The organism is Brevibacterium spongiae, assembly GCF_026168515.1.
GTDB lineage: Bacteria > Actinomycetota > Actinomycetes > Actinomycetales > Brevibacteriaceae > Brevibacterium > Brevibacterium spongiae.
The window spans coordinates 3850700-3966042 of sequence record NZ_CP093443.1 but is presented as its reverse complement, the minus strand read 5'-3'; the positions used below and the strand labels follow the sequence as shown (position 1 = coordinate 3966042).

Here is a 115343-nt window from a genome sequence, read left to right as displayed (position 1 = left end):
CGGAATCATACGTGGCCGACTGTCAGGCTGGGCCAGATCGTCCGGACTGTGAGTCGCGGATGTGCCGCCGGGCTGTGGAGGTGGTGAGTCGCGGATGTGTCGCCGGGTTGGCGGGACTGTGAGTCGCAGGGGTGCTCCCGACGACCGAACGCGTTAGCTTGGAGGTATGCGCGAGCCTGCACACGATCGTCCCGTGACACTGACCCATCCACGCTCGCCGAGGTGGCTGGAGCGTCCCGACGGCTACCGGCACTTCGAGTCGGCGTCCTTCGTCGGGCGGGGCAAGGACACATTCGACCGCTGCGCCGAGGAGCTGCTGCACTGGCAGGTGAAGGTCCGCAGCGGATTCGACATCGAGGTCGGTGAGCGCGGAGGGAGCGGGGACCGCAGCAGATCAGGTGAGCGCGGAGTCGGGCCGCCCCGTGTCGAGGCGGGACAGGAGCCGACGATCCGCGTCCGCCTGGGTCCGTTCCGACTGCCCGAGCCGTCCCGCGTCATCGACGTGTTCGAGACGAGAGATCGCTGCGGATTCACCTATGCCACGAAACCAGGGCATCCGGTCACCGGCGAGGAGTCATTCATCCTCAACCGCACCGAGGATGACAGGGTATTCCTCGTCCTGCGCTCGGTCTCCCGCGCAGGAGCGGGAATCTGGCTGCTCGCCGAGCCTCTCGTCAGACTGGCGCAGGTGATCTATCGACGCCGCTACAGCAGGGCGCTGCGTGGATGATCCTATCGACGCCGCTGCGGCGGGGTGCTGCGAAGCTGATCCTATTGACGCCGGTGCGGTAAGGCGCGGCCGCAGCTGAATGGCGACAGCACGGCTGATGCACAAGCGTAAGGTGCGGCTCCCGGCCGAAGCGCGAGGTGCCGCGGGTCAGTTGCCCTTGATCGAGCTCCGAGCAGGCTTGTACTCCCAGTGCCAGGGCTCGTACATGCTCGCCTTCGCCCAGTCGGGGTTCTCCCAGCCGTATTCGTCACCGTGCTCGACGAGCCAGCTCCAGGCTCCGGACTTCGCTTCGACGCCGCCGCCGAGGTCGAGTGCGATGCCCCAGCCGTGCAGCGAGGTGCCCGGCTTCGCAGCCAGTCCCGGCTTGCGACCGGCGACCGAGACCTGACCGGCCATGTCACGGTAGGAGTCGGTGATCTCGAGTTCCTTGCCCGTGTCCTTCTTGTACGCGGCATTCATCTTCGCGAAGGAGACCGCGGCATCGGCACGCAGGCGATGGTCTTCCTTGCCGAGGTCGCACAGCCATTCCTCGGGCAGCTCGCCGTTGCCGGCGGACTGATTGAAGTTCTGCTTCGCATCGCAGCCGGGCAGGGCGCTCTTCTCGATGGCGCGAGACGCCGCTTCGACATTCTTCTGCTTCGCGCTCGGGGCGCCGATCTCGATCGACGACTTCCCCTTCGACTCGGGAACGTCGGCGTTGACCTTCTCGGGGCTGATCGCCGCGGGCTCGCCGGCGGCGTTCGGATCAGTCTTGACCTCGGCCCCACCGCCGAGGTTGTTCACCAGCATGGTCACCGCAGTAGCGGCTCCGGCCACTGAGACCGCGGCCAGCGTCGAGGCAGTCCGCAGCTTCCGCTTGCGCACGGACTTGAGGAGTGCACCGTCGGATCCGCGGCTTTCGGCAGCACCGGCGCTGATGCGGCGCGGCGTCTGACCGGCGGGGGAACCGAACGTTGAGGTCGACCGGGCTGCGGCGGTCTCGCGGGCCATGGCGGCCCGACGCGGGGAGACGCCGGTGGCCTGAGCCTCGGCAGCCATCGCTTCCCGCCGTGTCGGCAGGGGAGCGGAGGCAGGAGTGGTGTGGGAGGACGAGGACGCAGCGGACGAGGAAGGGGTCGCTGCGGCGGTGAGGCCGGCGGAGGACTCGTTGCGGTCAGCCGGCACCGAGGCGGTATGGGTCGACGCATCGGAGGCCGAGGCGGTGGCCTTCGCGGCACGTGCCCGGGTGAAGGGCGTCGACCGCCGCCGGTGCAGATCCCGTCGACGCACCTGTGGCTCTGCGGTCGAGGATGGCTCTGACATAACTCTCCGTGTGTTTCGCTGACTCGTCGAAGGCTGTCGGCCGATCTGACCGCTTCAACACAACATCACAAAAGTGTAACGGCCATATATAGAAACTGTCATATTTAAGTGACGAGTCGCACGATTATTTCGGACGGCATACTCGAGCGAACGCGAGGCGAATCGAAGTCGCTCCTGGTCAGCGCCCTATGGCTAGGGAAAGCCGCCTCGGCGAGATCATTCGCTCTTACTCTCGATGTATTGTCTCAGCGCCCGATCCTGGGCCTCTTCGCTGGGGAAGACCACCTCGGTGCGGGCACCGCCCGTAACCGAGTCGTTGCTGAAGATGAGTTTGATGCCGAGCAGGCGCGCCTGGCCCTGGGCGATGACGAGGCCGAGGCCCATACCTCCGCCGCCCGCGGAGACGAAGCGGGTCGGACCGGTGTTGACGATGTCGGGCGGATAGCCGGGCCCGGAGTCCGTGACGATGATGCTGCGGGTCGACGTTTCGAGGCGGATCGGGTCGCCGCCGTGCTTCATCGCGTTGACGAGCAGGTTCGAGATGATGCGTTCGAAGCGGCGCACATCGGTGACCAGCGTCGAATTCAGAGCCGCCATATGGGTGTCGATCTCATGCCCGGCCAAGGCTCCCGAAGCTTCCATCGTGCCGAGCAGAGAACGGATCGCCTGGTCGACGTCGACGCGGGTGAACTCGGGATTCGCCCGCCCCGCGTCGAGGCGGGAGACCTCGAGGAGATCCTCGACGAGGACCTGCATGCGCACGACCCGGTCCTTGACCAGTTCGGCCGGTCGGGAGTCCTCCTCGAGCAGGTTCGCGGCATTGACGAGCCCGGTCAGCGGGGTGCGCATCTCGTGCGCGAGGTCGGCGGTGAAGCGCTGCTCGGAGTCGATGCGTTCGGTCAGCCGGGCCACCGCGGTGTCGACGGCCGTGGCGAAGGCCCACACCTCCTGATCGGATTCGTCGATGACATCGGCGATGCGGGTGGAGGTGTCGCCGCCGGCGATCTTTCTGGCCGCCTGTGCGCCGAGGGTGAGTCGGCGTGAGATGCGTCCGGCCACGATCGAGCCGACACCGCCGACGACGAGGGCCGAACCGATCATGCCCACCAGCAGGGCCTGGTCGATGCGGCCGATGAGTTCCTGGCTGTCCTTCGTCGAGGCGCGCACGGAGACCACTTCGGTGTACTCGCCGACCTCGATGGGGGCGGCGGCCCACACGATCTCCTCACCGTCGACCTTGGACCGGATCGTCACGCTCTGGCCTTTGAGCGCCGCACTCCGCGCGTCCTTGGGCAGCTGCGGGTCATCGAAGCGGGCGTTGAGGGTGAGCACCCCGGTCTCGGAGAAGATGGTGGTCGCGTTCGTCAGCTGCTCGGTCACCGTCGAGCGCATCCGATCGTCCTCGGCTCGGGCCGCGGATTGGCGCAACACGATCGAACAGGAGAGGACGGCGATGATCACCGAGGCGACGATGAGCAGTGAGATCTTCCAGCGCAGCGACATGCGATCAGCCTGCGAAGCGGTAACCGAATCCGCGAACGGTTTCGATCATGTTCGCCCCGATCTTCTTCCGCAGGCGCTGGATGTGGACATCGACGACGCGCGAATCACCGGCCCATTCGTATCCCCACACCGTGAACGCGATCTTCTCCCGCGAATAGACGTGCTCGGGCTGTTCGGTGAGCAGCAGGAGGACACGCAGCTCGGTCGGGGTGAGGTGGACCTCCTCGCCGTCGATCTCGACGGTCAGGCGGCCGGTATCGAGAACGAGTGAACCGAGGCGGGTGCGGAACGGACCGAGTCCGTCGTCGCCGGCCGAGCCGGACTGCACCGAAGGGGCGTCGCTGGGGCGAGGAGGAACCCCGGCGCCACCGCCGATGGCCTCTTCGTCGTCGGCCGCCTCGGGGGCGGTGGTGAATTTTCCACCGGCACCGAGGTAGGTGTCATCGGATTCGAGCTGCGCTCGCAGTCGATCCCGGGTGTCCATTCCCGGGCTGGCACCGAGGACCTCGGGAATGCCTTCGCCGGTGACCATGCCGCCGGGGCCGATCACGGTCTCCTGATGTTCGTCCGCCTCGGGGGAGGGGGAGTAGCCGAACCGGTCGGTTCCGGTGGTGATGAAACGGCGCACGACGGCGCGGATCCGCGCGTTGAGGACCTGCATGTCGAAGGGCTTGGTGAGGTAGTCGTCGGCGCCGGCTTCGAGGGCCTGGACGATGTCGATGGCGTCGGAGCGGGCGGAGATGATGATGATCGGGATCGTCGAGCGCTCACGGACGGCACGGCAGATGGAGGCGCCGTTCATCGTCGGCAGCATGAGGTCGAGGAGGAGGACGTCGGCGCCGTTGGCGGAGACGAACTCATACCCCTCGCGGCCGTCGGCGAAGGCCGAGACCGTGTAATCGAAGCGTTCGAGCCCGATCTGGGTCGTTTCCCGGATGACCTCGTCATCCTCGACCAGAACTATATGCATTACGTTTCTCCATTTAGCCGCGTGAAGCGTTGACCTGGTTCAAACCTACCGTCGTGCAGGCGGTATACCTGCACCGACAGCCCCGAAGGGCAGCAGGCATCGTCCCCATCGGCGAACATCGCCTCCTGCACCACCAGTGTCCCATTCTTGCCGGGGCTGAGTTTGACCTGATTGCCGGTGGCGATGAGTTCGAGTCGGGGTTTGCCGCTGCGATTGCTGATGACCGCACCGGCGATGAGCTCATCGCGCTGCTGCGGGTTCGCTACCGTCGCGACCTGGAACTTCTGATCATCCCGGTGAAACGGGGTGGCGAATTTCAGGCACTCGTCGCAGTCGGCAACGACCTTCGCGGTTTCCGGAGCACTGCCGGTGACCGCGACTCCCGAGGCGTCGACGATGGTCTCGCGGATCTCCTCGAGGGAGAACGGTTCGTTCGGCGGACCGGCTTTGGCGGTGTCGGTCGGGAAGAGGGAAGGGGCGGGGCTGCCTTCTGGTGAGACCTTGAGTCCGCGATCGGGCCCGCATGCGGTGAGCGTGAACGCCATGACGGCTGCGAGCACGATGGCGGCGAAGGTGCGCAGGCGCGTTGCGGGAGCGCAGGATTCGCGACCAGGCAGAGCCTGGCTGGAGCGAACTGGGCGCACCGCCTCCCCGGAGGCGTGTCTGGAGGGGACTGACACATGCTCATTTTTGCCTGTTCTGAGCCTGTAGTCCACCTGATCAGCTGAGCAGGCGAGTCGGATCCGGCCCGGATGGCCAGCGGGCGGGCGACGTTCGCAAGGTTCAAGGCGGCTTGAGGCATCCTCGGCGGAGGTGGGCTCTCAGGTCGATTGGCTAGACTGAGGGCATGGCGCCAACGAACACCCCGAAGAAGAAGTCCTCAGGCGGGAAGCCGACGAGCACCGTGTCGTACAAGGACACGTTCAAGGTCGGCATCGTCTGCGGGATCGTGACTCTGATCCTCGCGATCATCGTCACCCGATCCTGGCAGGACCCCCGTGCCTTCGGCTACGCATTCATCTACGCCGGTGCTGCCTTCGTGCTGGTCACCGGCCTGACGAGTTACCTCAACTGGGTGATGCGCAAGGACACACAGAACAAGGACCAGTCCTACCCCGTCCTCAAGTAGGAGAACTCCCGTCTTCAAGTAGGAGAACTCCCGTCCTCAAGTAGGACCACGCTGCGCTCCGGAGCGAACGGCCGCAGGCGCTCTTCTCCGCAAACCGACCAGCCGAACAGGCCCGCCGAAGCTCCGGTGGGCCTGTTCTGCTGGCCGATTTGTGGAGGAAGCATCCCTCACCGCAAGCGTCTCGTCCTCCCTTTACATACGCATCAGACACCGGCAGCTCCATAACCTCTCGTTGCAACAGGAGGTTATGGAGCTGCCGGTGTCTGATGGTCCGCCTCGGGCGCACGGGTCGGGCGCTCGGGCACGCGACCGGGCCCCGGCCTACATGAACGACCGCCCAGCCGCGCCCGGACTTACCTGAACCGGAGGAGGCGGAGGCTGTTGAGGACGACGAACACCGATGAGAACGCCATTGCGGCCCCTGCGATCATCGGGTTGAGCAGTCCGAAGGCCGCGATCGGGATCGCCGCAGTGTTGTAGGCGAATGCCCAGAACAGGTTGCCCTTGATGAGCCCCAGAGTTCTGCGCGAGAGCCGGATGGCCTGCGGGATCTGGCGCGGATCGGACTTCACCATGGTGATGTCCGAGGCGGCCATGGCGGCATCCGTGCCCGAACCCATCGCGATGCCCAGATCGGCTCCGGCCAGAGCGGCGGCGTCGTTGACTCCGTCGCCGACCATCGCCACGGCCCGACCCTGCTCCTGGAGCTCGGTGACCACGGAGACCTTGCCTTCGGGGCGGACGTCGGCGCGCACCTCGGTGATCCCGAGCGCCTCGGCGACCACGTGGGCCGCCTGCTCGTTGTCACCGGTGAGCAGCACGGTGTCGAGGCCGAGCGAGTGCAGCTCGGCGATGGCCTCGGCCGCCGAAGGCTTGGCCTCGTCGGAGACGAAGCTCAGTCCCCGGAACTCGCCGTCGACCGCAAGCGCCACGAGCGTGGCCCCGCGCGGAACCGAATCGGCCGGGTAGTCCACTGAGATTCCGCGCTCGCGCAGCAGGTCCGGGCGACCGGCGAGAACATCCGAGCCGTCGATCATGGCCCGCAGGCCGCCGCCGGGAATGTTCTCGAAATCCGTGACCGGTGCGTCGGCCGAGGTTTCGACCGACCTCGCCGAGGCGGCTCCCGCCGGACCGTCGACCGATTCAGTCGAGTCAGCCTCCGTCGAGACCGATCCGGCCGAACCGGTATTGACGATGCCGGGTGAGGCATCGACGATGGCGCGGGCGATCGGATGCTCGCTGCGCGATTCCAAACGTGCCAGGATCGCGAAGTCTGCCGGCGACAGGTCGGTGCCGGCCAGGCTCATCACACCCGTGGTCAGAGTGCCGGTCTTGTCGAGGACGACCGTGTCGATCGAACGCGTCGACTCGAGCGCCTCGGGGCCGGAGACGAGGATGCCCAGCTGCGATCCGCGGCCGGACGACACGGCCAACGCTGTCGGCGTGGCCAGGCCCAGCGCACAGGGGCAGGCGATGATGAGGACCGTGAGACCGGCATGCAGACCCGCGGCCCAATCGCCGGTGGACAGCCCCCAGATGAGCAGCGTGAGCACGGCAATGCCGAAGACGATCGGCACGAACACCGCCGAGATCCGATCCGCCAGACGCTGGACGGCAGGCTTTCCGGTCTGTGCACGGCTGACGAGGTCGGCCATGGCCGCCAGCGTCGTATCCGCGCCGACGCGAGTGGCCCGCACCTCGAGGGCGCCCGAGACGTTGATCGTGGCTCCGGTGACCGGGTCGCCGGGAGTGACCTCGACAGGGACGGATTCGCCGGTGAGCATCGCTTCGTCGATCGCCGAGTGCCCGGTCAGCACCTCACCGTCGGTGGCGATCTTCTCGCCGGGACGCACGAGGAACACGTCTCCGACGGTCAGCTCATCGATGGGCACCTGCACCTCGGTGCGGGATCCGTCCGGGCCAGCGCGCAGCACTGTCGCGGACTTCGCGCCGAGGTCGAGCAGGGCCTTGAGCGCCGCAGTGGCACGGGACTTCGCGCGATCCTCGGTGAGCTTGCCGATGAGCAGGAATACGGTGATCGCGGCGGCCGCCTCGAACCACACGTGGTAATCCTCGGGCACGGCCCAGCCGTGCCCGTCGACCACGGCCCGTCCGAGCGTGACGTAGGAGTACAGGCTGGCGACGGTGATGCCGACGCTGACGAGGGTGTCCATCGTCGTCGACCCGCCGCGGGCGGCCTTGTACGCCGCCGAGTGGAACGGCCACGCACCCCAGGTGACGACGGGCAGGGCGAGGATCGCCGCCACCCACTGCCAGCCGGTGAAGTGCCAGCTCATGACCATGGAGATCGCCACGATCGGCACGGCCAGGATGAGCGAGCCGATGAATCTCGGTCGCAGGTGCCTGGGGTCGTAGTCGACGATCTCCGGGTCCGACCCGCTGCCCGAACCGGCGGGATCGCGCACCGTGGCACAGTAGCCGGCCTTCTCGACGGCTGCGGTGATGTCGTCATCGCTGAGTTCGGAGTCGATGACCACGTGCGCGGTCTCCAGCGGCAGGTTGACCTCCGCGGTGACCCCGTCGAGGCGGGTGAGCTTCTTCTCGATCCGAGCCGAACAGGACGCGCAGGTCATCCCCGTGATGTCGAGTTCGACCTCGCGTGACATCACTTCACCTCGTAGCCGGCCTCATCGACTGCGGCGCGGATCGCCGCATCGTCGAGGGCATCCGCCGAGGTGATCGTGACCGGGGAGTCGCCCCCGGCGTTGAGATCGACGGCGACATCCGTGACACCCTCGAGCGCGCCGAGCTCTTCCTTGACGGCGGCCTCGCAGTGTCCGCAGGTCATTCCCGTGACGGTGATGGTCGTGGTGGTCATCGTGTTCTCCTATCAGCGTGGTGAGTTTCCCGATGCCGGGTCGCAGGCGTCGTCGGCCCGGAAGCCGGGCGGACGCGGCCGATCGACACGGCCCGTCGAGAGCCGAACGAGCCTGTGAAGTGCAGGCTCAGCTCTTCATGAGTTCAGCTCTTGATGAGTCGGGAGATGGCGGCTGATGCCTCCTCGACCTTCTTCCGCGCGGCTTCGTCGTCGCCGGTTGCGGCGGCGTCGACCACGCAGTGAGCGATGTGCTCTTCGAGGAGGTTGATGGAGACCGCATGCAGTGCGGCTGTCGCGGCGGAGATCTGGGTGAGGATGTCGATGCAGTACTTGTCGTCATCGATCATCTTCCCGATGCCGCGGACCTGTCCTTCGATCCGCTTCATCCTCCGCGCGAGAGCGTCCTTCTGCGGGGTGTATCCATGGTGCTCAGTCATGGTCACACCATATACCCCTATGGGGTATAAATCAACAGGGTCCCCCGCCGAGGCGGCTGTGCGTTTGCTCTCATCCCGAGTCACGGTCGTGCTCAGGCTCCTACAATCGGAGGTATGCGTGCTGCCCGTCTGTTCCGTTTCCCCGTCAAGGGGTTCCCTGCCGAAGAGCTCACCGAGGCTCACGTGGTCAAGGGGCGCGGAATCCGCGGTGACCGCGTCGCCGCGTTCACCAACGGCAGCCTCGACGTCCCCACTGACGCCTGGCATTCCTATTCCGCCTTCACGGTGCTCAAGAACGACACCGAACTGCAGAAATGGCGCGTGGGCGTCGATGTCGCCGAGGAATCCGCGACCGTGACGCTGACGACGCCCACGGGGGAGTCGACGACCTTCGCCACGGATGATGCGGACGGCAGAGCCGCCTCGGCGAGGTTCCTGTCCGAGAATATACCCCCTCAGGGTACACATGTACGAGCCTTGGCGGTCGCGGACCAGGGAATGTTCGACTCGCGGCGTTCGGGGATCTCGATCATCAACCCGGCCACGGTCGCGGCGATCTCCGCCACCGAGGAGGGGCGTGCGGCCCTCGGCACTGTCAGGGATGAACTCGATCCGCTGCGTTTCCGCGGCAACGTCCTGGTCGAGGGCCTCGCCCCGTTCGAGGAGTTCGCGCTCATCGGGTCGATCATCCGCCTCGGCGGGGTGCGCCTGGCGATCCGGTCCTCGATCGAACGGTGCCCGGCGACGACGGTCAACCCCGAGACGAAGGCCGTCGACGTCAACGTCCCACGCGTGCTCAACTCCGCTTGCGGACATCTGCACTGCGGGATCTACGGCGAGATCCTCGAAACCGGAGACGTCACGGTCGGCGACGAGATCACCATCGAGGGCCAGGCCCCGCGCGAGCTGGTCAAGGTCGCCCGGACCCCGCGTTTCATGACCGTGGTCGGCCGGCAGCAGATCTGCAATGACATCGTCGAGGTGGCACTGCGCGACGATCTCGGGTGGATCCGCGAATTCGACGAACCGGGCATGAACCTGCGCGTCCACCTCGAGCTCGGTGCGCCGTTCTGGCGGACGTACACGATCACCGACGTCGACGAGGATATCGTGCGCATCGCCGTGCGCACCCAGGGCAAGGGGTCGCTGGCCGTGGCCGCACTCGAGGAGGGGGAGCGCATCCTCACCTCCGGTCCGCACGGAACCATGACCGCCTCCCGCGTCTTCGGTGGGACGACGGCACTGATCACAGCCGGAATCGGCATCACCCCGAGCCTCGGACTGCTCCGCGGTGAGGGACTGAGCGAGCTGCCGGGCACCGACCGGATCAGACTCTTCCACGTCGACCGCGACCACCGCACCGCGTGCCTGTGGAATCGTCTCCAGGACCGCGCCGCCGGAGGCCGGGTCCCCGTCGACGCCCATCACCGCGATACCGCGACCGGCGGGCGGCCGAGCCACCGGGAGCTCGTCGACTGGGTGGCCGGCTGCGACAACGTCATGGTCTGCGGACCTCGCGACTTCACCGCCGCGGTGCTCGCCGCCAGCGATGAAGCAGGGGTCCCCGCCGTCCATCAGGAGACCTTCGCCTCCCCGAACACCGGCATGAGCGAGGCCATCGCCGCCTGCACGCCCGCCGAGGTGACTCTGGAGAACTCCGGAACGAGCTTCATGTGGCAACCGCAGGAGGGCACCCTGCTCGAATCCTTGGAAGCGCGCGGACTCCGGTCTCCGAGCTCCTGCCGCGGCGGGTCGTGCGGAACCTGCGCGGTGTCCCTGACCGCCGGATCCGTGCACTACCCGATCGAACCGGCGGCCCGGGTCGACGCGGACGAGGTGCTCGTGTGCTCTGCGGTTCCGGCGGGACCGATCAGCCTCCATCTCTGAGCATCTCTGGGCCCGAATTCGGACCGACCCGATCCTCGGGGCGGGTGGCACAATGGTTTCCATGCCCAGAAAGAAGCGGTCCGTGCTGTCGACGGCCTCCACCGGACCGGTGCGTCGCCTGAGCCGGTGGGTCCGCCTTTCCGCGGCCGGGCGGATCATGTTCGCGAACTCGATCATGCTCGTGGGCATCATGGTGCTCACGACGAGTCTGCTCTACCTCCAGCTCTCGCAGCTGAATACGAAGCGGGAACAGGACCTGCTGAGTTCGGCTGCGGACAATATGTCGCTCTCGCTCGGGCTCGTGGGTTCCGGTGAGGCCGGCAGCGATGACTTCCTCGACGACGAGTCCCGCGACGATGTCGAGACGATGCTGCACAACGTCATCAGCCAATACGGGTTCGACATCGCCGCCGTCGCACCCATCGACTACCTCCTCACCCCGCCGACGCTGGGCTCACCCGGGAGGCAGCAGGTCCTCGGGGACAAGATCGCCGAAGCGAACTCGGGCAGGATCCCCGAGGATTCGATCGATCAGCTGGCCCAGGCGGTCGACGGTCAGGCCCTGCAGGACGGGCGGACGAGTGTGCGCTTCATCGACGACGGCGGACCCGGAGACGGCACCATGTATGTCGTCACCCCGGTCTACGCCGAACATCTCGGCGCCGACGCAGTCGCCTCCGACACCGTGGTCGGAGCCGTGATCGTCGGCAGCTCGGCCGACTCGGTCCGCGAAGGCTTCCTCGCCCAGGGCAAATGGCTCATCGGCATCGCCGTGCTCACCCTGCTCCTCGGCATCGGCTCGTCGTGGGTGACGTCACGAGGACTGCGACGGGTGACCGGCGACTACGGTGCCGACGAGCTGCGCAGCATGCTCGACTTCTACTCCTCCGTGCTCACCGCGGTCTCCGAAGGGCTGCTGCTGGTGGACCGCTCACAGGGGATCGTGCTCATCAACGCCGAAGCCCGGGAGCTGCTCGGTCTGCCGGCGGACGAGGACGATGCGGATCCGGCCCCAACCTCGGCGGAGGAGATGCCGCTCGGCGCCCTCGACCTGCCCGAGGCGCTGCACGACCTGCTCGCCTCAGGACGGTGGGCCAGGGACGAGATCCACTACACGGACGAGCGGGTGCTCGTGGTCAATCAGCAGCCCACCGAGGCGGCCAGCGACACCTGGGTCGTGACCATGCGCGACCACACTGAGCTGGCCGAACTCTCCGGCGAACTCGTCTCCGTGCGGTCCTTCTCCGACTCCCTGCGCGCACAGACCCACGAATACGCGAACCGGCTGCACATGGTCGTGTCTCTGCTCGAGACCGGCCACGTCGATGAGGCCATCGACTTCGCGGCGAAGGACCTCGACGATCTCAACCGCGTCAACGGGGACGGGTCGATGACCTTCGACCATCCCGTTCTGTCTGCCCTCCTGCTGTCGAAGATCGCCCAAGCCGCCGAGGTGGGCATCGAGATGACGGTGGACACCGCGGACCTCACGGGCAACCTCGGCGGGGACGACAGGGATCTCGCGACGATCCTCGGCAACCTCGTCGACAACGCCTTCGACGCGCTGAGCAGGCAGGATGTGCTCCCCGAGGACAAGAGGGTCCACGTCGAACTCTCCGGTTCGGGAGGACCCGGCGGGTTCACGATCGAGGTCAGCGACGACGGTCCCGGCATCGACGAGGAATACGTCGACGCGATCTTCGAGCGCGGATGGTCCACGAAGCACGACGGCGTGGAGATCGACCAGGGGCAGGGGCGGCAGCAGACGGGCACCCGCGGGGTCGGACTCTCCTTGGTCGTGCAGGCGATCCGCCGCCTCGGCGGAGCCGTGGACGTGCAGGGTCGCGGTGAGGACTGCGACAGGTTCAAGGGGGCCGTGCTCACTGTGTGGCTGCCGGACAGCCGCGGTGCCGGGGGCGGTTCGGGGTCAGGTGCGGCGCCGACTTCGGGGAACAGCTCCGAACGAGGGTGAGACCGGGGTCGTGTCCATCGGAGAACACCGCCGACCGGGGATGAATCCGAGCCCGTGTCCATCAAGGAACCGGGATGTGACTGGACTGCAACACAATCGGTCCTGCTGTCAACCGGTGTTGGTTAGACTGACAGCATGCCTGACACAACTGCGCCAGAAGCGAGCATCGGTGTGCTTGTCGTCGAGGACGAGGTGGTCGCCGCCCGTGCTCACGCGAAGTACATCGACCGCCTCGACGGCTATCACGTCGCGGGAGTGGCGAAGAACGCCACCCAGGCGATGGCCGCTCTGACCGGTCAGATCTACGGCCTCGACCCTGCGGGCATCCACCTCGTGCTCCTCGATATGAATCTCCCCGACGGCCACGGACTCCAGGTCTGCCGGGCCATCCGCGGCCAACGTGTCGACGTGGACATCATCGCCGTCACCGCGGCCAGGGACATGCAGATCGTGCAGGAGGCGCTGTCCTACGGGGTCGCGCAGTACATCATCAAGCCCTTCACGTTCCCCGTCTTCAAATCCAAACTCGAGGCGTACTCCTCCTTCCGCAACCGCCTCGGCGGGGATGCGAACGAAGGCGAGGTCACCCAGACCGAGGTCGACAAGGCGATCTCGGCCCTGCGCACCCACACTGTGGCCGCGACCGCGAAGGGCGTGCCCGACGCGGTGCAGGACGAAGTGAAGTCCCTGTTGGGTGACAACCCGGGACAGTCCGCGGCTGAACTGGCCGAAGGTCTCGGAGTCTCACGTGTGACCGCTCGCCGCTACCTCGAATCCATGGCCGACGCGGGCATGCTCGAACGCCGTCCCCGCTACGGAGCTGCCGGCCGCCCGGTCCTCGAATACACCGTCGTCGCCGACGCGAACTGAGGCGCGGCGGGCGGGCTCTGCCTCAGCCGCTCGGTCCCGCCCCGGCTGATCGGATAGGTATCGTTCGCCGGAGATCTGCTGGTCAATCCACGGCGTTCTGCGGTGTAAACGCTTTGGATCGACCAGCACATGCGCATGGGGCCGATTTCGCGGCCGCTGATCGGCGATGGACATCGCGGGCACCCCGGTAGAAGATGGTCCCATGTCGAAGAAGTCGCAGGTCTGGTTGGCCATTGCCCTGGTCGTCGTTCTTCTGGCCGGTGCCGGCGCCTTCGCGATCTTCCGACTCCCGATGCTCAAGTCCACTGCCGCTGAGGCTGCCGCCGACGACCTCGCTGAGGAGCAGCTGTCCTCGGACATCTGGCATGAGAAGGACCTCGCCCAAGGACTGTTGGACCGAGTCACGAAGTCCCTGGGCAAACGGGTCGACCTGCGTTCGGTCAGGGTCGCTGACATCACCGAGTCCGACGGGCAGACCGTGGCCGAACTCGACTGGACCTGGGCGAACCTCGACGGTGAGTCCTGGAGGTACACCTCCCAACTGCCGCTGGAGAAGAACGGACTCTTCTGGTGGGCGAACCTCACGGAGAGGGCCATTCACCCGAAGCTCGGCAAGGGCGGCAGCTTCGCACTGCGCGCGAACCCGGGGAAGCGAGGGAACATCCTCGGCGCCGACGGCGAGGTGCTCATGGAGGAAGGGAAGGTCGTCGACATCGGCGTCCACCCGAATCGCCTGGAGCCTGACACCCTCGACACCCTCGTCGACGAGCTCAACACAGGAGTCGACTCTCTCAACCTCGACGCCGGCGCGCTCGAGGACGACGTCGACGCGGCGGAAGGGAACCAACTCGTTCCCGTCGTGACTCTGCGCGAAGACGACTACCGACACGTCAGAGATGCGATCCACGACTTTCCGGGAGTCCTTTTCACCGAGGACACTCAGACGCTCACGCGGTCCCGCGGATTCGCGCAGGCGACCCTCGGTTCTGCCGGTCAGGCCAGCGCCGATGACATCGAGAAGTCCGAAGGCAGGGTCATCGCCGGAGACGTCGTCGGCCGCACGGGTCTGCAGAAGACGTTCAACTCCCGACTCAGCGGTCCGGGCAGCGTCGAAGTCTTCGCGAAAGGGGACGCGGCCGATGACAAGGGCGGGAAGACGACGCTGACAAGCCTGCACGCGTTCGCCCAGAAGGACGGTGAGGACCTCGAGACCACCCTCGATGTGACGATCCAGGATGCCGCGGACAAGGCGGCTGCGACCGCGAAGAAGCCGACCGCCGTCGTCGTCATCCGCCCGAGCGACGGTCACGTCCTGGCCGCAGCCAACCACGACCCCGAGGGTGCCGCCTGGGACCGGGCGCTGAGGGGTCAATATGCTCCCGGCTCGGTGTTCAAGATCGCCTCAGGCTTGGCGCTCCTCGAATCCGGGGTGAAGCCGGAGGACACGATCGATTGTCCCAAGACCGTGACGGTCGGCGGGAAGAAGTTCAAGAATGCCGAGGATGAGGTGCTCGGTGACGTCAGCTTCGCCGATGACTTCGCCCACTCGTGCAATACCGCCTTCGTTTCCTCCGCTGACAGGGTCACAGGCGATGACCTGACCGCCGCGGCTGAGCAGCTGGGCATGACGGATGGGACGTTGGGCATCGGAGCGAAGACCGCCTCGGTGCCGGCCGACGAGGATGAGGTCACGCACGCCGCTCAGATGATCGGTCAGGGCAAGGTGCAGGCCAGCCCGCTGTCGGTGGCGACGATGGCCGCCTCGGTGAAGGCGGGGGAGACCGTGACCCCGCAGCTCATCCTCGGCGATGCCCTCGACGATGCCGAGATCGGCGAGGCTGGTGATGCGGGTGGCGGCAAGGACGCCAGAGGCGCGGATGGAGGCAAGGATACCGGCGGCAGTAAGGACGCCGGTGGGAAGAATGCTGACGACAAGAACGCCGGCAGCGGGTCGAGTGACGCACCGGCCCTCGACGAGGATGCGGCGAAGCAGATCTCGGACATGATGCGCGACGTCGTCACCGACGGCACCGCAACCGCGCTTAAGGACGTTCCCGGCGATCCCGTGCACGGCAAGACCGGCACCGCCGAATACGGTGACGAGTCTCCGCCGCGCACCCATTCGTGGTTCGCCGGGTTCCAGGGAGATCTGGCCGTGGCAGTGCTCGTCGAGGACGGCGGATTCGGCGCCGAGGCGGCCGTGCCCGTCGCGCACGAATTCTTCGACCGCATCAACTGAAGATCGCCCGCACCATCAACTGACGATCGCCAACAGAGCCTCACCGAGGCGGCCCTGGCTCGAGAATAGGTCGCAATCGGATACTCAGGCCGAAACCTAGGTCGCAAACGGATACTCGGCCCGAAATTCAGGTCACTATCGGATATTTCTCGGCGTCAGAAATGTCCGATTGCGACCTATATTCGGCCGAGAAGACGGCTCCGGCCCGCGACGACAGCAGCGCCTACTTCATCCGCAGGGCGCGCATCACTGACAGCGCACCGGTCATGGCGTTCGCAAACTTCGCCTGATCCAGTTGTCCGGCGGGAGCGATCGGGTGCAGCCGCTGTTCGGCGATCGTGTGCGTGTGCGTGAACTGGTGGAGGCCCTCGGCTCCGTGGCGGTGGCCCAGTCCCGAAGCCTTGACCCCGCCGGCCGGGGCGTCGATGGACCCCCAGCTGGCCGGATAGACCTCGTTGACGTTGATCATTCCTGCCTCGATCCGACGAGCGTACTCACGTCCGTGGGAGCGGGAGTACACGGCTGCGGCGAGTCCGTATTCGCTGTCATTGGCCGCGGCGACCGCCTCGGCGTCGGAGGCCACCGGGTAGACGGAGACGACGGGTCCGAAGGTCTCCTCGCGGTGCAGCTCGGCGGAGGCGGGTACATCGGTGAGCACGGTCGGGGCGTAGAAGTGGGGTCCGAGTTCGGGCACAGGGTGACCGCCGGCGATGACCGTGGCACCGACGCTGCGCGCCTGTTCGACGTGGGCGCTGACCCGTTCGAACTGCTTCGGCCCGCCCAGGGATCCCATACCGGGCCCGTACGCGAACTCGGCACTCAGCTCGAGGGCACGGGCCGCCTCGGCGAAATGGGCGCAGAAGACGGGATAGAGGTCTTCGTGGACGTAGATGCGCTCGATCGAGATGCACAGCTGCCCGGCGGAGGAGAACGAGCCGCGCACCGCACCCTCGACCGCCTTCGGCAGGTCAGCGTCGGAGAGCACGACCATGGGGTTCTTGCCTCCGAGCTCGAGTGCGGTCGGCAGCAGGCGATGCCCCGTCTCGGCGGCGATCGACCGTCCCGCGGCTGTCGACCCGGTGAACGACACCCCGTCGGCTTCGGCAATGAGGGCGGGACCGACCTCGGAGGAGGGGCCGGGCACGAGCTGCCAGACCTCGGGCGGCAGGCCGGCGGCGATGGCCAGGCGCCGCATGAAGATCGCGGTCAGGGTCGTCGACGAATCGGGTTTGTGGACGACTGCGTTGCCGGCGGTCAGGGCCGCGAACAGATCGGTCGCACCCAAGGTCAGCGGATAGTTCCACGGTGTGATGAACCCGATCACGCCCAACGGGGTGCGGGTCACCTCGGTGCGGGTGAGGCCGGGAATCGCTCCGCGCCGGCGAGTCGGTCGCAGATATTTCGCGGCCATCACCCCGTAGTGGCGCAGCACATTGAATGTGTCGAGGACCTCGTCATAGGCGTGGATGCGGGCCTTGCCGGTCTCGTACTGGACGATGTCGAGGAGCAGAGACTCATGGCGGCGCAGCGAAGCATGCAGACGCGTAAGCACCTTCGCCCGATGTTCGACGGACTGGGCCGCCCACGCCGAGGCGGCGATGCGGGCGGTCCGGTAGGCGGCCTCGACATCGGCGGGGGTGTTGCTGGCGAACCGGTCGACCTCTGTGCCGGTGAACGGCTCGACGCCGCGCACCCGTTCACCCGAACCCGAGGCATCGGAGTACGGGTCGGTGTCGAGGAAATCTCGCAGAGCCGCAGTGACATGGGCGGATGCGGCAACGCTCGACGCAGAGTCGGCGGCTGCCCGGTTGACGGTTTCGGATCTCATCGGGTTCCCTCTCGTGTGACGCAGGTCATCAGCGGATACACTACCGAATATGGTTTCGAGTCATCTGCGTCGTGCGCTGAATGGAACCGGTGCACCCACCGCGGTGGTCGATCTCGAGGCCTTCGATGCGAACCTCGACGCACTGGCGAGTCGCGCCCGCGGGCTGCCGATCCGCGTCGCCACGAAGTCCCTGCGGGTGCCCGCGGCGATCGATCGGGCGCTTGACCATCCCGCATACTCCGGGGTGCTGTCCTACTCCGTCCCCGAGGCCCTCCACCTCCACGCCCGCGGCGTCCGCGATATCCTCATCGGCTATCCGAGCCTCGATCGCGGCGCCCTGACCCGGATGTTCGCCGAGGCGGGGGCGCTGTCAAACATCACCCTGATGATCGATTCCGTGGCCCACCTCGACGTCATCGATTCCGTGCGCACATCGCTCGCCGAGGCGGCCGATACCCCCGTGCGCGTGTGCATCGACGTCGACTCCTCCTTCCGCGCGGTCGAGGCCTGGTTGGGCGACCGGATCCATATCGGGGCGAGACGCTCGCCGATCCGCGATGAGGACTCCGCGGTCGCCTTGGCGCGGCAGGTCGCGGCTCGGCCCGGCTTCGATCTCGTCGGACTGATGTTCTACGAGGGTCAGATCGCGGGCACCGCCGACGCCGGGCGGTCGGCCAGGCAGGCCGTCGTGCGGCTCATGCAGAAGGCTTCGATCGCCGAGCTCGCCGAACGCAGGGCCGCCGTCATCGCCGCCGTGCGCGAGGTTGCCGATCTCGAATTCGTCAACGGCGGGGGCACCGGCTCCTTCGAGTCCAGCGCCGCCGAGGGCACACTGACCGAACTCGCCGCCGGGTCCGGACTGTTCTCTCCGGGACTCTTCGACGGGTACACGCATTTCCGGCACCTGCCCGCCGCCTACTTCGTCACTCCGGTCGTGCGCCGACCCGCACCGGGCTGGGTGACGGTGTTCAAGGGCGGGTTCATCGCCTCGGGCGTGCCCGGTCCCGACCGTCTGCCTACGATCGCCTGGCCCCCGGGGCTCGAATATTCGGGACTCGAGGGTCCCGGCGAGGTGCAGACTCCGCTGACCGGACCGGGCACCGAGGGGCTGAGCATCGGTGACCTCGTCTGGTTCCGCCATGCCAAGGCCGGTGAGCTCGCCGAACACTTCAACGAGTTCCTCGTCGTCCGAGGCGCAGACATCGTCGGGACATGGCCGACCTATCGGGGAGAAGGGCTGGTGCTGTGAGCGCGAGGAATGGGATCGGACGGGCGCGTCGGGTCGGACGGACCGGGCAGGTCGGTGGATCGAACCGACAGGCGTTTCGGAACTGGTCCGGGCACGTCCACGCACATCCGCACACCTTCGCCAGTCCCGCCTCGGCGGAGGATCTGTCGGAAATCGTCACCCGCGCCGCCGCGGACGGGGACCGGCTGCGCATCGTCGGGGCCGGGCACTCCTTCACGCCGGTCGCCGCAGGCGATGACGTCATGGTCAACCTCGACGCACTGTCCGGGATCGTCGCCGTCGACGAAGCTGGTCAGCGGGTGCGCTTCCACGCGGGCACCCGGTTACGCGACATTCCGGCCCTGCTCGAACCCTACGGTCTGGCCCTGACGAATCAGGGCGACGTCAACCCACAGTCGCTGGCCGGGGCGATCTCGACGAGCACCCACGGCACCGGCCTCGGCTTCACCGGGTTCGCGGGCACCGTCACCGGGCTGACCCTCATGGGCCCCGATGGGCAGGTGCGGAACCTGTCCGCGACGACCGAACCGGAGACCTTCGACCTCGCGCGGGTCAGCCTCGGCGTGCTCGGCGTCATCACCGAAGTCGAGCTCCAGTGCGTGCCCGCCTTCGACCTCATCGCCGAGGAGAAGGTGGCCGGATTCGACGAGCTCCTCGACGGGCTCGAGGAGCGGATGCGGGCGGCCGATCATTTCGAGTTCTATTGGTTCCCGCACACCGAAAAAGTGCTGACGAAGACGAACACCCGCGTCGATCCGGGGCAGGCAGGCCCGGGCCGCCTCGCCGAGGCGGGGGTGCGCAACCGATGGCTGACCCTCCTGGACAAGGAAGTCGTGGAGAACGGGGCGCTGCGCGTGGCTGTCGAAGTCGGGGCCAAGGTGCCGGGAATGGTGCCGTCGATCAACCGCCTCGCGCAGTCCGTCGTCTCGGATCGGATGTACCGGGCGCCGGGCTACGACGTGTTCGTCACCCCGCGCAGGGTGCGATTCAACGAGATGGAGTACGCGCTTCCCTTCGCCGCCGGCGCCGCGGCGATCCGGGAGATCCGCGAGGTGATCGAGGCCAAGGGGTGGGTGATCTCCTTCCCCCTCGAGGTCCGGTGCGCGGCCGCCGATGATGTTCCGCTGTCGACGGCGACGGGCAGGGAAACGATGTACATCGCCGTCCACCGGTTCATCAAAGAGGACTTCGCCGAGTACTTCCGCGTCGTCGAGCAGATCCTGTGCCGCCACGGGGGACGCCCGCACTGGGGGAAGATCCACACCCGCACATCAGCTGACCTGGCCGGACTCTATCCGCGATTCGACGACTTCTGCGAGCTGCGCGCTCGCCTCGACCCGGAGGCGATGTTCGGCAACCGCTTCACCGACTCGCTCTTCGGGGTCCGCGGGCGCTCAGTCTGAGACGCCGGCGGCCGTGTCGAGCCAGTCGACGATGTCCGGCCAGGCCGCCTCGGCGACGGACCGGCGCAAGAGGCCGTGATGACCGATGGTCCTGACTCCGAGCTCGTCCGGGGTGAAGGTCCGTCGGGTCAGCGGTGCCAGGCGCAGGCGGTCGGTGAGCGCATCGATGAAGGCATCTGTCGCCCAGGGGTCGTCGGAGGTGCCGACGGCGAGGACCGGGGTGCGCAGGCGGGAGATGTGCGCCTCGGCGCTGAAGCTCGGGTCGTCGAAGAAGAAGTGAGGACGGCGCAGCCAGCTCGTCCACTCATAGAGAGCGGCGGCGGGCAGATCCTCGCCGAGGCCCACGCGGCTGCCGGGCATATAGCCCAACACCCGAGTCGCCGCCCTGCCGAAGACCCCGAGGCCGACCTCCACCCGGAAGCGCTCGCTGCGGGGTGCGATCTTGCGGGCTGCGACCATCGCCGAGGCGACTGTGACGATTCCGCTCAGCCGTTCACCGCCGTATCCTAAGAGCAGAGCGTGCCCGCCGACGCTGTGGCCCAGCGCCACCTGCGGCAGGTCGGGGAAGGTCGTCTCGGCCCAGGCGCCCGCGGCCGCGACGTCTTCGGAGATCCAATCGCGCATGCGGATGTGCCGATGAGCGCGGGCCGTCGCTCTGTCACCGACTCCGCGGAAGCCATAGGTGACCACGGCGAACCCTCTGGCGGCGGCCGCCTCGGCGAAGAAGAAGTAGAAGCGTTCGGGAGTCGCGGTGGCCGGGTGGATCGTCAGCACCGCACGGGCAGTGTCCTCGGGGTGGAAGAGGTGTCCGTCGAGCTCGCTGGAGCCGTATCGGCTCGGCACGGGAATGCGCAGGGTCTGTGGCGTGAGCGTGTCCATAGGTTTCAGCGTAATGAGTCGAACCGGAGAATGCTACTGGTCAGTAATAACGGTGGGTCGGACCTCCTCGGTGAGTCCGGGTGTGCTGGTACGCTCGGGCCATGACCGAGTCGGATCGGAACCATCCCGGAACACCTGTCCAGGCTTCCAGCCGAGAGCGTGAGAGAGGCCGGCGCAGGTCGATGTTCGTCGCCGCGTTCGGCACCGTGGTCGAATGGTACGACTTCTCGATCTTCTTCTATGTCGCCACGACCCTGACCAAGGAGTTCTTCGGCGATCAGACGGACTCACTGCTGCTGACACTCGGGGTCGGTGCGGCAGGATTCCTTTTCCGACCCTTGGGTGCGATGGTCTTCGGCCACCTCGGTGATCGGATCGGACGTCGGTCCACGCTCATCATCTCCGCGGTCCTCATGGCGATCTCGATGCTCGGGATCGCGGTGATCCCGAACTACGAGACGATCGGCATCTGGGCGGGCGTGCTCATGGTCACCCTGCGCTGCCTGTCCGGGTTCTCCGTTGGTGCCGAGTACACCGGCATCATGGTCTTCCTCATGGAATCGGCGAGACCGGGCAAGCGGGGACTCGCCGCGAGCTGGGCGGCGGCCAACAGCGAGGTCGGTGCGCTTCTGGCCGTCGGCTCCGGTGCGCTGCTGGCGAATACGCTCAGCCCCGAAGCGATGGACTCCTGGGGCTGGCGGCTGCTGTTCGTCCTCGGCGCGCTGCTCGCCATCCTCATGGTGCCGCTGCGGTCGATGATGGAGGAGACCGAGACCTTCAAACGGCTGCAGCACGCGGAGAAGGAGAAGAAGGACGTCGCTCTCAGACGCTCCCCGCTCATCACCGCGATCCTCGAGCAGCCGCGAGCGATCCTCGTCGCCTTCCTCATCTCCTCGATCGGATCGGTCAGCTACTTCCTCAACATCACCTACGTGCCGACCTACATCGAAGAGGTCGCGAAGGTCCCGAACTCCGGATCCCTGGCCCTGGGCACCGTCGCAGCCGTCGTCGCCATCGTCGTCACCCCGTTCTTCGGATTGGCCTCGGACAAGTTCGGGCGGAAACCGGCCTTGGCCGCGCTCATGATCGTCTTCGTCTTCACGACGATTCCCGCGTACGTGCTGCTGTCCAATCAGTCCGCGGGCATCGCGGTCGCAGGCTCCGCATTCCTCGCCATCCCCGCTGCAGGCTGGTCGGCCGTCGCCGCCGCCATGGTGCCCGAGCAGTTCACCGGCACCAGCCGCTTCTCCGGCATGGCGATCGGCTACAACGTCGCGACCGTCCTCTTCGGCGGACTCTCGCCGCTCATCGCCACGGCGCTCATGTCCGGCACCGGCATCACCCTGGCGCCGGCGATCTACGCCACCGTCGTCATCATCGTCGCCGGAGTCCCGACGCTCATCCTCGCCCGCAGCATGGGGCACAAGACCCTCGCCGAGGTGGACGCGGACAAGCATCTCGTCCCCGCCTGAGGGCGTGGCCGGGGACGCCGGATCGGGTGCTGCATGGACGTGGCGGTCCGTCGGTGTACCGGCGGCGGTATCCGAGGGACGCCGGATCGGGTGCTGCGGCGGATCGGTGACAGACGTTGCCGTTCTGACACACGCGGCGCACATCTCGAGCGCGCCCAGCTCATAGGTTGGTTTCAGAACACGCAGTCGGGTGACCTGTTCCCGGGTGCGAGAGACCGATCAAGGAGTCATCATGAAACGCACGAAACGCGCCGCTTTCACCGCTGCCGCCCTGCTCAGCTGCACCCTCGCCTTCTCAGGCTGCTCGCTCATCAGCCAAGTGGTGCCGGACCAAGACGGCACTTCCGGCGAGCAGGCCGGAGCCGACGGCCAGCAGACGGAAGGCCAGCAGCCGAACGGAGAGAACGAAGCCTCCCAGGACTCGGATGCGGGCGGGGACACCTCGGATTCGGGATCCTCCTCCTCGGCCGAAGGCACATCGACCGGCACGGACGGCGGAACCGTCGGTTCGGACACCGGGACGAACACCTCGGACAACGGTTCGAGCGGCTCGGATTCAGGTCAGTCGTCGGGCAGCCAGGCCGAGGTCAGCATCGGTGAGAGCTTCGAAGATCCGGAGATGCAGGACAAGATCGAGGTGCTCTCGGCCGTGCGGAACTTCAACTCGTCGAAGAAGGCCACATCCATCGAGCTCGGCGGCGAGGTCGTCCTTCTCGAAGTCAAGGTCACCCCGGGGCAGAAGTACAGCGGACTCATCCAGTCAGGAGCCTTCAAGATCTCCGAGGATGGGGGCTCCGAGTACCGGTACGACCAGACGGACGGCATCGAGGCAGAGATGCGAGCGGCCGGCTACGAACCCTTCGAAGATGTCACTCGCCGCGAGGGTGAAACCCACCAGGGCTGGCTCGCCTACGTTCCCAACAAGAAGCAGGACGGCTACACGATCCGGTACGAACGCGGCGCCGGCAAGGTGATGGGAACCGACGAGAAGGTTCCGGAGTTCACCACGACCTTCGACATCCCCTCCGCCTGAGTCACTGCGCCTGATTCCCGACGGGCGCGGTCAGTTGCGACGAGTGACGCCCGTCAAGTGACTTCCATAAGGTGACTTCCATCGGGTCACCGATAGACGCTTCGAGGCCGGTCTCCAATTCGGAGACCGGCCTCGAAACGTTTGACAGCGGCGGATCAGGCTTCGCTGAAAGCTTTCCAGTCGGAGACCTCGGACTCGGCGAGCTGAGCGGCCACACCGATGTACGTTGCGGGAGTCAGCGCCTTGAGCAGTTCCGCCCGGTCCTCGGGCAGCCCGAGCCCGTCGACGAACTCCTGCAGGTCGGCCTGGTTGATGCGCTTGCCGCGGGTGAGCTCCTTGAGCGTTTCGTACGGGTTCTCCATCCCCGGCACGCCCTGCAGCCCGGCGGCGCGCATGACCGACTGGATTGCCTCACCGAGGACCTCCCAGTTCGCATCGAGGTCGGCTGCCAGGGCCTCCTCATTGATGGCCAGAGCACCGAGTCCCTTGACCAGGTTGTTCAGCGCCAGCACCGAATGGCCGAAGGCGACGCCGATGTTGCGCTGCGAGGTCGAGTCGGTGAGGTCGCGCTGCATCCGGGAAGTGACCAGGGTGGATGCGAGCGAATCGAGCAGGGCGCACGAGAGCTCGAGGTTCGCCTCGGCGTTCTCGAACCGGATCGGGTTGACCTTGTGCGGCATCGTCGATGACCCGGTCGCGCCTGCGACAGGGATCTGCTTGAAGTAGTTCATCGAGATGTAGGTCCACATATCGGTGGCCAGATTGTGTGCGATGCGGTTGAAGCGCGCGATATCGGCGAAGAGCTCGGCATCCCAGTCGTGCGATTCGATCTGGGTGGTCAGAGCGTTGAAGCTCAGGCCGAGGCGGTCTTCGACGAAGGTCTGAGCGATCTGCGGCCAGTCCGCGCCGGGCACGGCGGCCAGGTGTGCCGAATACGTGCCGGTGGCCCCGTTGATCTTGCCGAGGAACTCGGTGCCGGCGATGCGTTCGTACTGACGACGCAGCCGGTGGATGAAGACAGCGAGCTCCTTGCCCATCGTCGTCGGAGTCGCCGGCTGTCCGTGGGTGTGCGCAAGCATCGGCGAATCGGCCAGCGCCGAGGCGGAATCGGCGAGAGCGTCGATGAGCGCCTTGGCGCGGGGCAGCCACACCTGCTCGGTGGCGCCCTTGATCCCGAGGGCCCAGGAGAGGTTGTTGATGTCCTCGGAGGTGCAGCAGAAGTGGACGAGTTCGCCGAGATCCTCGGCGCCGATCTTCACTAGGGCCTCTTTGATTGTGTATTCGACTGCCTTGACGTCGTGGACGGTGACGGCTTCGTGGGCGGCCAGCGTCGCGATGGTCTCGGCGTCGAAGTCGGCGGCGAAGGCGCGCAGTCCGTCGACTTCCTCGGCGCTCAGGCGTCGCACACCCTCGATCACGGAGTTCTGTGCGAGATGGATGAACCATTCGATCTCAACGGTGATGCGGTTGCGGTTGAGCGCCGCCTCGGAGAGGTGATCGACGAGGTCAGCGGTGTCTTTGCGGTAGCGACCATCAAGCGGTCCGAGCGCGATGGCGGGCGAGATTTCGGCAAGGGAAACAGTCGGCATACCCTCATTTTCTCATGAGCGGCCACACGAGGCGGAACTCGTCCGTTCCCGACCGACCAACCAGTCCGGCGAATGCGCGGTGCGCAGAGGACTCGGACGCGGTGGCCTGTGGATCAGACGGTGACTGCGACACCTGCGGCCTGTGGACGGCCGTGGCCCTTCCCCAGGCCGAAGATCGGGACTTCCTCGGCCTGCCCGGAGCCTTCTACGGTCGAAGAGATCGGGGACGAGGACCGATCCGAGCGGTGGGAGGAGACGCAGGTGATCACGGACGAGTTGGCGCGCAATCGCGACCAGTGGCGGCAGCGAGCGGACCTGCTGCGGTCGGTGGCACAGTGCTGTCGTCAGATCGACAGCTGGGATTCCCCTGCCGGGCACCTGCTCGCCGACCGGGTGACGTCGAGTGCGGAGTCGATCGACAAGCTCGCCGAGCGTGCGGACAGCCTCGCCGAAGCCTACGACCTGCACTTGCAGGTCGTCTCGGCGGGAGGACGGATCCAACTGTGAATGCTGACTGCGCCGCGGACACCGTCGAACGGTGGATCCTCGTCGACCACGACCGCATCCTGCGGCTGCCTGAGCGGCTGCGTCGACTGTGGCCGCCCGAGCTGCTGCCGCAGCGGAACGGCACAACCGCGACAGTCACCGAGGATGGGAACCCCGGCTCGGCTGCCACGTCGGGGGAGGCGGGTGGCGCAGTCGCCACCACGGCTGAGCAGTCGAACCGGGGCACCACCTCGGCGGGGAACCCCGACTCAGGCGCCACCTCGGCGGGGGACGTCAACAAGGGTCCCGCCTCGGCGGGTGGGGGAGACGAAGAATCCGCCGGGACGAGACGGGAACTCGACGTGCTCACGGCCTGGGTGCGCGGATTCGCTTCGGAGCTTCACGAGACGAGCACCCGCATCACCGTCGTCCTGTCCTCGGGCATCGAAACCGTGCACCTCGCTGTCTGCCTCGGGGCAGGCAGAGGCCACGGCGTGGCGGCCCTGCGGGGCGAGGGCTTCGAGGACTTCGCCGGGCATCAGCTTCTGCGACGGATCGGCCCGGGGCAGGTCGGACGCGTCGTCGAAGACCTTGCCGAACTCGTCGAACACGACTGCGTGCTCACCCTCAGCTGGGCGGCGCGAGGAGGGGCCGCCGGGATGGAATTCCTCCACCGCCGAGGCGGGACCTGGTACCGCCCGGTCCTTGAGCGCCGAGGGGACCGTGTCACCGTCGATGCCGACGTCGAAGCAGGGGAGACGGCGGTGCGGAAGCTGCTGAGCGCGGTGCTCACCCGCACGCTGACGATGGGGATCCGGTGACGGTCGACTCAACCACCCGCGGCGGTGGACGCATCACCGTCGACGAACGCGCCGACGGCAGCGGAGACGCGCTGCAGACCGTGATGAGCGACATCGGCGAGCTGAGCATGGAGGCGAGCATCGCCGATTTCGATCTGGCGACCCTGCTCACCCAGGTGCCCGCCCCGATCACTGCACTCAACCTCGACGCCTGCCGAGCCCGATTCCACCGTCAGCTGGCCGTCGTGCTCATCGAACTCGAGGCCACGCTGCTCGGCGTGCGAACCGCCGCATTCGCCTACCGGCAAGCGGAGAAGGGCATCAGCGAAGTCTTCGGGGGACTCCTCGACGCACTCGGCTGGGCCACCGGACGGGCGATCGCGATGAGCCTGCCCGTCCTCATCCCGGTCACCCTCGTCATCGGCGGTCAGGTCATCGCGGTGACGAAGATCCTCGACGCCACCGGACTCGATGACCTCATCGTCAAACACTTCGGCATCGACCTCGGCAAGACCAAGGCGCAGGCGAAAGAAGCCCTGATCACGCTCGTGTTCGAGAACTCCGATGTGTCCGGGGCACTCATCGAACATGTGCTGCCCGGCATCGTCGTCGGGTTCATGGGCCTGCCGCCGGGGATGTTGGACTCACCGGTCGGTCACGCCTTCTGGCCGCACGATTCGCAGTCGATGACAGTCTGGGTGCTCGCCGGTGCCAACCGGTTCGGCCTGCTGCTGCCCTCCGACGTCGAGGTGTGGAAGGCGAAGGGGCTGACCCCGCCGCATACAGAACCGCCTCGGGACGTCGAAGACCTCTATATCCGAGAGGCGAACTGCCACCGCGGTGCGGACTCCGGGCAGGTGCGCATCGAAGAGATCGTCGGCCCCGACGGAACCACCCGCTACATCGTCTACGTCCCCGCGACCACCGACTGGTCACCGAAGTCCGGCGACAACACGACCGACCTGACGACGAACGTGCAGGGCATGGCCGGCAACGACACGGTGATGCGCGAAATGGTGCGGCAGGCCATCGCCGATGCCGGCATCGGCCGGGACGCGGAGGTGATGCTCGTCGGATACTCGCAGGGCGGCATCACCGCAGGCTCCCTGGCCGCGGATCAGGCGTTCCTCGACGACGTCAACGTCACCGCCCTGATGACCGTGGGCGCCCCGGTCTCCGACTTCCCGATCGACTCGGGCATCGACGTGCTCTCCATCGAGCACGAACAGGATCTGGTGCCCGATCTCGACGGTGGGGAGAACCCGGCGTCGGCGAACTGGTCGACGATCACCGTCGACTACGACCCCGACGAACTGCGCAAGGCCCCGGGCCTGGCGAACAAGACCGATGCCGAGCTCGATGAGATGTTCGCCTCGGCCGGTGCCGCGCATTCGTCATCGGCCTATGCTGCCTCGATCGGACTGCTGCTGCGTGCGGGGCATCCGGGCCTCGAACGCTTCACTGCGAAGAATTCGGGCTTCTTCACCGGCGATCTCGCGAAGACCCGCGACTACCAGGGCAAGCGCAAGCGCACCTGAGCCCGCAAGCGCACCGGAGCTGGCAGCGGTCTCCGGGGTTCGCGGCCGTTCACGGGTCTTGCACCCGTCCACGGGCCGCCTCGGCGCACGACGATATCGCGGTTACGCGGCCCTCCGCGGGCCGCCCAGGGCCGACGATATTGCGGTTACGGGGCCTGACAATTTTGCCGCCTCGGTGCTCGGACGTGCGTTTGTCGGACGATGAAGCTTCTCAGCGGAGACCGACAATTGTCCGTCGCAGCCTTTGGAACTGAGCCACATGTGTCCAAGTTTGCCCATAGTCTGTTCCTGACCTGCACTTTTGATACTCAGACCGCATGGCGAGAGTGGCAAGCAGTGAGTGGATTCGGTATCGTTAGATCACCTGTGAATCAGATCACTCGAGGGCGAGTTCTCACATCCGAGGGCCTGCCCGACGGACTCGGTCCACCACTGGTCACCTCCGGTGAAGATGGACCTCGAACAAAGGAGAACTGGAATGACCTCCAACATTTCAGTGGGAACCGGCGCTGCCCACAGTCAGTCTTCGGAGCCCAGAATGATCCAGATGCTCACCGAGGACGGCAACCGCGTCGAATCCGGTGAATACGATGCCTTCGCAGCAGAACTCACCGATGAGGATCTGCGCGGCTTCTACCGGGACATGGTCCTTGTGCGCCGCATCGACGCCGAAGGCGCAGCCCTCCAGCGCCAGGGGCAGCTGGGCCTGTGGGCACCGCTGTTCGGCCAGGAAGCAGCCCAGATCGGCATGGGCCGAGCCGCCCGCCCCCAAGATTTCGTCTTCCCCACCTACCGCGAACACGGCCTCGCCTACACTCGCGGCGTCGAACCAGAAACCCTGCTCAGCATCTTCCGCGGTCAGAACCACGGCGGTTGGGATCCGCAGGAACACCGGTTCCACACCTACACCATCGTCATCGGCTCGCAGGCCCTGCACGCCACCGGCTACGCCATGGGTGTGGCCATGGACGGCGACGTCGGCACCGGCGACATCGACCGCGACACAGTGTCCATCGCCTGCTTCGGCGACGGCGCCACCTCGCAGGGTGATGTCTCCGAGGCGCTGACCTTCGCCGGAGCCTTCCACGCCCCGGTGCTGTTCTTCTGCCAGAACAACCAGTGGGCCATCTCCGAACCCACGCACGTCCAGACCGCCGCACCCCTGTGCAAGCGCGGCGAGGGATTCGGAGTCCCCGGCATCCGCGTCGACGGCAACGACATCATCGCGATGTACTCCGTCGCCCGCGCCAGCCTCGACTCGGTGCGCGCCGGCCACGGTCCGATGCTCATCGAAGCCTTCACCTACCGTCGCGGTGCGCACACCACGGCCGATGACCCGACGAAGTACCGCGACAAGGCCGAAGAGGAGATCTGGGAGGACCGCGACCCGATCACCCGCCTCAAGACCTACCTCGACAAACACACCGAGACCAGCGACGAGTTCTTCGCCGAGGTGGACGCCGAAGCCGACACCCTGGCCGCTCGTATCCGCCACAACTGCATGACGATGGAGGACCCCGACCCTGTCGAGATGTTCGCTCATGTCACCGCAGAACCCCACCCCCTCGTCGACGAGGAACGCGAAGAGTTCCTGGCTTACCAGGCTTCGTTCGCCGATGCGGGTGAGGCCTGATGGAGAAGCTTCCCCTTTCGAAGGCGATCACCGCCGGAATGCGCAAGGCCATGGAGGACGACCCGAAGGTCGTCCTCATCGGTGAGGACATCGGAAAGCTCGGCGGCGTCTTCCGCGTCACCGAGGGCCTGCAGAAGGACTTCGGTCCGCAGCGGGTCATCGATGCCCCGCTGGCCGAATCCGGAATCGTCGGCACCTCGATCGGCATGGCCATCCGCGGCTACCGTCCGGTCATCGAGATCCAGTTCGATGCGTTCATCTTCCCGGCCTACGACCAGATCGTCACCCAGGTCGCGAAGCTCCACAACCGCACACTGGGCAAAGAGCGCATGCCGTTGGTCATCCGCGTGCCCTACGGCGGCGGCATCGGCTCACCCGAACACCATTCGGAGAGCCCGGAGACCGTATTCGCCCACCACGCCGGCCTCCGGCTGATCACCCCGTCGAATGCCCACGACGCGTACTGGATGATCCAGGACGCCATCAAGAGCGACGACCCGGTGATGTTCTTCGAACCCAAACGCCGCTACTGGCAGCGTGGGGACGTCGACACCTCCGACCGCGGCGGCCTGGGCATGCACGACGCTCGCGTCGTGTCCGAGGGCACCGATGTCACTCTTGTCGCCTACGGTCCGCTGATGCCGACCGCCCAAGATGTCGTGGCAGCGGCCGCTGACGAAGGCAAGAGCGTCGAGCTCATCGATCTGCGCGGACTCAGCCCGATCGACTTCACCACGGTCGAGAAGTCCGTGATGAAGACCGGTCGCCTCGTCGTCGCCCACGAGGCTCCGACCTTCCTGGGCCTGGGATCCGAGATCGCCGCACGGATCACCGAACGCTGCTTCTTCAACCTCGAGGCCCCGGTCATCCGCGTCGGCGGGTACCACACGCCGTACCCCGGTTCGCGGATGGAAGAGCATTACCTGCCCGATCTCGATCGCATCTTCGACGGTGTCGACCGAGTCCTGTCCTACTGATCTCGAGGAGAGCCAAGAATGTCATTCGAATTTCCTCTTCCCGACGTCGGTGAGGGCCTGACCGAGGCCGATATCGTCGCGTGGAAGGTCGCCCCCGGCGACACCGTCACCGTCAACCAGATTCTCGTCGAGATCGAGACCGCGAAGTCTCTCGTCGAGCTGCCCAGCCCGCAGGCCGGCACAGTGGGCGCCCTCCTCGTCGAAGAAGGGCAGACCATCGAGGTCGGGACTCCGATCATCCGCTTCGGCGAACCGGGTTCCACCGCCGAGGCGGCTCCCGCTTCCGGTGGCGCATCCGGTGCGAGCAGCGCAGACACTCCCGCCGAGGCGGCGCCCGCGTCCGATGCGGACGCCGACGGAGGGGCCACCCTGGTCGGATACGGCGCTAAGACGACCTCATCGAAGCGCCGTCCCCGCAAGGGCGGACCGGTGCCCGCACCGGCAGCGGTCGCTGCTCCGGAGTCACCGGCATCAGACGCTCCGGTCGCTCCGCAGGCTGCCCCGACGCAGGCGGCCCCGGCCGTACCGACTGCCCCGGCACAGTCCGCACCGGCCGAGGCAGCACCCGCTTCGCCGGGCAGGCCCCTGGCGAAGCCGCCCGTGCGGAAGCTCGCGAAAGACCTCGGCGTCGACCTCTCACAGGTCGCGCCCACCGGTCCCCACGGGGACGTGACCCGCGACGACGTGCACGCGGCGGCAAACCAGGCGAGTATGGCCACGGCGGGTGCAACGGCACCGGCGGTCGCCTCGGCGAGTGGATCTGGCGAACTCGAGGAGCGGATCCCGTTCAAGGGCGTGACGAAGATGATGGCCAAGGCCATGGTCGATTCGGCATTCACGATGCCGCATGTCACGGAGTTCCTCGACGTCGACGTCACCGAGACGATGGCGATGGTCCGCCGGCTGAAGTCCTCGAAGTTCCTCGGCGAGGACGTCAAGGTCTCGCCGCTGCTCATCGTGGCCAAGGCCGTAGCGTGGGCCGTGGGCCGCAATCCGCGGATCAACTCGTGTCTCGAGGGCGACGAGATCGTCGTGAAGAAGTACGTCAACCTGGGGATCGCGGCGGCCACCCCGCGCGGCCTCATCGTGCCGAACATCAAGAACGCACACGCCATGGGTCTGGGAGAACTCGCACAGGGCATCCAGGACCTCACCGCCCTGGCGCGTTCAGGCAAAACGCCGCCGGCCGATCAGGCCGGCGGAACCATCACGATCACGAACGTCGGAGTCTTCGGAGTCGATGCCGGCACGCCGATCATCAACCCGGGTGAGGCCGCGATCCTCGCCTTCGGCCAGATCCGGAAGAAGCCGTGGGTCGTAGGCGACGAGATCGTGCCGCGCGAGATCACGACGCTCTCCGTCAGTGCCGATCACCGTGTCGTCGACGGGGAGATCATCTCGAAGTTCCTCGCCGACGTCGGTCGGGGCCTGCAGGACCCGACACTGCTGCTGGCCTGAGGTCTGCCGCTGGTCTGAGGGCCGCTGGCCTGAGGGCCACGGCACACTTTCTTACCGCCGTTCGGTGCCGTTCGTGGTCACTGGACCGCGTCTGTGGTCACTGAACCGAGGGAGAACCGTTGAATCGGTCATTTCCCCTCGGTTCGGTGACCACAACTCATTCGGTCCCCCGGCGGAGCTGAGAAGCCGTCAGAGTGGGCTCGGCAAGACGCTGAGCTACCACCTGCTGCAGATGCCGAGGAGACCCGGCTGTTCGATCCCGTTTGTTCGACCGCGATTGCTCGACCACGACTGTTCGATCAGTTCGACCAATCGCCCCAGATCACTCGTCGAGGTAGGCGCTGTTGTCCTTCGAGCTGCCGTCCTTGACAAGTCGCTTCGCCAGACAGTGGTCACGGTCGAGGCCCCAGGAACGGCACTTGTCGAGTGCCGGTTCCGGGTCGCTGTAACCGGTGTCGACGATCGTCACCCAGTAGCTGCCGTTCTTGTACGAGGCCCAGTCTCCGCTGTGGATGAGGATCGCCCCGGGATATTTGACCTTATTGGCCTCGTACTCGTTGAGGATGTCCTGCGCGCTCCACGTCTTGCCGTCGGCTTCGAGGCCGACGTTCTTCGCGCTCACCTGAGTCACCCACTGTCCTTCGAGGTCAGCGGCCTTCTCCGTGCCCGTTTCCGTATACGAGTCCAGCTTCTCCTCCGGGCTCTGGGAAGGCTGTACGAGGTCGTCGGTGGGACTGGGCGACGGGGCAGACGGTTCCTCGGAGCCGACGTCGACAGGCACTGTGCCCGACGACGGAGCCAGCCACCGGATGCCGAAAAACGCGACGAGCGCGAGGACGAGGGACAGGGCGACGATGACGCCCGTGACCTTGAGGCCGTTGCGGCGCTTCGATTCCCGCTGCGGAGGGACGTGAGGAGGAAACTGCGGGGGAGGAGGAGTCTGCGGGTCATTCGCTGCGGCAGGAAGCGGAGTCTGACCGGAGTCGTTGCCGTATGGGCCGGGCGCGTGTGCCGGCGGCTGAGGTCGCGCTGCATGAGCGTCGTCGTCGAAGGGAGAGTGACCGGCCGGGGCGAAGACATTGCCGGAGCGGGCTTTCGAAATCGACTGTTCTCCGGTGTGCCGCTCGAGGTATTCGTAATAAGTCGAATTGTCGAAATCGGCAGGCGAACGCCCCGCCTCATTCCCGTACGACGGCTTCTGACCAGCAGGATCGCCTTGATCCTTCTGCCAGTCATCACTTGTCGCCGGACGAATGCGCGGCCTCTGTGGAACGTCGCTCATCAGTCCTCCTGAGTGCCAGATGTGGTGGCAATCATCTTCTTACCTTTGCACGAGTCAAGCGGGCGTTCAACACAATCGCCGACAGGACGCGTTGCCGACGAAAGCCTACTGCGCTTTCCCCCGAGAAGGCTTGGCCTCAGCTGGGAAAGTTCTCGCGGGTGCCAAGACGCCCCGTGAATATCACTCAAGACAGCCTGCTGGCAGCTCCTGTTGCCCAGTGATTGCCCCGGATGTCGAGCCTGACGACGCCGCTCAGCAGGCCTTGATCTCATGCCTCGGCGCGGGTGACGGAGGTCCCATCGGAACTTCGGGAATGAATTTGCTCTTGGCCCGTGAATCTCAGTAAGATTGATTCTTGTTGTGTCGTACCAGTGAGGTCGTTGACCGATCTGCTAAGACCGACATGGTGCTCACCCACCGCTGCACTCCAGCTTCGGCCATCTCTCACAGGCTACGGCTTCAGCGCTGGTGAGACATCTCGCCCGAACGGGCAAACCTGTTTTGGCGTACACAATTTTCAATGCAGGTGTCGCGCATCGAGTCACAGGCTCGGAGCGAAGCAGAACAGAATCGGTTCAGGCCGATTCGGCATGCGACTGTGGTCGGGTACGACCGACCAGGCGACATTCGCGAGAATTTGTTGATGTCTTCCGACATCGGCGCAAGCGAGCGGGGGAGAACGATCCCGCCCTGGCTTGTTTCGAGAGTCGGTAACTTGTGAACTGGAGGAGAGACATGGCAGCAACCTGCCAGGTAACCGGGGCAGTCCCCGGTTTCGGACACAATGTGTCCCACTCGAAGCGCCGCACGAAGCGTCGCTTCAACCCGAATATTCAGAAGAAGCGGTACTACGTTCCGTCTCTGCGCCGCAGCGTCACCCTGACCGTGTCCGCCAAGGGCATCAAGGTCATCGACGCGCGTGGAATCGACGCCGTGGTCAATGAACTGATTGCTAAGGGAGTGAAGCTCTGATGGCTAAGGCCCAGGATATTCGTCCCATCATCAAGCTCAAGTCGACCGCCGGCACCGGGTACACCTACGTGACCCGTAAGAACCGCCGCAACAGCCCGGATCGCATCGTGCTCAAGAAGTACGATCCCGTAATCCGCAAGCACGTCGATTTCCGAGAGGAGCGCTGAGCGCACATGGCTAAGAAGTCAAAGATCGCCAAAGACAAGCAGCGTCGCGTCATCGTTGAACGCTATGCAGAGCGCCGCGCGACTCTCAAGCGTCAGCTGACCCACCCTGATTCCACCGACGAGCAGCGCGAAGAGGCACGCCTCGGCCTGCAGAAGCTTCCCCGTGACGCTTCGCCGGTTCGCGTTCGCAATCGTGACCAGGTCGACGGACGTCCGCGTGGCTACCTCCGGAAGTTCGGACTCTCCCGAGTTCGTTTCCGCGAAATGGCTCACAACGGCGAGTTGCCCGGAATCACCAAGTCGAGCTGGTAATCTCGAGGAAGTTCGTCATCGGAAAAACGGACCGGTGGCCTACCGACTTGTCCTAAGGAGGACACTTTTATGGCTAAGAACCGCAGTGAGCTCGTTGCAGAAGTTGCCGAGAAGTCCGGCCTGACCCAGAAGCAGGTCTCGGACGTGCTTGATGGTGTCTTCGATGTCTTCTCCGACGTCGTGGCCAAGGGCGAAAAGCTCACCATCCCCGGCTGGCTCTCCGTTGAGCGCACCGAGCGTGCCGCTCGCAAGGGTCGCAACCCGCAGACCGGTGAAGAGATCCAGATCAAGGCCGGCTACTCCGTGAAGCTGTCCGCTGGTTCGAAGCTGAAGGGTGCCGCTGGCAGCCCGAAGTGATCTACGCACCTGCGTCGAAAGGCCCGGACCACTTGGTCCGGGCCTTTCGCTATCCCCTCGCCGAGGCGGCTTCCCCCGAGATCTCGGCCACGTCCTCATCTCCCGGTTGGGTGAGTCTCAGAGCCGAAGGATAAACTGGAAGCATGTCAGAAGGGGCGGTCCGCGCGCAGTGAGTTCTCCAGTCTTCGAACCGATCACTCGGTTCGTTCAACGTGCCGCTGTTCCCATCGTCGTATTCTTGGGCGCGATCATCGGCGTGGGCGCACTGTTCTTCACCGGAGCGGTGAACCCCACCCTGCTCAATGACCCCGGCTCGATCGTCCGCTTCGGCCTGCCCACCGCGAAGTTCGTCTTCAACATCGGGATGTCGCTGACCGTCGGGGCGCTCATGTTCGCCGTGCTCATCCTCCCGCGCACCGCGGGCGGGCGCCGTCGGCACAAGCAGGCCGCCGAGGATGCCCCACTCGACCCGCTGTGGACGAAGGCGCTGCGCATCGCCGAAGTGTCCTCGGTGGTGTGGACGCTCTCGGCTGTCGCGGTGCTCGTGTTCTCCTTCGTCGATACCGTCGGAGCGCAGGCCTACCTCGACTTCTCCAATCAGCTCGGCGTCTTTGTCACGCAGATCGCCTACGGCCAGCTGTGGGTCCTCATCGTCGTGCTCATCGCCGTCGCCTCCACATTGTGCTTCGGCACCCGGTCTCATATCGGCATCGCCGTCGCCGGGGTGCTCAGCGTCGGTGTGATGATTCCCTTGGCTCTTATGGGACATTCGGCCGAAGCCTCCGGGCACACACAGGCCGTCAACAGCCTCGGTCTGCACATCCTCGGCGCGACGATCTGGCTCGGCGGACTGTTCGTCATCGCCCTCCTCGGCGCCGGTCTGGCGAAGGCCGATGGCGTGCGGGCGGTCATTGAACGGTATTCGACGATCGCACTCATCGCCTTCTGCCTCGTCGTCTTCTCCGGCATCGTCAACGCGCTGCTGCGCGTGCACAATCTCGATGACCTCATGACCCCCTACGGGGAGGTCATCCTCGCCAAGGCGATCGCAACGATCCTGCTCGGTCTCATCGGGTTCTGGCATCGGAAGTTCGTCATCGCACGCCTGGGCACGGTCGCCTCGGCGACGGTGGAGTTCTGGCGTCTCATCACCGTCGAATTCGTCATCTTCGGTGCGACCATGGGACTCGCCGTGGCCCTGGCGCGGTCGCAGCCGCCGGTGTCACAGGAGCCGGTGGGCAACCCCACCCCGGCCGAGATCCTCACCGGCGATCCGCTGCCTCCGCAGCCGAACCTGGAACGCTACTTCACCCAGTGGGCGATCGACCCGCTGTGGATCGCGATCGCTGCGGGCGCCTCGATCGCCTACATCATCGCGTTCATCAACCTGCGCCGTCGCGGTGACAAATGGCCGGTGCTGCGTCTGATCAGCTGGCTCATCGGCATGGTTTTCCTCGTCTACGTCACCTCCGCGGGACCCCGCGTCTACGGTGAGGTGCAGTTCTCCGCGCACATGATCGAACATATGCTGCTCGTCATGGTGGTGCCGCTGCCGATGGTCCTCGGCGCCCCGATCACGATGCTCATGCGAGCGACGAAGGCGCGACGTGACGGCTCCGCCGGTGTGCGCGAATGGGTGCTGTGGCTGGTCAACACCCCGTATCTGCGGTTCTTCGCGCACCCGATCGTCGCCAGCGTGAACTTCGCCGGATCGCTTATCGTCTTCTACTACTCGGGAATCATGTTCTACGCGCTCGATACGCATATCGGGCACGAGATGATGATCGCGCACTTCCTCGGTGCCGGCTACCTGTTCGCGCAGGCCCTCATCGGCATCGACCCCGGCGTGAAACGTCCGGCGTACCCGCTGCGGCTGGTGATGCTGCTGGTGACCATGGCGTTCCACGCCTTCTTCGGCATCTCGATCATGAGCTCGAACGTTCTCATCGCCGCTGACTGGTTCGGCAATGTCGGCGCCGACTGGGGCTACACCGCGATCGAAGACCAGCAGCTCGGCGGCGGCATCGCGTGGGGGATCGGTGAGTTCCCGACCCTGTTCGTGGCGATCATGGTCAGCCTGCAGTGGGCGAAGTCCTCGGACCGTGAAGCCAAACGCATCGACCGCAAGGAAGACCGCACCGACGACGCAGAGCTGCGCGCATACAACGCTATGCTCGCCTCGATGGCCGAACGCGAGGCGAAGATGCCTCCGCACCGGCCCTGACGCACCGGGCTGAACTTCGAGACGGCTCGCTGTTTCTGTGATCTCGGCACATCCGGCTCCGACTGATGTGCACGCCCAGCTCCGGTTGATGTGCACACCCGGCTCCGGTGGATGTGCACGCCCAGCTCCGTTGAGTGTGCACATCCGGTGTGCACGAATGTGCACCGGAAATTCTCGGATTATGCGCAGGAAACCGTGCGAGAAACTGTTATCTGACGCACACTGATGCTTGGATGAGAAATATCCGAGCGCCGATCTGCCCGGGATCGGCTGTCATCGACTCTCGCATTGACGCGGAACGCGATGGCAGCACCGACCGGACAGGGGCGCCAGAGCAAGTCGATCCGCGCATTCAACGGTGACGCGGATTGTGGAATTGAAGGAGTCACATGAGTTCCCAGAACAATACTGAGAGGAAGTCGATCCGCGCACAGCTGCGCAAGGTCGTCGTCGCCTCCATGGCCGGAACGGTCGTCGAGTGGTACGAATTCTTCCTCTACGGTTCCGCCGCCACCCTGGTGTTCAACCACATCCTGTTCCCGCCTTCGGACAACCCGCTGACTCCGATCCTCGCTGGCTTCGCGACCTACGCCGTCGGATTCATCGCCCGCCCGATCGGTGGCATCGTCTTCGGCCACTTCGGTGACAAATACGGACGTAAGAAGCTGCTGCAGCTCTCAATCGTGCTCGTCGGTGTGGCCACCTTCCTCATGGGCTGCCTGCCGACGTACGACACGATCGGCATGCTGGCACCTGTCCTGCTCGTGCTGCTGCGCGTGGTCCAGGGCTTCGCCGTCGGCGGCGAGTGGGGCGGCGCCGTCCTCCTCGTGGCCGAACACGCACCGAACAAGGAACGCGGCTTCTGGGCCTCCTTCCCGCAGTCGGGCGTGCCACTGGGCAACCTGCTGGCCACCGCGGTGCTGTTCATCCTCACCGCCACCCTCACCGAAGAGCACTTCCTGTCGTGGGGTTGGCGTGTGTCGTTCTGGCTCTCGGCAGTCATTGTGCTCATCGGCTACTACATCCGCACCCGCGTCTCCGATGCTCCGATCTTCGACGAAGTCCAGTCCGAAGAGATCGAAGAGGGCGTCGACTACGGCGTCAAGGCTGTGTTCAAGCGCTACCCGCGTGAGGTCTTCGCAGCCATGGGCCTGCGCTTCGTCGAGAACATCCACTACTACCTTGTGGTGACATTCTCGATCACCTACCTCTCCACCCAGGTGAAGATCGAAGCGGCCGAGATCCTCGGACTGCTCCTCGGAGCGCATGCGATCCACGCGGTTCTCGTGCCTATCGTCGGTGCAGCCACCGACCGGGTCGGCCGCAAACTGCCGTACGGAATCGGCATTGTGCTCACCGCGAGCTGGGGCTTCTTCGCCTTCCCGATGTACGACACGGGCAGCGCGGTCATGATCTTCCTCGCGCTGCTCATCGGACTCATCTTCCACGCGCTCATGTACGCCGGCCAGCCGGCGATCATGTCCGAGATGTTCCCGACCCGGATGCGCAACTCCGGTGTCTCGACCGGTTACCAGGTGACCGCGATCGTCGCCGGTTCGTTCGCTCCGATCATCGCCACCGCACTGCTCGGTGCCTTCGGCTCTTCGGTGCCGATCGCGCTGTACCTGCTCGCAGCCGCGATCATCTCGTTCATCGCTCTGATGTACACCCGCGAAACCAAGGGCATCGATCTGCGTTCGCTCGACCACGCAGACAAGGTGCGCCGCGGAGTCGCCACGGCCAGCTGCAACTGACGACTGGCTTCGGTCGACCAACAGCAAGCAGTCGCTGACTGAGGCACAGGGGCGGTGCCGGTGAGGACCGGCACCGCCCCTGCCATCTGCCGCGAGGCAGGATGGAACAGCACGCGGAACAGAACTCGCGGCACAGAACGCGGAACAGAACTCGCGAACCAGCACCTGAACCGGAAACTCGGACCACACTGACGGAAAGGACATCTTCATGGGAGATCTCACCAACCGACGCGCACTCGTCACCGGCGGAGCCTCCGGGCTCGGCAAGGCGATCAGCCAGGCCTTCGCCGACGCCGGAGCCACGGTCATCGTCGCCGACGTCAATGCCGAATCCGCGGAAGCCGTCGCTGAGGAGATCGGCGGCGAGGCGTGGACGGTCAACCTCGCCGACACCTCGGCGCTGGACGGAATCGACCTCGACGTCGACATCCTCGTCAACAATGCGGGCATTCAGCGGATCCACCCGATCACCGAATTCCCGCTCGAGGAATGGCGGCTCATCAACACGCTCATGCTCGAAGCTCCCTTCGTGCTCACGAAGGCCGTGCTGCCGAAGATGTGCGAACGCGGCTGGGGCCGCATCATCAACCTCTCCTCCGTCCACGGTCTGCGCGCCTCGGCGAACAAATCCGCCTATGTCGCGGCCAAGCACGGACTCATGGGGCTGACGAAGACCACGGCTCTGGAAGCGGGACCGCATGGCGTGACATGCAATGCGATCAACCCCGGATATGTGCTCACACCCCTGGTCAAAGGGCAGATCGCGGATCAGGCGAAGACGAACGGAATCAGCGAAGACGAAGTCATCGAGAAGGTCTTCCTCGGCCACTCCGCCGTGCCGAAGCTCGCCGAACCCGAGGACGTCGCGGCCATCGCGCTGTTCCTCGCCGGCAAGCACGCCGACCTGATCAACGGCAGCGCTCACAGCATCGACGGAGGCTGGACCTCCGCCTGACCCCGCCCTCCGAACTACCCGACGGGCCCCCAGCACCCTGGCGCCAGGGTGCTGGGGGCCCGTCAGGTAGCAATCAGAGGGATTCTAGGACTTTGCGGACCCCGGCGTTGCGCAGAGACTCGTGTCGGACCGAGGCCCAATAGGAGACTCGCTTTGAGAACTGTGCGGGCAGAACCTGCACCAGTCGAGAGTTGTGCCGGGCCAGGAAGTCCGGCAGGATCCCGATTCCGACCCCGTCCGACGTGGCGAGCACATGCGCATGCACCGAGGTGGAGCGGAAGAATCCGCTGCCGCGCGGCAGGGCCTCGGCCGCCTCGTCGAGGTCATCGACCTGCAGTGAGTTCTCGATGTAGTAGATCATCCGATGCTCGGCCAGCTCGTCGAGGCTGCGCGGATGTCCGTGCCGTCCGAGATAGTCCTGCGATGCGTAGAGCTGGAGGCGATAGTCGCGGAGGTGCTTGGCGATCGACCGCGGCGCATCCGGGCGGCCGACGACGATCTCGATGTCGACGCCGGACCTGTACTGGCGAACCCGCTGAGTCGCCGTGATGAGTTCGATCTGCAGCCCAGGGTGGCGCTGCTGCAGCCCGGTGAGAGCCGGGACCGCGTACTCGAGGGCGAAGGCCTGCGGGCAGGCCAGCCGAATCGTTCCGGACAGCGCCGAACTCCTGTGTGCGTCGATCCGCCCCAGGGCGGCCTCGATGTCCTCGGCGATCGGCAGCAGCTCACGTCCTCCCGCGCTGAGCTCCCACCCGTCGGGTGAGGCCACGAGCACCCGTTCCCCGTAGGCTTTCTCGAGCGCGGCGATGCGTCGGGACACGGTCGTGTGGTTGAGGCCGAGACTGTGCGCCGCGGCAGTGAACTTTCCCAACCGGGCGACGGCGAGCAGAGTCAGCAGATCCTCGGGGGCGATCTGCTGACCGGAACCGCTGGGTGCGTAGGAGGCCATAGTCCCTCCATTCTATCTGCGTGCGCGCACATAACCGGTGCAGAAGAGGTGAGCCCTCGAACGGGCGTGCGCGCACCGTCTGGCGTACTGTGAGAGAGAACACTGCATACCAGAAGAACATGATGCGAGGAGGCATATTATGTCGACGATTGGATGGGTGGGCCTGGGGAATATGGGCCGCCCGATGACTGCGAACCTGGTCAAGGCCGGTCACACCGTCAATGGTTTCGATCTCGTCCCCGAGGCAGTGGCCGCGGCCGCTGAACACGGGGTCAACCCCGTGAAATCGATCGCCGAGGCGGTCGCCGGCGCCGATATCGTGTTCACGATGCTGCCCAAAGGCGAGCATGCCCGCACCGCCTACCTCGAGCCCGATGGCGTCTTGGCCAACGCGGACACGAAGACCCTCCTCGTCGATTCCTCGACGATCGACTTCGACTCCGCACGCGTCCTTCACGCCGAGGCGGCCAAGGCCGGTTTCCGTCTCATCGACGGCCCGGTCTCCGGCGGCGTCACCGGTGCTGAGGCCGGGACCCTGACCTTCATGCTCGGCGGCTCCGATGCCGACGTCGAAGAGGCCCGTCCCTTCATCGAGGCGATGGCCGGCAACATCTTCCACGCCGGAGGCGACGCCGCCGGTCAGGCCGCGAAGATCGTCAACAACATGATGCTCTCGATCAGCCTGCAGGGCGTCGTCGAAGGTGCAGTCCTGGCCGATCGCTTCGGCCTCGACCCGAAGGTCTTCCACGATATTGCGAAGGTCTCCTCCGGTGACTCCTGGCCATTGCGCACCTGGTACCCGGTACCCGGCGTGACCACGACGGCGGCTGCGAACAACGATTTCAAGCCCGGCTTCGCCGCCGCACTCATGCACAAGGACGTCGGCCTGGCACTGGCCGGTGCCGAAACCCAGGGCGTCGACCTCCCGGCGGCCACACTCGTCCACGCCCAGCTACAGAAGCTCATGGATGAGGACCTCGGCGGACTCGACACCTCCGCACTGATCAGGAACATCGACCCGAACGCCGAAGGCCTGCCGAAGTAAGCACTGCACCGATGAGCACTGCACCGCGCGGGACCGGCTGAAGCACCGCTAGTCCCGAAGCCGAGGCAGCATCGAGTTGCGGACGTTCCGTGTCGAGGGGAATCGAGATGATTTCGACACGGAACGTCCGCAACTCGTTTCTGGACTCTGCAGACCGGCGCAGTTCGCAGCCCCTCCCTGGCCGTCGCACTTCCGACGCCGACCTGAAACTTCCCACGGCTCATGGAAGACTGGAGACATGAGTACGACTGATTCGCCCTCCCCGCTGTCCCCGGAAGACGTCGCCGTCATCACCGGCAACCTCGACGAGGTGGCCGAACGTGCCCGTGCCGCCGCCGAAGCAGCGGGCCGCAGCGGCGACGAGGTGCGGGTGCTGCTGGCAACGAAGACGCAGCCGGTGGAGAAGATCCGCGTCGCCCTCGAACACGGATTCACGCTCATCGGCGAGAACAAAGTCCAGGAGATCACCGGCAAAGCCGAGGCGCTCGCCGACCTCAACCCGGAAACCCACCTCATCGGCCCCCTGCAGCGCAACAAGGTCAACCACACCCTGCGCCATGCCCGCTGCATCCAATCGGTGGACAACCTCGCCCTGGCCGAGAAGATCAACAACCGCCTCGACGTACTCGACGAAACCGTCGACTACTTCGTCCAGGTCAACACCTCCCGCGAGGACTCGAAATTCGGTGTCGCCCCCGAAGACGCCGAGGCGCTCATCACCGAAACCCGAAAGCTCGACCGCATGCGGCTGCGCGGCCTGATGACCATCGGCCTGCCCGGCAGCAGCCCCGATGAGATCCGTCCCAGCTACTCAGACCTGCGTGAACTCAGCGAACGCCTGCGGGAGTCCGGGGTCATGGCCGCCGAGGCGACCGAACTGTCGATGGGCATGAGCGCAGATTTCGAACTCGCGATCTCCGAAGGAGCGACGATCGTGCGGGTCGGCTCCAGCATCTTCGGCGCCCGCGCCTGATCCTGAGCGACAGCGCCGACGTGTGAGCGGTCACAAGATGACACCGGCCCGGCCGCCTCGGCGTGGGATCTGCGATCATAGTGGCATGAACACCAGCCCGTCAGAATCCACCGCATCCACCTCCTCGGCGCGGAACGTCAAGGTTCGAGCCCCCGAACTCGTCGGCCGCCGCTGGATGAACTCCGGAGGCAAGGAACTGACCCTGGCTGACCTGCGCGGAAAGGTCGTCCTCCTCGACTTCTGGACCTTCTGCTGCATCAACTGCCTCCACGTCCTCGACGAACTGCGACCGCTGGAGGAGAAGTACGCACGAGAACTCGTCATCATCGGCGTGCACTCGCCGAAGTTCGAGTTCGAACGCACCGTCGAGGCCGTCGACCAGGCCGTGGAGCGCTACCAGGTCGAGCACATCGTCCTCGACGATCCCGACCTCGTCACCTGGCAGGCCTACACCGCCCGTGCCTGGCCGACCCTGGCCGTCATCGACCCCGAGGGCTATCTCGTAGCGACCATGTCCGGTGAGGGTCACGCCGCCGGACTCACCGAGATCATCGAGGGCCTCATCGAAGAGCACTCGGCCAAGGGCACTCTGCATTCCGGCGACGGCCCCTACGTTCCGCCGCCGGCACCGGAAACCGACCTGTTCTACCCGGGCAAGGCCACCCGCCTGGCCTCGGGAAATCTCCTCGTCTCCGACTCCGGCCACCACAGCCTCGTCGAATACGATGCCGAAGGCACCACGATCATCCGCCGCATCGGCACGGGGCAACGCGGCTCGGAGGACGGCGACTTCGCCCAGGCGAGCTTCAGCGAACCCGGCGGCATCACCGTACTGCCCGACGACCTGGCCGCCGAAGTCGGCTACGGAATCGTCGTCGCCGACACCGTCAACCACACCCTGCGCGGAATCGACCTCGAGACGGAGACCGTGACCACCATCGCCGGCACCGGCGAGCAGCACATGGTCGGTGCGATCGACAATGTCCGCGGCAAGCCCGGTGAGCTGGGCCGATACGACGGCCCCGGGGAAGATGTGAAGCTGTCATCTCCGTGGGATGTTCTCTTCGTCCCCGCCACCGCCGAGGTGGTCGTGGCGATGGCAGGCAACCACACGATCTGGTCGTTCGACCCGAAGGACGGATCGATCCGCATCCTCTCGGGCACGATGAATGAGGGACTGACCGACGGCGACGCGGAAGCCGCGTGGTTCGCGCAGTCCTCGGGTCTCGACCTCGACTCGGACGGTCAGGTTCTCATCGCCGATTCCGAGACCTCGGCGATCCGCCGCCTCGACCCGACCACCGGAGAAGTCACCACACTCGTGGGCGTCGGCCTCTTCGACTTCGGCTTCCGCGACGGCCCCGCCGCCGAGGCGCGCCTGCAGCATCCGCTCGGTGTGCGCAGCCTGCCCGATGGGTCGATCGCGATCGCCGATACGTACAACGGAGCGATCCGCCGGTATGACCCGACCACCGCCGAAGTGACGACCTTGGCCCGCGGACTGCGCGAGCCCTCGGACATCCTCGTCGTCGACGGCGGCAGCAATACCGGTGGCTCCGCTGCAGGCACCGACGATTCCGCGGGCGAGGCCGAACTCCTCGTCGTCGAGTCCGCTTCCCATGCGCTGACGAGGGTGAAGCTGCCCAAGGACGCACAGAAGGTCGACGAGGGCGCGCTGACGACGAAACGGCCGTCGACGGAGATCGCTTCGGGTCCGGTGTCGCTGAGCGTGAGCTTCACGGTGCCGTCCGGGCAGAAGCTCGACGACCGTTGGGGCGACCCCACCTTCCTCCAGGTCTCGGCGACCCCGCCCGCGCTCATCGTCTCCGGCGACGGGGGAGCCGAGGGGCTCACCCGAGACATCGTAATCAATCCCGAACTCGCCGGGGGAGTGCTCCACGTGACCGCGCGAGCCGCGGCGTGTGACGGCGAACCCGGGGGAGAGATCCCGCTGCACGCGGCCTGCCACCTCTACCAGCAGGACTGGGGCATCCCCGTCGATCTCGTGGACGCGGCGCCGAACGAGCTCAACCTCGACCTCCGCGGCGCCTGACGGCGTCATCCTCACATGACGGAGACGTCGCCGAGGCGGCGCGGCTCGAAGCTGACCTGCGAGGACTTGACGACCACGGAGCCGCCGAGGACGAAGGAGAGCTTCTCGTCGAGGTCGTGTTCGGCGGCGGTGACGATATCCCGGTAGCGTCCCTTGACCCGGACTTCGACGGTCGAGGGAGTGAGTTCGAGGTCATTGCCGGAGGCGGTGAGCCCGATCTGCGGGCTGCGTTCGAGTGACCAGGAGATGTCGCCGATGATCTCGTTGTCCGTGTCGTAGCCGAAGACGCAGCCGGAAGGCATGAGGGTCTTCGACGTCATGCAGTCTTTGAGATGGTCGTTGACCTGCTGCTTCACGGTCTCCTCGAGTTTGGCCGTCGGCTGCGGCGAGAGCTTGACGGTCGAGGAGTCGCCGGGGGCGGTCACCTCGGCGCGTTGGGACTTCGACTTCAGGTACGTCGCGTCGAAGCCGACGAGGTAGCTGGCCGGGAACAGCACGGGCACCTTCCCGGTGCTGACCCCGTAGCCGTTGACGGTGGCCGTCGACGAACCGGAGACGTCGAGGCTCAGCGTCGGCCAGTCCCGCTGCTCGATCGCCCACCGGTCGAACAGCCCCGCGCTCGCCGGCAGACGGACCATGTTCACGGTGATCGTCTGTTCCTGCGAGGACAGGTTGTAGCTGAGCCGGACCTTCGCGTGGTCGCTGTCGACGGACAGCGTCTCCGCCTCGGCCTCCCGCGGCAGATCGGGGGCGGCCGAGAGCACTTCATCGCTGAGGGCCAGCGTCGAGGTCGGAGTCGGCGTCGCCAGATAGGAGAAGGCCCGGTTCGCGTCGCCGCGTTCGAGTGCTCCGATGTAGGCCTCGGCAGCCCGGGCGGGTGTGTAGACAGTGAAGTTGAGGAGGGGAACAGCGGCGACCGTGAGCACGATGACCGTCAGCGCCGAGATCAGAAGTCTGCGCGAGGTTCGCATGACGCTCCTGATTCGATGGGGGATTGAAGGGGACTGAGCAGGTCCCAGTCTATCTGCCGGGCTTCAATCCACCGGGTAGGCGTGCAGCGCGGAGGTGTCGACCTCGACGAAGACGTGGGTGCCGACTTTGACGTTCGCGCGCAGTTCGGTGACCGTCCGGCCGAGCCCCGGATGGATGACGCCGAAGCCGATCGTCGGTCCGTCGGCGACAGATGATTCGTCCGCGGCTGCAGCCGATTCCTGGTCTGCATGGCCTGCTTCCGCGGCTGCAGCCGATTCCTGGTCTGCATGGCCTGCATCGACTGCGTCACCTGCGCGGGCTGCGGAGGCAGATGGCGAGTGGCCCGGAACCCCGGCGAGATCGGCCAGGTCGACGTCGAGGGCGAGCCCCATCTCGGTGTCGACCGGCGACAGCTTCGCCTGCAGGCAGGAGCCGCGATCGCGCAGTCCCGTGACGATGGCTTCGAACACCGTCGCCGAGGTGAACGCCGGGTCATGTTCGTCCAGTGACAGCAGGGCGGCACGCCACCCGAGAGTGACGAAGACCTTCCCGTCGAGTTCCGTGCGGGCGCGCACGGCCGAATGCCCGATGGACAGCCAGCCCTTGCGAGCCAGGCCCGAATAGACGTTGACGCCGCTGAGCTCGGCAGGCAGCGAACCGCGGGGTTCGCTGACGATCTGCTCCAAGGAACCGAACGCGACGAGTTGGTCCTTTTCGATATCGGCCACCCCCGCCTCGGCGATGGTGTGGTCGGTGAGCGAATTCGAGCTGAACACGACTCCCCGGCCCTCGTCGGCGACGAGTTCGGCGAAGCGGTTGCGCAGTCCCGTGCGCAGGTGACCCGGGACCGAAGCGAAGGGATCGATGAGCGTCAGCCACGTCGCGCCGCTCGCCCAGGCCGCGACCAGGACGAGACGAGCACGATCGATCGCCTCCAGATCTGCCAACCGGCGGCGCAGAACCTCCGGACGCAGACCGAATGTCGTCAGTGCAGCGGATTGAGTCGCTGCCGATGCCGCCTCCCCAGATCCGGCATCGGCTTCACGCAGGTACTTCTTCAACCAGCTGCGCACACGCGAACGACCCGACCGGGCTCCGGTCGGGAAGCGTGGTGGTGGTGCGACGTGGGGCAGGGCCGCCACGGACAGCACCACCGAGGTGGTGCTGTCCGGGCTGCCCATGAGTCCGAGCATTGTCCCTGCTCGCAGACGTCCTAGATCAATCTCGCGTCCGTCGAGCTGCAGCCCCGCGAGGGACAATTCATCGTTCAACTGCGCTTAGAACTCCGCAGGATCGTCGGAGGCGTTCATCCGCCGACGGGTGATGATGACGGCTGCGGCACCGACAGCGAGCAGTCCGACGCCGAGTGCCAGTCCGGTCATCTCGGCACCGGTGCGCGGCAGGTCGCTGCCCGAATCGTTCGAGCCGCTGCCGTTGCCGCCTTCGTCGACGGCTGTGCCGTTGGTCAGGACCGTGAAGCTTCCGCCCTGGGGCTCATCGAAGCTCTCGGCCTGGGCTCGCACGTTGTACGTGCCGAGCACAGCCTTGACCTTGGCCTGGACACCGAACGTGGCCTTGCCTTCGGAGTCGGCTTCCTTGGTCATCGTGTAGCGATCGACCTTGCCCTGGGCATGCTCGACCGTGATGGTGATCTTCTCGCCCGGCTGGGCTCCGGTGACGCCGAGCTTGATGCCCTTGTTGAGGAAGTCCTCGGAGCTGATCTCGGTCGGGTCGATGGAGAGAGACTGCGTGGCAGCCGCCGGAGCCTTCTTCTCCTCGGAGCCGGGGCTGGCCGGTCCGGTGGACTCCGCCGCGTCGTCCTCGGACTTCGCATCGTCGGACTTCGCATCGTCGGCAGGCTTGTCGGATTCTTCCTGCTTGCCGTCATCAGCTGCGTCGGCGTCTTCGGCATCGTCGGACTTAGGAGCCTCGGTGGTGGGCTCGTCCTTCGGTGCCTCTGCGGGTCCGGGCTTGACGTCGTCCGCCGGAGCCTTGTCCGACTCGTCCTTGTCCGACTTATCCTCATCGGTGTCGTCGGTTTCAGACGGGGACGGTGCCGGGGGGGTCGACTCCGAAGGCTTCGGTGCCTTGGTGGTCGGCTCCTCGGTCTTTGTCTCGCTCGGCTTCGGAGCCTCGGTGGTGGGCTCTTCGGTCTTCGTCTCGCTCGGCTTCGGAGCCTCGGTGGTCGGCTCTTCCGTCTTCGTCTCCGAAGGCGCCGGAGTCTCCGATTCGCTCGGGGACTCGGAGGGAGTCTTGATCGGGCCGGTGGCCGAGTCGCACTTGTCATCGGTGGACCCGGGCTCATCGACCTCGGAGGCCTTCGAGACGACCTCGAAGGTCACCTTCGAGGACTTCTTCTCCGACTTGAGATCCGTGAGGTAGAGCGAGTATTCGCCGACGGGAACCTTCGCACCCTCGGTCACGGTGAAGAAGTAGGTGCCGGACACCTGACCCTTCTCGTCGACCGTGAGCTTCTTCTCCGGCGAGTATTCAGTGCCATCCGTGCCCACGACGGTCACAGTGGCCTTCTCGTCCGGAGTGAATCCGGTGCCGGAGAAGCCGATTCCCTTCTTGTCGTCGGCGATGTCGTCCCGGGTCACCTGCGCGTTGGCAAGGGTCGCCTGAGGATCCGACTCTGCGGGAACCGAGGAATCCGCTTCGGAGTCACTCGATGACTGCTGTTCGCCATGGGCGCACAACGGTTGCTGAGGTACCGAAGCGGTGGACTCTGTCGCTGCGAACGCCGGGGCGCCAGCAAGACCTGTCAATGCAACGGCTACTGCGGGGGCAAGCACAAGACGCGAGGTCTTCACAGTAATGCCTTTCGATTGTTGTCTACCCACGAAAGACGATGGACTCCCGGCATTCCTTGGCTTAAGAAGGGGAAGGCACCATCGTGCGCGGGTCCGTACAGCTCATTACTCTAAAGCATTCATCAGTGGCTGTGGGGAGACACACGGGGAAAAACCAGCAAAAATCAGAGTAATCGTTATCGGTTTGTGATCTACAGGCGGCGTGTCGCTAGGTGCTCAAGGAAAATTTCGAGCATTCCAGATGACGGATCCCGAGCGTACAGAGAGCGGAACGACTACCATCAGACACGTGACTCTGCTTTCCGACCGCGACATCCGCGCCGAGCTCGACTCCGGCCGCATCGCCCTCGACCCCTACGACCCCTCGCTGATCCAGCCGGCCAGCGTCGATGTCTGCCTCGACCGGTACTTCCGGCTCTTCGACAACCACAAATACCCGGTCATCGATCCGAGCCTCGAGCAGCCCGAGCTCACCCGCTTCGTCGAGGCCGCACCCGGCGAGCCCTTCGTCCTCCACCCCGGCGAGTTCGTCCTCGCCTCCACGCATGAGCTCGTGACCCTGCCCGACGATGTGGCGGCGCGACTCGAAGGGAAGTCCTCGCTTGGCCGGCTCGGCCTGCTGACGCATTCGACCGCCGGATTCATCGACCCCGGCTTCAGCGGTCACGTCACCCTCGAGCTGTCCAATGTCGCGACTCTGCCGATCACACTGTGGCCGGGCATGAAGATCGGGCAGCTGTGCTTCTTCCGATTGAGCTCCGCAGCGGTCAATCCCTACGGTTCGCAGGTCACCGGAAACCGCTACCAGGGCCAGCGCGGTCCGACCGCCTCCCGATCGCACCTCAACTTCTACCGGAGGGGCATGTGATCACCCGCCGCGAACTGCGGCTGCAACGCGAAGCCGCCGAACGCGCCGAACGCGAGCGCGCAGACGCCGCGCGCTACCAGGGCGCACCCGACGCGGACCGAAGCCCAGCACCCGCCGCGGACCGAAGCCCCGCATCCGATGCTTCCGCTGCGAGTCGGCGGCGGACCGGAATGCCCTCGACGGGTCGACCCGGGTACGGCGAACACCGCGCTTCCGCGCCGGTCGACACCCCCACCTCGGCGGATCTGCGGGGATTCCACCTGCTCCTCCTCGACGATGCCGTCGAAATCTCCGACGCCCTCGCGCTCATCCACAACAAGCTGCCGGACCTCAATCCGACGCTCGACGAACACGCACAGATGCGGCTGAGCAGGCATTCGCGGCTGAGCTCCGGCACCGTCCTCGACCCCGCCGATGCCGCCGCCCTCGAAGTCCCCGACTGGGCCCACCACGCGATCGTCGTCGACTGTCCCCGCGATCGCCAGCCGACCCCGCCGCCGGACTGGTTCGCCGATGCCGACGGACTCAATGAGGCCTTCCCGGACGGCATGCCCGACCGCGAGGAGGAGCGGATCCTCAGCCTCATGCTCGCCATCGCCTCCCGCCTGCATACGGGAGTCCGCCTCGCCGATGAGCCGGGACTGCCGACGCGAGTGATCATCCCCGACCCCGAAGCGAAGGTCGACCTCTACCTGTATTCGCCCTACTGGCTGGAACCGCAGGTGGCCTTGGAGCTCGTGCGCCGCCACGCTCCGCACGCCTTCCAGCAGTCGCTGCCGACCCCCGACGAGGATGTGCTGGCACAGGCGAGCATCGACGACCCGCTCTTCGACGCCTCGGCTCCTGTCATCCTCGACGGCTATGCCCTCCTCGTTCCGCTCGGGGACATCGATGAGTCCGCCGGCAGTCTGGAGATCCGCGTCATGGAGGCCGAGTGGCTTCCGCCGATCGTGGCTGCCCACACGGATTCCCCGCAGATCGAATACCACGTCCATTGGATGGACACCGAGTCCCAGCGCTACCGGCCGAATCCGCGGCGCAGGTTCCGGAGGATGCGCGCCGAGGTGGCTCGGCTGACCGATGCGATCGGTGCGGAGATCCTCGTCGGCAGCGATGGTGTGGGAGTCGATGAGAACGGCTTCCTCGTGACCAGTCGACAGCTGCGCGGCTGAGCTCACCGAGCACCTACCGACCACCGCTCTGATCGCCGCGATGACGGCCGAAGACGTCTTCCAGCGCACGTGCCGTGATTGTGGAAACCGACGTTGCCCGTGCAAAAATGTCTCCTAGAGGAATTCCCGCAAACAGGCATATGACGGAGGTGGCGCCCGGTGATAGCCATGACAGGTGCCTTCTTCGGCGCGTCTGTCATCGCCTACCCCTTGGTTCGCCTCTTCGGCCGCAACGCCTTCTTCTTCCTCGCCCTCGTTCCCTTCGCCGGACTGCTGCTGAGCCTGTCGAAGCTGCAGAAGATCTTCGGCCCGGCGGGCCGACCGATCGTCGAGAACCTGGACTGGATTCCCGAGCTCGGACTCGAAGGCGTCTTCCGCCTCGACGTGCTCTCATGGATCATGACTCTGCTCGTCACCGGAGTCGGCGCCCTCGTCTTCATCTACTGCGCCCGCTACTTCCCGCCCGACGAGCCCGGCCTGGCCCGGTTCGCCGGCATCTTCATGGCCTTCGCCGGAATGATGTACGGACTCGTCGTCGCCGACGAGCTGCTCATGCTCTACCTGTTCTGGGAAGGCACCACCGTCTTCTCCTACCTGCTCATCGGACACAGCCAGTCCAGGCGCCGCTCCCGACAGGCGGCCCTGCAGGCACTCATCGTCACCACCGCCGGCGGACTCGCCATGCTCGTGGGCATGATCCTGCTCATCACCGCCACCGGCACAGGGCAGATCTCGACGCTCATCGACCGGGCACAGCAGGGTATGGACACCGGGCCGGTCATCGTCTCCGCGATCATCCTCATCCTCATCGGTGCGATCTCGAAATCCGCGCTCCTGCCCTTCCACTTCTGGCTGCCCGGCGCCATGGCCGCACCCACCCCGGTCAGCGCGTACCTGCACGCCGCAGCCATGGTCAAGGCCGGCATCTACCTCGTCCTGCGCCTGGCTCCCGGCTACAACAACATCCCCGGCTGGACCGAGGTGCTGCTCACTCTGGGCCTGCTGACGATGTTCATCGGCGGCTGGCAGGCGCTGAAGCAGACCGACCTCAAACTGCTGCTGGCCTTCGGCACGGTCTCCCAGCTTGGATTCCTCACCACCATGGCCTCCTTCGGCACCCCGGACATCACGAAGGCGGCACTCGGGCTGCTCATCGCCCATGCCCTCTTTAAGTCCTGCCTGTTCCTGTGCGTTGGCATCATCGACCACCGTGCCGGCACTCGTGATCTGACGAAGCTCTCCGGCGGCTGGAAGGCATTCCCCGTCGTCGCCGTGTGCGCGACGATCGCGGCCGCCTCGATGGCGGGACTGCCTCCGATGCTCGGCTTCGCCGCGAAGGAAGCCGCCTACTCGACCCTCCTGTCCTCCCCGGACAAGGCCTCGATCATCGGCTTCATCGGCATCATGATCGGATCGATTCTCACCGTCGCCTACTCGGCCCGGTTCGTTTGGGGAGCGTTCTCATCGAAGCCCGGCGTCGACGACATCGCCCGCCGCGACGAGAAGCTCGGCCTCGTCGTCTCCCCGCTCATCCTCACCGCGCTCACCCTGGCTCTCGGCCCCGGCGCCGGGCTCCTCGACGGCTATTTCTCCGCTTGGACGGCAGACCTGCCGGCCGTGGCCGCCGGAGACGGGCACTACCACTTGGCGCTGTGGCACGGTTTCGGGCCGGCACTCGCCTTCACCGCAGTGACGCTCGCCGCCGGACTGGCCATCTTCTTCCTCCGCCGTCCCTTCGCAAGCGTGCAGTCGACGCTGCCGTCGGGCATCGACTTCCACGAGCTCTACCGCAGGCTCATCGGCTGGATGGAGGCCCTGGCACTGTGGGTCACCGCCCGTACTCAGCGCGGTTCGCTGCCGTTCTACCAGGGTGTGGTCTACTTCGTCTTGGTTGCCGGAATCGGCCTCGCCGTGATCGTCAACGACACCTGGAACATCGAATTCCGGCTTTCCGACACTCCGCTGGACTTCATCGTCGCGACCGTCCTCATCGTCGTCGCGATCAGTGCCACACGAGCGAAGAAGCGCTTCACCGCAGTCGTCGTCACCGGCATCTCCGGTTACGCGATGGTCGCTTACTTCGCCTTCGTCGGCGCCCCCGACCTGGCGCTGACCCAGGTGCTCGTCGAAACCATCACGATCGTCGTCTTCGTCCTCGTCCTCCGCCGCCTGCCGGCCCGCATAGGCGAATCCACCGGCCGTCTCACCCCAGCCTGGCGGGCGATCATCGGCGGCGCCGTGGGGTTGACCGTGATGCTCGTCGTCCTCATCGCCGCCGGAGTGCGCGTTGCCGATCCGGTCTCGACGGACTTCGGGCAGCTGGCCTACGAACTCGGGTACGGCCAGAACATCGTCAACGTCACGCTCGTCGACATCCGCGCCTGGGACACCATGGGTGAGATCTCCGTGCTCGTGGCCGCAGGAACCGGCGTCGCCGGACTCATCTTCGTCCGCGGACGCGAAGGCCACCTGCACCGCTTCGAACGGAAGAAGGACGGCACCGAGGCGGCCGGCCGGGTCCGCTTCCATCCAGTGTCCGAGGACGTCGTCGACCTCCACAACCCGGAGCGGGAGGACCTGTCCCAGAAGCGCGTGTCCTGGCTCATCGCCGGTCGCACCCTGGCCCCGCGCAACCGCTCCATCATCCTCGAGGTCACCGCGCGCCTGATCTTCCATGCAGTCATCGTCTTCTCCGTCTACCTGCTCTTCGCCGGCCACAACGAGCCCGGCGGCGGTTTCGCCGGCGGCCTCGTCGCCGGACTCGCTCTCGTCGTGCGCTACCTCGCCGGCGGCAAGTACGAACTCGCTGAGGCGGCCCCCTTCACCCCTTCGGGAATGCTCGGCACGGGTCTGGTCACCGCCATTCTCACCGTCGTCGGCGGCTGGGTGTGGGGCGACACGGTCTTCGACTCCGTCTACCTCGAAGGCGACCTGCCGCTGCTGGGTCATCTGTCCTTCGGCACCTCGACGCTCTTCGACATCGGCGTCTACCTCATCGTCATCGGCCTCATGCTCGACATCCTCCGCTCCCTCGGCGCCGAGGTCGACCTGCATCAGGAGCGCGACGAAGCGATGCTCACGAACCGCATCCACGACAACGTCCACTTCTCCGACAGCATGGGTGCGACGGCCGAACACCGCGCGGTCTCGGAGATCATGGACCGCGTCAACGAACTCGACGTCGACAACGGTGCGGAAGGGGGCCGCCTGTGAGCTTGCCCTTCGTCATGGTCCTGGCCATGGGAGTCCTCTTCGCCGCCGGCATCTACCTCATGCTCGAGAGGTCGCTCACGCGCGTCCTGCTCGGCTTCATCCTGTTGGGCAACGGCGCGAACCTGCTCATCATCCTCACCGCAGGCCGCGGATCGCCGCCGCTCACTGACGGGAAGAACCTGTCGACTGCAGGGATGTCGGATCCGCTGCCGCAGGCGCTCATCCTCACGGCCATCGTCATCACCTTCGCCGTGACGGCCTTTCTGCTGGCGATGATCTACCGGTCGTGGAGGCTTATGCGCGCCGATTCTCTGCAGGACGACGACACCGACCTTCAGGTCGCGATCACGCGGGTCATCGACTCCGAGGCCGAGGCGAGCACGGATTACGACGACACCGAGTTCGGTGATGAGGCCGAGTCCCCGATCATCGGGGCCGTCGACCTCGACGACGACGGCACGCCCGCCCAGCGGGAGGACATCGCCGACGACATCGACGACGCGTCCTCCTCGGCAGAGGCCGATGCCATCGCCGAGGCGGCGGTGGAGTCCCATACGGAAGCGCACAGTGCCTCTGAGTCCGAGGCAGCAGAAGCGGCCCAAGACGACAAACAGGGTGACGAACCCGGGAAGGAGGACCGTTCATGATCGATCTCCTCCCCGTCCTCATCCCGCTCCCGGTGCTGCTGCCGCTCCTCGGCGCCGGAATCACCCTCATCCTCTCGAAGCACACGCGTGCGCAGAACGCCGTGTCGATCGCGATCCTGCTCGCCGTCATGGTCATCGCCACGATCATCCTCTTCGGAGTCGACAGCCACGGCCCGCAGGTCGTGGCGATCGGAGGCTGGCAGCCGCCGGCGGGCATCGTGCTCGTGGCGGACAGGCTCTCGGCGATCATGCTCATCGTGTCCTCGCTGGTGACCCTGTGCGTGCTCGTCTACGCCCTGAGCCAGGACGCCAACGACGATTCGAACGAGACTCCGATCTCCGTGTTCAACCCCAGCTACCTGGTGCTGTGCGCAGGCATCGCGAACTCGTTCCTCGCCGGGGACCTGTTCAACCTCTACGTCGGCTTCGAGATGTTCCTCGTCGCCTCGTATGTGCTGCTCACCCTCGGCGCCACCGCCGAACGCATCCGGGCCGGAGTCACCTATGTGATCATCTCGCTCGTCTCCTCGGTGATCTTCCTCGCCGCCATCGGCATCATCTACGCGGCCTGCGGAACCGTGAACATGGCGCAGCTCTCGGACCGGATCTCCGCCCTGCCGTCCGACGTGCAGATGATCCTCCACGTCATGCTGCTGCTCGGCTTCGGCATCAAGGCCGCGATCTTCCCACTCTCGTTCTGGCTGCCCGACTCGTACCCGACCGCGCCGGCCCCGGTCACGGCGGTCTTCGCGGGACTGCTCACAAAGGTCGGCATCTACGCGATCATCCGCACGGAGACGCTGCTGTTCGCCGAGTCCTCGCTGCGGGTGCCGCTGCTCATCGCGGCGGGTCTGACGATGTTGGTGGGCATCCTCGGTGCCATCGCGCAGTCGGAGATCAAAAGGATCGTGTCCTTCACCCTCGTCTCCCATATCGGCTATATGCTCTTCGGCGTCGCCTTGGGCACGAGTGTCGGCTTGTCCGCGGCGATCTACTACACGGTGCACCACATCATCGTCCAGACCGCGCTGTTCCTGGCGATCGGTCTGGTGGAAATGCGGGGCGGGTCCACCTCGACGCGCTCGCTGGGCGGTCTCATGGTGCTCTCGCCGGTGCTCACGATCTTCTTCTTCATCCCGGCACTCAACCTCTCAGGCATTCCGCCGTTCTCCGGGTTCATCGGCAAGGTCGCGCTGTTCCTCGCCGGCTTCGACGATCATGCGTGGCTGCCGACAGTGCTCATCGTCGCCGGCACCGTGACGAGTCTGCTCACGCTCTACGTCATCGGCCGTACCTTCAACCTCGCCTTCTGGCGCGACCCGGCCGATGTCGAAGAGCCCAATGAGGACCTCGTCGAGGAGTTCTCGGACCGGAAGAAGACGATTCTGGCGGGGAAGAAGTGGAAGTCCCAGATCGGAGTGCCCCCTGCTATGGTGGTGGCCACCTCGGTGGTCGTCATCGCCTCCATCGTCCTCACGGTCGCGGCCGAACCCCTGTGGGACATGTCGAACCGGGCCGCCGAGAATCTGCAGACCCCGATCGACTACGTCTCGAATGTGCTCGGAGGTGACCACGGATGAGCCCGAACCGAGCGCAGGGTGCCGACCGTGCACAGAACCCGAACCGAGCGCAGAACCCGAACCGGGCACAGGGCGTCAACCGGGGGCCGGGGACGAGCCGGCCGCGGATGAGTCGGGGCCGCGGAATCATCCAGCAGTTCGTGTTGGTCATCTCGCTGGTGCTGCTGTGGCTGATGCTGTGGGACTCGATCACCGTGGTCACAGTGGTCACGGGAATCATCCTCGCCTTCGTCGTGACCCGCGTGTTCTACCTCCCTCCCGTCGTGCTCTCGGGCCGATTCAACATCTGGCACGCCACCGTCTTCGGGCTGTGGTTCCTCTACTCGGTCCTCTACGCCTCGATCGAGGTCGCCTGGTACGCCTTCCGCCGCCGCGCCGTCGGCGCCGGTTCGGTCATCGCCTGCGATCTGCGCACGAGCTCGGACCTCGTGCTCACCCTCATCGCCGACACCGCCAGCCTCATCCCCGGGTCGATCATCATCGACAGCGACCGGGCGATGGGCATCCTCTACCTCCATTTCCTCGACTGCGATTCGGAGGAGAAGCTGCACAAGGCCAAGGCGCAGGTCTATCACATCGAGGAGCTGCTCATCCGCACGCTCGGTTCGGCCCGTGACCTGGCCGCTCTGCGCGCCCGTCCCGATCCGCTCGGTGAGGCCGAGGGAGGAGGCGCATGAGTCAGATCGTCCTCGACGTCATCGTCATCAGCGGTGCGGTGCTGCTGGCCGCCTCGGTGATCCTCGCGCTCTACCGCATCGTCCGCGGACCCTCGATCCTCGACCGCATGATCGGCACCGATGTCGTGCTCGCAGCGATCATGTGCGGCCTGGGCGGGTACATGGCCCTGTCCGACCGCACGGATCTGCTGCCCGTGCTCATCGTGCTCGCGATGCTCGGCTTCGTCGGGTCCGTGAGCGTGTCCCGGTACGTGTCGAAATCCGATTCGATGACACCCGGCGCCGAGGCGGGGGCGCTGTCGGACTTCTCGAGCTCGGACTGGCATATGCCCCGTGAAACGGCGGCCGATTCCGCCGAGAGGGCCACGAGTGATCCCGCCGAGACGGCCACTAGTGATTCGGCTGAGGCGGCCGACGATTCCACCGAGGCGGCCGGCCGCACCCAGCCGCGTGCTGAGTCCGGAGCGGAACCGGCACAGACGGTTCGTCCCAGCGGCGAGGTCGATGAGGTCACCGAGATCGCGGATTCGTCCTACGATTCCCATGCCGATGCCGGCGGAGAGGGCGAGGGCACCGGCCCTGACGCCGGACCCGATGATGCCGAGCACATGTCCTCCGGCGAAGGAGAGGGGAACAACCGTGGTTCTTGATCTCATCTCTGCCGTGCTCATCCTCCTCGGCGCCGTGCTGTCACTGGCCGCGGCACTGGGCCTCGTGCGGTTCGGGGATCTGCTCTCACGCATGCACGCGAGTGCGAAACCCCAGGTGCTGGGGCTGATGCTCGTGGCTGTGGCGGTCGCCATCCAGTTCCCGACGTGGGCGACGGTGACGACGCTGGCGATCATCATCTCCTTCCAGCTCGTGACGATCCCCGTCGCCACCCACATGGTCGGACGTGCCGGTTATCGCACCAAACACCTGCGTCGTTCTATGCTGTACCGAGACGAACTCGCCGAGGCGGTCGACCGTGCCGAGGCCCGGGAGGTCGCCTGGGAACGCCAGAGAGGAACCGGAACTGAGCACCATGACGGCTGATAACCACACCGAACCCCAGCCCCTCGTCCTGGTCGCCGATGACGAGCCGGATGTGCTCGGCGCCGTCGTCCCCTTCTTGGAGCGTTCCGGATTTCGGGTGCTCCCCGCCAGCGACGGCCTGTTGGCCCTCGACGAGATCCACCGCCACAAACCCGATGTGTGCGTCCTCGACGTGCTCATGCCCGGCGCCGACGGCCGCCAGGTGCTCCGCCGCCTGCGGCAGGAGGAGAACTGGGTGCCGGTGCTGCTGCTGACCCAGGTCGGTGAGGGCGTCGAGCGCGCGATGGCTCTGGAAGAGGGCGCCGACGATTACCTCAACAAACCCTTCGACCCGCACGAACTCGTCGCCCGCATCCGCGCGGTTCTGCGCCGGACCCGCAACGACGGTCCGCCCCTGGCCACCGCGCCCGTGCTCGTCTCGAGCTTCGGTCTGCGCGTCGACCGGGTGGGCAGGCGAGCCTGGCTGGGCCAGCGGGAACTCGTCATCACCCCGAAGGGCTTCACCCTGCTCGAGTACCTCATGGTGCATAAGGAGGAGCTCATCGAACGCTCCCGACTGCTCGAGGTGCTCTGGGGATTCGAAGAGGCCGTGGGCACCCGCGCCGTCGACTCGCGAGTCGCCGAGCTCAGGCGGGTGCTCGGCGAGGACGCCGCCGAACCGCGATGGATCGCCACCGTGCAGGGGCGCGGCTACCGCTTCGTCGGCGAGGTTCGCGGTGAGGACGGGCAGAGGTCCCTATGACGAACTTCCTCGTCATCGAGATCCAGGTCTGGCTGTTCCTGCTCCTGCTCGTCCTCGTGCTCGGCGGGCTCGCTGTCGGCGCCTGGTTCGGATGGCGGTACCTGAAGAAGCGCGAAGCACAGCTGCGCGAATCCATCGAGGCGGCCACAGCCGAGGACTCGATGACGAAGCGCAACCGCATGCTCATCCGCCTGGACCATGAGCTGAAGAATCCGCTCACGGCGCTGCGCACCTCGGCGGCGAGCATTCGTGAGGTCGTCCGCGACGGCGGGACGCTGACCGAGGTCGAACCTGCCGCGAAGCAGGTCGACGTGTCCTCCCGCCGGGTCGCCCGGCTGCTCGCTGATCTGCGCAAACTCGCCGATGTCGAAACGCGCATCATCGAATACGCTCGGGTCGACCTCGATGCGCTCATCCACCAGGCCGTCGAGGATGCGTCCACCGCTCCCGGCGCCGAGGACCGGATGATCGTGGCCACCGTGGCCCGGGCACCCTGGCGGCTGCCCGATGTCGCCGGTGAAGAGGATCTGCTGCTCACCGCGATCCTCAACCTGCTCGGCAACGCACTCAAATACTCCTCGCAGGCCGAGGTCGTCGAACTGCGCGCCAATGAGCAGATCATCGACGGTCACCGCTGGGTCGTCGTCGAGGTCGCCGACACCGGCAGCGGAATTCCGCTGGCCGAACAGGAGAACGTCTGGGACGAGCTCTCGCGCGGCTCCCGGGTCCGGGCGGTCGCCGGCTCCGGAATGGGACTGTCTCTCGTCCGCGCGATCGTCACCCGCCATGGCGGTTCGGTGCAGCTGTTCAGTCAGGAAGGCGTGGGCACCTCGGTGCGCATGGTCCTGCCGGTCCTTGCCGATGCCGCTCCGGTGACCGTTCCGCAGATGTCGGAGCACATGGATCGGGTCGCCGCCGGATCGCATCCGGTGCAGCCGATGCAGCAGGCCGATTCTCGTCAGGCCCCCGGATACCTTCCGCCCCGGCAGCCGAGCGAGGCCGAGCTGCAGGGTCGGATTCTGGGCACCCCGCGGCGGACCTCGAAACGTCGCCTCGAGAGGGTCGACGGTGCGTTGGTCAACCGCACGACCGGGGAGTCCGTCTCGGGTGGACTCCCACCGGATTCCGGTCAGCATTCCCAGTTCAAACCGCCGAAGCCCGGATCGAACCCGAACGCAGGCAATCAGCCCTACGGCGGGCCTCCGGTCGGCAGCCAGCCCGGCCAACAGAACGTCGGCCAACAGAACTTCGGCCAGCACCCGGGCGGTTCGCAGCCGAACGGATCGCAGCCGGGCCAGCAGCCCTACGGGCAGCCGAATCCTGGACAGCCGAATCCAGGCCCCCAGAACACGGGCCCCCAGAACCCGAGTCCTCAGAACACAGGTCCCCAAGGCGGCCCCCAGAACACTGGCCCCCAACGCGGCGGCCAACCGAACTCCGGTCCCCAGAACTCCGGCCTACCGAATCATGGTCCCCAGCAGTCCGGCGGCCAGCCGAACAGCGGTTCCCAGCAGCCCTATCGCGATGACCACGGCGGTCGGCAGTGATCTCACGATCACTGCGCACCGTCGCGGCCGGGGCCGTTCTGAGTCTCCTCCTCAGCGGATGCTCGGTGCTGCAGATCCGCACGGAAGACAAGGACGCCGGCCCGATCCGCGTCGGGGTGGACGAGACCGCGGGCCCGGAGCCTACGGAGAAGCCCACCGATGCGGGCATTCCCGAGGGGATGTCGAAACAGACGGTCAACCTCGGTGATACCTGCCCGGTCGATGTCAGCTTCGCGCTCGGTGACGATTGGACGGCGGGGGCCGGGGACACGGAGCGGTTCAGCAGCTTCTCGCGTGGGCAGAGCAGTCTCGACTCGGATGTGATCGTCGTCGACTGTGCGGAGGAATTCGATGACAGCGCACAGTCCGTCGTCGACACGAAGCGCAAGTTCGCCTTCGGCGAGCAGGACTCTCAGGTTCTCGCCGAACGGGTGGGGGCGTTGTCGGCCGGAAGCTACTGGAGCTATCAGGGAGAGCTCGGACCGACCGAGATCCTCGCCATCAATCAGCAGGCCACTGTCTTCTACGGGGTCGAGACCGCGTTCAAACTCAATGGTCGGCTCGTGAGCGTCGCCGTCGGCATGCGCACGCCGAAGACGAATGCGGAAGCTGCCGAGGATTTCAAGAAGATGCTGCCGACAGTGACGATCAACGGCGAGAAGATTCCGGCGCCGAGCTTCCGCTAGGCCAGGACATCGACCGGTATTCCGGAGCGCCTCGACCGGCTGGCCTTCAGGAGAGCATCTACCGGCTTTCACGTGAGCGGCCGTCGTCGGCATTGCGCCGGGAGCTCCCGGGCGTCACCGGGAGTTCTCGGGCGTCGCCGGGAGTTCCGGCGCGTCGCCGGGAAGTTCCCGCGCGTTACCGGAAGTTCCCGCGCGTCGCCGGGAGGTTCCGCACACTGCCCGGGAAGGCAGGTTGAGAACTAGGATGGAGAGATGACGACCCACGATGCAGTGACCCGACTCCTCGACGCCCGCCGCCTGCAAGAACTCCTGACGAATCAGGCCGGCCGCGTCATCGCCCGGTACTCGTTCCTCAACTCCGAGGGAAACTCCTCCCTCAGCCACCTCGCCGATATCAGCGGAGACGTGCCGCGTCGCATCACCCGCGGCGATCAGTCGATCGGACCGGCGGCTCTGAGCGAGAACGGCACGATCGTCTTCGCCTCCAAACGCAAGGGCGAGGACGGCAAGGACGCCGAGAGCCCGAGCCTGTGGGCGCTTCCCGACAGCGGCGAGGCCCGCCGACTCGCCGAGCATGAGGGCGGCTTCTCCCGCATCGAGATCAAGAACGAGACCCTCATCGTCGAATTCCCCGTTCATACGTGGGCAGCGGATGAGAACGACCACCAGGAATTCAGCTCCGAACGCAGCGATGCGAAGGTCAGCGGCATCCTCCACACCGGGTTCCCGGTCCGCCGCTGGGACCATGATCTGGGACCCGGCAGGCAGACCCTGGCAATTGCGAAGCTCGACGAGGCGGCCACCGACTTCCCGGAGGTCACCGATGAGTTCAGCGGCCCGTCCGGCCTGGACTTCCACTACCTGTCGCTGCCGTCCGGTCGCCTCGTCGACTGGGCCGTCGACGATGACGCTCGGTTCGTTCTCGTCCAGCTCGAGAAGCCGATCCCCGGCCAGCTCGAGGCCAGCGAGATCTGGCGGGTCAGCCTCGACGGCGAACCCGAGCTGCACCGACTGACGAAACCGGCCGCCGATCATGGCTTCGGCATCGAGGCCATCAGCCCCGATGGGACGAAAGCCCTGGTCAGCCGGGAACAGTTCTGGACTCCACAGACCAATCTCTCAATCGAGCTCATGGTTCTCGATGTCGAGACGGCGGAACTGACCCCAGTGTGGCCGGACGCTGATTTCTGGTTCTCTCCGATCTGGGTCGACGATTCGACGATCGTCGCGACCGCCGACGATCACGGTCGCGGCAGCGTCTTCATCGGCGACCTGACCGATGCGCAGCCGCGACGCCTCGTCGGCGGCATCGACCAGAAATATTCGTTCTCCGGTCTCGCGCTGCGCGGGGACACGGTGGTGGGGACCGCCTCGGCGATCGATGTCGCACCCATGCCGATCTCGATCGATCTCACCTCCGGAGTCATCAGCGAACTCGCGAACCCGGCGACGCCCCTCGACGAGGAGGGCACCCTCACCGAGGTGGAGGCCCGAGCCGAGGACGGCACCCCGATCCGGGCGTGGCTTGTGCTGCCGGAGGGCGAAGGGCCGCACCCGCTGGTCGTCTTCGCGCACGGCGGACCGTGGGGGTCGTGGAATGCGTGGACGTACCGGTGGAACCCCGGACCCTTCGCCGCCGCCGGCTACGCGGTGCTGCTGCCGGACCCGGCGATCTCGACCGGGTACGGCCAGGCGATGATCGACCGCGGTCAGCAGCAGCTGGGCGGCACCCCGTTCACCGACATCATGACCCTGACCGAGGCGGCCGGGCAGCGAGGCGACATCGACACCGAGCACATCGCCCTGGCCGGCGGTTCCTACGGCGGATACATGGCCAACTGGGTTGCCGGGCACACGGGCAGCACGTTCAAATGCATCGTCACCCACGCCTCGCTGTGGAACACGACGTCGATGGGGCGGACGACGGACAACGCGTCATGGGACGCGGCGATGCGGGAACAGTCGGCGCAGTACTCGCCGCATCTGTACGCCGCCGATATCGAAGTGCCCGTACTCGTCATCCACGGCGACAAGGACTACCGAGTGCCGATCGGGCAGGGGCAGGAGCTGTGGCTCGACCTGCTCACCCAGGCGAAGACTCCGCTCGACGCCGATGGCGACACTCAGCACCGGTTCCTGTACTACCCGGATGAGGGGCACTGGATCCTCGGCCGCGGCAATGCCGAGGTCTGGTATCGCACGGTGCTCGCGTTCCTCGACACGCATGTGCTCGGCATCGAAGCGAACCGCGTCCGCACCCTGGGGTGAACGAGCGCAGAGCGAAGGAAGGATCCCGATGACCCCACCCGCACAGAGCTCAGGCGGACAGAGCTCACCCGGACAGGCACTGCCCGGCGCCTCGACCACTGGTGCCTCGAGCTCTGGCACCTCGACCACAGGCACCTCTACCCCCGGCACCCCGACCACTGGCACCTCGAGCACCGGCACCTCGAGCACCGGCACCTCGAGCACGGGCACCGAGGCGGTCATCCGCAATGCGTGCATCCTCGACGGGGATAGGGAGACGTTCACCGCGGAGACCGCGGATACGTGGATCGCGTTCGGTGGGGGAGTAGTCACCGCGCGTGGACGCGGTGATGGCTGGAAGGACGTGGCCGCCTCGGCGACGGTCGAGGTCATCGATGGCGACGGCGGGTATGTGGCGCCGGCGTTCGTCGACATCCACTGTCACGGCGCGGGCGGAGCCAGCGCGGAGGACGGGGCCGAGGAGATCGAGACGATCCTCGCCGTGCACCGCGCGCACGGTACCCGAGCCCTTGCGCTGTCATACGTCTCGGACACGATCGACGGACTCTGCAGGTCCCTGCGTGTCGGCGCGCAGCTCGTCCGCAACCTCGAGGGAGTCATCGGCCTGCACGCCGAGGGTCCGTTCCTGTCCCCGGACTTCAAGGGGGCGCACGCGCCCGAGGTGCTCACAGCGCCCACGCGCGCAGCGGTTGAGGCGATCCTCGACGCCGCTGATGGGACGCTTGCGCAGATCACCATCGCCCCTGAACTGCCCGGCGCGCTCGATGCGATCGCCAGGTTCACCTCGACCGGGGTGCGCGTGGCCATCGGCCATACGGCCGCCGATTATGAGCTGACCGCGACGGCCTTCGACGCAGGCGCGTCCATCCTCACGCATGCGTTCAATGCGATGCCCGGCATCCACCACCGGGCCCCGGGCCCTGTCATCGCCGCTGCCGAGAACGACCAGGTCACCGTCGAACTCATCAATGACGGCGTCCACGTCGCAGCCCCAGTAACACGTATGCTCCACGAGCTCGTGCCCGGCCGCATCGCGCTCATCACCGATGCCATGGCGGCCACGGGAATGAACGACGGACAGTACATGCTCGGTTCGCTGCCGGTGACCGTGGAGGATTCGGTGGCCCGCCTGACGGCGAGCGATGGTTCGGTCGGTTCGATCGCGGGGTCGACCCTGACCATGGACGCCGCGGTCCGGCGCGCCGTCACCGAGGTGGGACTGAGTCCTATCGATGCCGTGCAGGCCGCCGGTCTGGTGCCCTTGCGGGCGCTGGGACAGGCGCCCGGCGGTCAGTCGGAAGCGCGGCGACCCGGTTCCGCAGGTTTCACAGGTTCCGTTGAGGCCAGTGTCGAGACCGGTTCCGGCGGTTCCGGTGACGAGGCTTCGCAGCTGCTTGCGGTCGGGATGCCGGCTGATCTCCTGCTGCTCGAGGGGGACATGAGCATCCGAGAGTCTCGGATCGGCGCCTGACCACTTCGCGGCTGTGTGCACGTCATGGCACGATTGAGTGTATGGATGCCCTGCTCCTCATAGACACCGACGACGCCAGCTACCCCAGTGATGACGCCATGGAGACTCTCGGCGACATCGTCACCCGCACCCGGGCCGTGGGCGGTGTGCTCATCTTCGCCTCCACGAAGGAGGACCTCGCCGAGACCCCGGACGAGGAGCTGAGCATCTTCGTCCCCGACGAAGAGGACCTCGTGCTGCGCTCGAACGGACCCGACGTCTTCGAAGGTGTCGACGACCTCGCAGCCGGGCTGCATGATCTGGCTGTCGACCGGATCATCATCGCCGGCGCGGACGCGACTGATGTCTCCCCCGCGAATGCCGATACGGACCCCGCTCCGACTGATACCGGTTCCGCCGCAGACGCCGGCGCCGGCGACGCCGGTTCCACCGCAGACGCCGCAGACACCGCAGCCGCCGGCGAGCCGTCCGACTCCGCTGAACGGCTCAACTCCGTCGGCACTCGAGGTGCGGTCTACGCTTCGGCGATGGCCGGCCTCGTGTGCAACTTCGACGTCATCGTCCTCTCCGATTCGACCACCGACCCGGCAGGCGAACTCGTCACGTGGACCGATGCCGCCGAGTCGGCCGGTGCGATGGTCAAGAAGACCGCCGACACGTGGCTGCGGATGTAGCCGTGGACAAGACCTACGGCCACTGGGTCAGCCCACGAGTCGCCAGGTGAGCCCCCGTGGGCCGCTGACGGGGCCCTCAAGACGCTGTTTGTGGTCACAGCGCCGAGGTGCTCTGGCCGAATCGGATGATTCTCCTCGGCGCTGTGACCACAAAATCGCTTGTGCAGCGCACACGGACCGGTCCGGACAGGCCAGACCGTCTGGGCAGGCGTTGGTCAGACGGAGAGCCCGAATCGCTCGAGGTGAGTACGGATCTGCCGCTCGAGCACGCGCCGATCGGTGCGAGAGGTCACTCTGATGAGCGTCCATCCTTCGTGCGCAAGGGCGTTCTCCCGTTCGATATCGATATCCCACTGGCGTCTGTCCGTACGGTGGAAATCGCTTTCGTACTCAATCGCCAACCGTGCTGCAGGGTAGCCGAGGTCTGGTCGAATCGTCGCCTTGAGCTGCTCGCAGCAGATTTGAGGGTGGATCTCGGGTTCGGGCAGACCGACCGACATGATCCACAGTCTGAGTTCGGTCTCTCGCGGGGAGTCGACGTCTGGTCGGATGAGGGCAAGGGCTTCCCCGACGCGACGTCGGTTCCTCACGGATCTAAGAGAATCGATATGCTCTCTCAGCTGTTGGAGGGTGCACAGCCTCTGGCCATGCCAACCTCCGATCATCGCGTCCCCGAGGGCGACCAAAGACTGGACATCGAGAACAGCTGCGAATTGCACGAAGAGCGGAGGGCCAGTCATGAGCTGGTGGCCGTACAGGTTCGTTCGCTGAAAGTCGACGACCCGGTGCAGGACAACTCCGGGACGTCGAATCCGCAGATTCCGATCATCGACCGACACGTGCAACTGTCCGTCCGTGCTGCCGTGGGGGAGCGGCAACCCGTAGAGCACCGCTGCCGACGTGTGGCTGGCAGCGATCTGCGGGTATTTCAGTTGGAGGGCCCGGAGCATGAAGCCTGTGCGGTCCCATTCGTCGTCTGCCCATTCGGGCGCAACGCGTGCGACCAGGCGATGCGGGTCGGCTCGAACTCCGTGCATCACCCGATCCGTCGGTTCGGGAGTTCGAAGGTTCCATTCGCTGATCCCGTGGTGCGCCGCGTCAGCGGACAGGAAGAGCCGCGGTGCCAGGCGCTTGTCGTTGTATCCATTCATCCTCGAATCGTCACTGCTGTGTTCGCCGAACGGAAAGGTGGAACGAAGGGGCTGTGGATGACTATTGGGTCCCAGGTGGCCTGTGAGCACGAGTGGGACAAATCGGCGTGGCTGCATCACAGCGACTGCACCGGCACCACCGGCTGAGCTTGGTCGCAAGCTGTCTGTCCGCCTGACTTCGAAGGATGGGCCGGGTGCGAGCCTTCAGATGTGGTCACAGGACCGAGGCGAACTCGGCAGGACAGTGATTTCGCCTCGGCGGATCGACCACAAACGGGTCTATGTCTGTGGACAGGAAGAGCACGAGTCGGTGGGAGCGTGTCGTCGCATCGCATCGCCTTCATCAGAACCGTCGCGGTAGACAGATTCCGGATTTCACCCGCACAAAGGCTTCTACAATGTGTAGAATGTGTGAATCGGCTGAGGATTCGACCCTGGACAGGGTCACCTCGGTGACACAGGGGAGGAGGGGACATGACCGGATGGACGAAGTCCGTGCGTGCGCTCTTCGCCGCCCTCATCACGACTCTGCTGGCCCTGCTCATGCACCTCGGTGCCGGGGGCAGCGCCTCACTGCCGGCCACTGGCGTCGTGCTCGTGCTCTGGATGGCGATGATCTTCGCTGGTCGACGCCGCGGATATCTCAGCCTCACCGCACTGCTCGGCCTCGGACAGGTGCCGATGCACCTGACGATGAGCTGGTCGGCACTCGGTCACTCCGGTTCGCATTCGGGCGGACACTCCGCCTCGGCGGGGGAGGGCGCACCACGGCGATGAATGCCCACGCCGGGCACATCGTCCCGGCTCCGGGCACCCTTGACCTCGGACCGGCAGCCGCGGCCGCCGTCCACAGCCACGGTGAGATGTCATCCGCGATGGTCCTCGCCCACCTTGCGGTGGTGCTCATCACCGCGGTGATCCTCAAGCGCGGCGAGGACATCGTCCTCAGCATTCTGCAGCTGGCCCTGGGCCCGGTCGTCGGTGCTCTGCGCGCCCTCGCCGAGGCGGCCGGCATCCTTGCCGATCCCCCGTTCCGTTCCGTGCTCGCAGGGTTCCGGCTTCCGCAGCCGATCACCTCTGCCGTCGTCGGGGCGAACTATCGTCGCGGTCCGCCTGCGCTCGTCTGACACCTCATTCCGACGGCGGAGACCGCCGTCAACCCACCCATCGAATGGTGACAGTCGAACACGCACACGACCTTATGCTCGTGCGCTCCGGTGCGCTTTCGTGCGTTCTGATGCGCCGTCGTGCGCCGACGGCGCGGACCCGCAACGGCTCGTACGCGATCGTCGTCGACTGCACCGGGACACGAAAGTGCAGACATCATGCGAAAGAACATCACCCTGGCCACAGCCCTGCCCATCGCCGTCGTCATCGGCCTGACCGGCTGCGGATCCTCCGAGGGCCAAGCAGCCGACTCGCCGCAGACCGAAGCGGGCGACTCGGCATCGAACAGCCCCGCCGGCACCCAAGTCGACGCCGAGGCGCTCAGCTTCGACGACGCCTGGGTCAAGGCCGCCGAGGACGGAATGACCGCGGTCTTCGGCGAAGTCAGCAACAACACCGACCACGACATCAACCTCGTCGAGGCGAAGTACCCGGACGCGAAGATGGTCGAACTCCACGAAACGGCTGAAGACGGCTCCGGAGGCATGTCGATGCAGGAGAAGGAAGGCGGCTTCGACATTCCGGCCGGAGAGAGCCTCAGCCTCGAGCCCGGCGGCGACCACATCATGATCATGGGCCTGAAGAAGGCGATCAATCCCGGCGAGCAGATCAGCCTCGAACTCGTCACGGCCGATGACCAGACCATCGAGGTCACGGCAGTGGCGAAGGAATACTCCGGAGCTCAGGAGGACTACGCCCCCGGCGAGGCCGATCACGGTGACCACGAAGGCTCAAACCACGAGGACTCCGGCCATGAGGACTCCGACCACGGTGACCACGGTGACCACTGAGCCCTCACGCGCCGGTTTCAGCCGCCGAGGTCTCATCGCCTCGGCGGCCGCCGCCGGCGGTGCCGGACTCATCGGAGCGACCGCAGGATTCGGATTCGGCCGCAGCGGTCCCGGATCCGCGGACGCGGCCGACGGGAAGGGAGAGCCGCCTCGGCGAGATCTGGACGGGGCGAACGGGGCACAGGTCGAACCGTTCTACGGCACTCACCAATCCGGTGTCGAGACTCCGCCGCAGGCGTATGCACATTTCCTCGCGTTCACGCTGCGACCGGGGATCACAGCCGCCGAGGCGGTCCGCTGGCTGCGTCTGCTCACCGCAGATGCGGCCGCGCTCACTCAGGGCCAGGCTCCGCTGGCCGATTCCGAAACCGAGCTCGCCGCGGATCCCGCCCGTCTGACGGTGACCTTCGGATTCGGGCGCGGTCTCGTCGCGTTGGCCGGCAAGAACAAGGTGCCGGAATGGCTGAAGCCTCTCGAGGCGTTCAGCATCGACCGTCTTCAACCGGAGCGAAGCACGGGGGATCTGCTCCTCCAGATCTGCGGAGACGACCCGCTGACCCTGGCCCATGCCAGGCGGATGCTGTTCAAGGACTCCAGGTCCTTTGCGAAGGTGGCATGGCAGCGGGAGGGGTTCCGCCGGGCCTATGGCAGTTCGGGTGAAGGGGCGACGCAGCGCAACCTCTTCGGCCAGCTCGACGGCACAGCGAACCCCGGTCCCGGTTCCGAGGATTTCGCAAGGATCATCTGGGGTGCCGGCACCGGACAATCCGAACCGGTGTTCTCGGCGCGGGGCGAACCCCCGGCCGACCTCGGCGCGCACCTGCCGGAGTGGCTGCGCGGAGGGACGACGCTGGTGCTGAGGGACATTGCGATGAACCTCGACACCTGGGACAAGGCCGACCGTCCCGCCCGGGAGTTCTCGACCGGACGCACCTTGGACACGGGAGCTCCACTGTCGGGCACCGACGAATTCGATGTCCCGGACTTCACCGCCGTCGATGAGCGCGGGCTGACGACGATCTCGAAAGCCGCGCATATCGCTCGGGCCCGGGACGGGCTGGGACCCGAGGTGCAGATCCACCGGCGCACGTTCAACTACGAGACCGGAGCCGGTGAGGAATCAGGGCTGCTGTTCGCGTCCTTCCAGGCCGATATCGAGCGGCAGTTCCTGCCGATCCAACGCCGCCTCGCCGAGGTGGACCTGCTCAACGAGTGGACGACTCCGATCGGGTCGACGGTGTGGGCGATCCCGCCCGGAGCCTCGGACGGAGGGTATATCGGGCAGGAGCTCTTCGAGGGGTGAGCCCACAGCGCGGCCGCCGGACTCGCAGAAGCGGGTGCGGCGGCCGCGCTGGTCGAGCGTGCGCCAGATGGCAATGCCGGGCTGATTCGGTGAGGAGCTTCAGGTCACCGGCCCAGGCAGATGCTTGAGCAGATGCTCAGTCGGTGAGTTCGGAGTCGAAGGCCTTCGGGTTGTCCTTGATCCACTGGTCGACGGCATCGCCTTCCTGGCCCTCTTCGTACTCATTGACGATGAGGTTCTCAAGCTCCCCGTACGTCTTGTCATCGAGCTTGATCCCCTTGATGAGCTCCGAAGCCTCGGGGAACTCATCGCTGAAGCCGTCGGTGCCGAGGAAGTGCATCTTCTCGGGATCGCCCATCGCGTTCTTCGGGTCCTTGAGATCCTTGACGTCGAAGGCATTGTTGGCCCAGAACGGCCGCCACAGGGTGACGACGATGTCTTCCTTCGCATCAATGGCATTGCCCAACTCGGTGAGCATCGCCGGCGTCGAGGAGGTCACCAGCTCGAAGTCCTTCTCCAAGTCGTACTCCGGCATCATCGAATCCTTCGTCACGGCGGTCAGGCCGGCTCCGGGTTCGATGCCGATGATCTTGTTGTCGAACTTCTCAGCGTTGTCCTTGAGCTCGTCCATCGAGTCGATATCGGAGTAGGAGGGCACGACGATGGTGTTCTGCGCTTTGTCGTAGTAGGTGCTGATGTCCTCGATCTTGTCGCCGTACTCATCCATGTACTGCTTGTGGGTCTTCTCCGGCCAGGCGGAGGGGTACACGTCGATGTCGCCGTTCGCGACGCCCGCATAGAGGATCGCAGCCTCGGAGATCGTCTCCAACTCGGTGTCGTATCCGAGCTTCTCGAGCTGGTTCTCGAGCAGGAACGCGGTGCTGCGGCTGTCGGACCACGAGGAGATGTAGCCGATCTTGATCGTTCCCTTGTCGCCGTCGGCGCCCGAGGCCTTGCTCGCCTCCTGGGAGCATCCGCTCAGAGCGAGTCCGAGGGCCGCGCTTGCGGCGATGACGGCGGTGAGTGTGCGTGATTTCATCGGTTTCCTCTTCGTTGTGGCTGCTCGGACACGGGGACACCGCCGACTGTGGCGGTTTCCGGGGTTCGAGCAGGAACATGTGAACGCAGACGTGTTTGTGATCACAAAATCCGGTACAGCTATGTAATCACAGTTATCACGCGACTTCCAGTGGTTTCGGTGCGAAGTTCAGAGGCTGTGATGCACGGTTGGCTGGCTTTCGCGCATGGTTCGTTGGCATACGCGTAAGGCTCGGAGGGGCTTGCACGCATACGTGTGAGGTACACGTGTGAGGGGTGCGGGTCAGGGACGCTTAACAGAGACCGCGTCAGAACAGCGGCTGAGGCAGGGCGTCTTCGAATTCGAGGAGGCGCCTCTTCGTCTCGAGCTCGTGCCCGGGCAGCCCGCCCGAATAGCCGCCCAGTCCGTCACCAGCCACAACGCGGTGGCATGGGACGATGATCGGGATCGGGTTGAGCCCCATGATCCCGCCGACGGCACGCGCGGGAATCCCAGTTCCGCTGGCTTCGGCGAGTTGACCATAGGTCACCGTGGTGCCTGCCGGGACCTGCTCAGCCAAGGTCGTCAGCACCGCCCTGGCGACGTCCGAGACCTGACCGAAATCGACGGGCAGGTCGAAATCGCCGAGGCGGCCGTCGAAGTACGCACGCAGCTGGGCGACCGCCTCGGCGAGGATCGGATCCGAGGCGGCGGCCGCCTCGGTGGGGATCGAATCGGTGGGGATCGAAACGGTGGGGATCGAATCAGCAGGGCCTGAATCGGTGGGAGCGTGCCATCCGAGTCCGATGACCGACTGTCCGTCGCAGGTCACGGTGAGGGGGCCGACGAATGTGTCGACAGCTGCCGAACTGTCCGTCATCCCATGTCCTCCATTCGGGCTCGCATTCCGGGCACAGTGCCGTGCAGCGATACTGAGTCGAGTCTACTCACACGACTGTGCCCTCCCGACTCGTCCGAGTCGGGAGGGCACAGCACCTTGATGACTGCTCGCAGCTGAGCTGGGGAGGAGGTGCCTCCGTCAGCTCAGAAGCTGCCGCGGCGAATCACTTGTCTTCGCCGGACAGTTCGCCTTCGTAGGCGTCAGGGTTGGCCTTGAGCCATTCGGTGATGGCCTTCTCTCCATCGTCCTTGTACTCGTTGACGACGAGGTCTTCGAGGTCACCGTACTGCTTGTCATCGAGCTTGATGTTGCCGATGTAGTCGGCGACATCGGAGTGCTCTTCGCTGAAGCCCTTGGTTGCGGTGAAGTGGAGCTTCTCCGGGTCGCCCATCGCACCCTTCGGGTCCTTGAGGTCCTTGACCGGGTAGGCGTTGTTGGCCCAGAACGGACGCCACAGGGTGACGACGATGTCCTTCTCCGCGTCGGTCGCATTGCCGAGCTCGGTGAGCATGGCCGCGGTCGACGAGGTGACGAGTTCGTATTCGCCGTCGAGACCGTATTCGGGAATCATCGCCTTGGTGGCCTTCGTCAGACCAGCACCGGGCTCGATTCCGATGATCTCGCCGCCGAAGTCCTTGCCCTTGCCCTTGAGGTCTTCGATCGAGTTGATGTCCTTCATGTACTTCGGGACGGCGATCGTCAGCACTGCGTTGTCGTAGTACGCACCGAGGTCTTCGAGCTTGTCACCGTATTCATCGATGTACTGCTTGTGCGTGACCTCGGGCCATGAGGACGGGTACATGTCGATATCGCCATTGGCGACACCGGCGTAGAGGACGGCGGCGTCATTGAAGGTCTGGGTTTCGACGTTGTAGCCCATCTCGCCCAGCTGGTTCTCGAGCAGGAGCGAGATGCTCTGGCCGTCGGTCCAGCCGGTGACGTAGCCGAGCTTGATGTCGCCCTTGTCGCCGCCTCCGCCGTCGTCCTTCGCCGCTTCCTGCGAGCAACCGGTCAGAGCAAGGCCGAGAGCTGCGACTGCAGCGACGATCGGGGTGAGGAATCTTCTCTTCATTGTGTGTTCCTTTTCTCTAGTGGTCGACAATTCAGACTGGATGGTCCATCAGCTCAGGCCGCTGCAGCTGCCTTCTTCTTGGCGTTGCGGCGACGCATTCCCGCGATGAGCGATTGCGGGTAGTCCTTCGCGTTGCCCAGGGCCGCGGTGACACGGTCGAGGTAGACCGCGATGATCACCACGCCGAGGCCGGCCTCGACGCCGAGCGGCAGGTTCTGGGTGGCGATCGCTTCGACGACGTTCTTTCCGAGGCCGTCGGCGCCGACCATGCCGGCGATGACAGCCATGGCCAGTGCGAGCATGATGACCTGGTTGATGCCGGCCATGATCGTCGGCGTGGCCAGAGGCAGTTGGACTCCACGGAGGATCTGGCCGGGAGTCGCGCCGAAGGACTGTCCAGCTTCGACTGTCTCCGAATCGACCCCGCGGATTCCGAGTTCCGTGAACCGCACACCCGGGGGCAGAGCGAAGATCACCGTGGCCACGAGACCGGGCACGACGCCGATGCCGAAGAAGGTGACTGCAGGGATGAGGTAGACGAAGGACGGCATCGTCTGCATGAAGTCGAGGACCGGTTTGATGACCGTCGAGGCTGCATCGTTGCGCGCAGCGAGGATACCCAGTGGCACAGCGATGATGACGGCGATGACGGCGGCGATGAGGACGAGTGCCAGCGTCTGCATCGATGCCACCCATTGGTCCATCGTCATGATGAAGAACATCGTGATCACGGTGCCCAGAGCCATCTGCCACGACCGCAGCACCCAGCCGATGAGGGCGAGCAGGAGGATGATGACGAGCGGGTGGAGGTCGACGAGCACATCGGTGAGGATCTCGATGAGGAAGTTGAAGAGCCAGGTCACGGCGTCGAAGAACCACGCGACGTTCTCTTTGAGCCAGTCGAATGCAGTATCGACCCAGGCTCCGATCGGAATTCTGATGTTCTCCATCAGCGCTCACTCCTTTCGCCGGCGGTCTGCGGTGAGACGGCATCGTCTCCTTCGGCGAGCACCTGATCGATGATGCCGGTGTCGACAGGGTCGGGCCAGTCTTGGACAGAGGAGTCCGTTGCCTGCTCGTCATTGCCGTTCTGGTTGCCGAGTGCGGCGAGCAGGGTGGCGCGAGGCACGACGCCGACGAGTTCGCCGTCAGCATCTGTGACGGGCACCGGCATAGGCATCTCCGCAGTCGGGAGGAAGAGATCGATGAGCAGGTCGTCCGGTGAAGCAGGGTGGGCGACGGGCTTGATGATCTCGTCGAGAGTCGTGGCCCCGGCCCTGATGTGGTCGATGCAGTCACGGTCGTTCACGAGGCCGAGGAACTTCCGGTCCCTGTCTGTGACGTACACACCCGAGGCGCTGTTCTCACGCATGGTGCGCAGCGCGACGCGGGGGCCGTTCTGGTTGGTCACGGTCTGACGCGCCTTCTCCATGACATTGTTGGCGGTCAGGACACGCGCGCGATCGACGTCGTGGACGAACTGGGCGACGTAGTCGTTGGCCGGATCGGTGAGGATGTCCTCCGGAGTGCCGACCTGGACGATGCGTCCGTTGCGCATCACTGCGATCCGGTCGCCGAGGAACATCGCTTCGTTGAGATCGTGAGTGATGAAGATGATGGTCTTCTTCAGCTCCCGCTGCAGCTCGACGAGCTGTTCCTGCATTTCGCGCCGGATCAGCGGGTCGAGGGCTGAGAAGGCTTCGTCCATGAGCAGGATGTCGGTCTCTGCCGCAAGTGCGCGCGCCAGGCCGACGCGCTGCTGCATGCCGCCGGAGAGCTGCTCGGGGAACTTGTCGCCCCAGCCTTCGAGGCCGACGGCCTTGAGCCAGCGATCGGCCGACTTGTCCCGTTCCGCCTTCGCGACCCCGCGGACCTCCAAGGCATATGCGGCATTGTCCCGAACCGTGCGGTGCGGCAGCAGAGCGAAGTGCTGGAAGACCATCGAGATGTGTTCGCTGCGGACCTTGCGCAGTGCGGCAGAATCGATCTTCGCGATGTCGGTGCCCAGCACTTCGACGGATCCGGCAGTCGGTGCCCAGAGTCCGTTGAGAGTGCGGATCAGGGTCGACTTGCCCGAACCCGACAGGCCCATGACGACGAAGATCTCGCCCTCCTGGACATCGAAGCTCGCGTCGATGACGGCAGCCGTACCGAGTTTGGTCAGGTCATCGCGGTCGGCGCCCTCTTCGAGTCGCTTGACGACTTCGTTTTCACGCTTGCCGAAGACCTTGTACACGTTTGATGCTTTGACAACGCTCACGCGTTTCCTCCTTGCATTCTTGACCCTCCGCAAGAACGAGAGGCTTCACCCCCGTTTCGCGATTCGGCGATGGCGGTATCTGTCTGATCGCACACTCGCCTTGTCACGCACGGATTTCTCACTCACCATTGTAGTTTTGTTCAGTATTTTCAGCAGAGAATTTGTGCGGTTGAGCGGAGTGGCGAGCTTGACTGCCCCTCTGACCTGGGAAGATATAGGTATGTACGTTACTTGATTGTTATAAAGATTGCTTGGGTCATGTAGATGTGCCCTTATTCGGTTTAGTGTTCCCTGGGAACCTTTGCTGTAAAAAGCATCCTTGCTTCAATGAGTGCCGCAGAGATCGATGTGCCTTGAGTTGGTGCGCTCCGTTCGATGTTTCGGGCCGCAGCACGACGGCTGAAATCGGTGATGGACGTCACAAGTATATGTGATCACATCTGCAGGTGCTGGGCCGAACGTCGGTGTGCAGCCCTTCGTGAGAGCTGATCATAGTCGTCCGTGAGAGTCGGCGGAAGGACTCCGGCCAGGAACTCAGGCAGGGCCGACGACGGGCCCATGGGAAGCGGAACGGTGAAGTGCCGGCGCCGGACGGCTGGGATCGGTCAGGCGAAGAAGCATCAGGCGAAGAAGCGCCAGCCGAAGGAGCGGGCGAAGAGGCGTCAGCCGATGGACTCGGTGAGGAATCGCAGGACGGCCGGTGTGACCACCTCGGCGAATTCCTCGAAGAATCCGTGCCGCCCCTCGGGGAGGATGAGCAGCTGCGAACCGGGGATCCGCTCGTGGAGGAGGTGGGCGTTGTCGACCGGGTTCATCCGGTCGTCATCGCCGTGGATGACCAGGGTGGGAGCGCTGATCTCAGGCAGGCGGTCCCACGCGTTGTGACCTGCACTGATGCGCAGGTGCGCCGCCGATTCGGCCGCCATCATCGTGTCATCGCCGAGCAGCTTGCTGTACTTCGCTGAGACCGTCCAGGCAGGGGTGTAGAAGAGATCGAAGAGGTAACGGGTGTGTTCTTCTCCGCGCAGGCGAGCGAGGTTCTGGCCGACCTCGCGCGGACGCTTGACCGAGTGCGGCCCGCCCGGTGTCGTGCATCCGAGGACGAGAGCGCTGACTCGTTCGGGGAAGTCCACTGCGAGCATCTGCGCGATCCGCCCACCCATCGAGGTGCCGTAGACGGCGGTGCGATCCACGCCGAGGTGGTCGAGCACCTCGGCAGCATCGGCGGCGAAGCTCGCGGTGGACAGCTCGCCGAGCTCACCGCGGCTGCCACCCGTGCCGCGGTAGTCGAACGTGATGGTGCGGAACTGAGAGGAGAAGTCCCCGCGCAGCTCATCCCACCATTCGTGCGAGTTCGACTGCCCCTGGAGCAGCAGCAGCGCGGGAGCATCGTCGGGCCCGCTGACCTGGACAGTGAGCGGAAATCCGTCGTGTGTGCTGATCGTGTGCGCCCGCATCGTCTCCACTCGTGTCCTCCAGTCCGCGGGCGCGAGAGGAGCGCCTACGCTTGAACCATGAAACCATTGCCGTTCCTCAATCCTGCCGCAGGAACGCCTGCTGTGCGCAATCCGGGTCGACCGTCCGTGATCGTGCCGACCCAGGCCGTCGACGCCGAGGAGCTGACCGCACAGTGTGCAGCAGCCGCGGCGACGGGCGTCGTCGACGTCATCGAATGGCGCATCGATCCGCTGCTCGCGCAGACGGGACGAGATGCCCGCGCCGAGGATGTTCTGCGGCTGTTTCCGCACGCAACCGCTGCCGGTCTGCCGGTCCTGCTGACCGTGCGCACCGCGTTCGAAGGCGGTCTGGTCGAGATCTCCGAAAGCGAATACGCCGAGGTGGTCAGCCGCCTCATCGCGGGGGTGGCGAATGCCGCAGCGGAATCCGGCGAATCGCCGGCAGGAAGGGCGGGTGGAGACCTCGGTGCGCCGGTGGCGCTCGATGTGGAGATCGACCGGGCGCAGTCTCAGGCGCTCATCGCAGCGGCAAGGGAGAACGGCGTGCCCGTGGTTGCCTCGCACCACAATTTCACGGCCACGGATGCGCCAGCAGAGCTGCGTGCGACCTTCCGCCGAATGGATGAGGCCGGAGCAGATGTGGCCAAGGTGGCGATGATGCCGCAGGAGCCGAGCGATGTGCTGCATCTGTTGGAGGCGACCGCCGAGGCGGCGTCGTCGTCGAGTCGACCCGTGCTCGGAATCTCGATGGGGCCTTTGGGGCGGACCAGCCGGATCATGGGAGCGGACTTCGGCAGCTGTGCGAGCTTTGCCCAGATCGGTCTGGCCTCGGCGCCGGGGCAGATCGACGCTGTGCGTCTGGCTGAGATCCTCGACCGCGTCAGCGACTGAGCGGGCCGGGGTGCTGTCGTGTATAAGCGGCTTCAAGGTGCATATGTGGTGATTGTGATCGGGGCGTATGCATTCCGAACCCGCGCGTACAGACACGCCGGACCCATACGCAGAAGAAGCGGCCCGCGAAGCCAGAGCTTCCCGGGCCGATCCGTCTGCTGAAGAGTCAGGAGATCAGTCGGAGACCTCTTCGATCTGCTTGCGGAACTTCTTCGGCAGGGCGGCATCGCCGAAGTTGTTGCGCACGGTGTTCGCAGCGATGCGCTGCACGACGAGCTGCGCGACTGCCACACCGACGCCGGAGACGATCGTCCAGGCCAGGGCCTCGGACATCGAGATCTCGTCATCGACGGGGTTCGACGGTGCAGGGCGCTTCGTCGACTTCTCCCAAGCGAAGGTCAAGGTCTTGCGAGCGACGAATGCGGCTGCGATGGGTGCTCCCACGCCGATGATCTGCCAAGCGAGCTTTCCCATGCTCGTGTCCTTTCCTTGAAGCTCAATCTCACGGCGATGCTGTGCCGTGTGAACGTAGTCCGTCCGAGACAACACTAACGCAGGACAGTGGCAGTGAAGCCAAACGGCACTGCTCACAGAAAGTTCGTCGATCTCATACTTTTGGGGGATGTGCAGGTGTGCCGGGTCGGGATAGCGTGAGAGCACGCTTCGGCGAGGGTAAGGGAAGGCCCGCGTCGGAACGTGAGAAGAAAGGCACATGATGCTGAGGAAATGGAAGACGAGGATCGTCGCCGGACTGTTCGTCTGCGGTGCTCTCGGATTCCTCCTGGCGCTGCTTCCGGGACTGTCCGGACTTTTCTGGCCGCTGTGGTTGGCGGGCTGCGCGTCCTGCATCCTCGGGCTCGTGCTTGCCTTCACTCTCCCCTCGTCGGCAACGTCCGACGCCCTGCCCCGGGCCTGACGGCTCGGGGCAGCGCATCCCCTTTTACCGACATCCCACTTACCGACACCTTCTTCTTTGGCATCCCCGACTCAGGCCGGCACGAAGAGCTCTTCGTGCCGGGTTTCGCCGTGGTCGGGATTCAGCCCGCGCGCACGATCGACTGGAACTTCGCGGTCAGCTCCTCGTCGACGGCGATCGCGTTCCCATCGAGTTCGCTCAGCGCCACAGCCGTGCGCATTGATGAGACGAACCATGCCCCATCGGCGGTCTTGACATCATCGAGGCGCAGGTCAGCGTAGTCGGCCGTCAGCCCCAGCTCCTGGGCGTGATCGAAGATCAGCTGCTGGGTGGTCCCGGAGAGCAGACCTGCTTCGGGGTCCGGCGTGAGGAGGCGGTCGCCTCGGCGAATGATGAGATTCGCGGTCGGCCCCTCGAGGACGATGCCGTCGTGGGAGACGAAGAGCGCCTCATCGGCCTTGTGGGCCGCGGCATAGCGTCCGGCGGCCTGATTGACGGCGTAGGACAGGGTCTTCGCGCCGATGAGCAGCCACGGTGCCTTGCTGCCGATATAGGCGTCGAAGCCGCGGTCGAGGCTCACCGCCGTCACGCCGTGGACGCGGGCGGAGCGGATGTGGTCGTCCACGGGCACCGGGAACGCCCACCCGCGCGGACGGAACCGGCCGTCCTCGTCCTGCTCACCGCGGGACATCGCGTAGCGGATCCCGAACTCGACGATTCCGGGATCGTCGGCGGCCACCTCGGCGATGAGGCGATCGATGACCCGATCCCACAGCTCCTGGTCGGGTTCGGGAAGCTCCAGCGCCGAGGCGGAGCCGCGGAACCGTGTGAAGTGCCGTTCCCGATTGACGACGACGGCACCGTCCTCGCCCATGCTGACCAGGACGGTTTCGAAGATTCCGTCCCCGCGATGAGCGGAGAGATCGGTGACCGGCAGCTGTGCGGCAGCCAGATCAGTGAGTTCGAAGCGCGCAGCTGTCGGGTCGACGAGGAAGAGCGGCTGGGTCATGCGGTGCCTCCGAAGAGCAGTCCGAGGGCATAGGTCACGGCGGCGGCGCCGAAGCCGATCGCGAGCTGGCGCAGTGCGCGCGGCCCGGGCGACTTGCCCGAGAGCAGGCCGACGATTCCGCCGGTGAACAGCAGGGCGATGCCGACCAGGCCGGCGGACAGGAAGACGGCGGGCAGTCCGGACATGCCGAAGATGTAGGGCAGGATCGGGATGAGTGCGCCGGAGGAGAAGAAGCAGAAGCTCGACAGGGAGGCGCCGAGACCGGTGCCGAGTTCGTCGCGGTCGACACCGGAGTCGATGGCAGGCAGCTTCGGCGCCTGCTGGTTCTTCGCCGCTGCGATCGTGCGGTTGGCCTGTGCTTCGGCTTCGCGGGCGTCCATGCCGCGGGCGCGGAAGACGAGCGCGAGTTCATTGGCGTCGATATTGAGATCGGCCAGGGCGTGCCGGGATTCGGGGTCCGGGGTCGACGCGTCGAGCAGTTCGCGCTGCGATCGTACGGAGATGTATTCGCCTGCGCCCATCGACAGGGCGCCGGCGAGCAGACCGGAGACGCCGGTGAGCAGGATGACGGTGTTCGAGACTCCGGCTGCGCCGACGCCGAGGACGAGGGCCAGATTCGAGACCAGCCCGTCGTTGGCGCCGAAGACGGCGGCTCGGAAGTTCCCGGACAGGCGTGCCCGGGAACGGGCGGCCAGCGCACGGACCACCTCGGCGTGGATGCGCTCATCGGCGGCCATCTCGGCAGACGCCGCGTCGTCGTCCTCATAGGGAGAGCTCGTCTCGGACTGCTGTGCCAGCGCGAGGACGAAGACGGAGCCGAACATCTGGCCGAGGAATGCCAGGCAGCGGGTGAGGAGGTCGGCGGAGCGTCGCTTCTGCGCGTGCTCGCCGAGCAGAGCGATCCAGTGCTCCTGATGGCGGGATTCGGCAGTGGCGAGGCTGAGCAGGATTTCGCGGTCCTCGCCCTTGCGACGTTCGGCGAGGTCGCGGTACACGCGTTCCTCGAGCCGTTCGTTGGCGAGGTAGCGCTGCCAGCGGCGAATGGTCCGTCTGTCGGGTGGGGCGGGCTGCTGGGCCCCGCCGACGGAATCGTTGGTCGTCACTGGCCCGAGTCTAATCCGGTGCGGGGAAATCGGCACTCCGGCCGGTCGGGATGTGGGGCAGCGGCGGTGCGCGCGGCGGGAGCCCGGAGATCCGCATGGACACCGCTGCCGCAGGGCGCGGAAACGGCAGTGAACCCGTACCTGCGAAACCATTCGGTGACCGGTTGTTATCAATTCGTGACATTAAACCCCGCAGATGTGGACTAGATTAAAGCCCAATGTGAGTTGTGTCACCGTTTCGTCACAGATGGATGCGATTCGTTACCAATGGCGGATCGCGGCGAAACGTCAGAATCGAGCTTCCCCGCAAGCGCAGTCGAGAGGCCGGCCTCGGCGTGAGAGTCCACGCCGTGACGGTCGATTCCGGCGCGCCGAACCATGCGATTCCTCAGGGGCACATGACGGAGTGAAAGGAACTCCATGAAGTTGCGTACGAAGAGCTGGCTCGCGGTCACCGCTGCGGCCGGGCTGGTCCTCGGCGGCGTGAGCCCGGCAATGGCCGCCGGCGCCGCCGGACCAACCGAACATACCGATATGGGGGTCACCGGCGACGCCGCGATGAAGCACCTCCAGAAGATCTCCGACATCTCCACCTCCCGCGCCGATGAGGGATTCCGGGCGCTGGGAACCCCCGGCTACGAAGAGGCGGTCGAGTACGTCGAATCCACCCTCGAAGCCACCGGTGCCTTCGATGTGAAGCGTCAGGCCTTCGAGGTCGAAAGCCAGGACTTCGGCACCGTCGATGTGAAGGTCGACGGCGAGAAGGTCGAAGTCACGACCGCCGAGTACACCGAGGGCACGAGCGAGCCGTTGACCAGACTGCCCGTGGCGCTGCCAGTCGATGACGACAACAGCGACTTCGCCGGCGGACAGCTGGGCTGCTCGGCGGACGACTTCGACGCCAGCGCAGAGGGTGCGCTCGTGCTCGTCTCCCGCGGAGAATGTGCCTTCGGCGACAAGACCAAGGCCGCCACCGAGGCCGGTGCCGCCGCCGTGATCATCTACAACAACGACTCGGCCAATCCCGACGAGGCGCTCAACGCCACCCTCGGCGGTCGGATCGAGAACAGCGCACCGACAGTCACGGTCACCTACAACGTGGGCCAGGACCTCCTCTCGAAGGTCGAAGATGCCGCCGCGGCCGAAAGCGCCACTGAGAACTCCGGCACCGACGACTCTGCGACAGGCAGCGGACTCGCCGCCGGCAACGAGGAAGCCCCCGGAGCAGAGGAAGCGCCCGGTGATGAGGCCGAGGCAGGCGACGACGCTGCCGCGGCTGCCGTGCTGACGGCTGACTTCACGCTCGAGACCGAGTTCGTCACCGAGACGACCTGGAACGTCATCGCCGAGACCAAAGCCGGCGACCACGACAACGTCCAGATGTTCGGAGCACATCTCGACGGCGTGAAAGATGGCCCTGGTGCCAACGACAACGGCTCGGGCTCCGCGGCGCTGCTGGCCTCGGCCGAAGCACTGGCCGAGCAGCCGACCGAGGTGGACAACGCGGTCCGCTTCGGCTGGTGGGGCGCCGAAGAGGTCGGACTCGTGGGATCGACGAACTACGTCGAGAGCCTGGACGACGCCGAGGTGTCGAAGGTCAAGGCGTACATGAACTTCGACATGATCGGCTCCGACAACTACATCGTCGGCACACTCGACTCCGACGGCTCCGATGTGCCGATCCCCGATGGGGTCAACGTGCCCGAGGGCTCGGCCGAGCTCGAGAAGGTCTTCACCGACTACTTCGCCGACAATGATCAGCCGAACGTCGGCACTGACTTCTCCGGACGCTCGGACTACCAGGCGTTCATCGACAACGGCATCCCTGCCAGCGGACTGTTCTCCGGCGCCGATGGCACGAAGACCGCCGAGGAGGCCGAGATGTTCGGCGGCACGGTCGGTGCCGAGCACGATACGAACTACCACCAGGCCACGGACACCATCGAGAACGTCAACCGGGATTCGATGAACATCTTCGTCCCGGCGATCGCCTTCGCGGTGCACACGCTGGCCTACGAGCTCGCCGATGCTCCGACGGACCCGCCGACGGATCCCACGGACCCGCCGACCGATCCCACCGATCCGCCGACAGAGACCCCGACCGACAAGCCGGGCGAACGTGGGCTGAGCATCGACCCGACGACGATCGAGGCTGATGACTTCGTCGGTGACAAGGGCGTCCAGGTCGCCGCGGCCGGATGCACCGCCGACACCACTGCGACGATGACCGTCGAACCGCAGAACGGTGACATCGAGACGTTCGAGCAGACCGCCGAGGTCGGCGAGGACACCGTCGCCCGGTTCGGCGTCCGCGGACTCGATGATTCGAAGGCCGAGACCTACATCGGCGCCTACGAGGTCACCGTCGACTGCGAAGGCGGAGATCCGCTGAGCGGTTCCTTCGAGGTCGTCGCCGCAGGTGACGGACCCGGAGCCGGTGACGGCGGCAACGGTGGCGGCGGAGGAGACCTGCCGCGCACCGGTAATGAGGCACTGCCGCTGATCCTCTCGGCCGGAGCGCTCATCGTGCTCGGCATCGCGATGACGGTCGGCACTCGCCGCCGCCGCAGCTGAGCGGAAGTCGAGACAGCGTGCTCTGATCAGCCTCGGTTTGTTTGATGGGCACGCACGGCCCGACGCAGGTCGGTGACTGGAAACGGTCACCGCCCGGCGTCGGGCCGTTCTCACCTGTGATGACGGCGGATGGCGCAGCTGAGTCTGCCCTGAAGCGGATCTGAGACGCCCCGACTCGCCTGCCGGCGGCCCTCAGGGGTCGTTCACCTTGATCGGGCAGAATGGTCTTCCGTGACTCCCAAACGCTTCTTCAAGTTCTTCGCAGTGGCCGAGACCGTGACCTGGTCCCTGCTCATCATCGGCATGATCCTCAAATACGTCACCCACACCACCGAGGTGGGCGTGCGCATCGGCGGAGGCATCCACGGCTTCATCTTCATCTGCTTCGTCATCGCCGTCATCGGCGTCGGCACCTCACAGCAGTGGAGCAAGCGCCGCATCGCCACCGGGCTCGGCTCGGCGATCATTCCCTACGCCACGATTCCCTTCGAGCGGTCGGTGGAGAAGACCGGGTCCCTCGAAGGGGACTGGGGCCTGGGCCGCAACGGGCGCACCCCGCAGACCTGGTTCGAGAAGCTCACCTCGTGGTGCATCCGCTTCCCGTGGCTGGCCATCGGCATCGGCGTGATCTTCGTCATCGTCGTCTTCTCTGCACTGCTCTTCGCCGGACCGCCATGGGAATGGGGCAAGTGACCTTGAGCCCTGCCGTGGCGGGGTAGGGGAGGCGGGCGCTGACCGCGCGGTCGATGGGCGGGGCGGCCGCCTCGGCGATTTTCCGCTCTGTTGCGCGCCAGCGGGCTGGCCTAGGATGAAAGGGGCCGGCTGGCGATCGGTCGGTCTGCACATCCCGCCACGATGAAAGGCCCACTGATGGACCTGCTCTTCGGCGTCGGAGGAATCGGCATCCTCGTCGTCATCATTCTCATTGCCCTGTTCGTGATCCTCAGATCCTACAAGATCGCCTCACCGTCCGAGGCGCTCATCATCACCGGCCGGAACGCCTCGGGGGCCTCGGGGACCGGTCGCATCGTCATCGGCGGACGTTCGGTCGTCTACCCGATCGTGCAGAAGGCCTTCATCCTCTCGCTGTCCTCGCGGCAGATCTCCGTCGAGATCGACGGCATCTCCATCAACGGCATCGCGCTGCGTCTGCGCGGCGTCGCCCAGGTCAAGGTCGGCGGCACCGAGGATGATGTGCGCAAGGCCGCGCAGCGCTTCCTCGATCAGCAGGACCAGATCGACCACTACTCGAAGGAGATCCTCTCCGGCACCCTGCGCGCCGTGGTCGGCACGCTCACCGTCGAGCAGATCATCCAGGATCGGGCCTCCTTCGCCGCGCAGGTGCAGGAAGAGTCCGCGCACTCGATGAACAACCAGGGCCTCATCATCGACACATTCCAGATCTCGGCGGTCGAGGATGAAGGCAGCTACCTGCGCGACTGGGGTCGCCCGCAGGCCGCTGAGGTGGCGAAGAACGCCGCCATCGCCGAGGCGAATGCCGGGCGTGCCTCGGCCGTCGAGGAAGCGCAGCAGAACGAAGAGACCCAGAAGCAGCAGGCGCTGACCGATCAGGCCATCGCCGAACAGCAGCAGCAGTTGGCTCTGCGCCGTGCGGCGCTGAAGGAAGAGGCCGATCAGCGGCAGGCATCGGCGGACAACGCTGGACCGCTGGCAGCCGCGGCCGAGAAGCAGAAGCTGCTCGAGAAGGACCGGATCGTGGCCAAGGAAGCCGCGGAGCTGCGTGCCGAACAGCTCGACGCCGAGGTGCGTCGACCCGCGGACGCCGAACGCTACCGGCAGCAGGCTTCTGCCGATGCCCGAGCGTATGAGATCGAGGCGCAGGGTCGGGCCGAAGCCGCCGCCGAGCTGCATCGCCGGTCGAAGGACGCCGAGGCGATCCGCCTCGAAGGTGAAGCTGAAGCCGATGCGATCAGGGCCCGTGGTGAGGCCGAAGCCGAAGCACTGCGGGCGCAGGCCGAGGCGTACAAGCAGTTCAACGACGCCGCAGTGCTGTCGAAGGTGCTCGAAGTGCTGCCGACCGTCGCGGGTGAGCTCGTCGCTCCCTATGCGAACATCAAGGACCTCTCGATCGTGTCCACCGATGGTGAGTCGAAGCTCGCGAACTCGGTGTCGAACAACCTCGCCCAGGTCCTCGAGGTCGTCCGCGGGACGACCGGAGTCGACCTCACGGACCTCGTGGCCAAGGCGAAGGAGTCCGGTGGGGGCGCCTCGGCGGGGTCCCGTGGAACCTCCGAACCTGAGAGCGGAGGTCCGACCGGCTCCTCTTCATCTGCTTCCTCTGCGGGCGTGGGGTCGGACGAGGTTGTTGACGGCGTCGTCGCGGACAGCACGTCTGCCGGACCGCGCGCGAACGGTGCGAGCTTTGACCCGAGGGCCTTTCTTGATGACAGCGGTGTCGACCTCGACCGGATCGGCCATGAGGTGAAGAAGGCCACCGGCTTCGATGTGCAGGCCTATATCGACGAGGCAAAGCGCCGCCTCGATGACCGGGGCGCGCCGGGCGGCACCGAACCCGGCTCGGAATCGGACACGGAGTCCGGCTCGGGCACTGACTCGGATTCTGATTCTGACTCTGACCAGGGTGAAGGCGGCACGGACTCCGAGAGCTGACCTCATCCGGAGCCCGAGCGAATCGGGCACACGCAGCGCGGGCGTCGATCAGTCATCTGGTCGGCGTCCGCGGTCGTTGTCCGCCCTTCCTCGCCGTCAGGGTGCATCACGACGGGACTATATATAAAAGCATGTACATATGTTAATGTATGAAGTCGGGAGGTTCTTATGGCTCATGATCATTCGCATGGTGCGGGGTCGCGCCGTCAGTTGTCGATCGTGTTCGGCATCGTCGCTGCGATCTTCGTATTCCAGCTCTTCGGCTCGGTCATCACCGGCAGCCTGGCACTGCTCATCGACACCGGCCACAACGCCGTCGACCTCATCGGCATCGGCATCGCACTCTTCGCGGCGACCTTGGTCAACAAGCCGGCCGGTGGGCAGAAGACGTGGGGTTTCAGGCGTGCCGAAGTTCTCGCTGCAGGTGCGCAGGCGACTCTGCTGCTGGGTCTCGGCGCCTACAGCCTCATCGAGGGCATCCGCCGGTTCTTCGTCCCGCCGGAGGTGCCGGGGCCGGGGCTGCTGCTCTTCGGCGCGATCGGTCTTATCGGCAACCTCATCTCGATGGCCATCCTCAGCTCTTCGAAGGAGGACTCGCTCAACCTCAAGGCGGCGTTCCTCGAGGTCATCGCCGACGCGCTCGGCTCCGTGGCTGTCATCGTCGCCGCTCTGTCGATCTGGCTCTTCGGGTGGGAGCGGGCCGACGCGGTGGCGGCTCTGTTCATCGCGGCACTCATCGTTCCCCGGGCCTTCTCGATTCTGCGGGAGACGGGATCGATCCTCCTCGAGGTCGCTCCGAAGGAACTCGATCTGGACAAGGTCAGGCAGCACCTCGAGTCGGTCGACCATGTTCAGGGGGTCCATGACCTCCACGTCACTCGCATCGACTCCAACCTGCCGGTGCTCACCGCTCATGTCGTCCTGACGGACGAGTGCTTCTACGACGGCCACGCCCCGCGGATCCTCAGAGCACTGCAGGAGTGCCTGGCCGAGCACTTCGAGATCGCGATCGAACACTCGACCTTCCAGTTCGACCGCGCGAAGGACGCCGCTGAGGAGACTCACACCCACGAGTGAGCTCAGGCAGGCACCGGCTGCTCGGCGTGGATGGCTTCGAGTTGAGTCACAATGGCTTCGGTCATCTCGACGGTGTTCGACTCTCCGCCGAGGTCGCGCGGCAGGATTCCTGCTCCGGTGGCGTTCTCAATGGCTTTGCGCACGCGGTCGGCCTCTGTGTGCAGACCGAACTCATCGAGCATGAGCGCCGCCGACGAGATCGCCCCGATGGGGTTCGAGATCCCCTGTCCGGCGATGTCGGGAGCCGAGCCGTGGACGGGCTCGAACATCGAGGGGAAGCGTCGGTCAGGATTGAGGTTTGCGCTCGCGGCCAGCCCAAGGCTGCCGGCCAGGGCCGAACCCAGGTCCGACAGAATGTCCGCGTGGAGGTTCGACGCAACCACCACGGACAGCTGCTCGGGGTGCAGAACGAACTTTGCGCTCATGGCATCGACGAGGACGCTTTCCGTCTCGACGTCGGGATAGTCCTGGGCGACTCGAGCGAAGACTTCGTCCCAGAGCACCATGCCGTACTGCTGGGCATTCGACTTCGTCACGCTCGAGACCTTCTTCACCTCTCGCGTGCGCGCCAGGTCGAAAGCGAACCGGATGATGCGCTCGCAGCCCTTCTCGGTGTGCAGGCTGGTCTGCAGGGCCACCTCGTTGCCCGGGCCGCGACCGCTGAGGTTGCGGCCTCCCATCCCGGCATACTCGCCCTCGCTGTTCTCGCGGACGACGATCCAGTCGAGCTCGGTGTCGTCGGCCTTGCGCAGCGGCGACTGGACTCCCGGCAGGAAGGTGACTGGCCGGATGTTCGCCCACTGATCGAAGGGCTGGGTGATCGCCAGACGGAGACCCCACAGGCTGGTGTGGTCGGGCACGTCGGCCGTGCCGACTGCCCCGAAGTAGATGGCGTCGTGCTTCTGCAGCTCCTCGAGTCCGCCCTCCGGGATGTAGTGTCCGTTCTTCAGGTAGTACTCGGAGCTCCAAGGGAACTCCGTGACATCGAACTCGACTGCCCCTTCGGACTGCTTGGCGATCGTGTCGAGGACCCGGAGTCCCGCAGCGACGACCTCGCCGCCGATCCCGTCGCCGGGAATGGACGCGATGGAAAAAGTCTGTGTCTCGGTCATGGGTTCGTCCTTGCTGTGGGGTGCTGGGGCGGGTGCAGAGCCGTCCGCGGGGCTTGAGGCCCCGCAAATGCGACGACTATCTCCATTGAGCATCCGAATCATCCATAAGTCCAAGACTCAAAGATGATCATTGAGATAGGTGAGACCTATGAGGCGAGTTCGGCGGCGAGCTTGAGCAGGCGAGCCGCCGCCGGGGTGAGCCCCTCGGTGCGGGAGATGGCTGATACGTGCAGGGCGGGTGCCCCGGTGATCGGTACGAGACCCACGTGTTCGGCATCGGCGAAGGTCTGCCACGAGGAGGGGAGCACAGCGAGGCCGATGCCGGCTCTGACGAGGGGGAGGATCGCATTCCTGTGGGCCACCTCGGCGACGATCTCGATATCCGTGCCGTCGGCGATGAGCTCGTCGACGTAAGCGCGCATGAACGAACCGGAATGGGAGACGATGAATCGCGAACCTGACAGCGTGGAGGGGTCGACCGCCTCGGTGCCGGTGATTCCCGAGGACTGCGGATTGTGCGCGAGCATGAGTGGCTGGTCAGCCAATGGAATGACGCGGAGGTCGTTCACCGACAGCGGCCCGCGGCCCCCGAGCAATCCGATCTCGCTGCGACCGTACCGGATGGCCTCGATCGTCTCATCGACGGTGAATGTGCCGTTGAGATCGAAGGTGATCTGCGGGTGGTCTCGGGCGAACGCCGACAGCAGCGAGGTGAGCGGTTCGATGCTCGGGGTGGGCATCGCTGCGATCTGAATCCGGCCCGAACGCAGTCCGCGCAGACCCTGCACGTGCGCTTCGGCGGCTTCGAGGTCCCGGACGACGAGGCGCGCCGGCCCCTCGAACTCCCTGCCTGCCTCGCTGAGGGCGACGCGGCGTCCGACGCGATGGAAGAGCGTGATCCCGAGTTCCCGCTCGAGTCCCTTGATCGTCTGGGAGAGGGACGGCTGTGCGACGAGGAGAGATTCCGCTGCCTTGGTGAAGCTTCCGGTGTCGACGACGGCGAGGAACTGGCGAAGCTGACGGATATCCATAGGTTCATCCTATCGGTGGCATTGAAGATTTGCCTTGGACTAATCGTTCGTCGTCGGTCAGGCTGAAACGAACGCGATGAAAGGACCAATGACGGTGAATATTTCGCAGAAATCCGACAGCGACGGATCTCCCGGGATCATGACTGATGTGCGTGAGGCCCTGTTGGGCGGCAAGACGTTCCGGAGTCTGAGCGAGCAGAAGCTCTCTCCGCGGGAGGAGAAGTTCGAACGGGCTCGGATGACTTCGGGTTTCATCCTTGCTCCGCTCGTGGCGATCGTCTTCGCGCTCATTCCGATGGGGCTTAGCTATCAGCAGCACATGTTGGCGGCGATCCTCCTCGGCGTCATCGTCCTCTGGATCACCGAACCGGTGCCGATTCCCGTCGGCGGTCTCATCGGCGTCGGCGCGGTCGTCGTCCTCGGGATCGTGCCGGCCGCAGACGCGGTCGGGCCTTTCGGCTCTTCGACGATCTTCACCTTCATCGGTGCGTTCATCCTCGCCCAAGCGATGCTCCACCATGGAATCGCCCAAAGACTGGCATTGACCGTCCTCGCACTGCCCGGTGTCGGGAAGTCGGTCTACCGTGTGATCCTCGCCTTCGGACTCATCACCTGTGTGCTCTCCGCCTTCGTGTCGAACACGGCGACCGTGGCGATGCTCATGCCGACGGCGTTGGGCATCCTCGCCGTGATCGCCGAGCTCATGCAGGAACGCGGCATCGTGAAGAAGGACTTCGACCCGCTGCGGCTGCGGGTCGGTGCGGCGCTGCTGCTCATGCTGGCCTACGGTGCGAGCGTCGGCGGCCTGCTCACTCCCGTCGGTTCACCTCCGAACCTCATCGGACGCGGACTGATCGAGGAGGCGACGGGGACGAAGATCTCCTTCGGCCAGTGGATGGCCGTGGCCCTGCCGATCTGCGTGGCGATGTTCATCATCCTCGCCGTCGTGCTGTTCCTGCTCAACAAGCCGGAGATCCGGAAGATCGAAGGCGTCGAAGAGTATGTGAAGAAGGAGCTCGCCGACCTCGGCCCTGTGTCCCGTGCGGAGAAGAACACCCTCTTCGCTTTCGGAGTCACCGTGGTGCTGTGGCTGCTGCCGGCCTTCGCTGCCCTGTTCACAGGCACCGATTCGGCGATCTACGAGTTCCTCGACTCCCGCCTCGACGAAGGGATCGTCGCCGTCATCGGCGCCTCGCTGCTCTTCATCCTCCCCGTCGACTGGAAGCGTCGCGAGCCCACGCTGACTTGGACGCAGGCGGCGAAGATCGACTGGGGCACGATCATCCTCTTCGGCTGCGGCATCATCTTCGGGGCCCTGCTGGCCGACACCGGTCTGGCCGAGACGATCGGCACCGGATTCGCTGACGGTCTGGGCGTGACGAGTCTGCTCGCCATCACCGCAGTGTCCGTTGTGCTGGCGATCCTCATCTCGGAGACGACGTCGAACACCGCCGCAGCGGCCGTGATCGTACCGATCGTCATCCCGCTGTGCCAGGCGGCGGGCATCGATCCGTTCGTGCCGGCGATGGCCGCGACCTTCGCAGCGTCGTTCGGTTTCATGCTCCCGGTCTCGACGCCGCAGAACGCGATCGTCTACGGCACCGGAGCCGTGCCGATCACGAAGATGATCCGCACCGGCTTCTCCTTCGACATCGCCGGAGCCATTCTCATCGTGGCACTGGTGCCGGTGATGATCGGGGTTGTCGGCCTCGGACAGTAGGCCAGAGGCCGGATTCTGCAGTGAAGGCGGCCCTCCCCGTGCCGGCCGGTGACCGGTGAAGGAAGGGCCGCCTCGGCGAACCTTGTCCTACTGCCCGGGCAGGATCTCCACTGAATCTGTGCGGAAGCGCTCGAGCTTGGCAGGGTCGATCGAGACGCCGAAGCCGATGCCGGTGGGGACGTCGACCTTGCCGTCGTGCATGACGATCTCCTCGGTGATGTCCTCGTGGAAGAATCGGTTCGACCCGGAGATGTCGCCGGGCAGGGTGAAGCCCGGCAGCGATGCCAGGGCCGCGTTCGCCGCCCGTCCCAGGCCGGTCTCCACCATCCCGCCGTGCCACACGGCGACCCCGTGGGCTGCGGCGAGATCATGGATCTTCTTCGCTTCGATGAAGCCTCCGACGCGTCCGGGTTTGATGTTGATCACCGAGGTGGCTCCCAACATGATCGCGTCCGCTGCCGCCTCCGCGGAGACGATGGACTCGTCGAGGCACATCGGGGTGTCCATGAGCTTCGCGAGCTCCGCGTGCTGCCGGATATCAGCCTCGCCGAGGGGCTGTTCGATGAGGAGAAGCCCGTATTCGTCGAGTCGGCGCAGATGCGCGGCATCGACGAGGGTGTATGCGGCGTTCGCGTCGACCTGGAAGCCGAAATCATCACCGAATGCCCTGCGCACCGCAGCCACCGGGGCGATGTCCTTGCCGGGCTTGATCTTGAGCTTGATCCGGGCGTAGCCCTCTTCGAGGTAGCCGCCGATGACCTTGACCGTCTCCTCGACGGAATCCTGGATGCCCACCGATACGCCCGAGGGGACCGAATCGACGACCCCGCCCAGGTAGTCCTTGAACGACTGGTCGTTGAGCTTCAGCTGGGCTTCGATGACGGCCATCTCGAGGGCGGACTTCGCCATCGGGTGCCCGATGACATGGCGAAGATGCCAACCGACGGTCTCCGCGGTGAGATCCTCGACGTCGAAGAGCAGCGGCGCCAACCAGCGGCGCGTGACGTCGATGCCGGCGGCCACATACTCGGAGGAGTAGAGCGGGGAGATCATCGCCACCGACTCGCCCCACCCGGTGACCTCGCCCTGCGGGGTGTCGAAGACAGCCTCGACGAGGTAGCAGTCCTTCTCCGTCTCCCGCATGAACGAGGTCTCGAACGGGGTGACCAGCGGGATCGAGACTTGGTGGAGGGTGACTGACTTGAGCTTCATATGCCGGGCTCCTGCTTCGCAACGGGGCGGATGGGTCTTCGCTTCCACCTTATGCCAGCGGTCCGCAAAGAGGCGGCGAGTATCGCGAATCAGGTCCGGAAGGACCCTGGAGCGGCGGCTCGGCGATTGATAGTGTGAACAAAAGTCTTCCTGTCAGCAAGGGGGCCACCGTCGTGAACGATCACCTGCGCACTTTCACTGCGCGCAGACAGTCCTGGTTCGGCCTCAAGCTGCCGGTCAAAACCGCCCTCGCGCAACCGGCGCTCCACCCGCTGTTGCGAGCGATCGCGCCACGGATCAGAGGGCTGAAGATCGGTCGTCTCCCTGCGCCCATCGAACTCACCGAGATCCGCGGACGGGCGGGCGGAGCGGACTTCATCCTCGTCGAGCCCTTCCGCTGCGAGATCGCCAAGGAGTTCTACTGGGGAAGGGGCCGACGCACCGAACCCGAAGACGCGTTCGCCCTCGACCTCATGGTCGCGCTCAGCGCCGATGCCGATGTCTTCCTCGACATCGGCGCGTACACCGGGGTCTTCACCATGGCCGTCCTCGCCGCGAACGAGAATGTGCGCGCTCACGTCTTCGAGATCATCCCCGCCGTCGTCGCAGGTGTGGAGAAGAACGTCGAACGCAACGGCTTCAACAGCCGCGTGACCGTCCACCCGACCGGGGTCGGCAGCCCCGACACCTGGATGAAGGTGCCCCTCGGCGACGGGGGATCGGCGCTGCCGTCGTTCTACTCCGCTGACATGAGCTTCGACTCCGACGCCGAGGTGCGCTTCACTTCCCTCGACGCCCTCCTGCCCGAGGTGCTGGCCGATGCACGGGCAGAGGCGTCCGGAGACGGCGAGGGCGCTTCGGGTCGGGCCGCTTCCGACGAGGATTCGACGACTCGGGCCACACCCGGCGATGAGCCGACGGTGACCGTGAAGATCGATGTCGAAGGCGGCGAGAACGATGTCTTCGCGCACGGGCAGGAATTCCTCTCGACCCTCCACCCGGATATCCTCTGCGAGGTCCTCGACGACCGCGCGAAACCGCGTGAACTCATGGGCCACTTCGGCGAGCATGGCTACCACTACTACCTCGTCGGTGAGGATCGACTGTTCGCGCGGTCGACGATTCGGCCGGATCCGCATCTGCGTGACTGGCTGTTCACGCTGAAATCACCGGATCAGATGCGCGCGGCCGGCTACCCGGTCGACTAGCCGCCGAGTGCGACCGCGGTTACCGCCGACCGCGCCGTTGCACAAGCAGGTAGCCTGAGACTGGCCTACTGTTGTACTAGAACCCTGAGCCCACCGTTCGATCTTGGCAATCTGACCCCACTTATCTGGGGAAGAGGGAGGGGCCGGCGCTGGAATGGCCGGCGATGGCCGGACTCGGCGCAGTCATGCTTGTGGTGGTTGACGAACTGTCGATCGAGTCCGTTTCGCTATCGAAAGATGCGACTGTTGACCTGCCCTGTCGCCACCAGAGTCCCTTCGGCGTCTGTGACGTGCACTTCGGTGAGACTTGCCGAACGAGTTCGGTGCACAACTTTGCCTGTCGCGGTGAGGTCAGTTCTAGCAGCGGCGAGATAGTTCACCCCGAGAATTGCCGTCGCACCCCCGGATGCGTCATCATCGGGTGAGATTCCGGATGCCGAGGCGGCGGCACCGACGGTATCGATCAAAGTCGCGATGACACCCCCATGAAGCACCTGAGGGGTGGTTGTCAGTTCTTCGGAATATGGCATTGCGAGGGTGACGTGGTCGATCTCCGCTGAGCGCACCGAAATTCCGAGTGTCTGTGCGACGGGAGCTTGGAGGACAACATTCTTGATCCAGTGCTGTGCAAGTGAGTGCATGTTGGTCATCCTTGATGGTTGAGACGCTGGTTGCCGTGGTCATCCAAGCGTTGCCTCTGCAACGGCGACTGTCGATAACCTCACGGGTCATGCAGTCGAAAGCCAGCAGCGCTCTCTGTCGTCACTTCATAGCGAGGATCGCGTCTCTGGTGGGGTCGTCGGCCGGGTAGAAGGCCTCGACGCGCAGTTCGTCGATGGTGATGTCGATCGCTGACTCCACCGTGGCGGAGACGCTGAAGAAGCGCAGCTTTGCGTCACCGACTTTGAGCTCGAGCGGTATGACGACATCAGTGAGCACTGGGTGGCCGACGTCATCACCCGGGTAGGAAGCCAGTTCTGCGACAAGGTCATGCAGCCGGGGGTCGCCATCACGTTCGGACCTACTCTGCACCTGGGAGAGCAGGTGCGTGCGCCACTGGCCGAGGTTGATGATACGTGGGGCCAGACCGTCTGGATGCAAGGTCAGTCGCAACGCGTTGATAGGGGGGTCAATCAGGTGGGCAGCGCATCCACGGAGCAGGAAGTCGGTCGCTGCGTTGCGGTCGATAACGTCCCACCAGTGGTCCAGGAGGAGCGCGGGAAAGGGCATATGCGCATCCATGATCGACTGCAGTGCACTGCTCACCGCCATCAACTCGGGCGCATTGAGTCCACGCTCGGGGTACGCCGGAGCAAGACCTGCCGCAAGCATCAACTGATTTCTTTCGCGGAGCGGAACCTCCAAATGGCGTGCAAGACGCTCGAGCATGTTGCGCGTCGGCTTCGACCGCCCCGTCTCGAGGTAGCTCAGATGGCGTGTTGATACATTGGCACGCGTTGCCAACTGGAGTTGGCTCAAGTGCCGTCTGGTCCGCCAAGCCCGTAGAAGCTCACTGACTGACGTCGTGCTGGTGGAGGCCATGCCATGTTCCTACTCAGACGTAAGGAATCCTATGACCTCCATCTTCGTGCGAGGTGACATTCGCCGCAAGCCTACTGCCCACGAAGCGACATGGGGTCGATCGTGAGGCTGGTGCTGTGCCTCCGTGCAACCATCTATTCCGAGGGAGACAGCAAATCTGGTTCGCATCATGCTCAGGCACGCGACCGCAGACTTCCCGAAGCTATCGGCGAACAGGCGCGCAAGCTGTGACTTTTGACAGGTGAACCTCTTCGGCAGATGCCTTCGCCTGGAGCAGGGGGCTGAGGAGTGCCCGAACAGAGGATCTTCTGGTCTGAGGTGCCATTGATGTGTCCCCGAAGGGCTGAGTCCGCGGATAGCGCCAGGGAGTCGGAGCGCTGCTGCGGGACTGGCTGTTCACCCTGAAATCACTGGCCGAGACGCGCGCTGCCGCACCTCAGCCCCGCAACTGATCGGCGATGAGGGCGGCGAGCAGCGCGGTCCGGGGTGCGATCTCGTCGATGACGGCGTGTTCGTGTTCGGCATGCGCCCCATCGCCGACGGCCCCGAGACCATCGAGGGTCGGAATGCCGTCGCCGGCGGTGAAGTTCCCGTCCGATGCCCCACCTACGGAAACGCCCTCCGGGGCCGGCAGCCCGAGCTCACCGGCCAGCGCGGTCGCCCGGTCGAACAGCGCAGCCGACTGCTCCGGTTCGAACGGCGGCCGATTGATCCCGCCGAGCACCTCCGTCGCCGAACCCTCCACCTGGGGCTTCGCAGCCAACTCACGGATCTGCGCATCCACGCGTTCGAGTTCCGCCGCGGTCCGGGCACGCACATCGATGTCCACACGCGCCTCGGCGGGCACCGTATTCGACGTCGTGCCGGCGCTGATCACGGTCGGCACCACAGTCGTCCCGGCCTCGGCGTCGGCGAGATCAGCGACCAGCGGCAAGGTCAGAGCCAAGGCCATGCCCGCATTGATCCCCTTCTCCGGTTCGAGCCCCGCATGCGAGGCCTTCCCGGAGAAGACGAGAACGTAGTTGCTCGTGCCCTTTCGCTCGAGCTTGAGCGCACCGCCCGCGCTCGCCTCCATGACGAACACGGCCTTCGCTTCGGCCGCCTCGGCGCGGATGAGGTCCGAGGATGAGATCGATCCGATCTCCTCATCGCCGGTGACGAGGATCGACAGACCGTCTAGGGCACCCTCGCCGAGGTGGTCGCGCAGGATCGCTGTCGCGTGCACACTCATGATCGCCCCGGTGAGCATGTCGAAGCTGCCGGGACCGCGGAGGATGCCTTCGTCGGTGGTGAACGGGATGCGTTCGAGCGTGCCGTGCGGCCACACCGTGTCCTGGTGGTTGAGGAGGACGACGCGGGCCGGGCCGGTGCCGAAGCGCAGGCGCAGGTGGGTGGTGCCTTCGACCTCGAGCAGCTCCGCCTCGGTGCCGAGGCGCTCGTGCAGCAGTGCGGCGAAGTCCCGTGCCCCGGCGGCCACCGCGTCCTTGTCACTCGAGGGCGTCTCGATCGAGATCACACGCTCGATGTCGGCGAGCATGTCGGGCAGACGCCTGGCGGCCTGGTCGACGAGTTCGGCGGGCTGGAATACGGAAGCTGTGGTCGAAGTCATATCTCGATTCTACGGAGGGCAGGTTGCCGCCTTCCTCGGTGTCCGGATGATGCGACTGGGGACATCCTCGGCGATGGTCGTCTCATTTCTGCGTGGGGACATCGACCGATCTCGCCCTGTCCGAGCACAAACCCGACCGTCTGTGGTTTGCTTGTTCCATGGGTGAGGAAGTCAGTTCGAAGCGGTACACGCCGGAAGAGCGCACACTGTATCGGGAGAAGCTTGCGGAGAATCTCGAGCTCTTCGATACCTATCTCCGGCATGCGGAATTCAAATCGGCCGGCACGATCGGGCTCGAACTCGAGCTCAACCTCGTCGACGGTGAGAACCAGCCGAATCTGCGCAATAAGGACGTGCTCAACCGTCTCGACGACGAATACCAGTCCGAGATCGGCGGGTTCAACCTCGAACTCAACCACCCCGTGCTCCAGGTGGCGGGCCGGGGGCTGAAGACTCTTGAGGCCGGTGTCGCCCATCGTCTGGAGAAGGCGCAGAATGCCGCCGAGGCGGACGGGCTCAAGGTCGTATCGATCGGGACCCTGCCGACGCTGACCACGCAGTTCCTCACCGACGAGCCGTGGATGACCGAGGAGAACCGATACGAAGCGCTGAGCAACTCGGTCATCGATGCGCGCGGAGAATACGTGCGCATCGAACTCGGCCGCGACGAGCGGTACAAGATGGAGTTCGCCGATATCGCCCCCGAATCCTCGTGCACCTCGATGCAGCTGCACCTGCAGGTCGCGCCGAACCGGTTCGCCGATGCCTGGAACGCTTCGCAGGCGATCGCCTCGGCGCAGGTGGCGATGGGTGCGAACTCCCCGCTGTTCGTCGGCCGGAAGCTGTGGCACGAATCCCGGATCCCCGTCTTCTCCCAATCCATCGACACCCGCACGCCCGAACTGGTCAACCAAGGTGTGCGTCCGCGGGTGTGGTTCGGCGAGCGGTGGATCACCAGCGTGTTCGACCTCTTCGAGGAGAACGTCCGCTACTTCCCGCCGCTCCTGCCCGAGATCAAGGACTTCGTCGAATTCCGGGCCGCCGATGCGCCGAAGCTCTTCGAACTCAACCTGCACAACGGCACTGTCTGGCGCTGGAACCGGCCGATCTACAACTCCGGTGACAGCGGTGCCCACATCCGCGTCGAGAACCGTCTTCTGCCTGCCGGACCGACACCGGTCGACATGGTCGCCGACGCCGCCTTCTACTACGGGCTCGCGGAGTTCCTCGTCGGTGAGAATCGTCCCGTGTGGTCGCGGATGTCGTTCAAGGAAGCCGAAGAGAACTTCTTCAACTGCGCCCGTGACGGCATCGAAGCACGAGTGACCTGGCCGAAGATCGGACGCATCGACGTCGCCGAACTCGTCACCGATGTGCTCGCACCGCAGGCCAGGCGCGGACTCTCACGTCTGAACATCGACAAGGACATCATCGACGAATACATGTCGATCATCGAAGGTCGGGCCGAGAACCGTGTCAACGGTGCGACCTGGCAGCTGCAGGCGCTGGAGAGCCTCGCTCCCGGCAGCCTGCAGGATTCTCCCGAACGCCGCGAGGGACTCACAGCGATGATGGATGCCTATGTCGCCAACCAGGCGTCCGGCAAGCCCGTCCACACCTGGGAGATTCCCTCCCGCTGACAGTCGTTCGTCGCCAAATGCAGGTCGCTATCGGATACTCAGCGCCGAATGCAGGTCGCTATCGGATACTTCGCGACGCAGAAAGTATCCGATAGCGACCTATTCTCTGGGGCAGGCGACGAGCCTCAGAGGCGCTCGATCTCGACGAAGACGACGTCGGAGGCGCCTCCGGGGTTCGACACCTCGTGTTCTGAGCCGGCCGGGCGGGTGTAGGAGACTCCTGCCTCGAGTTCGGCGCGGATCTCGGTGCCGTCGGAATTGCGCACGAGCATCGTGTCAGTGACCATCGGCACCACGACGTACTCATACTCGTGCTTGTGCATCGGGATCACTCCGTCGGGCCGGATCGTCCACCTCGTCACCCGGAAGACGCCGTTGTCGAGCTGGACCTCGCCGGTCGAGCCGGTGTCTGCGGGGATGTCTGCGGCCATGGTGTGATCTCCTTCGATACGTGGACGGGTGCGATACGTGGGCGGGTGCTGGTGCCGTTTCCGGTGCGGAAAGGCAACTGCACGTGATGCCCTCACTGTATCCGTCCGCACCGTCCACGCGGGCTGCACCCGCAGCCACGCACTTCCCCGCGCTTCACCCCCTCTCGCACTTCGCCTCCTGGACACAGACCGTCGGACTCCTCGACATGGCCCGATCCACCCGGGCTAGCATGAGGGATATGCGATACCCACTTGCAGACATCGACGACGTCGACGATGACATCCGCACCCAGATCCTCGAGGTGGCCGAGAAGTCGGGCTTCGTGCCCAACGTCTTCCTCGCCCTGGCCCGCCGCCCCGCCGAATTCCGCGCCTTCTTCGCCTACTACGACGCGCTCATGGAGAAGGAGACGGGCAACCTCACCAAGGCGGATCGGGAGATGATCGTCGTGGCCACCTCGGCGATCAATCAGTGCCTGTACTGCGTCGTCGCCCACGGGGCGATGCTGCGGATCTTCGCAAAGGACGCCTTCATCGCCGACGTCGTCGCCACGAACTACCGCCAGGCGAACATCAGCGCACGTCAGATGGCCATGCTCGACTTCGCGGTCAAGGTCTCCGAGGAACCGTGGGCCGTGAATGACGCCGACCACCAGGCGCTCGCCGAACACGGCTTCGACGCCGAGGACGCCTGGGACATCGCCGCGATCACCGGCTTCTTCGGCCTGTCCAACCGCATGGCCCACATCTCCGGAATGGTCCCGAACCCGGAGTTCTACACCCTCGGCCGCGTCCCGCGTGAGAAGAAGTGAGACGATGACTGCACACACCCCCGCCGAGGCGGCACCCACCACGTCCGCCCCCGCCGCAACTGCCCCCACCACGTCCGCGTCCGCCCCCGTCGCCTCCGCCCGATCCGGGCTCGTCAAACCCTTCGCCGCGATGGGCATCGTCGCCACGGTCGGGCAGATGCAGCGCGCCGGCCGCGACACCATCGCCATGTGCCTGGGCGAACCGACCCAAGGCGCGCCCAGTCCCGTCCTCGCCCGTGCCGCCGAAGTCGCCCGCGACGGCACCGGACTCGGCTACTCACCGATCTTCGGCATCCCCGAGCTGCGCGAGGCCATCGCCTCCCACTACCGCGACTGGTACGGACTCGACATCGCCCCAGACCGCATCGCCGTGACCACCGGATCCTCCGGCGCCTTCCAGACGACGTTCCTCACCTGCTTCGACGTCGGCGACCGGGTGGCTCTGGCCCGACCCGGGTACGGGGCGTACAAGAACATCCTCGCCGCACTCGGATGCGAGGTCGTCGAACTCGACTGCGGCGCCGACGAAGGGTTCCAACCGACCGTCGAACTGCTCGCCGCAGCCCACGCCGAGGCGCCCCTCAAGGGGCTCATGCTCGCGTCCCCGGCGAACCCGACGGGAACGATGATCGGACCCGAAGCGCTCGGGAAGCTCACGGACTGGTGCCGAGCGAACGGAGTGCAGGTGATCTCGGACGAGATCTACCACGGCATCAGCTACATCGGCACCCGCGGCGAATGCGCCCTGGCCCATGACGACGATGCGATCGTCATCTCTTCGTTCTCCAAGTACTGGGGTATGACAGGCTGGCGGTTGGGCTGGGCGATCCTGCCCGAAGAGCTCGTCGCCCCGGCCCAGAACGTCACTGGGAATCTCTCCCTGTGTGCCCCGGTGCCCGCCCAATACGCCGCGGTCGCCGGATTCTCGGACGAGTCCTACGCCGAATGTGAGGCCGCAGTGGCCTCGTTCGCCGGAGCCCGCGAGCATGTCCTGAACGCGCGTGATGACCTCGGCTTCGGCCAGATGGCCCCACCCGACGGTGCCTTCTACATGTACGCACGCATCGACGACATCCTCGACCGAGCAGGACTCCAGACATCCGGACAATGGTGTGCGCAGGTGCTCGACGCCACCGGTGTGGCTCTGGCCCCCGGCGATGACTTCGACTCCGTCGACGGTCCTCGCTCCGTGCGTCTGTCCCTGGCCGTCGGCGCGGACCGGACCGCCGAAGCCATCGACCGCATCCTCGACTTTATGGGATGAGTCCTGCACGACGTGAGAGGAGCCCCGACGAGGTGACCGGATGAGCTCCGCCGAGGCGACCGGGGACGGTCGGACGCCCGCACCGCAGGCCCTGCCGGTCCTCGGGGTGGTCGTGGCCGCCGTGCTGCTGGGTTCGGCCGGTCTGTTCGTCATCCTCGCCGAGGCGACCGCCCCCACCGCTGCCTTCCTGCGGTGTTGGATCGCCGTCATCGTCCTCGCACCCCTGGCCTACCTCGAGATCCGCAGACACGGCAGAGTCCCGCCGAAGGCGCTGCTCATCGCCGGGGTCTCCGGTGCGGCCCTGGGACTGGACTATGTGCTCTGGGCGCAGAGCGTCCTCGATGCCGGTCTCGGGGTGTCCACCGTGCTCATCAGCGTCCAGGTCATCGTGTTCCCCGCACTGGTGTGGATCTTCGGCGGCAGCCGGCCCGGATGGCTGTTCATCGGCTGTGTGCCGCTCATGATCATCGGCATGCTGCTCACCGGCGGGGTCTTCGGCGTCGACCAGGCTGCGGCCAATCCGACACGCGGCGCGATCTTCGGTGTCCTCTCGGGTGTGCTCTACGGCGTCTACATCTTCGGCATCCACCACTCACGCAAGGTGGCTCCGAAGTTCGTCGTCGCCCCTGTCGAGGTCGGCACGATCGCCGCTGGAGTGATGACGGCGGTGGCCGGAGTCGGCCTGGGCGGACTCGACTTCGACCTCGGCTGGGACGGGTGGGCGTGGATGCTGGCGCTGGCCGTGTGCGGTCAGGCTCTGTCCTGGGTGCTGCTGAGCATCTCGAGTCCGCTGGTTCCCGTGTCGACGACTGCGGCGCTCATGCTGCTGCAGCCGCTGTCGGCGGTGGTGCTCGGATCGCTCATCGCCGGTGAACGTCTGCAGCCGGCCCAATGGGCGGGTGCGGTGCTCGTGGCCGCCATCGTCTGGGTCGTCGGCGGGGGACCGGAGGCGCTCACCCGGCGCCGACGGCCGCCTCGGTGAGCGACGGAAGGGTGGACCGCCTCGGCGGGGTCAGTGTTCGTGGGCCTCGATCGTGTGGGCGATGGCGTCGAGGATGATGTGGGCGACGTGGTCGTCCTTGAGTGAATAGTAGGCTTCGCGGCCGATGCGGTTGACCCCGACGAGGTGGAGCCCGCGGAGGAATTTCAGGTGCTGGGACACGAGCGGCTGGGACAGACCGGTGGACTCGACGATGTGCGTGACTGTGGCCTCGCCGTGGGTGAGTACGAGCAGCATCTTCAGCCGGGAGGGCGTGGCGAGTGCCTTGAAGAGGTCGGCGGTTTCGGTGATGGCTTCGAGGTTGTCCTCGGGGTTGAGCAGGAGCTGCTCGACCTCGTCGTCGACGTGTTCGGTATCGGGAGTGGAAGCCATGAGTGCAGATTACCGGAGAACCGTGCCGGTCCGCCGTATCCGGACGGGCTTCACCGCGAACGCGTCAGTCCAAAGTGTTGCCGCGAACGCGTCAGTCCAGGGCCTCGACGTCGGTTTGGGAACCGAGGAGATCATCGGCCAAGGACTCCCACTGACCATAGGCATCGGGAAGGGCGGAACGCTGCACGGACTGAGCCGCCTCCGTCGGAGACATCGAGGACCAACCCTCGATCTGGTCGAGGCCGGGGTTCTCGACCTCGGGGTTGATGCCGTAGAACGCCTTCGCCGCGTAGACGGGGTCGGTCAGCTGATCCGGTGCGCCCCACCCCTGGGAAGGACGCTGTTGGAACAGGCCGACGGAATCGCGGTCGCCGGAGTCGAGATTGCGCAGCGATGACTCCTGCAACGCGGTCATCAGGGCGATGCGAATCGCTCGGTCGTCGAAATCGCCGCCGCGGCCGACGCCGATGATGAGGCGGGCATTGTCGATCTGCTGTTCGGTGAGGTGACTGACGGAGGCCATCTGCATCTGCCTGATCTTCGTGGAACCGAATGAGAAGGGGGAGTTGATGATGACGACGGCGGCAACGACGAGTGCCATCACTGCCGCCGAGAGCCCGATCAGGGCACCGGTGAGCACGGACCGACGGCCCTTGCGATGTGATGTCAGACGAGGCATGTTTATAACAATAATGCAACAAACTTAAGGACGCATGTGCCCACGCCGAGGTTTTTGTCACAGCCAGGTCACGGGATGAGGGGACCGGCGGGTGGTCCGCGATGCCGCCTAGCTGTTCCAGTCTTGCACCATCACCGGATCCGAGGCGAATCGACGCCGCCCGACGGCCTAGGATCGAGTCATGGTGAGAATCGTTCGACGCAATAGACGCCCGCCTCTGGTTACGTGCCTGATCGTGGCCTTCTCATTCGTCGCCGTCGGCATCATGGTCCTCACCGCCATCATCATCGCGGTCATCGTCGTCTCCGGGGACTCGTCCTCCTCCGACTCCTCGCCTGCCGGAAGTCCCGGTGGTGTCGACAGCACTCCGGGTGCGAGCACCACCGCACCGGTCTCCGGAGGATGGTCAAGCGGAGGCTGAGGCGGGCGCCACCGGCTGCCGCAGGATCGTGCGCAGCCTCTCCGGTGCGGTCCGCCGCATATCGCTGAGATAGATCTCATGATGCCGGCCCGTCATGACCATCCCCGCGGCGGGAATGACCTCGGAATGCATGTGTTCGAGCACCTCGGCCTCATCATCGAAGGGACCGATATGCAGGGTCTGGACGCAGGTGCCCTCCCGCAGCGATTCGAACCGGATCTCGCCGAGGCGGGGCGACGATCCCTTGGACCGGACCTTGTCGACCGCATCGTCGACATGTCCTCGGTCCAGCCAATGAGGAGCGAGGAGCATGAGCGTGAAATCCCATGCGGACTTGTCCCGTGCGCTGGTGAACGCCGACATGTCATCGGCCCACCAGAGTCCCTCGAGCGGAGGCACGACATAGTCGCGGCCGAGTTCGAGCTTGCTGAGGAACTTCAGCCCATAGGCGAGCGGATAGAGGCTGGCCACCGCGGAGGAGAAGTCGGGGGAGGTGTTCGGATCGCCGTGCCCGTCGATCATGAGGTACTGCAGCGAGGGCACCTCGATGGTGTCGAACCGTCCCTGCCTCGCGCGGAAGCTCGGCAGGGACTTCTTGAGATCGATCTTCTCCATACGAGGCTCCGCTCCAAGCGTGAGGGCCGAAAAGCGTCCGGTCGGCAAGGTGGTGGGAATACCGGTCAGCACGGTGTTGGGAACAGCAGTCAGTCTAGACCGCTTGACCTTGACACGATGTGAAGGTCTTCACTGTAGTCACAGGAGGTGGAGACAATGACCGATCCACAGATCAACCGCGACGCCATCGCACTCGACGACCCGCTCATGACCGCTCTGACCGGGGCGAGCCCGCAGCGGCGTCTGCAGGCCGCCATGGAGATGGGCACACGCGCGCAGCCAGAGCACCTCGAGATCCTCGTCTCCCGGTGCCGCTCCGAGCCCGACTTCTTCGTCCGCGACATGCTCACATGGGCGCTGAGTCGGCTGCCGGCAGATGACACCGTCCCGCGACTCATCGCCGAACTCGATTCCGAGACCCCGCAGGCGATCAGCCAGTCGCTGCACACTCTGTCGAAGATCGGCGACGATCGGGCCTGGCACGCGATGGACCCTGCCCGGATCGGCAGCGGACTCATCGCCCACACCGACACCGAGGTGGCCCGCAGTGCGTGGAGATCCGCGGTTGCGCTGGTGCCCGGTGACAAGCGCCAAGAGTTGGCATCATCCCTGGTGACACAGCTGGGTCGGGGAGATGTCGAGACCCAGAAGAGCCTGAGCCGGGCGCTCGTGGCCCTCGGTGAGGATCTCGTGTCAGTGGTCGATGAGAAGCTTCACGCAGAGGACGACACAGTGCGGGCGCACGCCCTGGCGACCCGGGACATGTTCGATGATCCGGACGCCGGCTTCGCCCACGCCTTGGACGCAGCCAAGCGGGTGGTCGCACTGGGGTCCGAGGCCGCGGTCTAGATCCGTTTCGGGAAGGACGGATCCGGTGTGTGCTCTCGAGTGGGGCAAGCTCGAGAGCACACGCGCCCGGCCTCGGACCCCTTCCTCCGAACGCCAGAGCGGTCTGCGGCGACTTATAGTGGCAGTCAGCGAGGGAAGAGGTGACGATGCTCATCGGCGAGGTGGCCAAACGCTCCGGTGTCAGCGCACGCATGCTGCGCCACTACGAGTCCCTCGGACTCGTCGCCCCCAGCGCTCGCACGTCCAGCGGCTACCGCGAATACTCCGAGGCTGACATCGGCCGCATCTTCCATATCGAGGGTCTGCGGAAACTCGGCATGTCGCTGGCCGATGTCGGTGGGGTCCTTTCCGCTGAGGACTTCGATCCCGCGGCCATGCTCGCCGACCTCATCGACCGCACCCGAGAGCGCATTGCCGCGGAAGAGCACCTGCTCGAGCATCTCGAAGCGATTGCCCGACTCCGACGCCCCGATGGGGAATCGCTTCTGTACACGATCGACCTCATGCGCTCACTCGAGTCCGGGGACGTCATCCAACGGCACAAGGCGGCCTTGGGCAGCGGCGTCGACGGCAGGGTCCCGGTCGAGGCACTGTCGGCGGCGGTCCTCGGCGAGACCGTGCTCAACGCCGCCGGTGCGATGCGCTGGGCCCTCGCCCAGGCCGGTGCCGAGGCCGTGCCCCATCTGGTCGAGGGGATGGGAAGCGAGTCGGCGCAGGTTCGACGCAATGCTCTCCACGCCCTCGACGAGATCAGGCGGACCACTCCCGCAGAGGAGCTCGGCACCATTGCGCACTCGGCGATCGGACAGGCCCTGCGCTCCGGGCTGGTCGATGACGATGCCGAGGTGCGCAGCACCGCCGCGCTCGCCCTCGGGGCGCTGCACGAGGAGGCAGCCGTACCGACGCTGCTCGATATGGCGTTGGAAGGGCCGAAGGACATCGAAGCGGCGGAAGCGCTGGCCGCCTTCGTGACCGGATCGAGCCGACCGGCCGCTGCGGCCGAGGGCCGAACCGGAGGCTCGACTGAGGGCGGAACCGGAGGCTCGGCCGAGGGCAGGGGCGCTGCCGGTGCCAGGACCGGGGCCGACAGCATCGGAGAAGAGATCATCACGGCTCTGCGCCGGCAGGCGGATGCGGGCGATACTGCGAAGCGATTCCGAGTGCTCCAAGTCCTGCTCGAGATCCCAGGACCGCAGATCGATGCCTTCATCGCCGAATTGAGCGGCGATGACAGTCCGGAACTGGCGGCCACAGCACATGCAGCTCTCCGGCGCCGCCGACGGAACGATCGCGATTCACTACACTGGCCCTCATGACTTCAGGCGGGGAGACGGACCGTTCGGGGGCCGCGGGTGAGGTCCTCGGGAAGAAACGACGGCTGAAACAGCCGTTCATCTACCGTCGCCACCACTTCACTCCGACCGGGGTCCTCGACTATCTGTTCTTCCTCTTCGGCGGCGCGGCCTCGACCTGGCTGGCCCTGCTCATTCTGCTCCAAGGCTTCAGCCTCGGGTGGTGGCAGGTCCTCACCCTGCTCGTGTTCTGGGGCGTCGTGTCCTACCTGGCGTTGCCGCGGCTGCACCGCATCCTCTCGCAGATCTACGTGCCGAACTACTTCATCGGGCGCACACGGACCTCGGACGGTCTGCTCGGTGACCCCGTCAACCTCGCATGGCGCGGTGAAGAAGCGCAGATCCACCATGCGATGAGGGCAGGGGGCTGGATCCTCGCCGACGGCATCACGCCGGCGTCGACGTGGGAGATCATCCGATCGACGGTGACGAAGCGCAGCTACCCGCAGGCACCGGTGTCGCCGCTGCTGCTGTTCGGCAGGCGACAGGACTTCGCCTATCAGCAGGAAGTCGACGGGGATCCTGGACAGCGTCACCATGTGCGGTTCTGGAAATGCCCCCGCGGATGGCTGCTGCCCGGCGGACATCAGGCGGATTGGCTGGCCGCGGGAACCTACGACAAGGCCGTGGGCATCTCACTGTTCACCCTCCAGTTCACCCACAAGATCGAAGAGAACACCGACGTCGAACGCGACCACATCGTCGACACCGTGACGGGAGCCGATCGGTCGATCACGGTGGAGCGGATCCGGGACTTCTCGACCGGGTACCACTCTCGCAACGGCGGCGGGGATTCGATCGTCACCGACGGGCATCTGCCCATCATGGACGTCTCCGATGTGGCGGCCGACGAGGCGGACCACCCTGAGCGTCTCGAACTGGCCTTCGATGCCACTCGTATCTACGCCGAATCGCACTCCGTATCCGATCTGACGAAGACGCTGTGGCGGCGACGGCCGCTGCAGACGGTCGTCGGTGCCGCTCTGGTGCTTGTGCTGCTCATCTTCCAGGCGTGGGACGTCATCGGCATGCTCCTCGACTGGAACGGGCTGCGCACCGAAGTCACCGGCTACAGCTCGGACATCGCCTCCCTCAGCGACGATACGGCCACGCGCATCGTCGCGGGAGTGCTCATCGGGGTCAGCCTGCTCATCGGATGTCTGCAGGTGATCGCCTCGGCGGCGGTGTTCCGCGGCAGCAACCGGGCACGACTGTGGATCCTCACCCTCTCCACGATCTCCGTGATCGTGTCGATGACGAACTACTTCACCGGAGACCGGGACCTCGCAACGAACATGTACGCGCTGATGACGATTGCCATGCAGGTGGCCGTGCTGCTGTCGCTGTCGAGCGATTCCTCCCGGATGTTCACCCGCTTCAGCACCGCCGCACTGCGGGCCGAGAGGCAGGACCGAGGTCTCGAGGACTGAGCCGTGTCACTGTGTATTCTGACTGTGTCTTAACTACCCACCCGGCAGTCACCATCCAGTCGTCCACCCGACCGGTCGTCCGACCGTCCAGCAGTCACCGTCCAGCCGACCTCAAGCGGGGCCGGAGCGCATCCACAGAAGCAGGAAATCATGTCAGAACAGACCCCCGACGTCTCCGTCTTCGACTCGATCGACCCAGCGCTCAAGGTCGTCACTGCTGAGACCGAGATCGCAGCACCCGCCGAGGCGGTGTTCGAACTCATCGCCGACCCGCACCGCCAGCCGGAATGGGATGGCAACGACAACCTCGGGTCTGCGGTCGACGGCCAGCGGGTGCGCGGAACCGGCACGTCATTCATCACGACACTGACCAAGGGGGTCGATCGCGAGAACCACATCGTCGACTTCGCCGAAGGCCGCCGCATCGCCTGGAAGCCCTCCGAGGTCGGGGGAGAGCCCTTCGGGCAGAAGTGGGTCTGGGAGATCGAAGCGGCAGGTCAGGGGACGTGCCGCGTGCGCCATACCTACGACTGGACCGAACTGCGCGACCCGCAGCGACTGCCGCGTGCGCAGTCGACCACAGAGTCGAACCTGGTCGCCTCGCTCGACCGGCTCAAGGCGCTCGCCGAGAGCTGAGCGCAGTCACCAACGCCTGCGCCACCGTGCCCACCGGCGCTGCCATGTCCGACGGCGCCACCGTGTCCACCTGCTCCGCCTGGTCGTGTACCGACTGCCGGTCGGCTACTTCGGCCAGGCCTCGGCCAGCCGGGTGAGCAGTCTGGCCAGCTGTGCGCGTTCCTCCTCGGTGAAGCTGCTCAGAGCCTGATCGACGCTCTCCAGCTGAGCTCCGCGAAACCTGTCGGTGATCGCCCGGCCCTTGTCCGTGAGCGCGATGAGCGTGCGCCGAGCATCGTCGGGGTCGGCCTCCCGGCGGAGAAGGCCGAGCTCGACTCCCTGAGTGACCAAACGTGAGGCCCGCGGCTGGTCGACGCCGATCGCATCGCCGAGGGCGCTCACCCCCAACGCCGTCCCCGCCTGGATGAGAGAGGTGAGCAGGCGCAGCAGAGCCCGCCCTCGGCCGGCGAACGGACCGCCGGGATGGCGGCGACCGCCGAAAGGGAAGTCCTCGGAGTGGCGGGGGCCGCCGAAGCCATGACGGTCAGCGTGTTCGCCGGGGCCGCCGGGACCGCCGAAGCCGCCGAAGGGCCCGAAGCCGCGAGGTCCGCCGGGTCCGCGCCGCCACTGCAGGCGGATGAGTGCCTCGGCGATCGCCTGAATGTCATCGTTCGTGCTCATGCTCCGATTTTACATGCCACTTGACATGCATTCCAGATGCATGTCATTCTGCATGTACATGTCAGATGACAACTAAGGAGATGACATGACTGCCCACAAAGACTTCAATGACGACAATGACGACTTCACCAACCCGACCGCGGGCGCCGACGCAGCCGGTGCAGATGGCCGGGAGGACTCACTGAACACTGACGAGACCACCGACACGAGCGACGCTTCGCGCCTCGACACCGATCGTGACCAGGCCGGCGACGCGGACACGGTCGATTCGACCGAGGATGGCTCGGCCGCAGGCAACAAGGCCGCCGACGACACCTCCGGTGCACGCGACCGGGACGGTGAGCCCGACGCCGATCTGCCGCAGCTGCTGCGCGAGTTCAGCCACGTGCTGCGCCGCGAATTCCGGTCGGCCGCGGTCGACTCCGGATTCGACCCACGCGACTTCGGACGCATGCGGCGAGGACGTCGCCGCTGGGACGCGGATGAGGTGGTCGCCGACGGTGCCGCCTACCCCGAAGAACCTGTGACCTACGGCCCGCCGCGCGGCCGAGGCAGCTGGGGACCGTCGAAGAACATCGATCCCGAAGAGCTGCGCCAGCGCTTCCGCGATATGCGCGACGGAGTCGGCGATCACATCGAAGAGGTGCTCACCTCCGAAGAGTTCGAGAACCTCAAAGCCTCGCTGTCGAAGATCGTCGAGAACTTCGGTCCCGAACGCTGCGGCGACGACTCGAACCGCCACGACGGACCGCACGATCACGAGCGCCCCCATGGTCATGACGATCGCCGAGGCGGCCCTGAGCGCCACGAGGCTCACGGACCTCACGACGGGCGCGGCGACCGCGACCACCGCCGCGGGGGAGGCCGCGGGCGACGCGGGTTCGGCCCGAACTTCGGTCCCGGCTTCGGCCCGGGCCGGCGAGGATTCGACCCCTTCGGTTGGGCCGATGAGCGCCGCAGCCGCGAGCAGGAGGTCCAAGAGGCCTTCGAGCGCGGATTCGCCGCGGGCTTCGAGCAGGGACGCAGCTCATAGCCGAATCGGCCGGTCCGCCTGCTGAATCAGCAGGCGGCTCCGGTCACCAGTGACCACGATGCCGACCCGCACATCCGCGCTGTCCATCAACAGAACGGCATCGTGAGACATCGACGCGATCCGGTGCGAACCTCCACGGTTCGACCGGATCGCGTCTGCGTGCTGAAGCTTCCGACCTCTCAGCGGCGGGCGAGCACGGCACCGAGGTCGTCGAGGACCGAGCGGTCTTCGATCGTCGACGGCACTGCCGGGTTCTCGACTCCGTCGGCGATCTCGCGCATGGTCTTGCGCAGGATCTTCCCCGAGCGGGTCTTCGGCAGACCCGGAACGATGTCGACGCGTTTGAACGCGGCGACCGGGCCGATCTCCTTGCGCACCAAGCCCACGAGTTCGTCGATGACGGTATCCGGATCGGCCGCCTCGGCGGAATCACCGAGCACGACGAGGGCGCGCGGGATCTGACCCTTCACCTCGTCATTGACACCGATGACCGCGGCTTCGGCCACTGCCGGGTGGGAAGCGACGACGGCCTCGATGATCCCGGTCGACAGGCGATGGCCGGCGACGTTGATGACATCGTCAGTGCGGCCCATGACGAAGACGTAGCCGTCCTCATCGATATAGCCGGAGTCTCCCGTGAGGTAGTAGCCGTCGAAAGCGGCCAGATACGAGGAGATGAACCGTGAATCATCGCCCCACACCGTGGCCATGGTTCCCGGAGGCAGCGGCAGCTTGATGACGACGAGTCCCTCGACACCTGCGGGAACGGGCTGGCCGCCGGGATCGAGGATTTCGACCTGGAAACCGGGGACGGGCTTCGTTGAGGACCCGGCCTTGAGGGGGAACCGAGTGAGACCGAGCGGATTCGCCGTGATCGGCCAGCCGGTCTCCGTCTGCCACCAGTTGTCGACGACGGGAATGTCACGGCCGGTCGCCTCGGCGAGGGTCTTCGTCGTCCATTCGAAGGTATCCGGGTCGAGTCGCTCCCCGGCGAGGAACTCCGCGCGCAGGCTCGTTAGGTCGTACTTCTTCATCAGCTCACCGTTCGGGTCCTCCTTGCGCACGACGCGCATGGCCGTCGGTGCGGTGAAGTGAACGTTGACCCTGTGTTCTTCGATGGCGCGGAAGAAGGCACCGGCATCCGGGGTGCCCACCGGCTTGCCCTCATAGAGCACCGAGGTGACGCCGGCAATCAGCGGTGCGTAGACGATGTACGTGTGCCCGACGACCCAGCCGACGTCCGAGGCGGTGAACATCGTGTCACCGGGGTGGAGGCCGAAGACGGCCGGCATCGAGAACGCGCCGGCCACGGCGTAGCCGCCGGAATCGCGGACGATGCCTTTGGGCTTGCCGGTCGTTCCCGAGGTGTAGAGGACGTAGAGCTCGTCGGTAGCTTTCACGGTGACCGGGTCGATGCCCTCAGGTGTCTGCTCGAGCAGATGCGCGTAGTCGACATCGGTCTCGCCGAGTTCGCAGCGGTGCTCGTCGCGCTGGACGATGACAGTGAACTCCGGTTTGGACTTCGCGATGTCGATCGCCTCATCGAGCATCGGCTTGTATTCGAGCACGCGGGACTTCTCGACGCCGCAGGACGTGGAGATGACGGCCTTCGGCGCGGTGTCGTCGATGCGCACTGCAAGTTCGTTCGGGGCGAACCCGCCGAAGACGACGGAGTGGATCGCGCCGAGGCGGGCGCATGCGAGCATGGCCACGGCCGCCTCGGGGATCATCGGCATATAGATGATGACACGGTCGCCCTTGGTCACGCCTCTGTCTGAGAGTGCGCGGGCGAAGCGGGAGACTTCGTCGAGCAGCTCGGCGTAGGTGATGGTCCGGACGGTGTCGGTGACCGGCGAGTCGTAGATGATGGCGGCCTGCTCGCCACGGCCGGCTTCGACATGGCGGTCGATCGCGTTGAAGCAGACGTTGAGCCCGCCGTCGGGGAACCACCGGTAGATCGGGGCATTCGAATCGTCGACGGCCCGTGTGGGTTCGGTGACCCAGTCGATGAGGCTCGCGGCTTGTTCGAGCCAGTAGCCTTCGGGATCGGTCGCGATGCGATTCACGACATCGTCGTAGCTTGGCGTGGGGTTCTGCGGATGATTGTCCATGCCTCTATTGTGACGCACGGCACAACGGATGCCGAGGTCGGGGCCGTCTTCTTCCCGGGCGAAATCGTCTTTCTCCCCGCACGGAATCGTCGTACCGGCCGGTGCCGTGGGAGAACTCGGATGGCACGAATGTCGACCCATTCGTCTGCACTCGGGCCGGGACAGGGCACAATGGGGATATGAGATTCCTGGTTGCATTGATCCTCGGCCTGGCAGTCATGTTCGGACTCAACGCCGTCTTCGACTTCTTCTCGATGGCGCGACCGTGGGGTTCGATCATCATGGGCGCCATCGTCGGCGTCACCATGCTCGTCTTCCTCCTCATCTGGGAAGCCGTCCGGCCGACCCAGCCCAAGGGCGAATCGGCCAAGGCGAAGGAGAAGGCTCAGAAGAGCGAAGAGGAGCGTGCCCAGGCGCGAGCCGAACGTCGTGCCCGTCTGGCCGCCGAGGCGGGAGTGAGCCTCGAAGGCATCGACGGTGCCCTGCCCGGTTCGACCGCGAAGACCACGAATGAGAGCAACACGGACGATGCCGGCGCGGATGACGCCGAGACAGCGGAGGCCCCCGGCACTGAGGCTGCCGGAGCCACGAGCGCCGAGGCGGCCGATGAGTCTGCTGTCGACGGGGCCGGCGCTGGCGACTCGGCCGACGGAACCCGGACCGACGGGGTCGGGTCCGACGGCGAACACGACGCGGTGGGTGCTGAAGAAAGCAATGCCGCGGTCGCCGATGCCGACACCGGTGACAATGCCGATACGGCTCGTGAAGAGACCTCGACAGAAGAGGCTGAGTCCGGCACCGGTGACTCAGCCGAAGAGACCGAGTCCGTTGAGAAGTCGTCGATGGAGAGCTCGGGCGAAGCAGACGAGTCGGAGTCGACCGGGCCGGCACCGGTGGTGCCGGCGGCTTCCGAGCCGCCCGAATCCACCGATTCTGCCGAGTCCGCCGATTCTGCCGAATCCACTGGCGCCGGAGAACCTGCCGAATCCGCTGGCACCGGACAGTCTGCCGAGGGTTCGACGTCTCAGCCGTCCGATCTGCCTGCGCCGCCGCCGATGCCGCCGTCGTATCCTGCGCGGCCGACCGTCGCTCCACAGTCCAGCGCGGCGGAAAACACCTCACAGGATGCTGAGACTGCGGATTCTGCGACCGCACAGACGGCGAAGTCAGCCGAGGCGAAGAAGGGTGACATTCCGCCCGCGCCGCTGCTGCCACCCGACGAGAACCTCGCCGATCCGGCGACGCTCGACCCCGAAGAGTTCGACGAATCCGCCAGCGGGTCCTCGCTCGAAGCACCGCCCGTCGGTGAACCCGGAATGTCCGCAGACGCGCTCACCGGTGAGGAACCGGAAGAGACCGCGGAGGCCGAGGACGCTTCGGGCGACGCAGCCGAAGACGGTGCCGAGGAATCCTCGACTGACAAGCGCGAGGGTCCCTCGGCGGAGGAGAACAACCAGTACCGGCTGTGAACCGCGGCGATCCCGGTCGTCGCAGTCGCAACCGCTGTTCTGATGCCCTCAGCCGCGGCGACGCCGAGGCCTGCCCTCAGGCGTAATGCGCGGCGAGTATCTCCAGGCCCTCTTCGACGCTGATTCGGGGCCTCCAGCCGAGGACTTCCTGTGTGCGCCGCTGGTCGAACCAGTGCGCGGTCGACAGCTGTTCGGCGAGGAACCGGGTCAAGGGAGGTTCGTCATCGTGTTCGCCGAGCTCCCACACCTTCTCGACCAGCGAGCCCGCGACCAATGCCGGAGCCACCGGGATGCGCAGCTTCGGCTCGGCTGCGCCGCCGGCGATCGCAATGCGTGACATCAGTTCACCGATCGGACGCGGCTGACCGTTCGTCACCACCAGGGCCTCACCGTGCGTGGTGTCGACAGCGGAGACTGCGGCAACGATCGCCTCGACGGCATTGTCGACGAACAGGGTGTCGACGAGGGCGGCTCCCGAACCGAGCACAGGCATCCGTCCCGCACGCGCGCGGTCGATGATCCGTTCGGTCAGCTGTGTGTCACCGGGACCCCACATGAGGTGCGGACGCAGAACCAGCACCCGGAAGTCAGGTGCATCCGCGCCCAGGGCGATGCGTTCACCGGCGCCTTTCGTCCTCGCGTACTCGCCGCTGGCGAACTCCGGAGCGGCCGGACCGGCACCGTCACCGATGATCGATTCACCCGTATGCGCCACCGACGGTGAGGAGATGTGGACCAGGCGCGACACGCCAGCTGCGCGAGCCGCGTCGACGAGCGTGCGGGTGCCGCCGATGTTCACGGCCTCGAAATCCTTGGGATCTCCCATCATCGAGACCTTCGCGGCCAAGTGCACGACCGCCTCGGCGCCGGTGACGGCCTTCTCGACCGACGCCTGATCGGTCACCGAACCCAGCACGTCGGTGGCCCCGTCGACCCCGGAGGGGCGGCGCTGCAGGGTCGTGACCTCGTGACCTGCGGACACGAGCGCGCGGGCGACGGACGAACCGAGCAGCCCTGAGGCTCCCGTGACGGTGATTCTCACTTCAGCTCCTCAGATTCGGAAGGTGGACTCGGGTGTGGACTTCAGACTCTGCCGCGCACGGTGCCGCCGGCGAGGACGCCGTCGGCCCATGCGGCCAGGCGCGACCGGTCGATCTTCGAGTTGTGACGGATGTCTGTGGGGAACTCGGGCGCGACGAGCACCGCGGTCAGGTCGTGACCGCTGACTTCCAGCACCTGCTCACGCAGCCTGGCGGTGAGGTCCAAGGGCGCCACTCCGGGGGTCAGCGAGGTGGCCTCGGCATCGAGCACGGCCACGAGGGCCTGTGTGCCGGCCGGGCCGATGCCGACGACGGCACTGCGGCTGACCTCGGCATCGGTGTCGATGAGCGCCTCGAGGCCTCCGGGGCCCACGGGCCCGCGTGCGGTGGTGACCACATGCTGCAGTCGGCCCTCGAGCCAGATGCGACCGGCATCGTCGATGTGGCCGATGTCGTTCGTGCGGTGCCAGGTCAGGCCATGCAGATCATCGCGGGCCGAATCGGCGGTGGTGCGCCAGAGATTGTCGTAGCCGGATTTGATGTGAGCGGCGCTGACGACGAATTCGCCCAAGCGGTTCGCAGCCTGCGCACCCTGGATCAGCTCGTCGGCGGAGTCACCGGAGTCGTCGATGGGGGCCAGGGCGAGTTCGACGCCGTCGATGGGTCTGCCGACGCACACTCCGAGCCCGCCCGTCGCATCGGCCTCGGCCACACCTGCCCGGTCGATGTCGGTGAGCAGGAGACCCTCGGTCATGCCGTAGGGGGAGTGGATGGAGGCGTTCGGGAACACCTCGGCGATGGCATCCATGAGCGGAAGCGGCACGGGTGCCCCGGCCGAGAGCACGAGCTCGACCTGGGCGCAGGCGGCCCGCTGCTGTTCGTCCATCGCCGAGGCGGTGGCGGCGACGTTCGTGTATGCGGCAGGGGAGGCGAAGACCATGGTCGCCCGTCCCGCGATGATCGCATCGGCGATCGCGGTGGCCGTGAGCGTCTTCGGCTTCGTCACGGACATGTCCGGAGTCACCGAGGTGGCTCCGATGGCCGGACCCAACAGCGCGAAGGGTGGGAATCCGGCGACCAGACCGGTGCCTTCCGTGACGTTGAAGGTCCTGGTCAGCACGGCTGCCAGTGACGAGATGTCCC

Annotated in this window: 103 protein-coding genes (1 of these 103 cut by a window edge); 64 read left to right on the top strand and 39 right to left on the bottom strand. The window is 65.8% G+C overall.

The genetic code is table 11. The features are described from left to right. The first annotated feature begins 193 nt into the window (after positions 1-193). The gene (locus L1F31_RS17775) at positions 194-730 is read left to right on the top strand and encodes a DUF1990 domain-containing protein (RefSeq protein WP_265418548.1); all 537 of its coding nucleotides are present in this window, start codon (positions 194-196) and stop codon (positions 728-730) included. A gap of 147 nt (positions 731-877) precedes the next feature. Here the strand turns inward: L1F31_RS17775 and L1F31_RS17770 are convergent, their stop codons facing one another. From L1F31_RS17770 to L1F31_RS17755, 4 genes are all read right to left on the bottom strand, one after another. Then, positions 878-2032: a M15 family metallopeptidase gene (locus L1F31_RS17770; RefSeq protein ID WP_265418547.1), complete on the bottom strand. Its 1155-nt coding sequence runs from the start codon at positions 2030-2032 to the stop codon at positions 878-880. 216 nt (positions 2033-2248) lie between these two features. Further along, positions 2249-3535 (bottom strand): sensor histidine kinase, encoded by a 1287-nt coding sequence (locus tag L1F31_RS17765; protein ID WP_265418546.1) that lies wholly within the window; start codon positions 3533-3535, stop codon positions 2249-2251. A gap of 4 nt (positions 3536-3539) precedes the next feature. Next, complete coding sequence (locus tag L1F31_RS17760) at positions 3540-4505, bottom strand: response regulator transcription factor (protein ID WP_265418545.1); 966 nt, start codon at positions 4503-4505, stop codon at positions 3540-3542. Beyond that, the gene (locus L1F31_RS17755; protein ID WP_265418544.1) at positions 4505-5185 is read right to left on the bottom strand and encodes a hypothetical protein; all 681 of its coding nucleotides are present in this window, start codon (positions 5183-5185) and stop codon (positions 4505-4507) included. Before L1F31_RS17755 ends, L1F31_RS17760 begins: the two co-directional genes overlap by 1 nt. A 167-nt stretch (positions 5186-5352) precedes the next feature. Here L1F31_RS17755 and L1F31_RS17750 point away from each other — a divergent pair, with 167 nt between their 5' ends. Further along, positions 5353-5634: a hypothetical protein gene (locus L1F31_RS17750; protein WP_265418543.1), complete on the top strand. Its 282-nt coding sequence runs from the start codon at positions 5353-5355 to the stop codon at positions 5632-5634. 353 nt (positions 5635-5987) lie between these two features. Here L1F31_RS17750 and L1F31_RS17745 read toward each other — a convergent pair whose 3' ends face one another. The 3 genes from L1F31_RS17745 to L1F31_RS17735 form a co-directional block, all read right to left on the bottom strand. Beyond that, complete coding sequence (locus tag L1F31_RS17745) at positions 5988-8261, bottom strand: heavy metal translocating P-type ATPase (protein WP_265418542.1); 2274 nt, start codon at positions 8259-8261, stop codon at positions 5988-5990. Continuing rightward, the gene (locus L1F31_RS17740) at positions 8261-8473 is read right to left on the bottom strand and encodes a heavy-metal-associated domain-containing protein (RefSeq protein WP_265418541.1); all 213 of its coding nucleotides are present in this window, start codon (positions 8471-8473) and stop codon (positions 8261-8263) included. Before L1F31_RS17740 ends, L1F31_RS17745 begins: the two co-directional genes overlap by 1 nt. A gap of 143 nt (positions 8474-8616) precedes the next feature. Continuing rightward, complete coding sequence (locus L1F31_RS17735; RefSeq protein WP_265418540.1) at positions 8617-8910, bottom strand: metal-sensitive transcriptional regulator; 294 nt, start codon at positions 8908-8910, stop codon at positions 8617-8619. 114 nt (positions 8911-9024) lie between these two features. Here L1F31_RS17735 and L1F31_RS17730 point away from each other — a divergent pair, with 114 nt between their 5' ends. From L1F31_RS17730 to L1F31_RS17715, 4 genes are all read left to right on the top strand, one after another. Then, a complete protein-coding gene (locus L1F31_RS17730; protein WP_265418539.1) occupies positions 9025-10797 on the top strand; it encodes an MOSC domain-containing protein in 1773 nt (590 codons plus the stop codon). Positions 10798-10858: 61 nt separating this feature from the next. Beyond that, on the top strand, positions 10859-12769 hold the full coding sequence (locus tag L1F31_RS17725) for a sensor histidine kinase (protein ID WP_265418538.1): 1911 nt from the start codon (positions 10859-10861) through the stop codon (positions 12767-12769). A gap of 135 nt (positions 12770-12904) precedes the next feature. Next, the gene (locus L1F31_RS17720; protein ID WP_265418537.1) at positions 12905-13639 is read left to right on the top strand and encodes a response regulator; all 735 of its coding nucleotides are present in this window, start codon (positions 12905-12907) and stop codon (positions 13637-13639) included. A gap of 202 nt (positions 13640-13841) precedes the next feature. Then, positions 13842-15878: a penicillin-binding transpeptidase domain-containing protein gene (locus tag L1F31_RS17715; RefSeq protein ID WP_265418536.1), complete on the top strand. Its 2037-nt coding sequence runs from the start codon at positions 13842-13844 to the stop codon at positions 15876-15878. Between the two features lie 223 nt (positions 15879-16101). Here the strand turns inward: L1F31_RS17715 and L1F31_RS17710 are convergent, their stop codons facing one another. Continuing rightward, a complete protein-coding gene (locus tag L1F31_RS17710) occupies positions 16102-17706 on the bottom strand; it encodes a succinic semialdehyde dehydrogenase (RefSeq protein WP_265418535.1) in 1605 nt (534 codons plus the stop codon). Positions 17707-17755: 49 nt separating this feature from the next. On the opposite strand from L1F31_RS17710, the gene L1F31_RS17705 reads away from it, so the two are divergent. Both L1F31_RS17705 and L1F31_RS17700 read left to right on the top strand, forming a co-directional pair. Beyond that, positions 17756-18955 carry an amino acid deaminase/aldolase gene (locus tag L1F31_RS17705; protein ID WP_265418534.1) on the top strand — a complete coding sequence of 400 codons (1200 nt, stop codon included), beginning with the start codon at positions 17756-17758 and terminating at the stop codon, positions 18953-18955. Then, a complete protein-coding gene (locus L1F31_RS17700; protein WP_265418533.1) occupies positions 18952-20358 on the top strand; it encodes a D-arabinono-1,4-lactone oxidase in 1407 nt (468 codons plus the stop codon). The genes L1F31_RS17705 and L1F31_RS17700 overlap by 4 nt, the downstream gene beginning before the upstream one ends. Here the strand turns inward: L1F31_RS17700 and L1F31_RS17695 are convergent. Beyond that, entirely contained in the window at positions 20350-21237 is an 888-nt protein-coding gene (locus L1F31_RS17695) for an alpha/beta hydrolase family protein (RefSeq protein WP_265418532.1), read from the bottom strand. The two genes, L1F31_RS17700 and L1F31_RS17695, sit on opposite strands and share 9 nt — an antisense overlap. Positions 21238-21338: 101 nt before the next feature. Here L1F31_RS17695 and L1F31_RS17690 point away from each other — a divergent pair, with 101 nt between their 5' ends. Both L1F31_RS17690 and L1F31_RS17685 read left to right on the top strand, forming a co-directional pair. Continuing rightward, a complete protein-coding gene (locus L1F31_RS17690; protein ID WP_265418531.1) occupies positions 21339-22709 on the top strand; it encodes an MFS transporter in 1371 nt (456 codons plus the stop codon). A gap of 232 nt (positions 22710-22941) precedes the next feature. Continuing rightward, a complete protein-coding gene (locus tag L1F31_RS17685) occupies positions 22942-23742 on the top strand; it encodes a hypothetical protein (protein ID WP_265418530.1) in 801 nt (266 codons plus the stop codon). A gap of 155 nt (positions 23743-23897) precedes the next feature. On the opposite strand, the gene purB is transcribed toward L1F31_RS17685, so the two are convergent. After that, positions 23898-25331, bottom strand: coding sequence for an adenylosuccinate lyase (gene purB / locus L1F31_RS17680; RefSeq protein ID WP_265418529.1), 1434 nt, complete (start codon positions 25329-25331; stop codon positions 23898-23900). Positions 25332-25592: 261 nt separating this feature from the next. On the opposite strand from purB, the gene L1F31_RS17675 reads away from it, so the two are divergent. The 6 genes from L1F31_RS17675 (at position 25593) to L1F31_RS17650 (ending at position 32223) form a co-directional block, all read left to right on the top strand. After that, positions 25593-25838, top strand: coding sequence for a hypothetical protein (locus tag L1F31_RS17675; protein WP_265418528.1), 246 nt, complete (start codon positions 25593-25595; stop codon positions 25836-25838). Further along, positions 25835-26638, top strand: coding sequence for a hypothetical protein (locus L1F31_RS17670; protein WP_265418527.1), 804 nt, complete (start codon positions 25835-25837; stop codon positions 26636-26638). The genes L1F31_RS17675 and L1F31_RS17670 overlap by 4 nt, the downstream gene beginning before the upstream one ends. Then, the gene (locus L1F31_RS17665; protein ID WP_265418526.1) at positions 26635-28155 is read left to right on the top strand and encodes a hypothetical protein; all 1521 of its coding nucleotides are present in this window, start codon (positions 26635-26637) and stop codon (positions 28153-28155) included. The genes L1F31_RS17670 and L1F31_RS17665 overlap by 4 nt, the downstream gene beginning before the upstream one ends. A 478-nt stretch (positions 28156-28633) precedes the next feature. Continuing rightward, positions 28634-29788, top strand: coding sequence for a pyruvate dehydrogenase (acetyl-transferring) E1 component subunit alpha (pdhA, locus tag L1F31_RS17660; RefSeq protein WP_265418525.1), 1155 nt, complete (start codon positions 28634-28636; stop codon positions 29786-29788). Then, positions 29788-30765 (top strand): alpha-ketoacid dehydrogenase subunit beta, encoded by a 978-nt coding sequence (locus L1F31_RS17655; RefSeq protein ID WP_265418524.1) that lies wholly within the window; start codon positions 29788-29790, stop codon positions 30763-30765. Before pdhA ends, L1F31_RS17655 begins: the two co-directional genes overlap by 1 nt. An 18-nt stretch (positions 30766-30783) precedes the next feature. Continuing rightward, positions 30784-32223: a dihydrolipoamide acetyltransferase family protein gene (locus tag L1F31_RS17650; protein WP_265418523.1), complete on the top strand. Its 1440-nt coding sequence runs from the start codon at positions 30784-30786 to the stop codon at positions 32221-32223. Positions 32224-32545: 322 nt separating this feature from the next. On the opposite strand, the gene L1F31_RS17645 is transcribed toward L1F31_RS17650, so the two are convergent. Then, positions 32546-33505 carry a protein kinase gene (locus L1F31_RS17645; protein ID WP_265418522.1) on the bottom strand — a complete coding sequence of 320 codons (960 nt, stop codon included), beginning with the start codon at positions 33503-33505 and terminating at the stop codon, positions 32546-32548. 735 nt (positions 33506-34240) lie between these two features. Here L1F31_RS17645 and rpmB point away from each other — a divergent pair. From rpmB to L1F31_RS17610, 7 genes are all read left to right on the top strand, one after another. Beyond that, entirely contained in the window at positions 34241-34477 is a 237-nt protein-coding gene (gene rpmB / locus L1F31_RS17640) for a 50S ribosomal protein L28 (RefSeq protein WP_209324296.1), read from the top strand. Continuing rightward, entirely contained in the window at positions 34477-34644 is a 168-nt protein-coding gene (gene rpmG, locus L1F31_RS17635) for a 50S ribosomal protein L33 (RefSeq protein ID WP_166974887.1), read from the top strand. Before rpmB ends, rpmG begins: the two co-directional genes overlap by 1 nt. A 6-nt stretch (positions 34645-34650) precedes the next feature. Next, positions 34651-34956: a 30S ribosomal protein S14 gene (gene rpsN, locus L1F31_RS17630; RefSeq protein WP_265418521.1), complete on the top strand. Its 306-nt coding sequence runs from the start codon at positions 34651-34653 to the stop codon at positions 34954-34956. A 69-nt stretch (positions 34957-35025) separates the two neighbouring features. Continuing rightward, positions 35026-35313 carry an HU family DNA-binding protein gene (locus L1F31_RS17625; protein WP_135541662.1) on the top strand — a complete coding sequence of 96 codons (288 nt, stop codon included), beginning with the start codon at positions 35026-35028 and terminating at the stop codon, positions 35311-35313. Positions 35314-35482: 169 nt separating this feature from the next. Then, positions 35483-37537 carry a bifunctional copper resistance protein CopD/cytochrome c oxidase assembly protein gene (locus L1F31_RS17620; protein ID WP_265418520.1) on the top strand — a complete coding sequence of 685 codons (2055 nt, stop codon included), beginning with the start codon at positions 35483-35485 and terminating at the stop codon, positions 37535-37537. A 389-nt stretch (positions 37538-37926) separates the two neighbouring features. Continuing rightward, positions 37927-39291: an MFS transporter gene (locus tag L1F31_RS17615; protein ID WP_283255780.1), complete on the top strand. Its 1365-nt coding sequence runs from the start codon at positions 37927-37929 to the stop codon at positions 39289-39291. Positions 39292-39499: 208 nt separating this feature from the next. Next, positions 39500-40246 (top strand): 3-hydroxybutyrate dehydrogenase, encoded by a 747-nt coding sequence (locus tag L1F31_RS17610; RefSeq protein WP_265418519.1) that lies wholly within the window; start codon positions 39500-39502, stop codon positions 40244-40246. A gap of 73 nt (positions 40247-40319) precedes the next feature. On the opposite strand, the gene L1F31_RS17605 is transcribed toward L1F31_RS17610, so the two are convergent. Then, the gene (locus tag L1F31_RS17605) at positions 40320-41195 is read right to left on the bottom strand and encodes a LysR family transcriptional regulator (protein WP_265418518.1); all 876 of its coding nucleotides are present in this window, start codon (positions 41193-41195) and stop codon (positions 40320-40322) included. A 136-nt stretch (positions 41196-41331) separates the two neighbouring features. Between L1F31_RS17605 and mmsB the strand changes: the two genes are divergently transcribed. The 3 genes from mmsB (at position 41332) to L1F31_RS17590 (ending at position 45266) form a co-directional block, all read left to right on the top strand. Beyond that, positions 41332-42240: a 3-hydroxyisobutyrate dehydrogenase gene (gene mmsB / locus L1F31_RS17600; RefSeq protein WP_488153989.1), complete on the top strand. Its 909-nt coding sequence runs from the start codon at positions 41332-41334 to the stop codon at positions 42238-42240. A gap of 238 nt (positions 42241-42478) precedes the next feature. Then, the gene (locus L1F31_RS17595; protein ID WP_265418516.1) at positions 42479-43213 is read left to right on the top strand and encodes a YggS family pyridoxal phosphate-dependent enzyme; all 735 of its coding nucleotides are present in this window, start codon (positions 42479-42481) and stop codon (positions 43211-43213) included. 85 nt (positions 43214-43298) lie between these two features. Continuing rightward, a complete protein-coding gene (locus L1F31_RS17590; RefSeq protein ID WP_265418515.1) occupies positions 43299-45266 on the top strand; it encodes an NHL domain-containing thioredoxin family protein in 1968 nt (655 codons plus the stop codon). Positions 45267-45277: 11 nt separating this feature from the next. Here L1F31_RS17590 and L1F31_RS17585 read toward each other — a convergent pair whose 3' ends face one another. The 3 genes from L1F31_RS17585 to L1F31_RS17575 form a co-directional block, all read right to left on the bottom strand. Continuing rightward, entirely contained in the window at positions 45278-46237 is a 960-nt protein-coding gene (locus L1F31_RS17585; RefSeq protein ID WP_265418514.1) for a hypothetical protein, read from the bottom strand. 63 nt (positions 46238-46300) lie between these two features. Continuing rightward, positions 46301-47509 carry an ABC transporter gene (locus L1F31_RS17580; RefSeq protein ID WP_265418513.1) on the bottom strand — a complete coding sequence of 403 codons (1209 nt, stop codon included), beginning with the start codon at positions 47507-47509 and terminating at the stop codon, positions 46301-46303. Between the two features lie 6 nt (positions 47510-47515). Beyond that, positions 47516-48838, bottom strand: coding sequence for an LPXTG cell wall anchor domain-containing protein (locus L1F31_RS17575; protein WP_265418512.1), 1323 nt, complete (start codon positions 48836-48838; stop codon positions 47516-47518). Between the two features lie 454 nt (positions 48839-49292). Between L1F31_RS17575 and dcd the strand changes: the two genes are divergently transcribed. From dcd to L1F31_RS17505, 14 genes are all read left to right on the top strand, one after another. Next, positions 49293-49919, top strand: coding sequence for a dCTP deaminase (gene dcd / locus L1F31_RS17570; protein WP_429860934.1), 627 nt, complete (start codon positions 49293-49295; stop codon positions 49917-49919). Then, a complete protein-coding gene (locus L1F31_RS17565; protein ID WP_265418510.1) occupies positions 49916-51091 on the top strand; it encodes a hypothetical protein in 1176 nt (391 codons plus the stop codon). Before dcd ends, L1F31_RS17565 begins: the two co-directional genes overlap by 4 nt. A gap of 168 nt (positions 51092-51259) precedes the next feature. Then, on the top strand, positions 51260-54304 hold the full coding sequence (locus tag L1F31_RS17560; RefSeq protein WP_265420464.1) for a Na+/H+ antiporter subunit A: 3045 nt from the start codon (positions 51260-51262) through the stop codon (positions 54302-54304). Further along, entirely contained in the window at positions 54301-54951 is a 651-nt protein-coding gene (locus L1F31_RS17555; protein ID WP_265418509.1) for a Na(+)/H(+) antiporter subunit C, read from the top strand. Before L1F31_RS17560 ends, L1F31_RS17555 begins: the two co-directional genes overlap by 4 nt. Beyond that, the gene (locus L1F31_RS17550; RefSeq protein ID WP_265418508.1) at positions 54948-56531 is read left to right on the top strand and encodes a Na+/H+ antiporter subunit D; all 1584 of its coding nucleotides are present in this window, start codon (positions 54948-54950) and stop codon (positions 56529-56531) included. The genes L1F31_RS17555 and L1F31_RS17550 overlap by 4 nt, the downstream gene beginning before the upstream one ends. Continuing rightward, positions 56528-57208, top strand: coding sequence for a Na+/H+ antiporter subunit E (locus L1F31_RS17545; protein ID WP_265418507.1), 681 nt, complete (start codon positions 56528-56530; stop codon positions 57206-57208). The genes L1F31_RS17550 and L1F31_RS17545 overlap by 4 nt, the downstream gene beginning before the upstream one ends. Further along, entirely contained in the window at positions 57205-57858 is a 654-nt protein-coding gene (locus L1F31_RS17540; RefSeq protein ID WP_265418506.1) for an MrpF/PhaF family protein, read from the top strand. Before L1F31_RS17545 ends, L1F31_RS17540 begins: the two co-directional genes overlap by 4 nt. Next, positions 57848-58243, top strand: a complete 396-nt coding sequence (gene mnhG / locus L1F31_RS17535; RefSeq protein WP_265418505.1) for a monovalent cation/H(+) antiporter subunit G — start codon at positions 57848-57850, stop codon at positions 58241-58243. The genes L1F31_RS17540 and mnhG overlap by 11 nt, the downstream gene beginning before the upstream one ends. Continuing rightward, the gene (locus L1F31_RS17530) at positions 58233-58985 is read left to right on the top strand and encodes a response regulator transcription factor (protein ID WP_265418504.1); all 753 of its coding nucleotides are present in this window, start codon (positions 58233-58235) and stop codon (positions 58983-58985) included. The genes mnhG and L1F31_RS17530 overlap by 11 nt, the downstream gene beginning before the upstream one ends. Then, positions 58982-60532 carry an ATP-binding protein gene (locus tag L1F31_RS17525; RefSeq protein ID WP_265418503.1) on the top strand — a complete coding sequence of 517 codons (1551 nt, stop codon included), beginning with the start codon at positions 58982-58984 and terminating at the stop codon, positions 60530-60532. Before L1F31_RS17530 ends, L1F31_RS17525 begins: the two co-directional genes overlap by 4 nt. Further along, complete coding sequence (locus L1F31_RS17520) at positions 60529-61218, top strand: hypothetical protein (protein WP_265418502.1); 690 nt, start codon at positions 60529-60531, stop codon at positions 61216-61218. The genes L1F31_RS17525 and L1F31_RS17520 overlap by 4 nt, the downstream gene beginning before the upstream one ends. 252 nt (positions 61219-61470) lie before the next feature. Further along, the gene (locus L1F31_RS17515) at positions 61471-63486 is read left to right on the top strand and encodes a S9 family peptidase (protein WP_265418501.1); all 2016 of its coding nucleotides are present in this window, start codon (positions 61471-61473) and stop codon (positions 63484-63486) included. A 28-nt stretch (positions 63487-63514) separates the two neighbouring features. Continuing rightward, positions 63515-64957, top strand: coding sequence for an N-acetylglucosamine-6-phosphate deacetylase (locus L1F31_RS17510; RefSeq protein WP_265418500.1), 1443 nt, complete (start codon positions 63515-63517; stop codon positions 64955-64957). A 41-nt stretch (positions 64958-64998) separates the two neighbouring features. Continuing rightward, positions 64999-65631, top strand: a complete 633-nt coding sequence (locus L1F31_RS17505; RefSeq protein ID WP_265418499.1) for a hypothetical protein — start codon at positions 64999-65001, stop codon at positions 65629-65631. A gap of 215 nt (positions 65632-65846) precedes the next feature. On the opposite strand, the gene L1F31_RS17500 is transcribed toward L1F31_RS17505, so the two are convergent. Beyond that, positions 65847-66221 carry a hypothetical protein gene (locus L1F31_RS17500; RefSeq protein WP_265418498.1) on the bottom strand — a complete coding sequence of 125 codons (375 nt, stop codon included), beginning with the start codon at positions 66219-66221 and terminating at the stop codon, positions 65847-65849. 57 nt (positions 66222-66278) lie between these two features. On the opposite strand from L1F31_RS17500, the gene L1F31_RS17495 reads away from it, so the two are divergent. The 5 genes from L1F31_RS17495 (at position 66279) to L1F31_RS17475 (ending at position 70043) form a co-directional block, all read left to right on the top strand. Then, entirely contained in the window at positions 66279-66929 is a 651-nt protein-coding gene (locus tag L1F31_RS17495) for a hypothetical protein (RefSeq protein ID WP_265418497.1), read from the top strand. A 327-nt stretch (positions 66930-67256) separates the two neighbouring features. After that, positions 67257-67559 carry a hypothetical protein gene (locus tag L1F31_RS17490; protein ID WP_265418496.1) on the top strand — a complete coding sequence of 101 codons (303 nt, stop codon included), beginning with the start codon at positions 67257-67259 and terminating at the stop codon, positions 67557-67559. Then, positions 67556-67909 (top strand): hypothetical protein, encoded by a 354-nt coding sequence (locus L1F31_RS17485; RefSeq protein ID WP_265418495.1) that lies wholly within the window; start codon positions 67556-67558, stop codon positions 67907-67909. The genes L1F31_RS17490 and L1F31_RS17485 overlap by 4 nt, the downstream gene beginning before the upstream one ends. Positions 67910-68107: 198 nt before the next feature. Continuing rightward, positions 68108-68740 (top strand): copper chaperone PCu(A)C, encoded by a 633-nt coding sequence (locus L1F31_RS17480; protein WP_265418494.1) that lies wholly within the window; start codon positions 68108-68110, stop codon positions 68738-68740. Further along, the gene (locus tag L1F31_RS17475; RefSeq protein WP_265418493.1) at positions 68703-70043 is read left to right on the top strand and encodes a Dyp-type peroxidase; all 1341 of its coding nucleotides are present in this window, start codon (positions 68703-68705) and stop codon (positions 70041-70043) included. Before L1F31_RS17480 ends, L1F31_RS17475 begins: the two co-directional genes overlap by 38 nt. 136 nt (positions 70044-70179) lie before the next feature. On the opposite strand, the gene L1F31_RS17470 is transcribed toward L1F31_RS17475, so the two are convergent. The 6 genes from L1F31_RS17470 to L1F31_RS17445 form a co-directional block, all read right to left on the bottom strand. Next, the gene (locus L1F31_RS17470) at positions 70180-71082 is read right to left on the bottom strand and encodes a glycine betaine ABC transporter substrate-binding protein (protein ID WP_265418492.1); all 903 of its coding nucleotides are present in this window, start codon (positions 71080-71082) and stop codon (positions 70180-70182) included. Positions 71083-71389: 307 nt separating this feature from the next. Further along, positions 71390-71941: a methylated-DNA--[protein]-cysteine S-methyltransferase gene (locus L1F31_RS17465; RefSeq protein WP_265418491.1), complete on the bottom strand. Its 552-nt coding sequence runs from the start codon at positions 71939-71941 to the stop codon at positions 71390-71392. 184 nt (positions 71942-72125) lie between these two features. Beyond that, positions 72126-73034, bottom strand: a complete 909-nt coding sequence (locus tag L1F31_RS17460; protein ID WP_265418490.1) for a glycine betaine ABC transporter substrate-binding protein — start codon at positions 73032-73034, stop codon at positions 72126-72128. Between the two features lie 53 nt (positions 73035-73087). Next, the gene (locus L1F31_RS17455; RefSeq protein ID WP_265418489.1) at positions 73088-73984 is read right to left on the bottom strand and encodes an ABC transporter permease; all 897 of its coding nucleotides are present in this window, start codon (positions 73982-73984) and stop codon (positions 73088-73090) included. After that, positions 73984-75294, bottom strand: a complete 1311-nt coding sequence (locus L1F31_RS17450; RefSeq protein ID WP_265418488.1) for a quaternary amine ABC transporter ATP-binding protein — start codon at positions 75292-75294, stop codon at positions 73984-73986. The genes L1F31_RS17455 and L1F31_RS17450 overlap by 1 nt, the downstream gene beginning before the upstream one ends. A 662-nt stretch (positions 75295-75956) precedes the next feature. Beyond that, positions 75957-76751 (bottom strand): alpha/beta fold hydrolase, encoded by a 795-nt coding sequence (locus tag L1F31_RS17445; protein ID WP_265420463.1) that lies wholly within the window; start codon positions 76749-76751, stop codon positions 75957-75959. Between the two features lie 57 nt (positions 76752-76808). On the opposite strand from L1F31_RS17445, the gene L1F31_RS17440 reads away from it, so the two are divergent. Continuing rightward, positions 76809-77642 (top strand): type I 3-dehydroquinate dehydratase, encoded by an 834-nt coding sequence (locus L1F31_RS17440; protein WP_265418487.1) that lies wholly within the window; start codon positions 76809-76811, stop codon positions 77640-77642. Positions 77643-77816: 174 nt separating this feature from the next. Here L1F31_RS17440 and L1F31_RS17435 read toward each other — a convergent pair whose 3' ends face one another. After that, entirely contained in the window at positions 77817-78116 is a 300-nt protein-coding gene (locus tag L1F31_RS17435; protein WP_265418486.1) for a DUF4235 domain-containing protein, read from the bottom strand. Between the two features lie 238 nt (positions 78117-78354). Here L1F31_RS17435 and L1F31_RS17430 point away from each other — a divergent pair, with 238 nt between their 5' ends. Next, the gene (locus L1F31_RS17430) at positions 78355-78558 is read left to right on the top strand and encodes a hypothetical protein (RefSeq protein WP_265418485.1); all 204 of its coding nucleotides are present in this window, start codon (positions 78355-78357) and stop codon (positions 78556-78558) included. Between the two features lie 121 nt (positions 78559-78679). Here L1F31_RS17430 and L1F31_RS17425 read toward each other — a convergent pair whose 3' ends face one another. Together L1F31_RS17425 and L1F31_RS17420 are read right to left on the bottom strand one after the other, a co-directional pair. Beyond that, a complete protein-coding gene (locus tag L1F31_RS17425) occupies positions 78680-79567 on the bottom strand; it encodes an aminotransferase class IV (RefSeq protein WP_265418484.1) in 888 nt (295 codons plus the stop codon). Continuing rightward, entirely contained in the window at positions 79564-80670 is a 1107-nt protein-coding gene (locus L1F31_RS17420) for a VIT1/CCC1 transporter family protein (protein ID WP_265418483.1), read from the bottom strand. The genes L1F31_RS17425 and L1F31_RS17420 overlap by 4 nt, the downstream gene beginning before the upstream one ends. A gap of 420 nt (positions 80671-81090) precedes the next feature. On the opposite strand from L1F31_RS17420, the gene L1F31_RS17415 reads away from it, so the two are divergent. The 4 genes from L1F31_RS17415 (at position 81091) to L1F31_RS17400 (ending at position 86952) form a co-directional block, all read left to right on the top strand. Continuing rightward, complete coding sequence (locus L1F31_RS17415; RefSeq protein ID WP_265418482.1) at positions 81091-83244, top strand: M28 family peptidase; 2154 nt, start codon at positions 81091-81093, stop codon at positions 83242-83244. Between the two features lie 231 nt (positions 83245-83475). Continuing rightward, the gene (locus L1F31_RS17410; RefSeq protein WP_265418481.1) at positions 83476-83937 is read left to right on the top strand and encodes a DUF3817 domain-containing protein; all 462 of its coding nucleotides are present in this window, start codon (positions 83476-83478) and stop codon (positions 83935-83937) included. A 177-nt stretch (positions 83938-84114) separates the two neighbouring features. After that, positions 84115-85875, top strand: a complete 1761-nt coding sequence (locus L1F31_RS17405; protein WP_265418480.1) for a flotillin family protein — start codon at positions 84115-84117, stop codon at positions 85873-85875. A gap of 168 nt (positions 85876-86043) precedes the next feature. Then, a complete protein-coding gene (locus L1F31_RS17400; RefSeq protein ID WP_265418479.1) occupies positions 86044-86952 on the top strand; it encodes a cation diffusion facilitator family transporter in 909 nt (302 codons plus the stop codon). A gap of 2 nt (positions 86953-86954) precedes the next feature. On the opposite strand, the gene L1F31_RS17395 is transcribed toward L1F31_RS17400, so the two are convergent. Beyond that, the gene (locus tag L1F31_RS17395) at positions 86955-88064 is read right to left on the bottom strand and encodes a tartrate dehydrogenase (RefSeq protein ID WP_265418478.1); all 1110 of its coding nucleotides are present in this window, start codon (positions 88062-88064) and stop codon (positions 86955-86957) included. Between the two features lie 146 nt (positions 88065-88210). After that, a complete protein-coding gene (locus tag L1F31_RS17390) occupies positions 88211-89095 on the bottom strand; it encodes a LysR family transcriptional regulator (RefSeq protein WP_265418477.1) in 885 nt (294 codons plus the stop codon). Between the two features lie 88 nt (positions 89096-89183). Here L1F31_RS17390 and L1F31_RS17385 point away from each other — a divergent pair, with 88 nt between their 5' ends. Beyond that, a complete protein-coding gene (locus tag L1F31_RS17385; RefSeq protein ID WP_265418476.1) occupies positions 89184-90815 on the top strand; it encodes an SLC13 family permease in 1632 nt (543 codons plus the stop codon). Between the two features lie 87 nt (positions 90816-90902). Here L1F31_RS17385 and menC read toward each other — a convergent pair whose 3' ends face one another. Further along, on the bottom strand, positions 90903-92027 hold the full coding sequence (menC, locus tag L1F31_RS17380; RefSeq protein WP_265418475.1) for an o-succinylbenzoate synthase: 1125 nt from the start codon (positions 92025-92027) through the stop codon (positions 90903-90905). Positions 92028-92200: 173 nt separating this feature from the next. On the opposite strand from menC, the gene L1F31_RS17375 reads away from it, so the two are divergent. Beyond that, a complete protein-coding gene (locus tag L1F31_RS17375; protein ID WP_265418474.1) occupies positions 92201-93235 on the top strand; it encodes a class I SAM-dependent methyltransferase in 1035 nt (344 codons plus the stop codon). 227 nt (positions 93236-93462) lie between these two features. Here L1F31_RS17375 and L1F31_RS17370 read toward each other — a convergent pair whose 3' ends face one another. The 3 genes from L1F31_RS17370 to L1F31_RS17360 form a co-directional block, all read right to left on the bottom strand. Next, positions 93463-93885, bottom strand: a complete 423-nt coding sequence (locus L1F31_RS17370) for a PaaI family thioesterase (protein WP_265418473.1) — start codon at positions 93883-93885, stop codon at positions 93463-93465. 112 nt (positions 93886-93997) lie between these two features. Further along, positions 93998-94777: a helix-turn-helix domain-containing protein gene (locus L1F31_RS17365; RefSeq protein WP_265418472.1), complete on the bottom strand. Its 780-nt coding sequence runs from the start codon at positions 94775-94777 to the stop codon at positions 93998-94000. A 436-nt stretch (positions 94778-95213) separates the two neighbouring features. Beyond that, the gene (locus L1F31_RS17360; RefSeq protein ID WP_265418471.1) at positions 95214-96386 is read right to left on the bottom strand and encodes a M20 family metallopeptidase; all 1173 of its coding nucleotides are present in this window, start codon (positions 96384-96386) and stop codon (positions 95214-95216) included. A gap of 158 nt (positions 96387-96544) precedes the next feature. Here L1F31_RS17360 and L1F31_RS17355 point away from each other — a divergent pair, with 158 nt between their 5' ends. Beyond that, positions 96545-98026 carry a glutamate-cysteine ligase family protein gene (locus L1F31_RS17355; protein ID WP_265420462.1) on the top strand — a complete coding sequence of 494 codons (1482 nt, stop codon included), beginning with the start codon at positions 96545-96547 and terminating at the stop codon, positions 98024-98026. Between the two features lie 125 nt (positions 98027-98151). Here L1F31_RS17355 and L1F31_RS17350 read toward each other — a convergent pair whose 3' ends face one another. Beyond that, positions 98152-98457: a cupin domain-containing protein gene (locus tag L1F31_RS17350; protein WP_265418470.1), complete on the bottom strand. Its 306-nt coding sequence runs from the start codon at positions 98455-98457 to the stop codon at positions 98152-98154. Positions 98458-98696: 239 nt separating this feature from the next. Here L1F31_RS17350 and L1F31_RS17345 point away from each other — a divergent pair, with 239 nt between their 5' ends. Genes L1F31_RS17345 through L1F31_RS17335 form a run of 3 tightly spaced genes read left to right on the top strand, consistent with a single transcriptional unit; the run spans position 98697 to position 101515 of the window. Beyond that, the gene (locus L1F31_RS17345; protein WP_265418469.1) at positions 98697-99269 is read left to right on the top strand and encodes a peroxidase-related enzyme; all 573 of its coding nucleotides are present in this window, start codon (positions 98697-98699) and stop codon (positions 99267-99269) included. Positions 99270-99273: 4 nt separating this feature from the next. Continuing rightward, positions 99274-100533, top strand: coding sequence for a pyridoxal phosphate-dependent aminotransferase (locus L1F31_RS17340; RefSeq protein WP_265418468.1), 1260 nt, complete (start codon positions 99274-99276; stop codon positions 100531-100533). Between the two features lie 40 nt (positions 100534-100573). Further along, complete coding sequence (locus L1F31_RS17335) at positions 100574-101515, top strand: DMT family transporter (RefSeq protein ID WP_265418467.1); 942 nt, start codon at positions 100574-100576, stop codon at positions 101513-101515. Between the two features lie 30 nt (positions 101516-101545). Here L1F31_RS17335 and L1F31_RS17330 read toward each other — a convergent pair whose 3' ends face one another. After that, the gene (locus tag L1F31_RS17330) at positions 101546-101905 is read right to left on the bottom strand and encodes an ArsR/SmtB family transcription factor (protein ID WP_265418466.1); all 360 of its coding nucleotides are present in this window, start codon (positions 101903-101905) and stop codon (positions 101546-101548) included. Positions 101906-101996: 91 nt separating this feature from the next. Beyond that, on the bottom strand, positions 101997-102584 hold the full coding sequence (locus L1F31_RS17325; RefSeq protein ID WP_265418465.1) for a peptidoglycan-binding protein: 588 nt from the start codon (positions 102582-102584) through the stop codon (positions 101997-101999). 235 nt (positions 102585-102819) lie between these two features. On the opposite strand from L1F31_RS17325, the gene L1F31_RS17320 reads away from it, so the two are divergent. Then, entirely contained in the window at positions 102820-103005 is a 186-nt protein-coding gene (locus L1F31_RS17320) for a hypothetical protein (RefSeq protein ID WP_265418464.1), read from the top strand. Here L1F31_RS17320 and L1F31_RS17315 read toward each other — a convergent pair. Beyond that, the gene (locus L1F31_RS17315) at positions 102991-103620 is read right to left on the bottom strand and encodes a GyrI-like domain-containing protein (RefSeq protein WP_265418463.1); all 630 of its coding nucleotides are present in this window, start codon (positions 103618-103620) and stop codon (positions 102991-102993) included. The genes L1F31_RS17320 and L1F31_RS17315 overlap by 15 nt on opposite strands. Positions 103621-103776: 156 nt before the next feature. Here L1F31_RS17315 and L1F31_RS17310 point away from each other — a divergent pair, with 156 nt between their 5' ends. From L1F31_RS17310 to L1F31_RS17295, 4 genes are all read left to right on the top strand, one after another. Beyond that, on the top strand, positions 103777-104469 hold the full coding sequence (locus L1F31_RS17310; protein ID WP_265418462.1) for a HEAT repeat domain-containing protein: 693 nt from the start codon (positions 103777-103779) through the stop codon (positions 104467-104469). A 146-nt stretch (positions 104470-104615) separates the two neighbouring features. Then, complete coding sequence (locus L1F31_RS17305; RefSeq protein WP_265420461.1) at positions 104616-105785, top strand: MerR family transcriptional regulator; 1170 nt, start codon at positions 104616-104618, stop codon at positions 105783-105785. After that, positions 105782-107251 (top strand): LssY C-terminal domain-containing protein, encoded by a 1470-nt coding sequence (locus L1F31_RS17300; RefSeq protein WP_265418461.1) that lies wholly within the window; start codon positions 105782-105784, stop codon positions 107249-107251. Before L1F31_RS17305 ends, L1F31_RS17300 begins: the two co-directional genes overlap by 4 nt. Before the next feature lie 150 nt (positions 107252-107401). Beyond that, positions 107402-107887, top strand: a complete 486-nt coding sequence (locus L1F31_RS17295; RefSeq protein WP_265418460.1) for an SRPBCC family protein — start codon at positions 107402-107404, stop codon at positions 107885-107887. A 105-nt stretch (positions 107888-107992) separates the two neighbouring features. Here the strand turns inward: L1F31_RS17295 and L1F31_RS17290 are convergent, their stop codons facing one another. After that, positions 107993-108547: a MarR family winged helix-turn-helix transcriptional regulator gene (locus L1F31_RS17290; protein WP_265418459.1), complete on the bottom strand. Its 555-nt coding sequence runs from the start codon at positions 108545-108547 to the stop codon at positions 107993-107995. An 85-nt stretch (positions 108548-108632) separates the two neighbouring features. Here L1F31_RS17290 and L1F31_RS17285 point away from each other — a divergent pair, with 85 nt between their 5' ends. Beyond that, entirely contained in the window at positions 108633-109580 is a 948-nt protein-coding gene (locus L1F31_RS17285; RefSeq protein WP_265418458.1) for a hypothetical protein, read from the top strand. Positions 109581-109759: 179 nt separating this feature from the next. On the opposite strand, the gene L1F31_RS17280 is transcribed toward L1F31_RS17285, so the two are convergent. Continuing rightward, positions 109760-111691 carry an acetate--CoA ligase gene (locus tag L1F31_RS17280; RefSeq protein ID WP_265418457.1) on the bottom strand — a complete coding sequence of 644 codons (1932 nt, stop codon included), beginning with the start codon at positions 111689-111691 and terminating at the stop codon, positions 109760-109762. A 179-nt stretch (positions 111692-111870) separates the two neighbouring features. On the opposite strand from L1F31_RS17280, the gene L1F31_RS17275 reads away from it, so the two are divergent. Further along, entirely contained in the window at positions 111871-113160 is a 1290-nt protein-coding gene (locus L1F31_RS17275) for a hypothetical protein (RefSeq protein WP_265418456.1), read from the top strand. A 76-nt stretch (positions 113161-113236) separates the two neighbouring features. On the opposite strand, the gene L1F31_RS17270 is transcribed toward L1F31_RS17275, so the two are convergent. Continuing rightward, positions 113237-114202, bottom strand: a complete 966-nt coding sequence (locus tag L1F31_RS17270; protein ID WP_265418455.1) for an NAD-dependent epimerase/dehydratase family protein — start codon at positions 114200-114202, stop codon at positions 113237-113239. Positions 114203-114243: 41 nt separating this feature from the next. Then, positions 114244-115343, bottom strand: partial view of an alpha/beta fold hydrolase gene (locus L1F31_RS17265; RefSeq protein ID WP_265418454.1) — the 3' end only. It continues 1714 nt past the right edge of the window; the window shows 1100 of its 2814 coding nt (coding positions 1715-2814); its start codon lies beyond the right edge, outside the window; its stop codon occupies positions 114244-114246.

Excerpts from the sequence above, each read along its gene's own strand:
- L1F31_RS17770 (WP_265418547.1), bottom strand. The coding sequence starts at position 2,032 with ATGTCAGAGCCATCCTCGACCGCAGAGCCACAGGTGCGTCGACGGGAT.
- L1F31_RS17765 (WP_265418546.1), bottom strand. The coding sequence starts at position 3,535 with ATGTCGCTGCGCTGGAAGATCTCACTGCTCATCGTCGCCTCGGTGATC.
- L1F31_RS17760 (WP_265418545.1), bottom strand. The coding sequence starts at position 4,505 with ATGCATATAGTTCTGGTCGAGGATGACGAGGTCATCCGGGAAACGACC.
- L1F31_RS17750 (WP_265418543.1), top strand. The coding sequence starts at position 5,353 with ATGGCGCCAACGAACACCCCGAAGAAGAAGTCCTCAGGCGGGAAGCCG.
- L1F31_RS17745 (WP_265418542.1), bottom strand. The coding sequence starts at position 8,261 with ATGTCACGCGAGGTCGAACTCGACATCACGGGGATGACCTGCGCGTCC.
- L1F31_RS17740 (WP_265418541.1), bottom strand. The coding sequence starts at position 8,473 with ATGACCACCACGACCATCACCGTCACGGGAATGACCTGCGGACACTGC.
- L1F31_RS17735 (WP_265418540.1), bottom strand. The coding sequence starts at position 8,910 with ATGACTGAGCACCATGGATACACCCCGCAGAAGGACGCTCTCGCGCGG.
- L1F31_RS17730 (WP_265418539.1), top strand. The coding sequence starts at position 9,025 with ATGCGTGCTGCCCGTCTGTTCCGTTTCCCCGTCAAGGGGTTCCCTGCC.
- L1F31_RS17725 (WP_265418538.1), top strand. The coding sequence starts at position 10,859 with ATGCCCAGAAAGAAGCGGTCCGTGCTGTCGACGGCCTCCACCGGACCG.
- L1F31_RS17720 (WP_265418537.1), top strand. The coding sequence starts at position 12,905 with ATGCCTGACACAACTGCGCCAGAAGCGAGCATCGGTGTGCTTGTCGTC.
- L1F31_RS17715 (WP_265418536.1), top strand. The coding sequence starts at position 13,842 with ATGTCGAAGAAGTCGCAGGTCTGGTTGGCCATTGCCCTGGTCGTCGTT.
- L1F31_RS17710 (WP_265418535.1), bottom strand. The coding sequence starts at position 17,706 with ATGAGATCCGAAACCGTCAACCGGGCAGCCGCCGACTCTGCGTCGAGC.
- L1F31_RS17705 (WP_265418534.1), top strand. The coding sequence starts at position 17,756 with ATGGTTTCGAGTCATCTGCGTCGTGCGCTGAATGGAACCGGTGCACCC.
- L1F31_RS17695 (WP_265418532.1), bottom strand. The coding sequence starts at position 21,237 with ATGGACACGCTCACGCCACAGACCCTGCGCATTCCCGTGCCGAGCCGA.
- L1F31_RS17690 (WP_265418531.1), top strand. The coding sequence starts at position 21,339 with ATGACCGAGTCGGATCGGAACCATCCCGGAACACCTGTCCAGGCTTCC.
- L1F31_RS17685 (WP_265418530.1), top strand. The coding sequence starts at position 22,942 with ATGAAACGCACGAAACGCGCCGCTTTCACCGCTGCCGCCCTGCTCAGC.
- purB (WP_265418529.1), bottom strand. The coding sequence starts at position 25,331 with ATGCCGACTGTTTCCCTTGCCGAAATCTCGCCCGCCATCGCGCTCGGA.
- pdhA (WP_265418525.1), top strand. The coding sequence starts at position 28,634 with ATGACCTCCAACATTTCAGTGGGAACCGGCGCTGCCCACAGTCAGTCT.
- L1F31_RS17655 (WP_265418524.1), top strand. The coding sequence starts at position 29,788 with ATGGAGAAGCTTCCCCTTTCGAAGGCGATCACCGCCGGAATGCGCAAG.
- L1F31_RS17650 (WP_265418523.1), top strand. The coding sequence starts at position 30,784 with ATGTCATTCGAATTTCCTCTTCCCGACGTCGGTGAGGGCCTGACCGAG.
- L1F31_RS17645 (WP_265418522.1), bottom strand. The coding sequence starts at position 33,505 with ATGAGCGACGTTCCACAGAGGCCGCGCATTCGTCCGGCGACAAGTGAT.
- rpmB (WP_209324296.1), top strand. The coding sequence starts at position 34,241 with ATGGCAGCAACCTGCCAGGTAACCGGGGCAGTCCCCGGTTTCGGACAC.
- rpmG (WP_166974887.1), top strand. The coding sequence starts at position 34,477 with ATGGCTAAGGCCCAGGATATTCGTCCCATCATCAAGCTCAAGTCGACC.
- rpsN (WP_265418521.1), top strand. The coding sequence starts at position 34,651 with ATGGCTAAGAAGTCAAAGATCGCCAAAGACAAGCAGCGTCGCGTCATC.
- L1F31_RS17625 (WP_135541662.1), top strand. The coding sequence starts at position 35,026 with ATGGCTAAGAACCGCAGTGAGCTCGTTGCAGAAGTTGCCGAGAAGTCC.
- L1F31_RS17615 (WP_283255780.1), top strand. The coding sequence starts at position 37,927 with ATGAGTTCCCAGAACAATACTGAGAGGAAGTCGATCCGCGCACAGCTG.
- L1F31_RS17610 (WP_265418519.1), top strand. The coding sequence starts at position 39,500 with ATGGGAGATCTCACCAACCGACGCGCACTCGTCACCGGCGGAGCCTCC.
- L1F31_RS17605 (WP_265418518.1), bottom strand. The coding sequence starts at position 41,195 with ATGGCCTCCTACGCACCCAGCGGTTCCGGTCAGCAGATCGCCCCCGAG.
- L1F31_RS17595 (WP_265418516.1), top strand. The coding sequence starts at position 42,479 with ATGAGTACGACTGATTCGCCCTCCCCGCTGTCCCCGGAAGACGTCGCC.
- L1F31_RS17590 (WP_265418515.1), top strand. The coding sequence starts at position 43,299 with ATGAACACCAGCCCGTCAGAATCCACCGCATCCACCTCCTCGGCGCGG.
- L1F31_RS17585 (WP_265418514.1), bottom strand. The coding sequence starts at position 46,237 with ATGCGAACCTCGCGCAGACTTCTGATCTCGGCGCTGACGGTCATCGTG.
- dcd (WP_429860934.1), top strand. The coding sequence starts at position 49,293 with ATGACGGATCCCGAGCGTACAGAGAGCGGAACGACTACCATCAGACAC.
- L1F31_RS17560 (WP_265420464.1), top strand. The coding sequence starts at position 51,260 with ATGACAGGTGCCTTCTTCGGCGCGTCTGTCATCGCCTACCCCTTGGTT.
- L1F31_RS17550 (WP_265418508.1), top strand. The coding sequence starts at position 54,948 with ATGATCGATCTCCTCCCCGTCCTCATCCCGCTCCCGGTGCTGCTGCCG.
- L1F31_RS17545 (WP_265418507.1), top strand. The coding sequence starts at position 56,528 with ATGAGCCCGAACCGAGCGCAGGGTGCCGACCGTGCACAGAACCCGAAC.
- L1F31_RS17540 (WP_265418506.1), top strand. The coding sequence starts at position 57,205 with ATGAGTCAGATCGTCCTCGACGTCATCGTCATCAGCGGTGCGGTGCTG.
- L1F31_RS17530 (WP_265418504.1), top strand. The coding sequence starts at position 58,233 with ATGACGGCTGATAACCACACCGAACCCCAGCCCCTCGTCCTGGTCGCC.
- L1F31_RS17525 (WP_265418503.1), top strand. The coding sequence starts at position 58,982 with ATGACGAACTTCCTCGTCATCGAGATCCAGGTCTGGCTGTTCCTGCTC.
- L1F31_RS17515 (WP_265418501.1), top strand. The coding sequence starts at position 61,471 with ATGACGACCCACGATGCAGTGACCCGACTCCTCGACGCCCGCCGCCTG.
- L1F31_RS17510 (WP_265418500.1), top strand. The coding sequence starts at position 63,515 with ATGACCCCACCCGCACAGAGCTCAGGCGGACAGAGCTCACCCGGACAG.
- L1F31_RS17505 (WP_265418499.1), top strand. The coding sequence starts at position 64,999 with ATGGATGCCCTGCTCCTCATAGACACCGACGACGCCAGCTACCCCAGT.
- L1F31_RS17495 (WP_265418497.1), top strand. The coding sequence starts at position 66,279 with ATGCCAACCTCCGATCATCGCGTCCCCGAGGGCGACCAAAGACTGGAC.
- L1F31_RS17490 (WP_265418496.1), top strand. The coding sequence starts at position 67,257 with ATGACCGGATGGACGAAGTCCGTGCGTGCGCTCTTCGCCGCCCTCATC.
- L1F31_RS17485 (WP_265418495.1), top strand. The coding sequence starts at position 67,556 with ATGAATGCCCACGCCGGGCACATCGTCCCGGCTCCGGGCACCCTTGAC.
- L1F31_RS17480 (WP_265418494.1), top strand. The coding sequence starts at position 68,108 with ATGCGAAAGAACATCACCCTGGCCACAGCCCTGCCCATCGCCGTCGTC.
- L1F31_RS17475 (WP_265418493.1), top strand. The coding sequence starts at position 68,703 with ATGAGGACTCCGACCACGGTGACCACGGTGACCACTGAGCCCTCACGC.
- L1F31_RS17470 (WP_265418492.1), bottom strand. The coding sequence starts at position 71,082 with ATGAAATCACGCACACTCACCGCCGTCATCGCCGCAAGCGCGGCCCTC.
- L1F31_RS17465 (WP_265418491.1), bottom strand. The coding sequence starts at position 71,941 with ATGACGGACAGTTCGGCAGCTGTCGACACATTCGTCGGCCCCCTCACC.
- L1F31_RS17460 (WP_265418490.1), bottom strand. The coding sequence starts at position 73,034 with ATGAAGAGAAGATTCCTCACCCCGATCGTCGCTGCAGTCGCAGCTCTC.
- L1F31_RS17455 (WP_265418489.1), bottom strand. The coding sequence starts at position 73,984 with ATGGAGAACATCAGAATTCCGATCGGAGCCTGGGTCGATACTGCATTC.
- L1F31_RS17445 (WP_265420463.1), bottom strand. The coding sequence starts at position 76,751 with ATGCGGGCGCACACGATCAGCACACACGACGGATTTCCGCTCACTGTC.
- L1F31_RS17440 (WP_265418487.1), top strand. The coding sequence starts at position 76,809 with ATGAAACCATTGCCGTTCCTCAATCCTGCCGCAGGAACGCCTGCTGTG.
- L1F31_RS17435 (WP_265418486.1), bottom strand. The coding sequence starts at position 78,116 with ATGGGAAAGCTCGCTTGGCAGATCATCGGCGTGGGAGCACCCATCGCA.
- L1F31_RS17430 (WP_265418485.1), top strand. The coding sequence starts at position 78,355 with ATGATGCTGAGGAAATGGAAGACGAGGATCGTCGCCGGACTGTTCGTC.
- L1F31_RS17425 (WP_265418484.1), bottom strand. The coding sequence starts at position 79,567 with ATGACCCAGCCGCTCTTCCTCGTCGACCCGACAGCTGCGCGCTTCGAA.
- L1F31_RS17415 (WP_265418482.1), top strand. The coding sequence starts at position 81,091 with ATGAAGTTGCGTACGAAGAGCTGGCTCGCGGTCACCGCTGCGGCCGGG.
- L1F31_RS17405 (WP_265418480.1), top strand. The coding sequence starts at position 84,115 with ATGGACCTGCTCTTCGGCGTCGGAGGAATCGGCATCCTCGTCGTCATC.
- L1F31_RS17400 (WP_265418479.1), top strand. The coding sequence starts at position 86,044 with ATGGCTCATGATCATTCGCATGGTGCGGGGTCGCGCCGTCAGTTGTCG.
- L1F31_RS17395 (WP_265418478.1), bottom strand. The coding sequence starts at position 88,064 with ATGACCGAGACACAGACTTTTTCCATCGCGTCCATTCCCGGCGACGGG.
- L1F31_RS17390 (WP_265418477.1), bottom strand. The coding sequence starts at position 89,095 with ATGGATATCCGTCAGCTTCGCCAGTTCCTCGCCGTCGTCGACACCGGA.
- L1F31_RS17385 (WP_265418476.1), top strand. The coding sequence starts at position 89,184 with ATGACGGTGAATATTTCGCAGAAATCCGACAGCGACGGATCTCCCGGG.
- menC (WP_265418475.1), bottom strand. The coding sequence starts at position 92,027 with ATGAAGCTCAAGTCAGTCACCCTCCACCAAGTCTCGATCCCGCTGGTC.
- L1F31_RS17370 (WP_265418473.1), bottom strand. The coding sequence starts at position 93,885 with ATGACCAACATGCACTCACTTGCACAGCACTGGATCAAGAATGTTGTC.
- L1F31_RS17365 (WP_265418472.1), bottom strand. The coding sequence starts at position 94,777 with ATGGCCTCCACCAGCACGACGTCAGTCAGTGAGCTTCTACGGGCTTGG.
- L1F31_RS17360 (WP_265418471.1), bottom strand. The coding sequence starts at position 96,386 with ATGACTTCGACCACAGCTTCCGTATTCCAGCCCGCCGAACTCGTCGAC.
- L1F31_RS17355 (WP_265420462.1), top strand. The coding sequence starts at position 96,545 with ATGGGTGAGGAAGTCAGTTCGAAGCGGTACACGCCGGAAGAGCGCACA.
- L1F31_RS17350 (WP_265418470.1), bottom strand. The coding sequence starts at position 98,457 with ATGGCCGCAGACATCCCCGCAGACACCGGCTCGACCGGCGAGGTCCAG.
- L1F31_RS17345 (WP_265418469.1), top strand. The coding sequence starts at position 98,697 with ATGCGATACCCACTTGCAGACATCGACGACGTCGACGATGACATCCGC.
- L1F31_RS17340 (WP_265418468.1), top strand. The coding sequence starts at position 99,274 with ATGACTGCACACACCCCCGCCGAGGCGGCACCCACCACGTCCGCCCCC.
- L1F31_RS17335 (WP_265418467.1), top strand. The coding sequence starts at position 100,574 with ATGAGCTCCGCCGAGGCGACCGGGGACGGTCGGACGCCCGCACCGCAG.
- L1F31_RS17330 (WP_265418466.1), bottom strand. The coding sequence starts at position 101,905 with ATGGCTTCCACTCCCGATACCGAACACGTCGACGACGAGGTCGAGCAG.
- L1F31_RS17325 (WP_265418465.1), bottom strand. The coding sequence starts at position 102,584 with ATGCCTCGTCTGACATCACATCGCAAGGGCCGTCGGTCCGTGCTCACC.
- L1F31_RS17315 (WP_265418463.1), bottom strand. The coding sequence starts at position 103,620 with ATGGAGAAGATCGATCTCAAGAAGTCCCTGCCGAGCTTCCGCGCGAGG.
- L1F31_RS17310 (WP_265418462.1), top strand. The coding sequence starts at position 103,777 with ATGACCGATCCACAGATCAACCGCGACGCCATCGCACTCGACGACCCG.
- L1F31_RS17305 (WP_265420461.1), top strand. The coding sequence starts at position 104,616 with ATGCTCATCGGCGAGGTGGCCAAACGCTCCGGTGTCAGCGCACGCATG.
- L1F31_RS17300 (WP_265418461.1), top strand. The coding sequence starts at position 105,782 with ATGACTTCAGGCGGGGAGACGGACCGTTCGGGGGCCGCGGGTGAGGTC.
- L1F31_RS17295 (WP_265418460.1), top strand. The coding sequence starts at position 107,402 with ATGTCAGAACAGACCCCCGACGTCTCCGTCTTCGACTCGATCGACCCA.
- L1F31_RS17290 (WP_265418459.1), bottom strand. The coding sequence starts at position 108,547 with ATGAGCACGAACGATGACATTCAGGCGATCGCCGAGGCACTCATCCGC.
- L1F31_RS17285 (WP_265418458.1), top strand. The coding sequence starts at position 108,633 with ATGACTGCCCACAAAGACTTCAATGACGACAATGACGACTTCACCAAC.
- L1F31_RS17280 (WP_265418457.1), bottom strand. The coding sequence starts at position 111,691 with ATGGACAATCATCCGCAGAACCCCACGCCAAGCTACGACGATGTCGTG.
- L1F31_RS17275 (WP_265418456.1), top strand. The coding sequence starts at position 111,871 with ATGAGATTCCTGGTTGCATTGATCCTCGGCCTGGCAGTCATGTTCGGA.